This window comes from Pantoea brenneri (assembly GCF_038594305.1).
In the GTDB taxonomy this organism is placed as follows: Bacteria; Pseudomonadota; Gammaproteobacteria; order Enterobacterales; family Enterobacteriaceae; genus Pantoea; species Pantoea brenneri.
The window spans coordinates 1,613,164-1,728,506 of record NZ_JBCGBG010000001.1 but is presented as its reverse complement, the minus strand read 5'-3'; the positions used below and the strand labels follow the sequence as shown (position 1 = coordinate 1,728,506).

General features: G+C 55.2%; 104 protein-coding genes and 6 tRNA genes (2 of these 110 only partly in view). 65 read left to right on the top strand and 45 right to left on the bottom strand.

Annotated elements, in window-relative coordinates; translation table 11 throughout:
• From lolA to AABB92_RS08070, 4 genes are all read left to right on the top strand, one after another.
• Positions 1–472, top strand: partial view of an outer membrane lipoprotein periplasmic chaperone LolA gene (gene lolA / locus AABB92_RS08085; protein WP_031376650.1) — the 3' portion only. 140 nt of this gene lie to the left of the window's left edge; only the last 472 of its 612 coding nucleotides appear in the window; the start codon falls outside the window, past its left edge; its stop codon occupies positions 470–472.
• A gap of 7 nt (positions 473–479) precedes the next feature.
• Positions 480–1,823 (top strand): replication-associated recombination protein A, encoded by a 1,344-nt coding sequence (locus AABB92_RS08080; protein ID WP_031376649.1) that lies wholly within the window; start codon positions 480–482, stop codon positions 1,821–1,823.
• Between the two features lie 93 nt (positions 1,824–1,916).
• On the top strand, positions 1,917–3,209 hold the full coding sequence (gene serS / locus AABB92_RS08075; protein WP_031376648.1) for a serine--tRNA ligase: 1,293 nt from the start codon (positions 1,917–1,919) through the stop codon (positions 3,207–3,209).
• A 318-nt stretch (positions 3,210–3,527) separates the two neighbouring features.
• Positions 3,528–4,679 carry an MFS transporter gene (locus tag AABB92_RS08070; RefSeq protein ID WP_031376647.1) on the top strand — a complete coding sequence of 384 codons (1,152 nt, stop codon included), beginning with the start codon at positions 3,528–3,530 and terminating at the stop codon, positions 4,677–4,679.
• Between the two features lie 55 nt (positions 4,680–4,734).
• Here the strand turns inward: AABB92_RS08070 and pflA are convergent, their stop codons facing one another.
• From pflA to ycaO, 4 genes are all read right to left on the bottom strand, one after another.
• Complete coding sequence (gene pflA, locus AABB92_RS08065; protein WP_031376646.1) at positions 4,735–5,475, bottom strand: pyruvate formate lyase 1-activating protein; 741 nt, start codon at positions 5,473–5,475, stop codon at positions 4,735–4,737.
• A gap of 166 nt (positions 5,476–5,641) precedes the next feature.
• Positions 5,642–7,924, bottom strand: coding sequence for a formate C-acetyltransferase (pflB, locus tag AABB92_RS08060; RefSeq protein ID WP_031376645.1), 2,283 nt, complete (start codon positions 7,922–7,924; stop codon positions 5,642–5,644).
• Positions 7,925–7,995: 71 nt separating this feature from the next.
• Positions 7,996–8,856: a formate transporter FocA gene (gene focA / locus AABB92_RS08055; RefSeq protein WP_031376644.1), complete on the bottom strand. Its 861-nt coding sequence runs from the start codon at positions 8,854–8,856 to the stop codon at positions 7,996–7,998.
• Positions 8,857–9,225: 369 nt separating this feature from the next.
• Positions 9,226–10,989 carry a 30S ribosomal protein S12 methylthiotransferase accessory factor YcaO gene (gene ycaO / locus AABB92_RS08050; RefSeq protein WP_031376643.1) on the bottom strand — a complete coding sequence of 588 codons (1,764 nt, stop codon included), beginning with the start codon at positions 10,987–10,989 and terminating at the stop codon, positions 9,226–9,228.
• Between the two features lie 313 nt (positions 10,990–11,302).
• On the opposite strand from ycaO, the gene serC reads away from it, so the two are divergent.
• The 12 genes from serC (at position 11,303) to AABB92_RS07990 (ending at position 25,312) form a co-directional block, all read left to right on the top strand.
• Positions 11,303–12,388: a 3-phosphoserine/phosphohydroxythreonine transaminase gene (gene serC, locus AABB92_RS08045; protein ID WP_031376642.1), complete on the top strand. Its 1,086-nt coding sequence runs from the start codon at positions 11,303–11,305 to the stop codon at positions 12,386–12,388.
• A gap of 82 nt (positions 12,389–12,470) precedes the next feature.
• Complete coding sequence (aroA, locus tag AABB92_RS08040; protein WP_031376641.1) at positions 12,471–13,757, top strand: 3-phosphoshikimate 1-carboxyvinyltransferase; 1,287 nt, start codon at positions 12,471–12,473, stop codon at positions 13,755–13,757.
• Between the two features lie 196 nt (positions 13,758–13,953).
• Positions 13,954–14,640 carry a (d)CMP kinase gene (cmk, locus tag AABB92_RS08035; protein ID WP_031376640.1) on the top strand — a complete coding sequence of 229 codons (687 nt, stop codon included), beginning with the start codon at positions 13,954–13,956 and terminating at the stop codon, positions 14,638–14,640.
• Positions 14,641–14,749: 109 nt separating this feature from the next.
• A complete protein-coding gene (gene rpsA / locus AABB92_RS08030) occupies positions 14,750–16,423 on the top strand; it encodes a 30S ribosomal protein S1 (protein WP_031376639.1) in 1,674 nt (557 codons plus the stop codon).
• An 82-nt stretch (positions 16,424–16,505) separates the two neighbouring features.
• Positions 16,506–16,790: an integration host factor subunit beta gene (ihfB, locus tag AABB92_RS08025; protein ID WP_003849360.1), complete on the top strand. Its 285-nt coding sequence runs from the start codon at positions 16,506–16,508 to the stop codon at positions 16,788–16,790.
• Between the two features lie 215 nt (positions 16,791–17,005).
• Positions 17,006–19,261, top strand: coding sequence for a DNA internalization-related competence protein ComEC/Rec2 (locus tag AABB92_RS08020; RefSeq protein ID WP_031376638.1), 2,256 nt, complete (start codon positions 17,006–17,008; stop codon positions 19,259–19,261).
• Positions 19,262–19,295: 34 nt separating this feature from the next.
• The gene (msbA, locus tag AABB92_RS08015) at positions 19,296–21,044 is read left to right on the top strand and encodes a lipid A ABC transporter ATP-binding protein/permease MsbA (RefSeq protein ID WP_046288418.1); all 1,749 of its coding nucleotides are present in this window, start codon (positions 19,296–19,298) and stop codon (positions 21,042–21,044) included.
• The gene (gene lpxK, locus AABB92_RS08010; protein ID WP_031376637.1) at positions 21,041–22,036 is read left to right on the top strand and encodes a tetraacyldisaccharide 4'-kinase; all 996 of its coding nucleotides are present in this window, start codon (positions 21,041–21,043) and stop codon (positions 22,034–22,036) included. Before msbA ends, lpxK begins: the two co-directional genes overlap by 4 nt.
• 24 nt (positions 22,037–22,060) lie before the next feature.
• Positions 22,061–23,293, top strand: coding sequence for a winged helix-turn-helix domain-containing protein (locus AABB92_RS08005; protein ID WP_031376636.1), 1,233 nt, complete (start codon positions 22,061–22,063; stop codon positions 23,291–23,293).
• Positions 23,294–23,379: 86 nt separating this feature from the next.
• Complete coding sequence (locus AABB92_RS08000) at positions 23,380–23,562, top strand: Trm112 family protein (protein WP_031376635.1); 183 nt, start codon at positions 23,380–23,382, stop codon at positions 23,560–23,562.
• On the top strand, positions 23,559–24,308 hold the full coding sequence (gene kdsB / locus AABB92_RS07995; protein ID WP_031376634.1) for a 3-deoxy-manno-octulosonate cytidylyltransferase: 750 nt from the start codon (positions 23,559–23,561) through the stop codon (positions 24,306–24,308). Before AABB92_RS08000 ends, kdsB begins: the two co-directional genes overlap by 4 nt.
• A 110-nt stretch (positions 24,309–24,418) precedes the next feature.
• Positions 24,419–25,312, top strand: a complete 894-nt coding sequence (locus tag AABB92_RS07990) for a YcbJ family phosphotransferase (protein WP_031376633.1) — start codon at positions 24,419–24,421, stop codon at positions 25,310–25,312.
• Here the strand turns inward: AABB92_RS07990 and elyC are convergent.
• Entirely contained in the window at positions 25,292–26,077 is a 786-nt protein-coding gene (elyC, locus tag AABB92_RS07985) for an envelope biogenesis factor ElyC (protein WP_031376632.1), read from the bottom strand. The genes AABB92_RS07990 and elyC overlap by 21 nt on opposite strands.
• Before the next feature lie 125 nt (positions 26,078–26,202).
• Here elyC and cmoM point away from each other — a divergent pair, with 125 nt between their 5' ends.
• The 7 genes from cmoM to AABB92_RS07950 all read left to right on the top strand — a co-directional run bounded on the left by cmoM (position 26,203) and on the right by AABB92_RS07950 (position 36,865).
• Positions 26,203–26,988: a tRNA uridine 5-oxyacetic acid(34) methyltransferase CmoM gene (gene cmoM / locus AABB92_RS07980; protein ID WP_031376631.1), complete on the top strand. Its 786-nt coding sequence runs from the start codon at positions 26,203–26,205 to the stop codon at positions 26,986–26,988.
• Entirely contained in the window at positions 26,985–28,307 is a 1,323-nt protein-coding gene (gene mukF / locus AABB92_RS07975) for a chromosome partition protein MukF (RefSeq protein WP_046288417.1), read from the top strand. Before cmoM ends, mukF begins: the two co-directional genes overlap by 4 nt.
• Positions 28,288–29,013 carry a chromosome partition protein MukE gene (gene mukE / locus AABB92_RS07970; RefSeq protein WP_031376629.1) on the top strand — a complete coding sequence of 242 codons (726 nt, stop codon included), beginning with the start codon at positions 28,288–28,290 and terminating at the stop codon, positions 29,011–29,013. The genes mukF and mukE overlap by 20 nt, the downstream gene beginning before the upstream one ends.
• Positions 29,010–33,497 (top strand): chromosome partition protein MukB, encoded by a 4,488-nt coding sequence (gene mukB, locus AABB92_RS07965; protein ID WP_031376628.1) that lies wholly within the window; start codon positions 29,010–29,012, stop codon positions 33,495–33,497. Before mukE ends, mukB begins: the two co-directional genes overlap by 4 nt.
• 150 nt (positions 33,498–33,647) lie before the next feature.
• Positions 33,648–35,462, top strand: coding sequence for a L,D-transpeptidase (ldtD, locus tag AABB92_RS07960; RefSeq protein WP_031376627.1), 1,815 nt, complete (start codon positions 33,648–33,650; stop codon positions 35,460–35,462).
• Positions 35,463–35,647: 185 nt separating this feature from the next.
• Complete coding sequence (gene mepK / locus AABB92_RS07955; RefSeq protein WP_031376626.1) at positions 35,648–36,196, top strand: peptidoglycan L,D-endopeptidase MepK; 549 nt, start codon at positions 35,648–35,650, stop codon at positions 36,194–36,196.
• A 39-nt stretch (positions 36,197–36,235) separates the two neighbouring features.
• Positions 36,236–36,865: an MBL fold metallo-hydrolase gene (locus tag AABB92_RS07950; RefSeq protein WP_031376625.1), complete on the top strand. Its 630-nt coding sequence runs from the start codon at positions 36,236–36,238 to the stop codon at positions 36,863–36,865.
• A gap of 34 nt (positions 36,866–36,899) precedes the next feature.
• Here AABB92_RS07950 and AABB92_RS07945 read toward each other — a convergent pair whose 3' ends face one another.
• The 4 genes from AABB92_RS07945 to pncB all read right to left on the bottom strand — a co-directional run bounded on the left by AABB92_RS07945 (position 36,900) and on the right by pncB (position 42,559).
• Positions 36,900–38,090 carry an amino acid aminotransferase gene (locus AABB92_RS07945; protein ID WP_031376624.1) on the bottom strand — a complete coding sequence of 397 codons (1,191 nt, stop codon included), beginning with the start codon at positions 38,088–38,090 and terminating at the stop codon, positions 36,900–36,902.
• Positions 38,091–38,327: 237 nt separating this feature from the next.
• A complete protein-coding gene (ompF, locus tag AABB92_RS07940) occupies positions 38,328–39,494 on the bottom strand; it encodes a porin OmpF (RefSeq protein WP_031376623.1) in 1,167 nt (388 codons plus the stop codon).
• Positions 39,495–39,795: 301 nt separating this feature from the next.
• Complete coding sequence (asnS, locus tag AABB92_RS07935; protein WP_031376622.1) at positions 39,796–41,196, bottom strand: asparagine--tRNA ligase; 1,401 nt, start codon at positions 41,194–41,196, stop codon at positions 39,796–39,798.
• A 157-nt stretch (positions 41,197–41,353) separates the two neighbouring features.
• Positions 41,354–42,559: a nicotinate phosphoribosyltransferase gene (gene pncB / locus AABB92_RS07930; protein ID WP_031376621.1), complete on the bottom strand. Its 1,206-nt coding sequence runs from the start codon at positions 42,557–42,559 to the stop codon at positions 41,354–41,356.
• Between the two features lie 244 nt (positions 42,560–42,803).
• Here pncB and pepN point away from each other — a divergent pair, with 244 nt between their 5' ends.
• Entirely contained in the window at positions 42,804–45,419 is a 2,616-nt protein-coding gene (gene pepN / locus AABB92_RS07925) for an aminopeptidase N (protein WP_046288416.1), read from the top strand.
• A gap of 41 nt (positions 45,420–45,460) precedes the next feature.
• Here pepN and ssuB read toward each other — a convergent pair whose 3' ends face one another.
• The 5 genes from ssuB to ssuE are packed head-to-tail and all read right to left on the bottom strand — an operon-like array spanning position 45,461 to position 49,721.
• Complete coding sequence (gene ssuB, locus AABB92_RS07920) at positions 45,461–46,249, bottom strand: aliphatic sulfonates ABC transporter ATP-binding protein (protein ID WP_031376620.1); 789 nt, start codon at positions 46,247–46,249, stop codon at positions 45,461–45,463.
• Complete coding sequence (ssuC, locus tag AABB92_RS07915; RefSeq protein ID WP_031376619.1) at positions 46,246–47,037, bottom strand: aliphatic sulfonate ABC transporter permease SsuC; 792 nt, start codon at positions 47,035–47,037, stop codon at positions 46,246–46,248. Before ssuC ends, ssuB begins: the two co-directional genes overlap by 4 nt.
• Positions 47,038–47,047: 10 nt before the next feature.
• Positions 47,048–48,193 carry an FMNH2-dependent alkanesulfonate monooxygenase gene (gene ssuD, locus AABB92_RS07910; protein WP_046288415.1) on the bottom strand — a complete coding sequence of 382 codons (1,146 nt, stop codon included), beginning with the start codon at positions 48,191–48,193 and terminating at the stop codon, positions 47,048–47,050.
• Between the two features lie 10 nt (positions 48,194–48,203).
• Positions 48,204–49,157 carry a sulfonate ABC transporter substrate-binding protein gene (locus tag AABB92_RS07905; protein ID WP_031376127.1) on the bottom strand — a complete coding sequence of 318 codons (954 nt, stop codon included), beginning with the start codon at positions 49,155–49,157 and terminating at the stop codon, positions 48,204–48,206.
• A gap of 12 nt (positions 49,158–49,169) precedes the next feature.
• Positions 49,170–49,721 (bottom strand): NADPH-dependent FMN reductase, encoded by a 552-nt coding sequence (ssuE, locus tag AABB92_RS07900; RefSeq protein WP_031376126.1) that lies wholly within the window; start codon positions 49,719–49,721, stop codon positions 49,170–49,172.
• Between the two features lie 749 nt (positions 49,722–50,470).
• On the opposite strand from ssuE, the gene AABB92_RS07895 reads away from it, so the two are divergent.
• From AABB92_RS07895 to AABB92_RS07880, 4 genes are all read left to right on the top strand, one after another.
• On the top strand, positions 50,471–51,451 hold the full coding sequence (locus AABB92_RS07895) for a glycosyltransferase family 2 protein (RefSeq protein ID WP_046288414.1): 981 nt from the start codon (positions 50,471–50,473) through the stop codon (positions 51,449–51,451).
• Positions 51,452–51,534: 83 nt separating this feature from the next.
• A complete protein-coding gene (locus AABB92_RS07890) occupies positions 51,535–52,836 on the top strand; it encodes a flippase (protein WP_046288413.1) in 1,302 nt (433 codons plus the stop codon).
• A gap of 134 nt (positions 52,837–52,970) precedes the next feature.
• Positions 52,971–53,981 carry a quinone-dependent dihydroorotate dehydrogenase gene (gene pyrD, locus AABB92_RS07885; protein ID WP_031376125.1) on the top strand — a complete coding sequence of 337 codons (1,011 nt, stop codon included), beginning with the start codon at positions 52,971–52,973 and terminating at the stop codon, positions 53,979–53,981.
• A gap of 153 nt (positions 53,982–54,134) precedes the next feature.
• The gene (locus AABB92_RS07880; RefSeq protein ID WP_031376124.1) at positions 54,135–54,677 is read left to right on the top strand and encodes a cell division protein ZapC; all 543 of its coding nucleotides are present in this window, start codon (positions 54,135–54,137) and stop codon (positions 54,675–54,677) included.
• On the opposite strand, the gene AABB92_RS07875 is transcribed toward AABB92_RS07880, so the two are convergent.
• Positions 54,678–55,787, bottom strand: a complete 1,110-nt coding sequence (locus AABB92_RS07875; protein WP_031376123.1) for a YcbX family protein — start codon at positions 55,785–55,787, stop codon at positions 54,678–54,680.
• A 111-nt stretch (positions 55,788–55,898) separates the two neighbouring features.
• On the opposite strand from AABB92_RS07875, the gene rlmKL reads away from it, so the two are divergent.
• From rlmKL to rmf, 6 genes are all read left to right on the top strand, one after another.
• On the top strand, positions 55,899–58,013 hold the full coding sequence (gene rlmKL / locus AABB92_RS07870) for a bifunctional 23S rRNA (guanine(2069)-N(7))-methyltransferase RlmK/23S rRNA (guanine(2445)-N(2))-methyltransferase RlmL (RefSeq protein WP_031376122.1): 2,115 nt from the start codon (positions 55,899–55,901) through the stop codon (positions 58,011–58,013).
• Between the two features lie 6 nt (positions 58,014–58,019).
• Positions 58,020–59,939, top strand: a complete 1,920-nt coding sequence (locus AABB92_RS07865; protein WP_046288412.1) for an ABC transporter ATP-binding protein — start codon at positions 58,020–58,022, stop codon at positions 59,937–59,939.
• A 15-nt stretch (positions 59,940–59,954) separates the two neighbouring features.
• Positions 59,955–61,223 (top strand): membrane integrity-associated transporter subunit PqiA, encoded by a 1,269-nt coding sequence (gene pqiA / locus AABB92_RS07860; RefSeq protein ID WP_031376121.1) that lies wholly within the window; start codon positions 59,955–59,957, stop codon positions 61,221–61,223.
• The gene (gene pqiB / locus AABB92_RS07855; RefSeq protein WP_031376120.1) at positions 61,210–62,853 is read left to right on the top strand and encodes an intermembrane transport protein PqiB; all 1,644 of its coding nucleotides are present in this window, start codon (positions 61,210–61,212) and stop codon (positions 62,851–62,853) included. The genes pqiA and pqiB overlap by 14 nt, the downstream gene beginning before the upstream one ends.
• On the top strand, positions 62,850–63,419 hold the full coding sequence (gene pqiC, locus AABB92_RS07850) for a membrane integrity-associated transporter subunit PqiC (RefSeq protein ID WP_046288411.1): 570 nt from the start codon (positions 62,850–62,852) through the stop codon (positions 63,417–63,419). Before pqiB ends, pqiC begins: the two co-directional genes overlap by 4 nt.
• A gap of 281 nt (positions 63,420–63,700) precedes the next feature.
• Entirely contained in the window at positions 63,701–63,868 is a 168-nt protein-coding gene (rmf, locus tag AABB92_RS07845; RefSeq protein WP_072050988.1) for a ribosome modulation factor, read from the top strand.
• A gap of 69 nt (positions 63,869–63,937) precedes the next feature.
• Here the strand turns inward: rmf and fabA are convergent, their stop codons facing one another.
• Together fabA and AABB92_RS07835 are read right to left on the bottom strand one after the other, a co-directional pair.
• Entirely contained in the window at positions 63,938–64,456 is a 519-nt protein-coding gene (gene fabA, locus AABB92_RS07840; protein ID WP_008925876.1) for a bifunctional 3-hydroxydecanoyl-ACP dehydratase/trans-2-decenoyl-ACP isomerase, read from the bottom strand.
• A 68-nt stretch (positions 64,457–64,524) separates the two neighbouring features.
• Entirely contained in the window at positions 64,525–66,393 is a 1,869-nt protein-coding gene (locus AABB92_RS07835) for an AAA family ATPase (RefSeq protein WP_046288410.1), read from the bottom strand.
• A gap of 53 nt (positions 66,394–66,446) precedes the next feature.
• Here AABB92_RS07835 and matP point away from each other — a divergent pair, with 53 nt between their 5' ends.
• Complete coding sequence (matP, locus tag AABB92_RS07830; RefSeq protein WP_139807893.1) at positions 66,447–66,914, top strand: macrodomain Ter protein MatP; 468 nt, start codon at positions 66,447–66,449, stop codon at positions 66,912–66,914.
• A gap of 84 nt (positions 66,915–66,998) precedes the next feature.
• Here matP and ompA read toward each other — a convergent pair whose 3' ends face one another.
• Both ompA and sulA read right to left on the bottom strand, forming a co-directional pair.
• Positions 66,999–68,066, bottom strand: a complete 1,068-nt coding sequence (gene ompA, locus AABB92_RS07825) for a porin OmpA (protein ID WP_031376116.1) — start codon at positions 68,064–68,066, stop codon at positions 66,999–67,001.
• Between the two features lie 350 nt (positions 68,067–68,416).
• Positions 68,417–68,908 (bottom strand): SOS-induced cell division inhibitor SulA, encoded by a 492-nt coding sequence (gene sulA, locus AABB92_RS07820; RefSeq protein ID WP_031376115.1) that lies wholly within the window; start codon positions 68,906–68,908, stop codon positions 68,417–68,419.
• A gap of 211 nt (positions 68,909–69,119) precedes the next feature.
• On the opposite strand from sulA, the gene AABB92_RS07815 reads away from it, so the two are divergent.
• Positions 69,120–69,749, top strand: coding sequence for a TfoX/Sxy family DNA transformation protein (locus AABB92_RS07815; protein WP_031376114.1), 630 nt, complete (start codon positions 69,120–69,122; stop codon positions 69,747–69,749).
• Here AABB92_RS07815 and yccS read toward each other — a convergent pair.
• Together yccS and AABB92_RS07805 are read right to left on the bottom strand one after the other, a co-directional pair.
• A complete protein-coding gene (yccS, locus tag AABB92_RS07810; RefSeq protein ID WP_031376113.1) occupies positions 69,746–71,905 on the bottom strand; it encodes a YccS family putative transporter in 2,160 nt (719 codons plus the stop codon). The two genes, AABB92_RS07815 and yccS, sit on opposite strands and share 4 nt — an antisense overlap.
• A complete protein-coding gene (locus tag AABB92_RS07805) occupies positions 71,889–72,329 on the bottom strand; it encodes a YccF domain-containing protein (protein WP_031376112.1) in 441 nt (146 codons plus the stop codon). The genes yccS and AABB92_RS07805 overlap by 17 nt, the downstream gene beginning before the upstream one ends.
• Before the next feature lie 123 nt (positions 72,330–72,452).
• Between AABB92_RS07805 and helD the strand changes: the two genes are divergently transcribed.
• The gene (gene helD, locus AABB92_RS07800) at positions 72,453–74,507 is read left to right on the top strand and encodes a DNA helicase IV (protein WP_031376111.1); all 2,055 of its coding nucleotides are present in this window, start codon (positions 72,453–72,455) and stop codon (positions 74,505–74,507) included.
• A gap of 1 nt (position 74,508) precedes the next feature.
• Here the strand turns inward: helD and mgsA are convergent, their stop codons facing one another.
• Positions 74,509–74,967 (bottom strand): methylglyoxal synthase, encoded by a 459-nt coding sequence (gene mgsA / locus AABB92_RS07795; protein ID WP_031376110.1) that lies wholly within the window; start codon positions 74,965–74,967, stop codon positions 74,509–74,511.
• Positions 74,968–75,036: 69 nt separating this feature from the next.
• Positions 75,037–75,678: a YccT family protein gene (locus tag AABB92_RS07790; protein ID WP_031376109.1), complete on the bottom strand. Its 642-nt coding sequence runs from the start codon at positions 75,676–75,678 to the stop codon at positions 75,037–75,039.
• A gap of 176 nt (positions 75,679–75,854) precedes the next feature.
• Here AABB92_RS07790 and AABB92_RS07785 point away from each other — a divergent pair, with 176 nt between their 5' ends.
• A complete protein-coding gene (locus AABB92_RS07785) occupies positions 75,855–76,268 on the top strand; it encodes a CoA-binding protein (protein ID WP_031376108.1) in 414 nt (137 codons plus the stop codon).
• 36 nt (positions 76,269–76,304) lie between these two features.
• Here the strand turns inward: AABB92_RS07785 and hspQ are convergent, their stop codons facing one another.
• Positions 76,305–76,622 (bottom strand): heat shock protein HspQ, encoded by a 318-nt coding sequence (hspQ, locus tag AABB92_RS07780; RefSeq protein WP_031376107.1) that lies wholly within the window; start codon positions 76,620–76,622, stop codon positions 76,305–76,307.
• A gap of 59 nt (positions 76,623–76,681) precedes the next feature.
• Positions 76,682–77,872: a 23S rRNA (cytosine(1962)-C(5))-methyltransferase RlmI gene (gene rlmI, locus AABB92_RS07775; RefSeq protein ID WP_046288409.1), complete on the bottom strand. Its 1,191-nt coding sequence runs from the start codon at positions 77,870–77,872 to the stop codon at positions 76,682–76,684.
• A gap of 85 nt (positions 77,873–77,957) precedes the next feature.
• Here rlmI and yccX point away from each other — a divergent pair, with 85 nt between their 5' ends.
• Positions 77,958–78,236, top strand: a complete 279-nt coding sequence (gene yccX / locus AABB92_RS07770) for an acylphosphatase (RefSeq protein ID WP_031376106.1) — start codon at positions 77,958–77,960, stop codon at positions 78,234–78,236.
• 13 nt (positions 78,237–78,249) lie between these two features.
• Here the strand turns inward: yccX and AABB92_RS07765 are convergent, their stop codons facing one another.
• Both AABB92_RS07765 and yccA read right to left on the bottom strand, forming a co-directional pair.
• A complete protein-coding gene (locus tag AABB92_RS07765; RefSeq protein ID WP_031376105.1) occupies positions 78,250–78,576 on the bottom strand; it encodes a TusE/DsrC/DsvC family sulfur relay protein in 327 nt (108 codons plus the stop codon).
• Between the two features lie 107 nt (positions 78,577–78,683).
• On the bottom strand, positions 78,684–79,337 hold the full coding sequence (yccA, locus tag AABB92_RS07760; protein WP_031376104.1) for an FtsH protease modulator YccA: 654 nt from the start codon (positions 79,335–79,337) through the stop codon (positions 78,684–78,686).
• A gap of 220 nt (positions 79,338–79,557) precedes the next feature.
• On the opposite strand from yccA, the gene AABB92_RS07755 reads away from it, so the two are divergent.
• From AABB92_RS07755 to agp, 3 genes are all read left to right on the top strand, one after another.
• Positions 79,558–79,645: transfer RNA gene (locus tag AABB92_RS07755), tRNA-Ser, on the top strand.
• A gap of 72 nt (positions 79,646–79,717) precedes the next feature.
• Positions 79,718–79,805, top strand: a tRNA-Ser gene (locus AABB92_RS07750).
• Positions 79,806–80,077: 272 nt separating this feature from the next.
• Positions 80,078–81,805, top strand: coding sequence for a bifunctional glucose-1-phosphatase/inositol phosphatase (agp, locus tag AABB92_RS07745; protein ID WP_031376103.1), 1,728 nt, complete (start codon positions 80,078–80,080; stop codon positions 81,803–81,805).
• Positions 81,806–81,870: 65 nt separating this feature from the next.
• Here the strand turns inward: agp and AABB92_RS07740 are convergent, their stop codons facing one another.
• Genes AABB92_RS07740 through wrbA form a run of 3 tightly spaced genes read right to left on the bottom strand, consistent with a single transcriptional unit; the run spans position 81,871 to position 84,148 of the window.
• The gene (locus tag AABB92_RS07740) at positions 81,871–83,244 is read right to left on the bottom strand and encodes an NAD-dependent succinate-semialdehyde dehydrogenase (RefSeq protein ID WP_031376102.1); all 1,374 of its coding nucleotides are present in this window, start codon (positions 83,242–83,244) and stop codon (positions 81,871–81,873) included.
• A gap of 53 nt (positions 83,245–83,297) precedes the next feature.
• Positions 83,298–83,528 (bottom strand): YccJ family protein, encoded by a 231-nt coding sequence (locus AABB92_RS07735; RefSeq protein ID WP_031376101.1) that lies wholly within the window; start codon positions 83,526–83,528, stop codon positions 83,298–83,300.
• A gap of 20 nt (positions 83,529–83,548) precedes the next feature.
• A complete protein-coding gene (gene wrbA, locus AABB92_RS07730; protein ID WP_031376100.1) occupies positions 83,549–84,148 on the bottom strand; it encodes an NAD(P)H:quinone oxidoreductase in 600 nt (199 codons plus the stop codon).
• Between the two features lie 302 nt (positions 84,149–84,450).
• Here wrbA and AABB92_RS07725 point away from each other — a divergent pair, with 302 nt between their 5' ends.
• Complete coding sequence (locus AABB92_RS07725) at positions 84,451–84,627, top strand: con-10 family general stress protein (protein ID WP_031376099.1); 177 nt, start codon at positions 84,451–84,453, stop codon at positions 84,625–84,627.
• Positions 84,628–84,721: 94 nt separating this feature from the next.
• Positions 84,722–85,645, top strand: a complete 924-nt coding sequence (locus AABB92_RS07720) for a DMT family transporter (protein ID WP_046288407.1) — start codon at positions 84,722–84,724, stop codon at positions 85,643–85,645.
• Here AABB92_RS07720 and rutG read toward each other — a convergent pair whose 3' ends face one another.
• The 6 genes from rutG to rutA are packed head-to-tail and all read right to left on the bottom strand — an operon-like array spanning position 85,646 to position 90,608.
• On the bottom strand, positions 85,646–86,974 hold the full coding sequence (rutG, locus tag AABB92_RS07715; protein ID WP_046288406.1) for a pyrimidine utilization transport protein G: 1,329 nt from the start codon (positions 86,972–86,974) through the stop codon (positions 85,646–85,648).
• Positions 86,975–87,029: 55 nt separating this feature from the next.
• Positions 87,030–87,545 (bottom strand): NADH-dependent FMN reductase RutF, encoded by a 516-nt coding sequence (rutF, locus tag AABB92_RS07710; RefSeq protein WP_031376098.1) that lies wholly within the window; start codon positions 87,543–87,545, stop codon positions 87,030–87,032.
• Between the two features lie 20 nt (positions 87,546–87,565).
• The gene (rutD, locus tag AABB92_RS07705) at positions 87,566–88,375 is read right to left on the bottom strand and encodes a pyrimidine utilization protein D (RefSeq protein ID WP_031376097.1); all 810 of its coding nucleotides are present in this window, start codon (positions 88,373–88,375) and stop codon (positions 87,566–87,568) included.
• Entirely contained in the window at positions 88,375–88,770 is a 396-nt protein-coding gene (rutC, locus tag AABB92_RS07700) for a pyrimidine utilization protein C (RefSeq protein WP_031376096.1), read from the bottom strand. Before rutC ends, rutD begins: the two co-directional genes overlap by 1 nt.
• A 24-nt stretch (positions 88,771–88,794) precedes the next feature.
• Positions 88,795–89,517, bottom strand: coding sequence for a pyrimidine utilization protein B (rutB, locus tag AABB92_RS07695; RefSeq protein WP_031376095.1), 723 nt, complete (start codon positions 89,515–89,517; stop codon positions 88,795–88,797).
• Entirely contained in the window at positions 89,517–90,608 is a 1,092-nt protein-coding gene (gene rutA / locus AABB92_RS07690; protein ID WP_031376094.1) for a pyrimidine utilization protein A, read from the bottom strand. Before rutA ends, rutB begins: the two co-directional genes overlap by 1 nt.
• Positions 90,609–90,915: 307 nt before the next feature.
• Here rutA and rutR point away from each other — a divergent pair, with 307 nt between their 5' ends.
• Together rutR and AABB92_RS07680 are read left to right on the top strand one after the other, a co-directional pair.
• Positions 90,916–91,551 carry an HTH-type transcriptional regulator RutR gene (gene rutR / locus AABB92_RS07685; protein WP_031376093.1) on the top strand — a complete coding sequence of 212 codons (636 nt, stop codon included), beginning with the start codon at positions 90,916–90,918 and terminating at the stop codon, positions 91,549–91,551.
• A 37-nt stretch (positions 91,552–91,588) separates the two neighbouring features.
• On the top strand, positions 91,589–92,563 hold the full coding sequence (locus tag AABB92_RS07680) for a metal-dependent hydrolase (RefSeq protein WP_031376092.1): 975 nt from the start codon (positions 91,589–91,591) through the stop codon (positions 92,561–92,563).
• A 44-nt stretch (positions 92,564–92,607) separates the two neighbouring features.
• On the opposite strand, the gene cycA is transcribed toward AABB92_RS07680, so the two are convergent.
• Positions 92,608–94,005: a D-serine/D-alanine/glycine transporter gene (cycA, locus tag AABB92_RS07675; protein WP_031376091.1), complete on the bottom strand. Its 1,398-nt coding sequence runs from the start codon at positions 94,003–94,005 to the stop codon at positions 92,608–92,610.
• 286 nt (positions 94,006–94,291) lie between these two features.
• Here cycA and AABB92_RS07670 point away from each other — a divergent pair, with 286 nt between their 5' ends.
• Positions 94,292–94,987: an extensin-like domain-containing protein gene (locus AABB92_RS07670; RefSeq protein WP_031376090.1), complete on the top strand. Its 696-nt coding sequence runs from the start codon at positions 94,292–94,294 to the stop codon at positions 94,985–94,987.
• Between the two features lies 1 nt (position 94,988).
• On the opposite strand, the gene AABB92_RS07665 is transcribed toward AABB92_RS07670, so the two are convergent.
• A complete protein-coding gene (locus AABB92_RS07665) occupies positions 94,989–95,663 on the bottom strand; it encodes a DUF4396 domain-containing protein (protein WP_046288405.1) in 675 nt (224 codons plus the stop codon).
• A 546-nt stretch (positions 95,664–96,209) separates the two neighbouring features.
• Between AABB92_RS07665 and AABB92_RS07660 the strand changes: the two genes are divergently transcribed.
• Both AABB92_RS07660 and AABB92_RS07655 read left to right on the top strand, forming a co-directional pair.
• Entirely contained in the window at positions 96,210–96,932 is a 723-nt protein-coding gene (locus tag AABB92_RS07660) for an autoinducer binding domain-containing protein (protein WP_031376089.1), read from the top strand.
• Between the two features lie 122 nt (positions 96,933–97,054).
• Positions 97,055–97,666, top strand: coding sequence for an acyl-homoserine-lactone synthase (locus tag AABB92_RS07655; protein WP_031376088.1), 612 nt, complete (start codon positions 97,055–97,057; stop codon positions 97,664–97,666).
• 32 nt (positions 97,667–97,698) lie between these two features.
• Here AABB92_RS07655 and AABB92_RS07650 read toward each other — a convergent pair whose 3' ends face one another.
• A complete protein-coding gene (locus AABB92_RS07650; protein WP_031376087.1) occupies positions 97,699–97,923 on the bottom strand; it encodes a DUF2594 family protein in 225 nt (74 codons plus the stop codon).
• 431 nt (positions 97,924–98,354) lie between these two features.
• Here AABB92_RS07650 and uvrY point away from each other — a divergent pair, with 431 nt between their 5' ends.
• The 6 genes from uvrY (at position 98,355) to AABB92_RS07620 (ending at position 101,893) form a co-directional block, all read left to right on the top strand.
• On the top strand, positions 98,355–99,014 hold the full coding sequence (gene uvrY, locus AABB92_RS07645) for a UvrY/SirA/GacA family response regulator transcription factor (protein ID WP_031376086.1): 660 nt from the start codon (positions 98,355–98,357) through the stop codon (positions 99,012–99,014).
• Positions 99,007–100,839: an excinuclease ABC subunit UvrC gene (uvrC, locus tag AABB92_RS07640; RefSeq protein ID WP_031376085.1), complete on the top strand. Its 1,833-nt coding sequence runs from the start codon at positions 99,007–99,009 to the stop codon at positions 100,837–100,839. The genes uvrY and uvrC overlap by 8 nt, the downstream gene beginning before the upstream one ends.
• A gap of 68 nt (positions 100,840–100,907) precedes the next feature.
• Positions 100,908–101,456 carry a CDP-diacylglycerol--glycerol-3-phosphate 3-phosphatidyltransferase gene (gene pgsA / locus AABB92_RS07635; RefSeq protein ID WP_031376084.1) on the top strand — a complete coding sequence of 183 codons (549 nt, stop codon included), beginning with the start codon at positions 100,908–100,910 and terminating at the stop codon, positions 101,454–101,456.
• A 150-nt stretch (positions 101,457–101,606) separates the two neighbouring features.
• Positions 101,607–101,682: transfer RNA gene (locus tag AABB92_RS07630), tRNA-Gly, on the top strand.
• A gap of 40 nt (positions 101,683–101,722) precedes the next feature.
• Positions 101,723–101,796, top strand: a tRNA-Cys gene (locus AABB92_RS07625).
• 10 nt (positions 101,797–101,806) lie between these two features.
• Positions 101,807–101,893: transfer RNA gene (locus tag AABB92_RS07620), tRNA-Leu, on the top strand.
• A 152-nt stretch (positions 101,894–102,045) separates the two neighbouring features.
• On the opposite strand, the gene AABB92_RS07615 is transcribed toward AABB92_RS07620, so the two are convergent.
• On the bottom strand, positions 102,046–102,303 hold the full coding sequence (locus AABB92_RS07615) for a hypothetical protein (RefSeq protein WP_031376083.1): 258 nt from the start codon (positions 102,301–102,303) through the stop codon (positions 102,046–102,048).
• A gap of 372 nt (positions 102,304–102,675) precedes the next feature.
• Between AABB92_RS07615 and AABB92_RS07610 the strand changes: the two genes are divergently transcribed.
• Both AABB92_RS07610 and AABB92_RS07605 read left to right on the top strand, forming a co-directional pair.
• Positions 102,676–102,748: transfer RNA gene (locus tag AABB92_RS07610), tRNA-Arg, on the top strand.
• 530 nt (positions 102,749–103,278) lie between these two features.
• The gene (locus AABB92_RS07605; protein ID WP_031376082.1) at positions 103,279–104,148 is read left to right on the top strand and encodes a substrate-binding domain-containing protein; all 870 of its coding nucleotides are present in this window, start codon (positions 103,279–103,281) and stop codon (positions 104,146–104,148) included.
• Between the two features lie 61 nt (positions 104,149–104,209).
• Here the strand turns inward: AABB92_RS07605 and AABB92_RS07600 are convergent, their stop codons facing one another.
• Positions 104,210–104,380 (bottom strand): hypothetical protein, encoded by a 171-nt coding sequence (locus AABB92_RS07600; RefSeq protein ID WP_162836819.1) that lies wholly within the window; start codon positions 104,378–104,380, stop codon positions 104,210–104,212.
• Between the two features lie 191 nt (positions 104,381–104,571).
• Here AABB92_RS07600 and AABB92_RS07595 point away from each other — a divergent pair, with 191 nt between their 5' ends.
• Positions 104,572–104,769, top strand: a complete 198-nt coding sequence (locus AABB92_RS07595; RefSeq protein WP_031377897.1) for a DUF6404 family protein — start codon at positions 104,572–104,574, stop codon at positions 104,767–104,769.
• A 51-nt stretch (positions 104,770–104,820) separates the two neighbouring features.
• Here the strand turns inward: AABB92_RS07595 and AABB92_RS07590 are convergent, their stop codons facing one another.
• From AABB92_RS07590 to AABB92_RS07575, 4 genes are all read right to left on the bottom strand, one after another.
• On the bottom strand, positions 104,821–106,326 hold the full coding sequence (locus AABB92_RS07590; protein ID WP_031377898.1) for a SulP family inorganic anion transporter: 1,506 nt from the start codon (positions 106,324–106,326) through the stop codon (positions 104,821–104,823).
• Positions 106,327–106,463: 137 nt separating this feature from the next.
• Positions 106,464–106,730 carry a biofilm/acid-resistance regulator YmgB/AriR gene (locus AABB92_RS07585; protein ID WP_031377899.1) on the bottom strand — a complete coding sequence of 89 codons (267 nt, stop codon included), beginning with the start codon at positions 106,728–106,730 and terminating at the stop codon, positions 106,464–106,466.
• 387 nt (positions 106,731–107,117) lie between these two features.
• Positions 107,118–107,525 carry a DUF2000 domain-containing protein gene (locus AABB92_RS07580; RefSeq protein WP_031377900.1) on the bottom strand — a complete coding sequence of 136 codons (408 nt, stop codon included), beginning with the start codon at positions 107,523–107,525 and terminating at the stop codon, positions 107,118–107,120.
• A 40-nt stretch (positions 107,526–107,565) separates the two neighbouring features.
• Positions 107,566–108,411 carry an AraC family transcriptional regulator gene (locus AABB92_RS07575; RefSeq protein ID WP_046288404.1) on the bottom strand — a complete coding sequence of 282 codons (846 nt, stop codon included), beginning with the start codon at positions 108,409–108,411 and terminating at the stop codon, positions 107,566–107,568.
• 145 nt (positions 108,412–108,556) lie between these two features.
• On the opposite strand from AABB92_RS07575, the gene AABB92_RS07570 reads away from it, so the two are divergent.
• The 7 genes from AABB92_RS07570 to AABB92_RS07540 form a co-directional block, all read left to right on the top strand.
• Positions 108,557–108,988, top strand: coding sequence for a MarR family winged helix-turn-helix transcriptional regulator (locus AABB92_RS07570; RefSeq protein WP_031377682.1), 432 nt, complete (start codon positions 108,557–108,559; stop codon positions 108,986–108,988).
• 2 nt (positions 108,989–108,990) lie between these two features.
• Positions 108,991–110,676, top strand: a complete 1,686-nt coding sequence (locus AABB92_RS07565; protein ID WP_031377681.1) for an MFS transporter — start codon at positions 108,991–108,993, stop codon at positions 110,674–110,676.
• Positions 110,673–111,767, top strand: a complete 1,095-nt coding sequence (locus AABB92_RS07560) for an HlyD family secretion protein (RefSeq protein ID WP_031377680.1) — start codon at positions 110,673–110,675, stop codon at positions 111,765–111,767. The genes AABB92_RS07565 and AABB92_RS07560 overlap by 4 nt, the downstream gene beginning before the upstream one ends.
• Positions 111,764–113,158 carry an efflux transporter outer membrane subunit gene (locus tag AABB92_RS07555; protein ID WP_031377679.1) on the top strand — a complete coding sequence of 465 codons (1,395 nt, stop codon included), beginning with the start codon at positions 111,764–111,766 and terminating at the stop codon, positions 113,156–113,158. Before AABB92_RS07560 ends, AABB92_RS07555 begins: the two co-directional genes overlap by 4 nt.
• A gap of 271 nt (positions 113,159–113,429) precedes the next feature.
• Positions 113,430–113,816: a hypothetical protein gene (locus AABB92_RS07550; RefSeq protein WP_031377678.1), complete on the top strand. Its 387-nt coding sequence runs from the start codon at positions 113,430–113,432 to the stop codon at positions 113,814–113,816.
• Positions 113,817–114,046: 230 nt separating this feature from the next.
• The gene (locus AABB92_RS07545) at positions 114,047–114,778 is read left to right on the top strand and encodes a beta-ketoacyl synthase chain length factor (RefSeq protein ID WP_031377677.1); all 732 of its coding nucleotides are present in this window, start codon (positions 114,047–114,049) and stop codon (positions 114,776–114,778) included.
• A protein-coding gene (locus tag AABB92_RS07540) for a lysophospholipid acyltransferase family protein (protein WP_031377676.1) crosses the window boundary here: on the top strand, positions 114,771–115,343 show its 5' portion. The gene runs 228 nt beyond the window's last position; 573 of the gene's 801 nt are visible here — the first part of the coding sequence; it begins with the start codon at positions 114,771–114,773; its stop codon lies off the right edge, out of view. The genes AABB92_RS07545 and AABB92_RS07540 overlap by 8 nt, the downstream gene beginning before the upstream one ends.

Here is a 115,343-nt window from a genome sequence, read left to right as displayed (position 1 = left end):
CAGTAGCGGTGCCAACGTGCAGGATGGTGAAGGCGAGCTGTGGGTAAAACGTCCCAGCCTGTTTAACTGGCACATGACCGCTCCGGATGAAAGCATCATCATTTCCGATGGCAAATCGCTGTGGTTCTACAATCCTTTTGTTGAACAGGCGACCGTCAGCCTGTTGCAGAATGCGACCAGCAACACCCCATTTATGTTGATTGCCCGCAATCAGTCTAATGACTGGAAGCAGTACAACATTAAACAGCAAGGGGACAACTTCGAACTGACGCCAAAAAACAGTGACGGCAACCTGAAACAGTTCACCATTCAGGTGACGCCAGGCGGAACCATTAACCGCTTCAGCGCCATTGAACAGGATGGTCAGCGCAGCGATTATCAGCTGAAAAGCCAGCAGAATGGCGCGATCAGCCCGGATAAATTTACGTTCACTCCGCCAAAAGGCGTAACGGTGGACGATCAACGTCAGTGAGGTCACAGTGAGTAACCTGTCCCTGGATTTTTCCACTGAAAATTTCAAACCTCTGGCCGCGCGTATGCGGCCAGAAACGTTGAAACAGTACATTGGTCAGCAGCATCTGCTGGGTGTCGGAAAGCCATTGCCGCGCGCCATTGAAGCAGGCCATCTGCACTCAATGATTCTGTGGGGGCCACCCGGGACCGGCAAGACCACGCTGGCTGAAATTATCGCGCACTATGGCAACGCCGATGTGGAGCGTATTTCTGCGGTAACCTCCGGCGTTAAAGAGATTCGTGAAGCCATTGAGCGCGCCCGTCAGAGCAAACAGGTCGGGCGACGTACCATTCTGTTCGTCGATGAAGTTCATCGCTTCAACAAAAGCCAGCAGGATGCGTTTTTACCGCACATCGAAGATGGCACCATCACCTTTATCGGTGCCACGACTGAGAACCCCTCGTTTGAGCTGAACTCGGCGTTGCTGTCGCGAGCCAGAGTCTATCTGCTGAAATCGCTGACCCACGACGATATCGAACAGGTGCTGGATCAGGCGATGCAGGATAAAGTGCGTGGCTACGGCGACAGCGACATTGTGCTGCCAGAGAATACCCGCCGGATGATCGCTGAACTGGTCAATGGCGATGCCCGACGGGCGCTGAATACGCTGGAGATGATGGCCGACATGGCCGAAACCAACGCGTCGGGCCAGCGTGAACTGACACCGCAACTGCTGAATGAAGTCTCAGGCGAACGATCGGCACGTTTCGATAACAAAGGCGACCGCTTTTACGATCTGATCTCGGCGCTGCATAAATCGGTACGCGGCTCTGCGCCGGATGCTGCGCTTTACTGGTACGCACGCATTATCACCGCGGGCGGCGACCCGTTGTACGTGGCACGGCGTCTGCTGGCGATTGCTTCTGAAGATGTCGGCAATGCCGATCCGCGCGGCATGCAGGTGGCGATTGCGGCCTGGGACTGTTTTACCCGCGTTGGCCCGGCGGAAGGGGAGCGTGCCATTGCCCAGGCAATCGTCTATCTGGCCTGCGCACCGAAAAGCAACGCAGTCTATACCGCCTTTAAAGCGGCAATGCGCGATGCACGTGACCACCCTGATTATGACGTGCCGGAACATCTGCGTAATGCCCCGACCAGGCTGATGAAAGAGATGGGCTTAGGCAAAGAGTACCGTTATGCCCATGACGAGGCGAACGCCTACGCGGCTGGCGAAGTCTACTTTCCGCCTGAAATGGCGCAGGCGCGTTATTATGTCCCTACTCAGCGCGGGCTCGAAGGTAAGATTGGCGAAAAGCTAAGCTGGCTGGCTGAGCAGGATCAAAATAGCCCGACAAAACGCTACCGCTGAAACAGACGTTACGGTAATGTGGTCAAGGTTTTCAACGCATTCCGCTGGAATGCGTCCCTTCTTTCAATCAACTTTTAAATACACAGGATAAGCATGCTCGATCCCAATCTGCTGCGTAACGAGCCAGACGCAGTCGCAGAAAAACTGGCACGCCGGGGATTTAAACTGGATGTGGAAACGCTGCGTACGCTTGAAGAGCGTCGTAAAGTCTTGCAGGTCGAAACAGAAAACCTGCAGGCGGAGCGCAATGCCCGATCCAAATCCATCGGCCAGGCCAAAGCCCGTGGGGAAGACATCGAGCCACTGCGTCAGGAAGTGAATGCGCTGGGCGAACGCCTGGATGCCGCTAAAGCAGAACTGGATGAACTGCAGAATCAAATTCGTGACTTTGCGCTGGCGCTGCCAAATATTCCGGCAGATGAAGTGCCACTGGGTAAAGATGACAGCGAAAACCAGGAAGTCAGCCGCTGGGGCGAACCGCGACAGTTCGACTTCGAGGTAAAAGATCACGTTGAGCTGGGTGAAGCGGCGAAAGGGCTTGATTTTGCGGCCGCCGTGAAGCTGACCGGTTCACGCTTTGTGGTGATGCAGGGCCAGATCGCGCGTCTGCATCGCGCCCTGAGTCAGTTCATGATCGACCTGCACACTGAGCAGCACGGTTATCTCGAAACCTACGTGCCTTACCTGGTCAACCATGAAACGCTGTACGGTACCGGTCAGTTGCCGAAGTTCGGTGAAGATCTGTTCCATACCCGTCCGCTGGAAGAGGAATCAGACAGCAGCCACTATGCGCTGATCCCAACGGCGGAAGTCCCGTTGACCAACCTGGCGCGTGACGAGATTCTTGAAGAGGAGAGCCTGCCGGTTAAGCTGACTGCGCATACTCCGTGCTTCCGTTCTGAAGCCGGTTCTTATGGCCGTGACACTCGCGGCCTGATCCGTATGCATCAGTTCGATAAAGTCGAGATGGTGCAGATCGTAACGCCGGAACAGTCAATGGATGCGCTGGAAGAGCTGGTCGGCCACGCCGAGAAAGTTCTGCAGCTGCTGGACCTGCCTTATCGTAAGGTTTTACTCTGTACCGGCGATATGGGCTTTGGATCGACTAAAACCTACGATCTGGAAGTCTGGTTACCGGCTCAAAATACCTATCGTGAGATCTCCTCATGCTCCAACATGGGCGATTTCCAGGCGCGCCGTATGCAAGCGCGCTGCCGCAGCAAGCAGGATAAGAAACCGCGTCTGGTTCATACCCTGAATGGCTCAGGTCTGGCAGTGGGTCGTACGCTGGTGGCGGTGCTGGAAAACTATCAGCAGCAGGATGGCCGCATCGTGGTGCCTGAGGTTTTACGTCCTTACATGAACGGCGTTGAGATTATCGGCTAAGCCCGCACTGAATAGCAGACCCGGCTTCGGCCGGGTTTTTTTATGTCTGTTATCTCTGCGCAGGGTTAGTTCGTCTTAGGAACTTATCACAAATTAACGTTATCGATATCAGAGCAGCTGAACGGCTTAAAAATCCTGTTTTTCATAGAGATAGCATTTGTGGTTCTGCCGCTTAGTCTGTTTGTAACCCACTGATGATTAGTAAATTAAATTGTGATACAGCAAAATGTGCTGCAACAAATTTGTCCCCATTGACTTTAAAAAAGCCAATGGCAAACTGCGCGCAATTTCCTTCATTCGCTTTGGTTCCTGCCCCCTATGTCAACCTGGTCACGTCCCGTGATATTGCTGCTTTGCGGCTTGCTGTTAATGACCGTCTCAATCGCCGTACTTAATACGCTGGTTCCGCTGTGGCTGACCCATGACTTACTGACCACATGGCAAGTGGGTATCGTCAGTTCATCCTATTACACCGGCAATCTTGCTGGCACAGTGCTGGCTGGCTGGTTAATCAGACAGTACGGATTCAACCGCAGCTACTATCTCGCCACCGGCCTGTTTGCCGTGGCGACGATCTGCCTGGCGATGATGGAAGGCTTCTGGGCGTGGAGTTCGCTGCGATTTATCGCTGGCGTCGGCTGTGCGCTGATGTGGGTGGTAGTGGAGAGCGCGTTGCTGTGCAGCGGCACGGTGCGCAATCGCGGCCAGCTACTGGCTGCCTATATGATTGTCTACTATCTCGGCACCGTGGCCGGACAACTGCTGGTCAGTAAGCTGTCGACAGAATTGTTAAGTGTGATCCCGTGGGTAACCAGCCTGGTGTTTTGTGCGGTATTGCCGCTGGTCTTCACCCGTGTTTCTGCCAGCAGTGAACCGGCTGAAGCGGCCCCAGGACGCATCTGGCCAATGCTGCGTCGTCGCAGTTCGCGCTTGGGCATCAACGGCTGCATCATCTCAGGCATCGTTCTGGGTTCGCTTTACGGCCTGATGCCGCTCTACCTGTCGCATCAGGGTATGAGCGATGCCAACGTCGGTTACTGGATGGCATTGCTGGTGAGCGCAGGTATCGTCGGTCAGTGGCCGATTGGCCGGCTGGCTGACCGCTTTGGCCGCATGCTGGTATTACGGGTCCAGGTGTTTGTAGTGATTCTGGGCGCGATGGCCATGTTGACTAACGCCGCGATGGCGCCGGCACTGTTCGTGCTGGGGCTGGCGGGTTTTACACTCTATCCGGTGGCGATGTCATGGGCCTGTGAAACGGTAGCGCACCATGAACTGGTGGCGATGAATCAGGCGCTGTTGATGAGCTACACCGTTGGCAGTCTGGTGGGGCCGGGAATGACCTCAATGCTGATGCAAAATTACTCTGACCGGCTGCTGTTTGTGATGATTGCAGCAGTGGCACTGATCTATCTGGTGATGCTGCTGCGTAAAGCGAATCATCATGCCACGCCGGTGGCGCATGCCTGAGGGCAGGGTATGAAAAAGGGAGCCACGGGCTCCCTTTTTATTGTTATCTGGCTAATCAGTACATCACTTCGTGGCCATAGCTGGCGAGAATATTTTTAACTCGCTCCATCGTCTCTTTGGTTGGCGGTTTGACTCCATCCAGCTTGTATTCTTCACCCATCGCAATCCATTTATGCTTGCCCAGTTCGTGGTAGGGCAAAAGCTCAATCTTTTCAACGTTTTCCATATCGCGGGTGAATTCACCCAGCCGGTGCACGCTATCGTCGTCGTCAGAATAGCCAGGCACGACCACAAATCGAATCCAGGTCCGTTTACCTTTTTTCTGTAGATAGCGGGCAAATTCCAGCGTGCGGTGATTCGATACGCCAACCAGAATCTGGTGAATTTCATCATTCATCTGTTTGAGATCGAGCATTACTAAATCGGTCACCTCAAGCAACTCATCGATAACCGGATCGTAGCGGCGGACAAAGCCGTTGGTATCAAGACAGGTATGAATGCCTTCAGCTTTACAGGCGCGGAACCAGTCGCGCACGAATTCAGCCTGAAGAATTGCCTCACCGCCCGACGCCGTGACGCCGCCGCCTGAGGCGTTCATAAAATGACGATAAGAGAGTACATCCGCCATCAACGCCTCGACGCTGATCTCTTTCCCGCCGTGGGTGTCCCAGGTGTCACGGTTGTGACAGTAGAGACAGCGCATCAGGCAGCCCTGGAAGAAGGTAATGAAACGGATACCGGGACCATCGACGGTTCCGCAGGATTCGAATGAGTGGATACGACCGTTGACTGACATTGCGATGTTTTCTCCAGTGAGTCTGCCGGGACAGACGGCGCAATCTCTGTTGCGCTCAGGGCAGGAAATCGATTCTGATCGTGACCGTAGATGAGATCACCATCAGAACAGACTTTTGAATAAAAGGCTCCCTGCGGAGCCTTTTATATTCAGTACAGCGCGGTGTTTACAGTGACTGCGTAAACGTACGGGTAATCACGTCCTGCTGCTGTTCTTTAGTCAGGGAGTTGAAGCGTACAGCGTAACCGGAAACACGGATGGTCAGCTGTGGATACTTCTCTGGATGCTCCATGGCGTCCAGCAGCATTTCACGGTTCATCACGTTGACGTTAAGATGCTGACCGCCTTCGATGCTGGCTTCATGATGGAAGTAACCATCCATCAGACCGGCAAGGTTGGCTTTACGCACGTTATCATCTTTACCCAGCGCGTTTGGTACAATCGAGAAGGTATAAGAGATACCATCTTTGGCGTAGGCAAACGGCAGTTTAGCGACGGAGGTTAGTGACGCTACCGCACCTTTCTGATCGCGGCCGTGCATTGGGTTCGCACCTGGACCGAATGGCGCGCCAGCACGACGTCCATCTGGGGTGTTACCGGTTTTCTTACCGTAAACCACGTTAGAAGTAATGGTCAGGACAGACTGTGTCGGTACGGCATGGCGGTAAGTGTTGAGCTGCTGAATTTTCTTCATAAAGCGCTCAACCAGATCGCAGGCCAGGTCATCGACGCGCGGGTCGTTGTTACCAAACTGCGGATATTCGCCTTCAATATCAAAGTCGATTGCCAGGCCATCTTCATCACGTACTGGTTTCACTTTGGCATATTTAATGGCTGACAGTGAATCCGCTGCCACTGACAGACCGGCAATACCACAGGCCATAGTGCGATAAACATCACGGTCATGCAGCGCCATCAGTGCGGCTTCGTAGCTGTACTTATCATGCATGTAATGGATGATGTTCAGCGACGTCACATACTGTTTAGCCAGCCAGTCCATGAAGTGGTCCATACGCGCCATAACGGTGTCGAAATCCAGCACGTCATCGGTAATTTTGTCTTCTTTCGGTCCAACCTGCATTTTCATTTTTTCATCAACGCCGCCGTTGATTGCGTACAGCAGGGTTTTCGCCAGGTTGGCACGCGCACCGAAGAACTGCATTTGTTTGCCGACGATCATCGGGCTGACGCAGCAGGCGATGGCGTAGTCATCATTATCGAAGTCAGGACGCATCAGGTCATCATTTTCATACTGCAATGATGAGGTATCGATGGAGACTTTAGCTGCATATTTTTTGAAATTAATAGGCAGTTTTTCAGACCACAGAATGGTCATGTTCGGCTCTGGTGAAGGACCCATGGTGTAAAGGGTATTTAGGAAGCGGAAGGTGCTTTTCGATACCAGTGTACGGCCATCAACGCCCATACCGGCCAGTGATTCGGTTGCCCAGATTGGATCACCAGAGAACAGTTCGTCATATTCCGGCGTGCGCAGGAAACGGACCATACGCAGTTTCATTACCAGATGGTCAATCAGCTCCTGTGCCTGTTCTTCGGTTAGTTTACCGGCTTTCAGGTCACGTTCGATGTAGATATCCAGGAAGGTAGAGACACGACCAAACGACATCGCGGCGCCGTTCTGCGATTTAACTGCGGCCAGATAGCCGTAGTAAGTCCACTGTACCGCTTCCATAGCGTTGGTTGCCGGACCTGAGATGTCATGGCCATATTTGGCTGCCATCTCTTTAATCTGGCCCAAAGCACGATGCTGATCAGAAATCTCTTCACGCAGACGGATAGTGGCTTCAAGATTAACGCCATTTTCCAGGTCGCTCTGTAAAGAGGCGAACTGTGCGAATTTGTCCGCCATCAGATAGTCGATACCGTATAAAGCGACACGACGGTAGTCACCAATGATGCGGCCACGGCCGTAAGCATCAGGCAGACCGGTCAGGATACCTGATTTACGGCAGCGCAGAATATCCGGGGTATAAACGTCGAAGACACCCTGGTTATGCGTTTTACGGTATTCAGTGAAGATTTTTTTCAGCGATGGGTCGAGTTCGCGGCCATAAACTTTGCATGAGCCTTCGACCATTTTGATGCCGCCATAAGGAATGATGGCGCGTTTTAATGGGGCTTCGGTCTGCAGACCAACGATTTTTTCCAGCGGCTTAATGATGTAGCCCGCGTCATGCGAGGTAATGGTTGACGCCAGGTCAGTATCGAAATCTACCGGTGCGTGGGTGCGGTTCTCAATTTTAATGCCTTCAAGTACGCTTTCCCATAATTTGGTGGTCGCTTCGGTCGGACCCGCCAGGAAAGACTCATCACCTTCATACGGAGTGTAGTTTTTCTGGATGAAGTCGCGCACATTGACGCTATTCTGCCATTCACCTTCAGCAAATCCTTCCCAGGCTGAAGCCAGTTTTGCATTAAGTTCGGTCATAATATACCTGCCTTATATGAGGAGACTTTACGGTCGGGCGCAGTGAACATATTGCGCCGTCAAAAATGCGTTTAATGTGACTGGTCACCGTTACGGAGATAGATGATCCAGTAGGTCAACCCGACCAGTACACCGCCGCCGATAATATTGCCGAGGGTGACGGGAATCAGGTTGTCAAAAATAAAGTTGCTGACTGTGAGCGACTGGAACTGTGCAGCGGTAGCGCCGGTAGCCTGCCAGAACTCAGGGCTTGCGAAGTCGCGAATCACAATGGCAAAAGGGATGAGAAACATATTGGCAATGCTGTGCTCAAAGCCACTGGCGACAAACATCCCCACAGGAAAGATCATCACTACCAGCTTATCGGTGAGAGTCCGGCCTGAATAACTCATCCAGACGGCCAGGCAGACCAGCAAATTCGCCAGGATACCCAGACACATCGCTTCAATAAACGTGTGATGCATTTTGTGGTCAGCGGTTTGCAGGACGTTTAGTCCCCAGGCACCATTCGCCACCATGTACTCGCCGGCAAACCACATCAGTCCGACGAAGAAGAGCGCGCCTGCCAGGTTACCGAGATAGACGTTTATCCAGTTGCGGGCCAGTTGAGGCCAGCTGATGCGTCCGCTGGCTTTGGCCACCACAATCAAAACGGTAGAGGTAAAGAGGTCGGCACCACACACCACTACCAGCATTAAACCCAGAGAGAAACAGATGCCACCGATCAGTTTGGCGATGCCATATGGCATTGCGGCGGTACCGGTGGTTGCTGTGATATAAAAAACAAAGGCAATGGAGATAAATACGCCGGCGTTTATCGCCAGAAAGAAGGTGGTAAAAGGATGTTTAGTTGCTTTGTATATACCTGCATCTTCAGCAACTTTCGCCATCTCGGCCGGTAGTAACAGATTAAAAGGGTTGTCAGCTTTCACACTAACTTACTCCATAAGTTGTCTGAAAAAATACTAACAAAGGAGTATAGGTCAGTAATTGATTTGGATCATGTTTGCCGGAGCGACAGACGATATGAGCCAGCTTAAAGGGAATTATTTTAAATAACCGGTTGAATAATAAAAAATAAATAAATTTTAAAAATACAAATTTATTTTAATGTGAAAGGGCTGCGCTGCTTCAACGCGCGGCGCATGTTATTCATTGTGGATTGATATGTTAAATATTATGAAGTGTTCTGGCAGAAAATAATTTTAATGCAGCTAATGTTTCATGAAAAAATAACGCCCTGCTGTCAGACCAGCCTGATAGCAGGGCGTTGGCGTCATTTACCGTTCACTCGTGGGTAATTACGCGCTTTGCCAGTAACGACGTTTGGCCGCTTGCAGTTTTTCATAGGCCGCAAGCAGTGACTGATGAGCCGGGAATGCTTTCAGTTCCTCATCAACAGCCTGAAGCCCGTAGAACGGACTCTCACCACTGATGGCTGCTGAAGCGGCTTCCATCGCCTCTGGGCCATACATACGTACAAATGCATGATGATATTGCAGGGGATCACGCTCATCTTCCATTGCCAGTAACAGCAAGGTTTGCAGGCAACGATAGTAGTTAGCACGTTCAGGGGTAAAGATTGAGCTGTTGAACTCCATTGTCCATTCGGTCCAGATCAGCGCCTGCTCAAGATCGCCGCCCGCCATCGCCAGCATCGCTTTTAATTCGCCAATGCGCAGCGTGTACCAGCCGTTGTCTTTACCGGTTGCCAGGCCCAGCAGTTCGCGCACGCGGGTGAAGTCATCAAAGCCTTCATCATCAAGCTGACCAATCAGATCCAGATACTCTTCAGGATTCCAGTTGCTGTCAGGCAGGGCCAGTAAGGTTTCACGCATACCTGCGCCCATGCTGTTATTCGCCAGCAGCAGATCTTCCGCCGGATAGATGTCCGACATGCCAGGCACGATAATGCGGCAGGCGTACACGCCCAGATGCTCGTAATCAGCAATATAAACTTCCTGATCTTCAGCGGCGAAGATCGCCATCAGCGTGGCAAATTCCTGCTCAGTGGTGCCGGCAAACGACCAGTCGACAAACGGATAGTCCGCGGTCTCTTTGAACAGATCCCAGGAGATCAGACCGCTCGAGTCAATAAAGTGCGTTTCGAGATTGGCGTGTTCCGCCACTTCCTCATCATCAAAGGTCGGCGGCGTGAACACGTCCAGATCTTTGAGGCTGCGGCCCTGTAATAATTCGGTAACAGTACGCTCAAGCGCCACACCAAAATCAGGATGAGCACCGAACGAGGCGAAACAGGTGCCATTTGCCGGATTGAACAGCACGACGCAGATGACCGGATATTTGCCGCCCAGCGAGGCATCATAAGCAAAGATTGGGAACCCTTCTGCTTCCAGCCGCGCAATCGCTTCAACCACATCGGGATAACGCTGCATGACGGCATCCGGGATCGCCGGCAGGCTAATCGCTTCGGCAATGATGCGGTTTTTAATGTAGCGCTCAAATACTTCTGACAGCCCCTGAACCCGCGCTTCATTGGCAGTGTTACCGGCTGACATACCATTAGAAACGTAGAGGTTGCCGATAATGTTCATCGGAATATAGACGGTTTGCTGATCTGACTGACGGGTGAAAGGCAGCGCGCAGATGCCGCGTTCGACATTGCCGGACTGCAGATCAATCAACTCTGCTGCCGTCAGCGCATTATCCGGGTCATAAAAAGCCCGTAGGCGCGGATCAAGAATGCCCTCTGGCAGTGATTCATCAGCTGGCAGTGCAAACCATTTTTCATTGGGATAGTGAACGAAGTCGCCGTTAGCGATACTTTTCCCTAACCAGAAATCGGCGAAGAAATAGTTGGTTGAGAGGCGTTCAAAATATTCACCCAGCGCGGAGGCCAGTGCCGCTTTTTTGCTGGCGCCTTTGCCGTTAGTGAAGCAGAGCGGGCAATCGCGGTCACGAATATGCACAGACCAGACATGGGGAACAGGATTCAGCCACGATGCTTCTTCAATATTAAAGCCAAGGTCCTGAAGTTTATTCTGGAAACGGGTAATGGAGTCTTCCAGCGCGGCATCTTTGCCCGGGATAAATGTTTGCGTCATAGTGCCGCTCTCTCAGTTGTCATAGGGTGCGTAAAGCGCGCAATGATACGGATTTTGCTGACGATCCGCTATCAAGGCGGGATAATTTTACCGGCTTAGTTTTCACCTTCTCGCCAGTCAGGCCAAACGGTAAACCGCCAGGCTGGACGAAGCCTCACAAAATTTCGTGCTGGTTTGCATTGGTAACATAACCTCCGGCGCGACAGATTCAGAAAATGTGACCGCTACCCGATTTATGATTGCAGCCGCCAGGATGCAGTGATAAAACCGGTAAGTTATTCATAACCGTTCGATATGACAGTGGTGAGGGGAAATGACGCAAGTTTATAATTTTAGCTCCGGCCCAGCGATGCTGCCGGTTGAAGTGCTCCGTCGTGCAGAACAAGAGCTGACAAACTGGCGTGGCCTGGGAACCTCCGTAATGGAGATCAGTCACCGCAGCAAAGAGTTTATTCAGGTTGCTGAAGAGGCGGAGCAGGACTTCCGTGATCTGCTAAAAATACCGGCTAATTACAAAGTATTATTCTGTCACGGTGGGGCACGTGCGCAGTTTGCTGCCGTGCCTGGCAACCTGCTCGGCACCGCTTCCAGTGCAGACTATGCCGACGGCGGATACTGGGCGCACAGCGCCATCAAAGAAGCGCAAAAATATTGCTCCCCGCGCACCCTGGATGTCAAAACCACACGCGACGGTAAACGCGCGATTCTGCCGATGCGGGAATGGGACGTCAGTGATGCATCCGCCTATCTGCATTTCTGCCCGAATGAAACTATCGACGGTATTGCGATCGACGAGCAGCCTGACTTTGGCAGCAAAACGGTGGTCGCAGATTTCTCATCTACCATTCTGTCCCGCCCGATTGATGTCAGCCGCTATGGCGTGATCTATGCCGGTGCGCAGAAAAACGTCGGGCCTGCAGGCTTAACGCTGGTGATTGTGCGCGAAGATCTGTTAGGTCAGGCGCAGGCGTCAGTGCCGTCAATCCTCGATTATAAAGTGTTGGCCGACAACGATTCGATGTTTAACACCCCGCCAACGTTCGCCTGGTACCTTTCGGGGCTGGTATTCAAATGGCTGAAAGAGAAGGGCGGTGTGGCAGAAATCGACCGGATCAATCAGGCCAAAGCTGACCTGCTGTACGGCGTGATTGATCACAGCGGCTTCTACCGCAACGATGTGGCGACTGACAACCGTTCACGCATGAATATCCCTTTCCAGCTGGCCGACGCGTCGCTGGATGCATTGTTCCTTGAAGAGTCTTTCAAGGCGGGACTGCATGCGCTGAAAGGACATCGGGTAGTCGGGGGCATGCGTGCTTCTATCTATAATGCCATGCCGCTGGAAGGCGTTAAGGCGCTGACCGACTTTATGGTTGATTTTGAACGCCGTCACGGCTGATTAATGACATATCAGCATTGATGCTGATGCCAGACCTCGTCAGATGGCGAGGTCTTCGTATTTTTTGAGGATTTCGTTTCACATGCAGGACTCCCTGACTCTCCAACCCATCGCCCGCGTTAATGGCACGGTAAATCTGCCCGGTTCTAAGAGCGTATCAAACCGTGCATTACTGCTGGCTGCCCTCGCTAAAGGTACTACCCGTCTGACTAACTTACTCGACAGCGATGATGTTAAGCACATGCTCAATGCGCTTAGCGCACTGGGTGTAAGCTATACGCTCTCCAGCGATCGCCGGGTATGTGAAGTTACGGGGAATGCCGGCCCTCTGCAATCATCACAGCCTTTGTCGCTTTTCCTGGGCAATGCCGGCACCGCGATGCGTCCACTGGCCGCAGCGCTCTGCCTGGGACAGCAGGATATCGAACTGACCGGCGAGCCGCGGATGAAAGAACGTCCAATCGGCCATCTGGTTGATGCATTACGTCAGGGCGGCGCCAGCATCGAGTATCTGGAGAATCAGGATTATCCGCCGCTGCGCTTACGCGGCGGATTTACCGGCGGAGACGTCAGCGTGGATGGCAGCGTCTCCAGCCAGTTCCTGACGGCATTATTGATGACTGCGCCGCTGGCTGAGCAGGATACCCGCATCACCATCAAAGGTGAGTTGGTTTCCAAACCCTACATCGACATTACGCTACACCTGATGCGTTGCTTTGGTGTTGAGGTTGAAAACCAGAACTATCAGCACTTTCTGATTAAAGGACAGCAGCAGTATCAGTCGCCAGGCGATTATCTGGTTGAAGGCGATGCCTCTTCCGCATCCTATTTCCTCGCTGCGGCTGCGATTAAAGGTGGCACGGTGCGGGTCACCGGTATTGGCCGCCAGAGCGTGCAGGGCGATATCCGTTTTGCGGACGTACTGGAAAAGATGGGCGCGAAGATTGAGTGGGGCAATGACTATATTGCCTGCACTGCCGGCACGTTACGCGCCATTGATATGGACATGAACCATATCCCGGATGCGGCGATGACCATTGCCACCACGGCACTGTTTGCCGAAGGCACGACCCAGTTGCGTAACATTTATAACTGGCGGGTGAAAGAGACCGATCGGCTGAGTGCTATGGCTACCGAGCTGCGTAAAGTGGGTGCGGAAGTGGAAGAGGGCCACGATTATATTCGTATTACGCCGCCGGCTACCCTTATTCATGCGGATATTGGCACCTATAACGATCACCGCATGGCGATGTGTTTTTCATTAGTCGCGCTCTCCGATACGCCGGTCACCATTCTCGATCCGGGCTGTACGGCAAAAACCTTCCCTGACTATTTCGACCAGCTGGCTAAGATCAGCCAGCCAGCCTGATAGCCTCTCTCCGGTGCGAAATCGCACCGGAAATCCTCATATTATCTGGCCGTATCGCGGCAGAAATCCTCTGATTTACCTGGAATTATTAACACCGTCAGTGCGAAAGGGTAACCAAGGTGGGTTGGGCAGCGTATAATGCTAGTCATTACCGATGGCCGACAGGCCGAAGAGCGCGCAGCAACAGGAGGGAATAATGACAGTAACTGCCCCGGTCATAACTATCGATGGGCCAAGTGGTGCGGGAAAAGGGACCCTGTGCAAAGCGATGGCGGAAGCGTTGCAGTGGCATCTGCTGGATTCCGGTGCGATTTACCGCGTACTGGCATTAGCGGCGTTGCATCATCAGGTCGATATCGAATCTGAAGAAGCGCTGGTGCCGATTGCGGCACATCTGGATGTGCGCTTTGTGTCACAAAATGGCGAAATGCAGGTCATCCTCGAAGGTGAAGATGTTACCGGTGAAATTCGGACTCAGGAGGTCAGCAACACCGCCTCCCGCGTGGCGGCTTTCCCGCGTGTCCGTGAAGCATTACTGCGCCGTCAGCGCGGTTTTCGCGAAGCGCCAGGCTTAATTGCCGACGGTCGTGATATGGGCACGGTGGTTTTCCCGGATGCGCCGGTCAAAATTTTTCTTGATGCCAGCGCGGAAGAGCGCGCCCAGCGCCGTATGCTACAGTTGCAGGATAATGGCTTTAATGTTAACTTTGATCGCCTTTTAGCCGAGATAAAAGAACGTGATGACCGCGATCGCAATCGCGCAATTGCGCCTTTAGTACCCGCTGACGATGCCCTGATGCTGGATTCTACAAAAATGTCCATCGATCAAGTCATTGAAAAAGCGCTACACTATGCCCGTGAAAAGCTGGGCATTACGGCTTAACTGAATTTTATCACCCTGTACCACGGACCCGGTGCTGGGCATGTGAAACAACCCCATCCGACATGAAGTCAGATGGACGTTAAATTGAAGAATCCTGAAGATTATCAATATGACTGAATCTTTTGCTCAACTATTTGAAGAATCCTTAAAAACAATCGAAACCCGCCCGGGTTCTATCGTTCGTGGCATCGTCGTTTCTATCGACAAAGATGTCGTTCTGGTTGATGCGGGCCTGAAATCTGAATCTGCAATTCCTGCAGAGCAGTTCAAGAACGCAGCCGGCGAACTGGAAATCCAGGTTGGCGACGAAGTTGATGTTGCTCTGGATGCAGTGGAAGACGGCTTCGGTGAAACCCTGCTGTCCCGTGAGAAAGCTAAGCGCCATGAAGCCTGGATCACGCTGGAGAAAGCTTACGAAGACGCTGAAACTGTTACCGGTGTTATCAACGGCAAAGTTAAAGGTGGCTTCACAGTTGAGCTGAACGGTATCCGTGCGTTCCTGCCAGGTTCACTGGTCGATGTTCGTCCGGTGCGCGATACGCTGCACCTGGAAGGCAAAGAGCTTGAATTCAAAGTGATCAAGCTGGATCAGAAACGCAACAACGTCGTGGTTTCACGTCGTGCGGTTATCGAATCCGAAAACAGCGCAGAGCGCGATCAGCTGCTGGAAAACCTGCAGGAAGGCATGGAAGTCAAAGGTATCGTTAAGAACCTCACTGACTACGGTGCATTCGTGGATCTGGGTGGCGTTGACGGCCTGCTGCACATCACTGACATGGCCTGGAAACGCGTTAAGCATCCAAGCGAAATCGTCAATGTGGGCGACGAAATCACTGTTAAAGTGCTGAAGTTCGACCGCGAGCGTACCCGCGTATCCCTCGGCCTGAAACAGCTGGGCGAAGATCCATGGGTGGCTATCGCTAAGCGCTATCCGGAAGGCACTCGCCTGACCGGTCGTGTAACCAACCTGACTGATTACGGCTGCTTCGTGGAAATCGAAGAAGGCGTTGAAGGTCTGGTACACGTGTCTGAAATGGACTGGACCAACAAAAACATCCATCCGTCTAAAGTTGTTAACGTAGGCGACGTGGTTGAAGTTATGGTTCTGGACATTGACGAAGAGCGTCGTCGTATCTCCCTGGGTCTGAAGCAGTGTAAATCTAACCCATGGCAGCAGTTCGCTGAGACGCACAACAAAGGCGATCGTGTTGAAGGTAAAATCAAGTCAATCACTGACTTCGGTATCTTCATCGGCCTGGACGGCGGCATCGACGGTCTGGTTCACCTGTCTGACATCTCCTGGAACGCGACTGGCGAAGAAGCCGTTCGTGAGTACAAAAAAGGCGACGAAATCGCTGCCGTTGTACTGCAGGTCGATGCAGAGCGTGAGCGTATCTCTCTGGGCGTTAAGCAACTGGCAGAAGATCCGTTCAACAACTACATCACGCTGAACAAGAAAGGCGCTATCGTTAACGGCAAAGTAACTGCTGTTGATGCTAAAGGTGCTACAGTTGAATTAGCAGACGGCGTTGAGGGTTACCTGCGCGCTTCTGAAGCTTCACTGGACCGCATTGAAGATGCCACTCTGGTTCTGAGCGTTGGCGACGACGTTGAAGCTAAATTCACCGGCGTTGATCGTAAAAACCGTGTTGTTAGCCTGTCTGTCCGTGCGAAAGACCAGGCTGATGAGAAAGAAGCCATCAATACTGTTAACACCAAACAGGAAGAAGGTAACTTCTCTAACGCCATGGCTGAAGCGTTCAAAGCGGCTAAAGGCGAGTAATCGACCTGAAGCACCGGGTGGGCAACCACCCGGTTTCGGTAAAAGCTGTCATACATTCCCAGAGGGATAAACCGGAGGTTACATGACCAAGTCAGAACTGATCGAAAGACTGGCGGGACAGCATACTCATATACCGGCGAAAGTCGTTGAGGATGCAGTAAAAGAGATGCTTGAGCACATGGCCACTACGCTGGCACAGGGCGAACGCATCGAAATCCGGGGATTCGGCAGCTTTTCTTTGCACTATCGCGCTCCGCGTACTGGTCGTAACCCTAAAACGGGTGACAAAGTGGATCTGGAAGGTAAATACGTTCCCCACTTCAAGCCAGGCAAAGAACTGCGCGATCGCGCAAATATCTACGGCTAAGCCGATACCGAACCAGACAAACGACATCTCCGGATGTCGTTTTTTTTTGCCTGCTATTTTTCAGTGCTGACACCTGGAGCTGACATCCGGATTAGTGCAACCCACTCTGCAAGCCCTGCGGATTAATGCGATGCCGCTCGCTACTGCCTGATTACCTGCTTTCACCTCTTCGCCAACCGTTCAGAATAAACACATTCATCAGGATGGATGTGATTATGCTGACATGGATAGTTTTAGCCCGGCTGGCAGTTGTTGCTACGTTGCCTTTACTGTTTATCGCCCGACTTCCCTCTGGCGGTATCATTCTCGGCTTGCTATTAACCGGGATCGTTTTACTGCACAGTCGCCCGCAGAGCCTGCGCATAACCGGGATCGCCCTGATATTTCTGGCATGGGCAACTAATGATGCACGATTAATGGTCAGAGATATTGAACACCATGCCGAGCGGCCAGCGACTTACAGCATCCGTATTAGCGAACTGAGAAAGGAGAGAAAGCAAATCAGGGTTCGTCTGCTGAAAGAGGGCGAAAAGATGCTGTTTCCGCCGCGTTTTGCCTGGCTTTACTTTGATGCCGATCCTGAGCAGTACTGTCCCGGCCAGCGCTGGACCATGAAGCTGCGTTTACGCGCGGTTCATGCCCGACTGAATGAGGGGGGTTTTGATGCGCAGCGTTTTGCGCTGGCGAATAATACACCGCTTCAGGGACGCATTATTCATCAGGTAGCTGACAATCGGGCGTGTAACTGGCGCTGGCGATTTATCCTATGGCACCGCAGGCAGACCACCGCCTTACCGTCGCAGGCTACGTTAGAGGCCCTGGCTTTCGGCATCCGGGATGACCTGAGCCGTGAAACACGACAGCTGTTACGGGATACCGGTACCGCCCACCTGATGGCGATATCAGGCATGCACATTGCGCTGGCGGCCGGTTGCGGCTGGCTACTGGCGCGCGGGATGCAGTACAGGTTGCCGGCACGCTACATCAGCTATGGCTTTCCGCTGATGATAAGCTGGCTGTTCGCTGCGCTCTATAGCTGGCTGTCAGGCGCGCATCCTCCTGCCGAGCGTGCTTTGCTGGCGCTTACGCTCTGGGCGCTCACCCGTTTTGCCAGTGTGCAGCTGAATAGCTGGCAGGTCTGGACATATTGCGTGGCGCTGCTGTTGATTCTCGATCCGCTAACCGTGCTGTCGGAAAGCTTCTGGCTCTCAACGCTGGCCGTCGCCATGCTGTTAATCTGGTATCACTGGTTCCCGCTTCCGTGGCGATTTCATCATCAACGGCGCTGGTTGCCCGTGCAGTTGCTGCATCTTCAGCTGGGAATGCTGATCCTGATGGCACCGCTGCAGGTGGCGATCTTTAACGGACTGAGCCTGACTGCGCTGGTGGCCAATGTGGTGGCCATTCCCGTAGTGTCGTTTATCACCGTGCCACTGATTCTTATCGCAATGCTGCTGCCTGTACCGGCGTTATCGCTGCTATTCTGGCAGGCTGCCGACCTGTCGTTACGGGCGTTACTACAGAGTCTGGCAGCATTGCCACCCGGCTGGTGGCCACTGCACAGCACTGCATTTTTCGCGGTGCTGGTATGGGGTGGGTTGATCGTATGGCGGACCCAGCTGTTCTTTTCTCTGCCTGTGAGCAGCAGCGCAATCGCGCTAGCGATGGTATTGAGTCGCCAGCCGCCGCAGGGGCAGGGATGGCGCATCGATATGCTGGATGTTGGCCACGGTTTAAGTATGGTGATCAGCCAGGGCGATGAGGCGGTACTGTATGATACCGGTCCGCGCTGGCAGACCGACAATGCTGGCAGCCGGGTGATTATTCCGTGGCTGGAGCGAAAACAGCTGCGGTTGCAACAGGTGATTCTCAGCCATAAACATCTCGACCATACTGGCGGCCTGGAATCGATAACAGCACGCTGGCCGGCGGTGAAAGTGCGCAGCGCGCTGGCAAACAACGCCCACTTACCCTGCGTACGCGGTACGCAATGGCGCTGGCAGCAACTCCACTTTGAAGTACTCTGGCCACTGTCGATACCAACGGTGGGCGACAACAACGATTCCTGTGTGATCATCGTTGATGACGGCCAGGTCAGAGTCATGTTAACCGGCGATATTGAGGCGCTGGCGGAACGTCAACTGGTTGCGCTGGAGAAACAACGTCTCAGGGTCGATATTCTGCAGGTGCCGCACCATGGCAGCCGCACCTCCTCAACCCGGCTGCTGTTGCGCAGTACGGCGGGAAAGACCGCTATAGCCTCGCTGGCACGCTACAATGCATGGCGGATGCCCGCCAAAAGCGTACTGGAGAATTATCAGCGGGCCAGCTTTAACTGGTTCGATACCGGGCAATCGGGTCAGATAAGCATCACTATTCAACAGGGTAAAATTGCGGTTTCTGGTCTGCGCGATCAATTAATGCCCCGTTGGTATCATCAGTGGTTTGGCGTCAAACGCGAATCCAGGTAGAATGGCCGGCTATTTCCAACAGCGTGAATAAATAATGCATCTAGATAAAGATCTCTCTACGTGGCAGACATTCCGCCGACTCTGGCCGATGATCGCGCCTAACAAGGCGGGATTAATTGTGGCCTCCATTGCCCTGATTATTAACGCTGCGGGCGACGCCTTAATGCTCTCCCTGTTGAAACCATTACTGGATGATGGATTTGGTAAAGCCGATAAATCGGTGATGCTGTGGATGCCGTTGGTGGTTATTGGCCTGATGCTGATCCGCGGCGTGACCAGTTATATCTCCAGTTACTGCATCTCCTGGGTTTCTGGCAACGTGGTCATGAATATCCGCCGTCGGCTATTCAGCCATATGATGGGCATGCCGGTATCATTCTTTGACCAGCAGTCAACCGGTACCCTGCTGTCACGCATCACCTACGATTCCGAACAGGTAGCCTCTTCCTCTTCTGGTGCGCTGGTGACGGTAGTGCGTGAAGGTGCGTCGATTATTGGCCTGTTCATCATGATGTTCTACTACAGCTGGCAGCTGTCGTTGATTCTGATTGTTCTGGCACCGATCGTTTCTTTTGCTATCCGCACCGTCTCTAAGCGTTTCCGTAATATCAGTAAAACCATGCAAAATACCATGGGGCAGGTGACTACCAGCGCTGAGCAGATGCTGAAGGGCCATAAAGAAGTGCTGATTTTCGGCGGTCAGGAGATTGAATCTGAGCGCTTTGCCCGGGTCAGTAATCGCATGCGTCAGCAGGGAATGAAGCTGGTTTCAGCCTCATCAATTTCCGATCCGGTGATTCAGTTGATCGCATCTCTGGCACTGGCTTTCGTGCTTTACGCCGCCAGCTTCCCCAGCGTAATGGATACCCTGACGGCCGGTACTATCACCGTGGTGTTCTCATCGATGATCGCGCTGATGCGTCCATTGAAATCACTGACTAACGTCAATGCTCAATTCCAGCGCGGTATGGCCGCCTGTCAGACGCTGTTCTCTATTCTGGACAGCAAGCAGGAAGTGGATAACGGCAGCCGTGAAATCACCCGTGCGAAAGGCGATATTGAGTTCCGCAACGTCACCTTTACCTATCCGGGTCGTGATGTGCCGGCACTGCGTAATATCAATCTCTCTCTGCCGGCAGGCAAAACGGTTGCTCTGGTGGGTCGCTCCGGTTCCGGTAAGTCGACCATGGCCAGCTTGCTGACTCGCTTTTACGACATTCAGCAGGGAGAAATCCTGCTGGACGGTTACGATCTGCGCGAGTACACCTTACGTTCGCTGCGTAATCAGGTGGCGCTGGTGTCGCAGAATGTTCATCTGTTCAATGACACCATTGCCAATAACATCGCCTATGCCCGCAGCGAGCAGTACAGCCGCGCGGAGATCGAAAAGGCCGCAACCATGGCGCATGCCATGGACTTCATCAATAAGATGGATCAAGGGCTGGATACGGTGATCGGCGAAAACGGTGTGCTGCTGTCAGGCGGCCAGCGTCAGCGTATTGCGATTGCGCGTGCCCTGTTACGTGATTGTCCTATTTTGATCCTGGATGAAGCAACATCGGCACTGGATACGGAATCCGAGCGGGCCATTCAGTCAGCGCTGGACGAACTGCAGAAGAACCGTACTTCACTGGTGATTGCCCACCGACTCTCTACCATCGAAAAAGCGGATGAAATCGTGGTGATCGAAGATGGTCAGATTGTTGAGCGCGGAACGCATCAGGTGCTGTTAGCAGAGCGCGGAGCCTATGCACAGCTGCACAAGATGCAATTCGGCCAATGATTGAGCGTATCTGGAGTGGTCGTTCACCCTTATGGCTGCTGTTATGGCCACTGAGCCTGCTGTATGGGGCGATCACCACTCTGATTCGATTCAGTTATCAGCGCAGCTGGCGTAAAAGCTGGCGCGCACCGCTGCCGGTGGTGGTGGTGGGCAATCTGACGGCTGGCGGCAATGGCAAAACGCCGGTAGTCATCTGGCTGGTCGAAGCATTGCAACAGCGCGGTCTGCGTGCGGGCGTGGTGTCGCGTGGCTACGGCGGTAAAGCCGAGCAGTATCCGCTGCTGGTCACCGGGCAGACCTCCACCGAACAGGCTGGAGATGAGCCGGTACTGATCGCCCAGCGCACCGGCGCGCCGGTGGCCGTAGCGCCAAAGCGGCGTCTGGCGATTGAAGCGCTGCTGAAACAGGGGCCGTTAGATGTGATCATCACCGATGATGGCCTGCAGCACTATGCGCTCCAGCGCGACCGCGAAATTGTGGTGGTGGATGGGGTACGTCGTTTTGGCAATGGCTGGTGGTTACCGGCCGGGCCGATGCGGGAACGTGCCAGTCGGCTGAGTCAGGTGGATGCGATTGTGGTTAACGGTGGCGAAGCGCAGCACGGTGAGATAGCCATGCAACTTCAGCCAGGGCTGGCGACGCATTTGCTGAGCGGCGAAACCCGGCCGGTTGATCAGCTTGATCCGGTTATCGCCATGGCCGGTATCGGGCATCCGCCGCGCTTCTTTACCACACTGAAACAGCTGGGTATCACCCCGGTGGCAGAAGTCGCCTTTGCCGACCATCATGCATACAGTCAGGATGAGCTGGCGCGTCTGACATCAGACGGACAGCCGTTGCTGATGACCGAAAAAGATGCGGTGAAATGCCGCCAATTTGCCCAGCCCAACTGGTGGTATCTGCCGGTTGATGCCCGTCTGCAGGGCACGGCAGTCACCCCATTGCTGGACGATATCGAACAGCTGTGCCGCAGCGGTCAGGCGCGCAACTAGTCACCAGACCGGATAAGGAAGAGAATGAACCCTCTGCATTCACTTTCATTACAGCAAACACGTCACCTTCATCTCGCCGCGCAGGGCCTGCTGCGTCCACCGCGCCAGCGCGCCCGCTATCAGGATCTGATTGACTGCATCTCCCGTATGTCGCTGCTGCAAATCGATACCATTAATGTTGTGGCCCGTAGCCCCTATCTGGTGCTGTTCAGTCGCCTCGGTGACTATCCTCCGGTGTGGCTGGAACAGGCGCTGGCGCAGGGCGAGGTGTTTGAATACTGGGCACACGAGGCCTGTTTTATTCCGCGAGCCGACTACAGATTGCTGCGTCATCGTATGCTGTCGCCGGAACGGCTGGGCTGGAAGTACAATGCGCAATGGGTCGCTGACCACCAGCAGGAAATCGCTGAATTACTGCAGCAAATCCGCGAAAACGGCCCGGTACGCGCAGCGGACTTTGCGCATGCCGCGAATCATAAGCCGGGATGGTGGGCGTGGAAACCGCACAAGCGGCATCTGGAAAATCTGTTCAGTGCCGGTGAGCTGATGGTCGCTGAACGCCGCAATTTTCAACGGGTATACGATCTGCGCAGCCGGGTGATGTCCGACTGGCAGGATGCTCTGCACAGCATCAGCGAAGCTGAGGCTACCCGTCTGATGTTACTTAACAGCGCCCGCAGTCTCGGCATTTTTCGCGGCAGCTGGCTGGCAGACTATTACCGCCTGAAACGGGTGCCGCTCAGCACCTTTCTGGCAGAAGCGCAGGAAGCGGGCGATCTGATTGCGGTGACGGCCGACGGGCTGGGCGACATGTGGCTGCATCGCGATTTGCTGCCGATGCTTGAGAACCCGCTGCAGGCGACACACAGTGCGCTTTTATCACCGTTTGACCCGGTGGTCTGGGACCGCAAGCGTGCGCTGGAACTGTTCAGCTTTGATTACCGCATCGAGTGTTATACGCCGGCGGCTAAGCGCAAATTTGGTTATTTTGTCCTGCCGATGCTGCATCGTGGTGAGATAAAAGGCCGGCTGGATGCCCGTATGTTGCGTCAGTCAAAGCAGCTGGAGATTAAAAATATCTGGCTTGAGCCGCAGACGCGGGTCACGTTGCGATTTGTGCAGGATATCCGGCGGGCGATTGAGCGCTTTGCGGCATGGCAGGGGGCGGAAACCGTCTCGCTGCTGCAGGCACCGGCCTCGCTGCGACAGCACTGGCCGGCCCAGTGGTCGCTGAATCGCGAAGCGGGTAGCCCGTGATGTGCTGATACGTTTTACGCCCTCCCGCCCGGGCTGGGCTATGGTATGCTTTACCCCTTACGCATTCGGTCCCTGATGGAGGACATATGGATCATCGTTTACTCGAAATCGTTGCCTGCCCGGTGTGCAATGGCAAACTCTACTATAACAATGCGCAGCAGGAGCTGATCTGCAAACCGGACGGCCTGGCGTTTCCGGTGCGTGACGGCATTCCGGTGTTACTGGAAAATGAAGCCCGTACGCTCTCTGTTGAAGAGATTCATCCATGAGTTTTACCGCCATCATTCCTGCGCGTTATGCGTCAACCCGCTTACCGGGTAAGCCGCTGGTCGATATCCACGGCAAGCCAATGGTGGTACATGTGATGGAGCGCGCCCGTGAGTCGGGCGCCAGTCGGGTGATCGTCGCGACCGATCATCCGGCGGTGGCGCAGGCGGTTGAAGCTGCAGGCGGTGAAGTCTGCATGACGCGTGCCGATCATCAGTCCGGCACCGAGCGTCTGGCGGAAGTGATCGAAAAATATCAGTTCGCTGATGATGAGATCATCGTCAATGTGCAGGGTGACGAGCCGATGATTCCGGCGGAGATCGTGCGGCAGGTAGCGACCAATCTGGCCGGTTCTGCGGCAGGAATGGCGACGCTGGCGGTGCCAGTCACCGATGCAGAGGAAGCTTTTAATCCGAATGCGGTGAAAGTGGTGATGGACGTTAACGGCTACGCGCTCTATTTTTCACGGGCGACAATCCCGTGGGATCGTGAACGTTATGCCCGCTCACGCGAGCAGATTGGTGACACTCTGCTGCGTCATATTGGCATCTATGCCTACCGTGCCGGCTTTATTCGCCGCTACGTTGCCTGGGCGCCATGCCCGCTGGAACAGATCGAGCTGCTCGAGCAGTTGCGGGTGTTGTGGTACGGCGAAAAGATTCATGTTGCCGTGGCGCAAACCATCCCCAGCGTCGGAGTGGATACGCCAGAAGATCTGCAGCGCGTTCGCGCCGCCATGCAGGCCTGATCAAACGGGGAGACGCTCCCCGTTACTGCGCAATTTTATTGATCCGCCACTAAACTTCTTATCTGTAGTCCCTTCAGGATAGTGTGAAATTCATCTGAGGAGGATGCCGCATGGAACAGCTTAAATCCGAACTGGCGCTGGTACTCGGTGAGAACATCAGTCGTCTCGAAGTAATCAGCGAACATCCACCCACCCGACTTTATGCGCTGTACGATAGTGAAGGTCAGCCGATGCCGGTGATGGCGAAGTATTTCCGTCATCAGGGCCGTGCTGCGCTGGAAGCAAAAAAACTGGCGCTGCTGGGCCATGCCGGATTGATTGCGGTGCCAGCCGTATTTGGTCTGGTGATGAGCCAGCAACCGCCGGTGCATGAAATGCTGCTGCTGGCGCGGCTCAATGGCGTGCCGGCCGAAGCGCCAGCGCGTGATGCTCAACGCTGGCAACAGTTTTGCGAACAGGTAGTGGAAGGGCTACTTGCCTGGCACCGGCTCGACAGCCACGGTCTGGTGGGCACGGTAGACAGTACCCAGGAAAACCACTGGCCCGCCTGGTATGCGCAACGGGTAGAGGTGCTCTGGTCGACCTTAAGTTATCTGCGACCGCCTGCCTTTACGCTGGACGATCGTCAGATTTTGTTCCGCAGCCGGGCGCGGTTAGCGCATCTGTTTCGCGACTTTAACGATCCCTGCGTGCTGGTTCACGGTAACGTCAGGCTGCAAAGTATGCTGAAAAATCCCCGCAGCGATCAGCTGCTGGCGATGACGCAGCCGGGTACGATTCTCTGGGCACCGCGTGAATACGATCTGATTCAGCTGGATGAGTCACCCGCTGAGACCGCACTGCTGCACGCCTATCTGCAACGCGCGCCAGTTGCTGAAGGCTTTGTCTGGCGGCGCTGGCTCTATCAGTTGTGGGATTGTATCGATCGGCTGGTGCAGACCGGCGAATTTGACCGGCCACGTTTCGACCACGCGCGCGCACAGCTACTCCCCTGGCTCGGATGACCGCGTTTCCTCTCCCTTCAGCCGCTGCAGTACCGTACCCAGCGTTTCATAAACTGCTCGCTCGCTGTGACTCAGCCAGATTGATGATGGAATGGCGCGCTCCCAGCCATTGAGCGGCGAGGTTATCGCTAACTGGTTGGCCGGCGCGGCAATCGGGTTCAGTCCCACTGCATGGAAAAAGCGCATCGCCCGCGGCAGATGATTGGCTGAGCTGATCAGCAGGAACGGGCGTTGACCCACTTCGCTCTTTACCGCCTGAGCTTCATCAGCAGTATCCCGCGGCTGATCGAGAATCTGAATATGATCCGCTGGTACGCCCAGACTTTCAGCCACCTGCGCGGCCACCGAGGCACTGCTGCGCGGGTTAGTGCCGCCTGCGGCACCGGTAAAAATCAACGTGGCATGTGGATAGCGACGCCACTGACGTACTCCTTCCGCCACGCGCGGCAGGCTGTTATTGAGCAGGTTCGAACTGGGCGCCCAGTCAGGATTAAAGGTATAGCCGCCACCGAGTACCACGATGTAATCGACCGGCTGTGTGCCGTTCCAGGTCGGATAGCGGCTATCAAGTGGCAACAGCAGGCGGTCAGCCAGCGGCTGCAGGCTCAGCAGTAGCAAAAACAGCCAGCTGGCGGAGATTAAAATTTTGCCGCTTTTCTGCCAGTCGGTGAACCAAAGCAATAAAATACCGAGCGCCATCAGCAAAAGCAGAAACGGCAGGGGTAACAACAGCCCGCCGATCACTTTTTTCAGGGTAAAAAACATCTAAAAAGACTCCTGTTGTCCGAAAAAACAGCAGCCGGAAGGGAAGATGGGGATGAAAGGTTCATTCTTCTGGTGCCTGTGACAAAATAGCACAAGTCTCACCGCAGCATACCGGAGCGCATGCCATGCAGGATCGTAACTTTGACGATCTCGCGGATAAATTTTCGCAAAATATATACGGCACCACCAAAGGGCGAGTGCGCCAGGCGATCCTGTGGGATGAGCTGGAAACCATTCTGCCCGGACTGTCACCGCATCCGCTGTCGGTTCTCGATGCGGGCGGCGGGGTTGGCCAGGTCTCCAGCGGGCTGGCCGCGCGCGGTCACCAGGTTTTGCTGTGTGATCTCTCCGGTGAGATGTTGCGCCGGGCCGAGGAAAATGCCGCAGCGCAGGGTGTGAGCCACAACATGCAATTCAAACAAATTAGCGCACAGCAGGTGGGCGAACATTTGGATAAGCCGGTGGATCTGGTATTGTTTCACGCTGTGCTTGAATGGGTCGCGGAACCGGAAAAAGTGCTGAAGGCGTTGTTTGATCTGTTGCGTCCGGGCGGCGTGATGTCGCTGATGTTTTATAACCTGCACGGCCTGACGCTTCGCACCTTAACGCTCGGCAACTTCGGTTATCTGCGGACCAATCTGACCAAACGTAAAAAGCGTACGCTGTCGCCTGACTATCCGCGCGATCCCGATCAGGTCTACCGCTGGCTGGAAGCGTGCGGTTTCGTCATTGAGCAACGCGCCGGGATCCGGGTGTTCAGTGATTATATGAAGCCGCCGAAAGGCGAGCCTAAAAGCGACGAAGAAATTATTGAGATGGAGCGGCGTTACTGCCGTCAGGAACCCTTTTTGAGCTTAGGGCGCTATATCCATGTAACTGCGCGCAAACCCGGGCAGAAGGACGAATTATGAGTGAATTTTCCCAGACGGTACCTGAACTGGTATCCTGGGCGCGCAAGAATGACTTCTCTCTTGCGCTGCCAGTAGAACGTCTGGCCTTTTTGCTGGCTATCGCCACCCTCAACGGTGAGCGGATGGATGGCGAAATGAGTGAAGGCGATCTGATTGATGCTTTCCGTCACGTCAGTAAGGCTTTCGAACAAACCCATGAAACCGTGTTGGTTCGCGCCAACAACGCCATCAACGACATGGTGCGACAGCGCCTGCTTAACCGCTTTACCAGCGAACTGACCGAAGGCAATGCCATCTATCGTCTGACCCCGCTGGCGATCGGCATTACCGATTACTACATCCGTCAGCGTGAGTTTTCGACCTTACGCCTGTCGATGCAGCTCTCCATCGTAGCCAATGAGCTTAAGCGGGCAGCCGATGCTGCGCAGGAAAACGGGGATGAGTTTCACTGGCATCGCAATGTCTTCGCGCCGCTGAAATACTCGGTGGCTGAGATATTTGACAGCATCGACATGACCCAGCGTCTGATGGATGAACAGCAGCAGGCGGTGAAAAACGATATCGCTGAACTGCTGAATAAAGACTGGCGCGCGGCGATCTCCAGCTGTGAAATGCTGCTGTCGGAAACCTCCGGTACGCTGCGTGAACTGCAGGATACGCTGGAAGCGGCAGGCGACAAGCTGCAGGAGAACCTGCTGCGGATTCAGGATGCGACGCTGAACAGCCCGGATCTGGGCTTCGTCGATAAGCTGGTGTTTGACCTGCAAAGCAAACTTGACCGCATTACCAGTTGGGGCCAGCAGGCGATCGATCTGTGGATCGGCTACGACCGCCACGTACACAAATTTATTCGTACCGCCATCGACATGGACAAAAACCGCGTCTTTGCCCAGCGTCTGCGGGTTTCGGTGCAGAACTACTTCGATGCGCCGTGGGCGCTGACCTATGCCAACGCCGATCGCCTGTATGACATGCGCGATGAAGAGCTGACGCTGCGTAATGACGAAGTGATGGGCGAACTGCCGGCCGAGATGGAGTACGAAGAGTTCAACGAAATTCGCGAACAGCTGGCAGCGATGATTGAAGAGGCGCTGCAGATCTACAAAACGCAACAAAAACCGCTCAACCTCGCGTCAGTGATGCGTGACTACCTGGCTCAGTACCCCCGCGCCCGTCATTTTGACCTGGCGCGGATTGTGGTCGACCAGGCGGTACGCCTTGGCGTAGCGGAAGCTGATTTAGCCGGTTTGCCTGTGGAATGGCAAGCCATCAATGATTACGGAGCCAAGGTGCAGGCACATGTCATCGACAAATATTGAACAAGTGATGCCGGTTAAGCTGGCACAGGCACTGGCAAATCCGATCTTTCCCGCGCTCGACAGCCAGTTGCGCGCCGGACGACATATCGGTATTGAAGAGCTGGACAATCACGCTTTTCTGATGGATTACCAGGCATTTCTCGAAGAGTTTTACAGCCGCTACAACGTTGAATTGATTCGTGCGCCGGAAGGTTTTTTCTATCTTCGTCCGCGTTCAACCACGCTGATCCCGCGCTCGGTGCTGTCTGAGTTAGACATGATGGTCGGAAAAATTCTCTGCTATCTCTACCTCAGCCCGGAACGGCTGGCGAATGAAGGCATCTTCACCCAGCAGGAGCTGTATGACGAACTGCTGTCGCTGGCCGATGAGAGCAAGTTGCTGAAGCTGGTTAACCAGCGTTCAACCGGCTCGGATCTCGATCGCACCAAACTGCAGGAAAAAGTCCGCGCGTCGCTGAGCCGTCTGCGCCGCCTCGGTATGGTGTGGTTTTTCGGTAACGACAGCAGCAAATTCCGTATCACCGAATCGGTGTTCCGCTTTGGCGCTGATGTGCGTAGCGGTGATGATGCCCGCGAAGCGCAACTGCGGCTGATCCGTGATGGCGAGGCGATGCTGCTGGAGAACGCCACGGCTGCGGTTGACGCCGATGAAGGCGAGGAACAGGAAAGCGATGCGAGTGAGAACGCAGAGGAACAACAGGCATGATTGAGCGCGGAAAATTTCGGTCGCTTACGCTGATCAACTGGAACGGCTTCTTTGCCCGCACGTTTGATCTCGATGAATTAGTCACCACCCTGTCAGGCGGTAACGGTGCGGGGAAATCCACCACCATGGCCGCGTTTGTTACCGCGCTGATCCCCGATTTGACGCTGTTGCACTTCCGGAACACCACCGAAGCGGGAGCGACCTCCGGTTCACGCGATAAGGGCCTGCACGGTAAACTGCGCGCCGGCGTCTGCTACTCGATGCTCGACGTGTTGAACTCCCGCCATCAGCGGGTGGTGGTGGGCGTCCGTCTGCAGCAAATCGCGGGTCGGGATAAAAAGGTCGACATCAAGCCGTTCAGTATTCATGGCCTGCCGACCGACACCAACCCGACGGATATGCTGACGGAGATCCTTAACAGCCGTCAGGCGCGCGTACTGCCGCTTAACGAAGTTAAAGAACGCGTTGAGGCGCAGGAAGGCGTTCAGTTCCGCGCCTACAGCTCGATTACCGATTATCACGCCATGCTGTTTGATCTGGGTGTGGTGCCGCGTCGTCTGCGTTCTGCCAGCGATCGCAGTAAGTTTTACCGCCTGATTGAAGCCTCGCTTTACGGCGGTATCTCCAGCGCGATTACCCGCTCACTGCGTGATTACCTGCTGCCGGAAAACAGCGGCGTGCGTAAAGCCTTCCAGGACATGGAAGCGGCGCTGCGCGAGAACCGCATGACGCTGGAAGCGATTCGCGTTACTCAGTCGGACCGCGACCTGTTTAAGCATCTGATTTCGGAAGCAACCAGCTACGTCTCAGCCGACTATATGCGTCACGCCAACGAGCGCCGGGTGCACCTCGACAGTGCATTACAGCTGCGTAATGAGCTGTTCAGCAGCCGCAGCCAGCTCGCCTCTGAACAGTATCGTCACGTCGAAATGGCGCGCGAACTGGCCGAGCACAGCGGGGCGGAAAACGACCTCGAAGTGGATTATCAGGCGGCCAGCGATCACCTGAATCTGGTGCAGACCGCGATGCGCCAGCAGGAAAAGATTGAGCGCTACGACGCCGATATCGAAGACCTGACGCTGCGGCTGGAAGAGCAGAGCGAAGTGGTGGCGGAAGCCCGCGAGATTCAGGAAGAGAATGAAGCGCGGGCCGAAGCGGCCGAACTGGAAGTGGATGAGCTGAAAAGCCAGCTGGCCGACTTCCAGCAGGCGCTTGACGTTCAGCAAACCCGCGCCATTCAGTATCAGCAGGCGCTGCAGGCACTGGAACGCGCCCGCTCACTCTGTCAGTTGCCTGATTTAACCATCGACAACGCCGCAGAATGGCAGGCCAGCTTCCAGGCCAAAGAGGAGGAGGCGACCGAGCGGTTACTGAACCTCGAGCAAAAGCTGAGCGTGGCCGAGGCGGCGCACAGCCAGTTTGAACAGGCGCTGGCGCTGGTGACCAGCATTGCCGGTGATGTTACCCGTCAGGATGCGTGGCAGACCGGCCGGGCATTGCTGCGCGACGCCAGCAATCAGCGGCATCACGCTGAGCAGCTCTCTTCGCTGCGTCTGCGGCTCAACGAGCTGGAACAGCGTCTGCGCGAGCAGCATGAGGCTGAGCGCTTGCTGGCGGAGTTCTGTAAGCGCCAGGGACAGCACTATGAAGCCGATGCGCTGGAAGGTTTGCAGCGCGAACTTGAAGCACAGATTGAGCAGCTGAACAGCAGCGTCGCGGACGCGGGTGAGCAGCGCATGATGATGCGCCAGGAGCTGGAACAGCTGCGCGAACGGATCGCCACGCTAACGGCCCGGGCACCGCACTGGCTGGCGGCGCAGGAAATCCTGACGCAGCTTAGTGAGCAGACCGGGCAGGCGCTGACCAGCAGTCAGGACGTGACCGAATATATGCAGCAGCTGCTGGAGCGGGAACGTGAAACCACCGTTGAACGTGACGAAGTGGCGGCGCGTAAACGCGATATCGAGCAGCAGATTGAACGTCTCAGCCAGCCTGGCGGTGCCGAAGATGCGCGCCTGAACCAACTGGCCGAACGCTTCGGCGGCGTCTTGCTGTCCGAAATTTATGATGATGTCACGCTGGATGACGCGCCTTACTTCTCGGCGTTGTACGGTCCGTCGCGTCACGCGATTGTGGTACCCGATCTGTCGCTGGTGCGCGAGCAGCTCGACGGACTGGAAGAGTGCCCGGAAGATCTCTACCTGATCGAGGGCGATCCGCAATCTTTCGATGACAGCGTATTCAGCGTCGATGAGCTGCAGAATGCGGTGGTGGTAAAAGTCGCGGAGCGTCAGTGGCGCTATTCGCGTTTCCCGAAAATACCGCTGTTTGGTCGTGCCGCACGTGAGAATCAGCTTGAACTGCTGCACAGCGAACGCGATCGTCTGGCTGAGCGCTATGCCACGTTGTCATTCGACGTACAGAAAACCCAGCGTCTGCATCAGTCCTTCAGCCGGTTTATCGGTAGTCATCTCGCGGTGGCGTTTGATGCCGATCCGGAAGCCCAGATTCGTCAGTTGGGCGCGCGCCGCGGCGAGCTGGAGCGGGCGCTTAATCAGCACGAGAGCAATAATCAGCAGCAGCGTCAGCAATATGAACTGGCGAAAGAGGGCGTAGCGCAGCTCAACCGGCTGCTGCCGCGCGTCAATCTGCTGCTGGATGAGACGCTGGCCGATCGCTGCGAAGAGATCCGCGAGCAGGTTGAGGAAGCGCAGGATGCAGCACGCTTCCTGCATCAGCATGGCGCGAAACTGGCGAAACTCGAACCGATTATCGCCGTACTGCAGAGCGATCCGGAACAGCATGAACAGCTGCAGGCCGATTATCAGCAGGCGCAGCAACAGCAGCGCAACGCCCGCCAGCAGGCTTTTGCCCTGACGGAAGTGGTGCAGCGTCGTGCGCACTTTGGCTATGACGATTCGTCGAGCATGCTTAACGGCAACAACGATCTCAGCGACAAACTGCGTCAGCGGCTGGAGCAGGCGGAGGCGGAGCGGAGTCGCAGCCGTGAACGTCTGCGCGAGCATCAGGCGCAGCTGACACAATACGCCCAGGTGCTGGCCTCGCTGAAAAGTGCCTACGACGCCAAACGCGACATGCTGAAAGAGTTGCATCAGGAGATGCAGGATATCGGCGTTCACGCTGATGCCAACGCCGAAGCACGGGCGCGGGTGCGTCGTGATGAACTCTATACGGCGCTGAGCCATAACCGTGCGCGGCGTAATCAGCTGGAGAAACAGCTGACCTTCTGTGAAGCGGAAATGGAAAACCTGCAGAAGCGACTGCGCCAGCTGGAACGTAACTATCATCAGGTTCGCGAACAGGTGGTCAGCGCCAAGGCGGGCTGGTGTACAGTGCTGCGGCTGGTGAAAGAGAATGGTGTCGAACGTCGCCTGCATCGTCGTGAACTGGCTTACCTGAGCGGCGACGAGCTGCGTTCTATGTCGGATAAGGCATTGGGTGCGCTGCGTCTGGCGGTAGCCGACAACGAACATCTGCGTGACGTGCTGCGTCTGTCGGAAGATCCGAAACGTCCGGAACGGAAGATTCAGTTCTTTATTGCGGTTTACCAGCATCTGCGCGAGCGTATCCGTCAGGATATTATTCGCACCGACGATCCGGTCGAAGCGATTGAGCAGATGGAAATTGAGCTGAATCGCCTGACGGAAGAGCTGACCGCGCGTGAGCAGACGCTGGCTATCAGTTCGCGCAGTGCCGCTAACATTATCCGCAAAACCATTCAGCGTGAGCAGAACCGTATCCGCCAGCTGAACCAGGGCCTGCAAACCGTGAGCTTTGGTCAGGTGCGCAGCGTGCGACTCAACGTCAACGTGCGGGAGACGCATGCGATGCTGCTGGATACGCTGTCGGAAGAGCATGAGCAGCACCAGGATCTGTTTAACAGCAATCGTCTGACCTTCTCAGAGGCGCTGGCGAAGCTTTATCAGCGCCTCAATCCGCACATCGATATGGGACAGCGCACGCCGCAGACCATTGGTGAGGAGCTGCTGGACTACCGCAATTATCTTGAGATGGAAGTCGAAGTTAACCGTGGATCAGACGGCTGGCTGCGTGCAGAAAGTGGCGCACTGTCAACCGGTGAAGCGATCGGTACCGGGATGTCGATTCTGGTGATGGTGGTACAGAGCTGGGAAGAGGAGTCGCGCCGCCTGCGCGGTAAAGACATTTCCCCCTGCCGGTTACTGTTCCTTGATGAAGCGGCGCGTCTCGATGCGCGCTCCATCGCCACGCTGTTTGAGCTGTGTGAACGACTGGAAATGCAGCTGGTGATCGCCGCGCCGGAAAATATCAGTCCGGAGAAAGGCACCACTTACAAGCTGGTGCGTAAGGTGTTTAACAACACTGAGCATGTGCATGTGGTTGGCCTGCGCGGTTTCGCTGCCGATCCTTCACCGACCCGACGTCAGGATGAGAGCGATTCTCTGCCCGATTTAGCCGGTGAAAAATCGCAGGCTGAAACGTAGTCAAAAACAGAACCATTGGTTAATCTGGTAACGGCATTTGTCGCGTGAGGCAAATGCCGTTTTTGTTTGTATACTCAACATTATGAGTAAGCAGCCCGGTCGCAGTAGTTTCAGGGAACGCTGCGCAGTTGAACAGATAAGGGGGCAGGGATGTTGCTGGCAAATACGTTTAAACATCATCGTGTTGTTTCATTGTTAGCGCTGGCGCTAACCGTGGTTCCATTTACACTGCCACAGGCCGCTGTGATTGCCACTATGCCGGGGATCACGCAGGGGGCGACGTCAGTCACCGACAGTCAGCAACGTATCCGGCAGGCCTTCTCCAGCGCCGATCAGCCATTCTATCTGCCTTCACTGGCCACGCTGTATGCGTCACGTCATATGCAACCGATCTGGCAGGACCGCCAGGCGGTGCAAAAATTTCAGCAGCAGCTGGCGGAAGCCGCGCTTTCTGGCGTGCAGCCACAGTTTACCCGCTGGGTTGAACGTCTGACCGATCCGGCGATTTCCGGCTTTGCCCGTGACGTCACGCTGTCTGATGCGATGCTCGGCTATCTGCAGTTTGTCTCCAGCGTGCCTACCCAGGGTGAAACCTGGCTCTACAGCAACGTGCCGTATAAGCTGGCCCAGCCGTCGGTGTCAGTGGTGAATCAGTGGCAGAACGCCGTCAATGCTGGTTCAGACAGCGCATTTATTACCTCACTGGAACCGCAGCACCCGCAATATCGCCCGATGCACGCTGCGCTCAAAACATTGCTCAGCGACAAACGCCCATGGCCGCAGCTGAAGGGGAGCGAAACCCTGCGTCCGGGACAGGTGAGTGATGATGTGCCAGCGTTACGTGAAATCCTGCAGCGTAGCGGGATGCTGACCGCTCAGACCACTGCGCCGGCACCGGATGAGGACGCGGTTCCGGTTTCAACAGTACCGGTCAGCCACAGCGATCAGCCGGTGGTGGTCAGTCCGTCGGCTACGCCGGTCACCGATCTGCCTGTTTCATCGCCGCAGTCGCCGGGTAACGTGCAGAGCCTGACGCTGGATGCGAATAGTAGCGCGAATGTTTACGACAATACGCTGGTGGCAGCGGTGAAGCGTTTTCAGCAGTGGCAGGGGCTGGACGGTGACGGCGCTATCGGCGCCAGAACGCGTCAGTGGCTTAACGTGTCACCGCAGATGCGCGCCTCACTGCTGGCGCTGAATATCCAGCGACTGCGCCTGCTGCCGGATGATATGCACAACGGCATCATGGTGAACATCGCCAACTACTCACTGATTTATTACAACAACGGCAACAAGATTTTGTCATCACGGGTGATTGTCGGGCGTCCCGACCGTAAAACGCCGCTGATGCGCAGCGCACTCAACAACGTGGTGCTGAATCCACCGTGGAACGTGCCGACCACGCTGGTGCGCAAAGATATTATTCCGAAGGTCAAACAGGATCCTGGCTACCTCTACAAACATGGCTATACCCTGCTGTCAGGCTGGAGTGAGGATGCCGAGGTGATTGACCCCAGCATGATTGACTGGAGCATGGTGTCCGCTTCCTCGTTCCCGTATCGCCTGCGTCAGGCCCCAGGTCAGATGAACGCGCTGGGACGCTACAAATTCAACATGCCGAGTTCGGATGCTATCTATCTGCATGACACGCCGAATCATAACCTGTTCCAGCGCGATATCCGTGCGCTTAGCTCAGGCTGTGTGCGGGTGAACAAGGCCTCTGAACTGGCCGGACTGTTGCTACAGGATGCAGGCTGGAATGATTCCCGTATCTCCAGCACGCTGAAAGAGGGCGATACCCGCTATGTGCCGATTCGCCATCGTATTCCGGTCAACCTCTATTATCTTACCGCCTGGGTCGCTGACGACGGCAAACCACAGTTCCGAACAGATATTTACAATTATGATGACACGGCACGTTCAGGCAGCCAGGCGTTAAAGCGGGCTGAGCAATTGCTGCTCTAGTGATTGATTTTCAATCGTTAGCCGTCTGCCGCCGTAAGCAAAATTCTTCATCAAAAGGCGATCCCGCCCGGGATCGCCGCACAAAGCCACCCGGGATGGGTTGACGCCTCTGTGAGAGAAAGTTATGGTTCGGCCTGTGCGCTTTTTGCACATTTCTATGGCTTCACTCTCAGGTAATACGGTTAATGTCTACTATTGATTCTTTTCGTCGCAAGCTACTGCTTTGCGGAAGTGCTGCCGCCGGACTGGCATTATTGCCAGCTTCTGCAAGGGCTTCACTTTCAACTTCTCGCCCGCGGGTATTAACACTTAACAACCTTCACACGGGTGAAACCCTTAAAACTGAATTTTTTAATGGTAAGAGTTACGACAGGGATGAGTTATCACGTTTAAATCATTTTTTCCGTGACTATCGCGCCAATAAAGTGAAAAGCATCGACCCCCATCTGTTCGACCAGATTTTCCGTCTGCAGGCGCTGCTGGAAACCCGTAAGCCAGTACAATTGGTTTCCGGTTATCGCTCACTGGCTACTAATAATATGTTGCGTGAAAGCGGGCCTGGCGTGGCAAAACACAGCTACCACACCAAAGGTCAGGCGATGGATTTTCACATTGAAGGCGTGACCTTAGCCAATGTACGCAAAGCGGTGTTATCTCTGCGCGCGGGTGGTGTAGGATATTATCCTCGCAGCAACTTTGTGCACATTGATACCGGGCCGATCAGGCACTGGTAACGACGCCGGCAACGCTGCGTGAGCCGGTCATGGAGCGTTATGAATTACCATATTATTCCTGTTACAGCCTTTGCTCAGAACTGCTCGGTTATCTGGTGCGATACCACCGGGGAGTCGGCGCTGGTCGATCCGGGCGGTGATGCCGAACGTATCAAACAAACGCTGGAACAACACAAACTGAAACCCGCGCAGATTCTGCTCACCCATGGACATCTCGATCATGTCGGGGCAGCGGTCGAACTCGCGGCGTTTTATCAGGTGCCCATCGTCGGACCGCAGAAACGCGATGCTTTCTGGCTGGAAGCGCTTCCGACGCAGAGCCGAATGTTCGGGCTGGAAGAGTGTGCGCCTTTCACGCCGGATCGCTGGCTGGAAGAGGGTGACAGCGTGCAGGTAGGGTTAGTCTCGCTGGAAGTATTGCACTGTCCGGGCCATTCGCCGGGTCATGTGGTGTTCTTTGATCGTCAGGGACGCTTACTGATCTCAGGTGATGTGATTTTCAACGGCGGTGTTGGTCGCACTGATTTCCCGCAGGGCGATCATCAGCAGCTAATTGATGCCATCCGGACAAAATTACTGCCGCTGGGCGATGATGTGACTTTCGTGCCGGGACACGGTCCGATTTCAACGCTGGGGCGTGAACGGATCAGCAATCCTTTTCTGCAATAAAAAATGGGCCGGCTGGCCCATTTTTTCATCACGATTACAGCACCGCGACAATCGCCTCACACAGCGCCGACATATTGTCTGGCGTCATGCCCGCAACGTTTACCCGTCCTGAATTAACCGCATAGACCGCAAACTCTTCGCGCAGACGAATTACCTGATCTTTAGTCAGGCCGCTAAATGAGAACATCCCGTTCTGCCGGATGATGAAGCTGAAGTCACGTTGCGCACCTTTCTCTGCCAGGGTATTGACGAACAGCTGGCGCATACGCTGAATACGCTGGCGCATGTCTGACAGCTCCTGCTCCCAGATGGTACGCAGTGCATCATTACCGAGGATGGTGGCAACCACGGCCGCACCGTGAGCTGGCGGATTGGAATAGTTGGCGCGGATAGTGTACTTCACCTGACTGAAGGCGGTATCAGCCACGTTGGCATCAGCGGCCACCAGCGTAATGGCCCCGACGCGCTCGTTATACAAACCAAAGTTCTTAGAATAAGAGCTGGCGACAATCAGTTCCTGATGCGACGCGGCAAAAATACGCAGTCCTTCAGCATCTTCCTCAAGGCCACGGGCGAAGCCCTGATAGGCAAAGTCAAACAACGGTAACCAGCCGCCAGCCTGCGACAGCTGCGCCAGTTGCTGCCACTGTTCGGCCGTTGGATCGATACCGGTTGGATTATGGCAGCAGCCGTGGAACAGCACCACGTCGCCCGCCTGTACCTGTTTCAGCGACGCCAGCAGGCCTTCAAAATCGAGCGTGTGATTTTCCGCATCGTAATACTGGTATTCACACACCTCAAGACCGGCAGCATTGAACACATTTTTGTGGTTCGGCCAGCTGGGATTGCTGACCCATACCCGTTTCACGCTGGTCTGAGTGGCAAGGAAATCCGCCGCAACGCGCAGCGCACCAGTACCGCCCGGGGTTTGTGCTGTCCGCGCACGACCGGCGGTAATCAGCGTGCTCTGGTTGCCAAACAACAGCGCCTGGGTACAGCGTGCAAAATCAGCCAGACCATCAATGCTGAGATAGTTTTTGGTGGTTTCGTTTTCCAGCAGGTACTGTTCGGCTTTCTTAACGCTGGTCAGCACCGGGGTCTTGCCGGTTTCGTCTTTATAGACGCCGATACCCAGGTTAATTTTGTTAGGGCGGTCGTCAGCGCGAAACAGATCGGCCAGCCCAAGAATGGGATCGGCGGGTGCAGCAGAGATCGATTCAAACATGAGTCAGGTCCAGTAGCGGGAACGTTAGCAAAATGAGTTCTCAGGTTAGCGTCAGGCCAGGCAAAAGCCAACCGTTTGCGAGACTTATTGATACATTTTGCGCGCCTGCTTCCGCTCTGACCGCAGTCAGTGGAGCATCAATGAGGAAAGGAGCGGAAGAAAGAGGTTATCACCGGATAACAGACATAAAAAAACGGGGCCGATGGCCCCGTCTTTAAACATCTTCTGACAGCGAGATTAGAACTGGTAAACCAGGCCAACCGCTACAGTATCATCAGTGTTCAGACCCAGACGGTTGTCGTCATCCAGCTGGTTGATCTGATAGTCCACATAGGTAGACATGTTTTTGTTGAAGTAGTAGGTTGCGCCGATATCAATGTATTTGATCAGGTCAGCATCGCCCACGCCTTCGATATCTTTGCCTTTAGACTGAACGTAGGCGATAGATGGACGCAGACCGAAGTCGAACTGATACTGTGCAACCAGTTCAATGTTCTGTGCTTTGTTGGCAAAGCCCGCTACAGAGAATTTGTCTCCGTTTGCCAGCGTACCGGTAGCGGTAACTGGGGTTGAGTTACGCGTTTCACCGTACATTGCAGCCAGGTAAACATTGTTTGCATCATACTTGATAGCGGTTGCCCAGTTCTCAGCACGTTTGCCCGCGCCCTGACCTGTGGTAGTGGTGACGCCATCGCCGCCAGCAGCAGGAGTAATAGTGGTACGTGCGCCAGCAGCCTGGTCGTTAGTACGATCGCTGCTGCTATAGGCACCCACGATACCCAGACCAATTGGTGAGGTATAAGAGGTTGATAAGCCCCAGCCGTCGCCGTTAGCACGACGCAGGTCGCTACGCTCGTTTTTGCCCTGGTACTGAGCGGCAAAGTCCCAGCCATCTACCAGGCCAAAGAAGTTGGTGTTGCGGTAGGTCAACAGGCCGGTGCTACGACCGTTCATGAAGTTATCTGAGTAGCCTGAGTCGCCACCGAATTCTGGCAGCATATCGGTCCAGCCGATTGCATCGTAAACCACACCGTAGTTACGGCCGTAGTCGATTGAGCCAGCATCACCGAATTTCAGACCAGCAAAGCCCAGACGGGTTTTGTTGCCATTCTGTGCGTCAGAACCTTCAGAGTTGTTGGCCTGAACGTTGTATTCCCACTGGCCGTAACCGGTCAGCTGGTCGTTAATCTGAGTTTCACCCTTGAAGCCGAAGCGAACGTAAGATTTGTCGCCATTGTTGCCATCGTTATCGGCAGCATCGTTATCAGAGAAGTAGTGCAGGCCAACGGCTTTACCGTACAGGTCCAGTTTGTTGCCGTCTTTATTATAAATTTCGGCTGCGTTTGCTGCGCCTGCGGCTAACAGAGCAGGGATAACCACTGCAAGAATATTGCGCTTCATCATTATTCATTACCCTCGTTGGAGTTATTTGTACACCTGCCACTGCCGTCAAGAAACCTTTACGGGAACCTTGAAAGAAGTTTGGTGTCTTCCTGTGTCTGCACGCATCTTTCCATCCCCCCAGCCTTAATTCTACCTCGAAAATGCTACGAAACTCGTAATCTGGTTTCAAAAGGAAAATATGTATTACAAAATGTAAAAAACACGGAACTTTGTGAGAGAACTCAAAATTTACAAAAATAAAAAAAGGCCGGCAGTGCCGACCTCTTTATATATATGAATTTCTTATAATTAATGCAGGAAGTTAGAAGCTCGCATTACGTGGAGTACGTGGGAAGGGGATAACGTCCCTTACATTTTGTACGCCGGTGACATAGGCGATTAAACGTTCGAAACCTAATCCAAAGCCAGAATGTGGCACGGTACCGTAGCGACGCAGGTCACGATACCACCAGTAATCTTCTTTATTCAGACCCATTTCCTGCAGGCGTGCATCAAGAACATCCAGACGCTCTTCACGCTGCGAACCACCGATAATTTCACCGATGCCCGGTGCCAGTACGTCCATCGCCGCCACGGTTTTACCGTCGTCGTTCAGACGCATATAAAACGCTTTAATGTCTTTCGGGTAGTTTTTCACCACCACCGGCGCTTTAAAATGCTTCTCGGCCAGATAACGTTCATGCTCAGAGGAGAGATCGATACCCCATGACACCGGATTCTCAAAGCTCTGACCGCAGTTGATCAGAATCTCAACCGCGTCGGTGTAGTCGACCTGGGCGAAGTCGGTAGTGATGAAACGCTGCAGGCGCTCAACCGCTTCTTTATCAACGCGCTCAGCAAAGAACGCCATATCATCAGCACGCTCTTCCAGCACCGCGTTGAACACATACTTCAGCATCGCCTCCGCCAGCGCAGCTGCATCATCCAGCGACGCGAAGGCGATTTCCGGCTCCAGCATCCAGAACTCCGCCAGATGGCGGCTGGTGTTAGAGTTTTCTGCGCGGAAGGTCGGGCCAAAGGTATAAATCTTTGACAGGGCGCTGGCATAGGTTTCGCCGTTCAGCTGACCAGAAACGGTCAGGAACGCTTCCTTGCCAAAGAAATCTTCGCTGAAATCGACTTTGCCCTGATCGTTGCGCGGCAGGTTTTCAAGATCCAGCGTTGAGACGCGGAACATCTCACCGGCACCTTCAGTATCCGAGGCGGTAATCAGCGGGGTGGAGACCCAGAAATAACCATTTTCATGGAAAAAGCGATGCAGCGCCTGCGCCAGAGTATGACGAACGCGGGCGACGGCACCGATCAGATTGGTACGTGGACGCAGGTGAGCCACTTCACGCAGATACTCAATGCTATGACGTTTCGCCGCCATCGGGTAGCTGTCAGGATCTTCCACCCAGCCAACAACCTCAAGACGGGTTGCCTGAATCTCAAAAGCCTGGCCCTGGCCGGGCGAGGCCACCACGGTGCCGGTGACAATCACGGAACAGCCGGTGGTCAGACGCAATACTTCATCCTGATAATTATTCAGAGAATTATTGACGACTGCCTGAACGGGATTAAAGCAGGAGCCGTCATATACGGCGATGAAGGAAAGACCGGCTTTTGAATCTCTTCGGGTACGCACCCAACCACGTACGGTGACTTCACTGTCAACCGCGACGCGACCGTGCAGTACGTCCGCTACAGGCACAACGCTCATAAATATCTCTCTATATAGAAGAAGTGAGTAAAAAGGTCCCCGAACCGGGGGTTTTGCTATGTTACTTGTGAGTCTTCAGGAAACAAGCAAAATCCGGCGGAATGGACGATTTATTACAGCAGAAGCGGGGCGCATCAACGCCCCGATAAGAAGTGGCTTAACTTGCTTTTTTCACCAGCGGCAGATCAAAGGCTTTACGCAAAGCCCGGACAAAGGCTTTATCCTGGCAAATGGTTTTGCCCGGACTGTCGGACAGTTTCGCCACCGGTTTGCCGTTGCACTGCACCAGCTTAATCACAATATTTAGTGGCGTGACGCCCGGGATATCACACGTCAGGCGGGTACCAATGCCGAAAATGACCCGGGTACGCTGACCGAAATGGCGATAGAGCGCCAGCGCTTTGTCGAGGTTGAGATTGTCGGAAAAGACCAGCGTTTTGCTTTGCGGGTCGATACCCAGCTTCTGATAGTGGGCGAGGGCTTTCTCGCCCCATTCGACCGGATCGCCGGAGTCGTGGCGCAGCCCCTGATAGCGTCGGGCAAACACCGGACCAAAATCACGCAGGAAGGCATCCATAGCGATACAGTCGGTCAGGGCGATGCCGAGCTGATCATCATATTCATCCAGCCACGCCTGCAGCGCGGCGCGCTGGCTGTTGGCCAGTACCGGGCTGATCTGCTGGAACGCCTGGAACCACTCGTGCGCCTGCGTACCGACCGGCGTCAGCGTCAGGCGCCGCGCCAGATCGTAGTTGCTGGTGCCGATCAGCCACGGGAAATCCTGTTTCAGCGTCGCCACTATCGCCTGCTGTACATCCTGCGAGTAGCGACGGCGGGTGCCGAAATCCATCAGGTGGAAGCGTGACATATCCAGATCGGCCACCTGGTGAGTAAAGTCGGCAAGTTTCTGCTGCAGATGATCGACCGCCTGCTGAGTGGTGACCTCAGGGGTGCGGTGACGATGCACCACTTCACTGATCAGCGCCAGCAGCGGCACCTCCCACAAAATCACTTCGCGCCACGGTCCCTGAATACGCAGTTCAAGTTTGCCATGGTGATTACGTACCTCAACCTGATCGGGGTTGTAGCGAAAATCGCGCAGCCAGTTGAGGTAATCCTGCTGAAAGAAGGGCAGGCGGGATAACCAGTGATATTCGTCATCGGTCAGCGCCAGCGTTTGCATTGCGCGAATCTCGTCACGAATCTCATCAGCGTAGAGGCCCAGCAGTTCGTCGCCGCGGCAGCGAAACTCCGCCGCCACCGTGACATCATGATAGCGGTGGAAGACGGCTTGCTGCATGTGGAGCTTATAAGCGTCCGTATCGAGCAGCGAGGTCAGTATCGGGGAAGCATGTCCTGTCATGGCGCGTTTCAGCATCCTGTTCGGTGGCGCAGAGCCCGGTGTTGTACACAGTCTTAAAGACGCGGAAGTATAATTCAGTCATTAACGCCAATCACAGCATATTTCACTGTAGTGGGTCGAGGCCAATCTGTGCCATTGTTAACAAATTGTAGCCATTTCACGCATTACGTGCATTGTGCGTGGCAAGCTTGTAGTAACAAGCTTAGACTTTGCCAGGTAAACTTATAACAACGCGAGACGGAATATGACGCAACAGCCCCAAATTAAATATCGCCACGATTACCGTGCGCCGGATTACACCATTACTGACATTGACTTAACCTTTGAACTGGATGCGTCGACCACCCGCGTAACGGCTATCAGTCAGGTTAAACGTCTCGGTGACAGCCAGGCTGATTTGCGTCTGGATGGCGAAGATTTAACGCTGATCGCGCTTGAGGTGGATGGACAACCCTGGACGGATTATCGCCAGCAGAACGGTGCGCTGGTGCTCAGCCAGCTGCCAGAAAGTTTCACGCTGAAAATCATCAACGATATTCATCCGGATCAGAACACGGCGCTGGAAGGGTTATACAAATCAGGCGAGGCGCTATGCACTCAATGTGAGGCTGAAGGCTTCCGTCATATTACCTGGTATCTGGATCGCCCGGATGTGCTGGCGCGTTTCACCACCACCATTTTTGCCGACGGCGAACGCTATCCTTACCTGCTGTCAAACGGTAACCGCGTCGACAGTGGACGTGATGAGCAGGGCCGTAGCTGGGTCAAATGGCAGGACCCGTTCCCGAAACCTTGCTACCTGTTTGCGCTGGTGGCGGGAGACTTCGACGTGCTGCGCGACAGTTTCACCACCCGTTCCGGCCGTGATGTGGCGCTGGAGATTTTTGTCGATCGTGGCAATCTCGACCGCGCCGACTGGGCGATGACCTCGCTGAAAAACAGCATGAAGTGGGATGAGGAGCGTTTCGGTCTCGAATACGACCTCGACATCTTTATGATCGTGGCGGTCGACTTCTTCAACATGGGCGCGATGGAAAACAAAGGCCTGAACGTTTTTAACGCCAAATATGTGCTGGCGAAAGCGGAAACCGCCACAGATAAAGATTATCTCGGTATTGAAGCGGTGATCGGCCACGAATATTTTCATAACTGGACCGGCAACCGTGTCACCTGTCGCGACTGGTTCCAGCTCAGCCTGAAAGAGGGGCTGACGGTATTCCGCGATCAGGAGTTCAGTTCTGACCTCGGTTCACGTGCCGTTAATCGCATCGACAACGTGCGTATCGTGCGTGGCGCGCAGTTTGCTGAAGATGCCAGTCCGATGGCTCACCCGATCCGCCCGGATCAGGTGATTGAAATGAATAACTTCTACACCCTTACCGTGTATGAAAAAGGATCGGAAGTGATCCGGATGCTGCACACCCTGTTGGGCGAGGCTAATTTCCAGAAGGGAATGCAGCTCTATTTTGATCGTCACGACGGCAGTGCGGCCACCTGCGATGACTTCGTGCAGGCAATGGAAGATGCCTCCAACGTGGATCTGTCACAGTTCCGCCGCTGGTACAGCCAGTCCGGTACGCCAGTGTTGACGGTACGCGATGATTACAACCCGGAGCTGGAGCAATACACGCTGCACGTCACGCAGCACACGCCAGCGACCGCCGATCAGAAAGAGAAGCTGCCGCTGCATATCCCGCTCGATATCGAGCTATATGATAACGAAGGGCAGGTGATTCCGCTGCAGCACAACGGCCACCCGGTGCATCACGTGCTGAACGTCACCGAGGAGTTCCAGTCCTTCATTTTCGATAATGTCTACTTCCAGCCGGTGCCGTCGCTGCTGCGTGAATTCTCTGCGCCGGTGAAGCTCGATTACAAATGGAGCGATGCGCAGCTCACCTTCCTGATGCGTCATGCGCGTAACGATTTTTCACGCTGGGATGCAGCACAGAGCCTGCTGGCAACCTATATCCGTCTCAACGTGGCGCGCTATCAGCAAGGGCAGCATCTGTCACTGCCGCTGCATGTGGCAGATGCGTTCCGCGCAGTACTGCTCGATACCGACTGCGATCCGGCGCTGACCGCGCTGATTCTGACGTTGCCGACTGAAAATGAGATCGCCGAACTGTTCGATGTCATCGATCCACAGGCGATTGCGCTGGTACGTGACGCACTGCAGCGCACCCTGGCGCGCGAGCTGGCTGACGAGTTCTTTGCGATCTATAACGCCAATCAGCAGAGTGAATACCGGGTTGAGCATGACGCGATTGGTCAGCGCAGCCTGAAAAATATCTGCCTGACCTATCTGGCCTTTGGCGATGCGCAACTGGCGGACAAGCTGGTGCAGGCGCAGTATCACCAGGCGACCAACATGACCGATTCGCTGGCGGCACTCTCCGCAGCGGTAGCGGCGCAGCTGCCGTGCCGCGATGTGCTGCTGGCGGCCTACGATGAGCGCTGGCATCAGGATGGTCTGGTGATGGACAAGTGGTTTGTGCTGCAGGCCACCAGTCCGGCGGCCAATGTGCTGCGTAATGTGCGTCAGTTACTTAACCACCGCTCCTTCAGCATGAGCAACCCTAACCGGGTACGCTCGCTGGTGGGTGCCTTTGCCTCCGCTAACCCGGCTGCGTTCCATGCCAAAGATGGCAGCGGCTATAAATTCCTGGTGGAGATGCTGATCGATCTGAACACCCGTAACCCGCAGGTTGCGGCGCGGATGGTCGAGCCATTGATTCGACTGAAACGCTATGACGACGATCGTCAGGCGATGATGCGCGAGGCGCTGGAACAGCTGAAAGGGCTGGAGAAGTTGTCGGGCGATCTCTACGAGAAGATCACCCGGGCGCTGAACGCCTGATAGCAGAACGGCGGAGTGCCAGTCGGGCTCCGCCGTTTTTTTTAACGCTGTCGCGCGACACGGACCGGTTGCGAGGGTGCGGTGCGTCGCATTACCCGATCCAGCACTTCCGCCTCTAATTCTGCCAGCCGCGGCGATCCGCGCCTTCTGGGACGCGGTAAATCAACCAGCAGATCCAGACCAATCTCGCCTTCTTCAATCAATAGCACCCGATCGGCCATCGCCACCGCTTCACTCACATCATGGGTGACCAGCAGTACCGTGAAATGATGCTGCTGCCACAGCGATTCAATCAGTTCCTGCATTTCGATGCGGGTCAGGGCATCCAGCGCACCCAGTGGCTCATCCAGCAGCAGCAAACCCGGCCGATGAATCAGCGCTCTGGCCAGCGCTACCCGCTGTTTCTGTCCGCCTGAGAGAGTAGCCGGCCACTCACTGGCCCGATCGGCAAGCCCGACCGCCGCCAGCGCCTCCTGTGCCGCACTGCGCCAGGCGTTGCCTTTTAGCCCGAGGCCGACATTATCAATCACCTTTTTCCACGGCAGCAGCCGCGCGTCCTGAAACATCAGGCGGGTATCGTCACGTGCCGACTGTAACGGCGCATTGCCCGCCAGTAGCTGGCCGCTGGAAGTCTGCTCCAGCCCGGCCAGCAGGCGCAGCAGGGTACTTTTGCCGCAGCCGCTGCGGCCAACCACCGCCACGAACTGACCTGACGGAATATGCAGGTCGATCTTCTTCAGAATGGTACGGTTGCCATACTGCTTGCTGACGTTGTTAACGCCAACCGGGGTGCCCGCATTGAGGCGCGCCGGGGAAAGGGTCTGACTCATGCGTTCTCCTCCTTCAGTTGATAAGCCGGATGCCAGCGCAGCCAGACGCGTTCCAGCAACAACGCGGCGACATCAGCCAGTTTACCGAGCAGGGCATACAGAATGATGGCGACCACCACCACATCGGTCTGCAAAAATTCACGCGCATTCATCGCCAGATAGCCGATGCCCGAATTTGCCGAAATGGTTTCTGCCACGATCAACGTCAGCCACATCAGGCCGAGCGCGAAACGAACGCCTACCATGATGTTCGGTAGCGCACCGGGCAGGATCACCTGAATAAACAGGCTCCAGCCGGTGAGGCCATAGCTGCGGGCCATCTCCACCAGTCCGCGATCGATGTTACGAATGCCGTGGTAGGTATTCAGGTAGATCGGAAACAGCGTGCCGAGCGCCACCAGGAAGATTTTGGCCGACTCATCAATACCGAACCACAGAATGACCAGCGGGATCAGCGCCAGATGGGGAACGTTACGTAACATCTGAACCGAGGTATCCAGCAGCCGCTCGCCGGTGCGGGAGGTGCCGGTGATCAGCCCCAGCAGCAGACCAATCGATCCGCCGATGCTGAAACCAATCAGTGCCCGCCAGCTACTGATCGCCAGGTGTTGCCACAGTTCACCGCTGGCGGCCAGCTGCCAGAACGTGGTCACTATTTTTTCAGGCGCCGGCAAAATGCGGGTCGATAACCAGCCGGTTTGCGAGGCGATCTGCCACGCCACCACCAGTAGAGCTGGCAGCACCCACGGCACCAGCGTATCGGCGAGACGTTTACCTGTTCTGGCCATGATGTTCTCCTCAGCCGCGGGCGACTTTTTTCTCAGGGGTAAAATCGTTGGCGACCGCTTCTCCGTGTGCCTGCACTACGCGCGGCTGTGGCACCAGCGGAACCTGCAGATCGAGATGCGGGAACAGCAACTCGCCAACCCGATAAGCTTCTTCCAGGTGTGGATAGCCGGACAAAATGAAGGTTTCAATACCCAGCGCTTCATACTCTTTAATCCGCGCGGCGACCGTGGGGCCATCGCCGACCAGCGCGGTCCCTGCGCCGCTGCGCACCAGGCCGACGCCAGCCCACAGGTTCGGACTGATTTCCAGCTTGTCGCGCCGTCCGCCGTGTAGCGCCGCCATCCGACGCTGCCCGACCGAATCTGCTCGCTGAAACGCCGCCTGCGCTTTGGCGATGGTGGCATCGTCCACGTTGGCGATCAGTTTGTCGGCCGCCTGCCAGGCTTCTTCAGTGGTTTCACGCACGATCACGTGCAGACGAATACCGAAACGTACCGTACGTCCCTGCGCGGCGGCTTTCGCACGGACCTGGTCGATTTTCTCTTTCACCAGAGCCGGTGGTTCACCCCAGGTAAGATAGACATCGACCTGTTCAGCTGCCAGATCCTGAGCCGGTTCAGACGAGCCACCAAACCACAACGGCGGACGCGGTTGCTGTACCGGTTTAAACATCAGGCGGGCACCGCGCACCTTAACGTGCTTGCCTTCATAATCGACCGTTTCGCCCTCCAGCACCCGACGCCATACGCGGGTAAATTCAGCTGACTCGGCGTAGCGCTCACGGTGATCGAGGAACACCCCGTCGCCCGCCAGCTCTTCCGGATCGCCGCCGGTCACCAGATTAAACAGCGCGCGACCGTTGGATAAGCGATCCAGCGTTGCCGCCTGACGCGCCGCCTGGGTCGGCGAAATCACGCCAGGCCGTAAAGCCACCAGAAAACGCAGGCGCTGTGTCACCGGGATCAATGACGCGGCAACCAGCCAGGCATCTTCACAGGATCGGCCGGTCGGGATCAGTACGCCGCCAAAGCCGAGACGGTCGGCTGCCTGCGCCACCTGTTGCAGATAGGCGTGATCCACCGGACGTGCGCCTTCTGCGGTGCCAAGATAGTGGCCGTCGCCATGGGTTGGCAGAAACCAGAATATGGATACCATTTTTTGCTCCTTATTGAGTCACGGTATGCGGTTGCCAGATGCGATCGCGAATCGACACTTTCACTGGCAGCAGATGATTGGCATAGAACAGGTCAGCGGTGTGCTGCTGGGCAACCGCCGTTTTGTCGCTAACCGGCGTAATGGTGGTGGGCGGACGATGGCTGAGATAGCTGGCGATCACCGGCTCGGGTAAGCCTATCGCCTGCGCTAACAGCGTAATACTCTGTGGCCGCTGGCTGACGGTCAGCGCATCGGCTGCACTAAAGGTGTCCAGCACCTGCTGAATGAATGCACCGTGCGCCTCGGCATAACTGCGGGTGGCTAAATAGAACGAGCCGGTCAGATTGAGTTTGCTGCCATCAACCAGCACCCGGGAATTGCCCTGTAACAGCACCGACGAGTAATAGGGATCCCAGATCGCCCAGGCATCAACATTTCCCTGCTGAAACGCGGCGCGTGCATCCGCGGGGGTAAGATAAACCGGGGTGATATCTTTAAAGCTCAGACCAGCCTGCTGCAGGGCTCGCAACAATAAATTGTGCGAGCTGGAGCCTTTCTGAAAGGCGACTTTCTTGCCTTTCAGATCCGCTACCTGTTGCAGCGTGCTGGTTTTCGGTACCAGAATCACTTCAGCCTGCGGCTTGGGCGGTTCGGAGCCGACATAGAGTAAATCTGCGCCCGCCGCCTGGGCGAACAGCGGCGGAAGATCGCCGGTGCTGCCGAGATCGATACTGTTCACATTCAGCGCTTCCAGCATCTGTGGACCGGCCGGAAATTCAATCCACTGAATTTTGGTGTGCGGAAAACGCTTCTCTAATAGCTGGTGCGATTTTGCCAGCACCATACTGACTGACCCTTTTTGATAACCGATACGAATTTGCGCTGGATCGGGCTCAGCAGCCTGCGCCTGCAGGCCAGCCAGTAATAATCCCGCCGTCAGCCACTTAGCGAACCTCTGTTTCATCGAACTGCTCCTTTATACCGCTTGTGCAATGGGATGATGATGACGGGTCAGCGCCAGCCAGAACGCAGCTACCGCGTCGTCAAGGCGCTGTGCCAGCGAGTCCTGTAACTCTGGCTGACGATCATAATGATGAATCTGGTTATCTTCGGCATACACGCCGTGCAGAATCTCCTGTGCTTTCAGCGCGTTAAGCACCGGCTTAAGGGCGTAGTCGAGGGCCAGCATGTGGCCGGCACTGCCGCCGCTGGCTAAAGGCAACACCACCTTGTGCTCCAGTGCGCGTTCCGGCAGCAGATCAAGCAGGGTTTTGAGTGCACCAGAAAAAGAGGCTTTATAGATTGGCGTCGCCACAATCAGACCATCCGCGGCGGCCAGATCTTCGCGTAACGCCAGCAGCGCCGGGGCGTCAAAACGCGCATTGATCAGATCGTCCGGCTGGAAGTTATGAATGTTCCACGGAATGACTTCGATACCCCGTGCTTCCAGTTTGTGCTGACACAGCGTCAATAACGACGTTGAGCGTGAAGGAAACCGTGGGCTGCCTGCCAGCGTAATAACTCGCATCATCACTCCTTATAACTAAAAGTTATTGATTATCTAATGTTGAGAACTTATGCCTTCATACTGTCAGAGCAGGGGAGTGGGCTTAAATGATTTATCTGGCAATCTAAAAGTGAAATCTGCAAATAGGCGGGTTAAGCAATAAGCCGTGATAAAGCGGCTTCCGATAATTCTTAAAATTCGGGCAGTTCGTCCGATCACTCATTAAAGGTGATGATGCGAGATCACAAAATAAGCGAGCCGTCGCCAGTAAATCATCCGCTGGCTGATTGCTTAAACATTCTTATTATGGTGAGCCGCGCAAAAAACGTAGCGGCAGGGGCAGAAATCAGGAAAAGCGATATAAAATCAACCCCTCCCAGGGCGTGGCAGGGAGTGGGGCTCAGATTAATTGCAGAAACGTCACTGAAACGAACAGAATGTAATGTTGAAGATATTAACGCTTTCAGGTATTCGCTTACATTTTCCGGATTCTGGTTACCGCTGCTTTTTGCCGGGAAATTAAATCAATCCTCAACCGTTTTATCGTCGTGCCGGACTATAGATGCAACTTATTTAACAGTGAGAGTCACCTGACCACTGCAGCCTTTTTTTCCCGACTGGTCTTTATCGGCTTAACCGGTTTAAGATAATCAGGCTCAAAGTAAGCAGCCATAATAACGACTATTCCTTTTCCGACGTTTCGCCTCTGGTCTGGACCTGCATCAGGCAGGTGAATCGTATTGTCATTTTCTAACAGCAGAGAATTGCCTATGTCTGACATCCTGTTATCGGTGATTATTCCGACTTACAACGTTGAAAAATATATTGTGGAGTGCGTTGATTCATTATTGCGCCAGGTAAAAGCGCCCAATGAAATAATCATCGTTAATGATGGATCAACCGATGGAACACTGGCCCTGATTGAACAGAATTATGCGCATCTTTCTCAGGTAAAAGTTATCACCATTGAAAACGGCGGGCTCGGCAATGCTCGTGACACCGGTATTGCGCTGGCTCAGGGCGAGTTCCTGTTCTTCTGTGATCCGGATGATGTGGTCGTCGATGGGCTGGTGGCGGAACTGGCCAGCGTCGTAGAGAAACATCCCCGCACCGACCTGTTCTGCTTTAATTCCTGCGTCTACGAAGATGGCCATATCGACGTCACCTCACCCAAAGTTAAGCATGACCAGTTTGGTGTGCAGCCGCCGCAGGAAGTCTTTATGCGCCTGCTGCGTAACGGCAGCTATACCTCGGCGGTCTGGAACTACGTGCTGAGAAAAAGCGTGATAGAGCAGCATAAATTACGCTTCGTTCGCCGGATACATGAAGATCATAATTTCACGCTGTCGGTGTTTATGAAATGTCAGCAGGCATGGGTCAGCCGTCAGGTTTATTATAAGCAGCGTATTCGCAGCGGCTCACTGACAAACAGTACCAAAGGCGATGAGTTTTTCTTTCAGCGCTACGACGCCTTTATGCATGCCTACAATACGCTGAATAGCTCCCAGGCTAAAACAGAGTGGCGCACGACGCTGGAGAAAGCCTATTTAACCCATTCGTTCCGCCTGATGATCTATTTATCACTGTATAATCAGACGCCGGTGCCGGAATATGTGCGTAATGCCATTCGTTTTATGGGGCGTGAGGTGAAAGCGCAGAACTTTAAAGAGTGGTTGCTGTTTAATCAACCGGATCTGTTTATTGCGTTGCAGAGTTATAAGGTCAAAAAAGAAATTAACCGCGCAGCCTGATTCTGAAAAGTGTTTAGCGATATTGTTTATGCCTTAGCGAAATGAGAAGGTGAGACATGCAATGTGTATAAGGTTGTTGCGACATGGCAAAAGTTCTTGATAAAAGTCTGATTATTAATATCTTCTCACTGCTGGCCTACCGCGGCGCTTCGTTTCTGTTTCCGCTGGCGACCTTGCCTTATCTGGCGCGTATTCTCGGCGTCGAGCAGATGGGGACCCTGGCGCTGGCGATTGCCTGCGTGCTCTATTGCAGCACCATCTCCGACTGGGGATTCAATGTCTTTACCACCAAAGATATTGCTCACCATCGTGATGATAAAGCGCGGGTCAGTCAGCTGTTCTGGTCGACCTTCAATGCCAAACTGATGCTGCTGGTGCTGACCAGCGGCACCTTGTTGACGGCCACCTGGTTTAACCCGGCCTGGCATCCGCTGTTCTTTATTATCCTTGCCAACTGCACCACGCTGATCGGCTCGCTGTTTTCGTTTGGCTGGCTGATGCAGGGCTTTGAGAAGCTCGGCAAAACGGCGGTGATTGCCACCTTTGGTAACTTCTGCGCTATCCCGCTGACCTTTTTGCTGGTCAAAACGCCTGAGGATACCTGGCTGGCTGCCCTGATCCCGGGTGCCGTTTCGATTATCAGTGCGGCCATCACCCTGAAGTTTGTACTGGAGATGAAGGTGATTGGCCGTTATCGCTTTGAGCCACGCGAAATCAAACAGCGCATCACTGACAGCATGGATGTGTTTATCGCTATCGCCGGGGCCAATCTGTTTAACAGCGTCAATGTGGTGATCCTCGCGTCGTTTACCTCGCACTATATGGTCGGTATCTACAATGGGGCAGACCGCCTGCGTAAAGCAGCGAACTCGGTGCCGGAACAGATCGGCAGCGCCTTCTTTCCACGCGTCAGCCACCTGTTTGGACGCGATAAGCGCGCAGCGATTGCCGCAACCCGCAAAAGTTTGCTGCTCTCTTTTTCTCTCAGCCTGTCGATTGTGATATTTACCTGGCTGTTTGCCGATCAGGTGGTATCGCTACTGCTGGGTAAAGCGTTTATGCCGTCGGCGGATGTGCTGCGGGTGTTCGTGCTCTGCTTCCTGTTCGGTAATATCTCTTATCCGGCCGGTTTGCAGATCCTGATCCCGCATGGCCTGGCGCGCCAGCGTATGCTGGTGATGATGGCGGCCGGGGTAATTAACGTGCCGCTTTGCTGCCTGCTGGCGTGGCAGTATGGGGCGATAGGTGCCGCCTGGTCGATGGTGCTGGCGGAAGCATTCGTCTGTATCGGCATTTTTGGCATCATGCTGCGTCGCGGTATTCTGCGTGAATACCTGTTTCCTGCACACGCCCGAATCAACCCCGTAAACGATTCCGTGGGGTAAGATCAACTCAGCTTCAGATACTTTTCCCCATCCTCGCCGTTCGATTTACTTTTGCGCCAGAGCACTTTACCATTCTGGCGCACATTTTCCCGTGCACCGACTTTCACGATTGCTTCCGTCCTTCAGGAGAGTGCATGTTTTATCCTATCGTCCGACCGGCGCTGTTCAAACTCGACCCCGAGCGCGCGCACGAACTCACCTTTCAGCAACTGCGTTTTATGAGCGGCACACCGCTGGAAGGGTTATTCCGCCAGAAGCTGCCGTCGCGTCCGGTAACCTGCATGGGATTAACCTTTAATAACGCCCTTGGCCTGGCGGCAGGTCTGGATAAAAATGCCGAATGTATCGATGCCTTTGGCGCGATGGGCTTCGGTTTCGTTGAGGTCGGTACTGTGACGCCACGTGCCCAGCCGGGCAATGACAAACCGCGGATGTTTCGGTTAGTCGAAGCGGGCGGCATTATTAATCGCATGGGGTTCAATAATCTCGGCGTTGATCACCTGGTCGAAAACGTGAAAAAAGCGCGTTTTAAAGGCGTACTGGGGATCAATATTGGTAAAAATAAAGATACGCCGGTCGAGCAGGGCAAAGAGGACTATCTGATCTGCATGGAAAAGGTCTATGCCCATGCCGGTTATATTGCGATCAATATCTCCTCGCCGAACACCCCGGGATTACGTTCACTGCAATATGGCGAAGCGCTGGACGATCTGCTGGTTTCAATCAAACAAAAACAAAAAGAGCTGGAACAACGTCACTTAAAATATGTTCCGGTGGCGGTAAAAATTGCGCCTGATCTCACCGAAGAGGAGTTAATTCAGGTCGCTGACAGTTTAGTCCGGCACCAGATTGATGGCGTCATTGCTACCAATACCACCCTCGATCGTTCACTGGTGAGTGGCCTTAAATATGCTGAAGAAGCCGGTGGGCTGAGTGGGCGTCCGGTCCAGTCGCGCAGCACCGAGGTGATTCGGCGCCTGTCTCTGGAGCTGAAGGGGCAACTGCCAATTATTGGTGTAGGCGGGATCGATTCTCTGACCGCAGCGCGCGAAAAGATCGCAGCGGGTGCCACGCTGGTGCAGATTTATTCCGGCTTTATTTATCAGGGGCCAGGATTAATTAAAGATATCGTCACGTATCTCTAAGACATTTCTCACAATCGTAAGCCGGGGGGTTTATTTATCCTTCCGGCTCGTTTATATTTTGGCCTGTTGCACGAATTTTCAGCTTTTCCTTATGTTTCATTTTTCGCTGAATTTTGCGTGATTTTTGGCGCAGCGGTAAATACAGGGCACACTATGAAAATCAAACCTGATGATAACTGGCGTTGGTATTTTGATGCCAGCCACGACCGAATGATGCTCGACCTGGCTGACGGTATGCTTTTTCGTTCCCGCTTTTCCCGCAAAATGCTCACCCCGGACGCGTTTAATGAAACCGGCTTTTGTGTCGATGATGCCGCGCTCTATTTCACCTTCGAAGAGACCTGTCGTCAGTGTAAGTTAAGCAGCCAGCACCGTGCTGAGCTGGTGTTAAATGCGCTGGTGGCGGCACGATTCCTGAAACCGCTGATGCCGAAAAGCTGGCACTTCTCCTCTTATGCGCCGGCCCTGCGGCCGAATGTCGGTGAGATGGTGCAGGTTACGCTGGCGGAAAATGGCGAGCAGGCACGACTGCTGGTGGTAGAGAAGGGGGATAACGCTGCGCTCTGTTTGCTGGCTCAGCCCGGACTGACGCTGGCGGGCAAAGCGATGGTGCTTGGCGATGCCATCAAAGTGATGAACGACCGCCTGCAACCTTACTGTCAGGATATTATGCCGCGCTACGCCCGCGCGGTGTAATCAGTTCAGTTCCACATCGCCTGCCGGAATACAGCTGCAACTCAACAGAGTGCCATCCTGACCAATGGCGCTTTGCTTCAGGGCCTTTACCTCACCCGTGACCAGCCTGAGCTTACAACTGCCACATAATCCTGCCCGACAGGAGTAAGGTATGCGGAATCCCTGCATCTCCAGCTGTTCCAGCAGCACCTGCTGATTATCACCGGTGAAGGTCTGACCCTGAAAGGTAATATTGACGGCCGACGGCGTCTGCTGCCGGGGTTGCAGCGTCTGAACCACCTCACCTGCTCCGTAAACACGCGGCGAACGTCGTTTAATAACGGTAACCGTATCGCCGGCGCGAACCACGCCCGAATTACGGGCAATTAAATTCAGACCGAAATCGATGTCGCCACTGCCGTCCTGCGCACTGCGAAAGCCCTGCAATGTCGACAGTGGCTGGCCGGCCGGATGTTTATTTCCGGTCTCCGGGCTGACGGTGGTGAACACGCAGCGGCTGCACGGTTTGGTGACCTCGAATAACACCTCGCCAATCTGAATCTCCGCCCAGCCATCTTCTTCCCAGGCTGCGGCACCGCTGATGACCAGGTTCGGCCGAAACTGTTCGACACGCACACTGGCCGGGCAGCGCTGTTGCAGATCGGCTAACGAGGCACTGTTGACCAGCAGGAACGGGAAGCCATCGGCAAAGCTGAGCGGCACCGAGGCGAAATTTTTAACCCGCCGGGTGGGTTGCGGGCCGACCCAGCGCAGCTGCACCTCGCGCGGAAAGAACTGACTGAGCCACTGATTGATCGCATCTGGCGCAATACGAGCGGTGAAATGGTTGCCCCAGACTTCGGTCGGATGATACTGCCCGTTGAAATCGCTGAAGCCAACGCTTGTGTGAGTGCCGTCCGGCGCCAGCAGCAGCAGGCCATCCGGCAGAATCGCCGGCGTGAAACGGACCATCTCCGGGTATTGTCGCGCGGTAATAAAGGTTCCATCAGGTTCAGTCACCATGAACAGGCGATCAAACGCCAGTCCGCTGTCTGAGACCTGCGCATGCGACAGTTGCAATCCCCGCATCGACTTCACAGGATGAATAAACAGGCGGGAAAGCGTAATCATGGTGATCTCCTTGAAACCAGGCGCGCAAGACAAAAGTAGCTAACTTTATGACATAGGTCTCCGATTCGCTATAATGCGCAACAATTTTCTCAAGAGTTAAAAAGTGACGATATGAATTCTCTGTTTGCCAGCACGGCGCGTGGGCTCGAAGAGCTGTTAAAAAGTGAGCTGGACGCGCTGGGCGCGCAGGATTTGCAGGTGGTGCAGGGCGGTGTTCACTACCAGGCCGACGAGCGCGTAATGTATCAAAGCCTGATGTGGAGCCGTTTAGCCTCACGCATCCTGCTGCCGCTGGGAGAGTTTGGCGTCTACAGCGATCTGGATCTTTATCTGGGTGTGCAAAGTGTTGACTGGCCAACGATGTTCGGCAGCGACAAAACCTTTGTGGTGCACTTCAGTGGAACCAATGATTCGATTCGCAACAGCCAGTTCGGCGCCCTGAAAGTTAAAGACGCCATTGTCGACAGCTTTACCCGCCAGAATCTGGAGCGCCCGAATGTGGATCGCGAACAGGCGGATATCCGGATTAACGTCTGGCTGAACGACGATCGCGCCAGTATTGCGCTGGATCTGAGCGGCAGTGCGCTGCATCAGCGCGGCTACCGCCAGCAGACCGGACAGGCACCGCTGAAAGAGAACCTGGCTGCGGCGATCGTGTTGCGTTCAGGCTGGCAGCCAACCACGCCGCTGATCGATCCGATGTGCGGATCGGGCACATTGCTGATCGAAGCAGCACTGATCGCCTGCGATCGCGCGCCGGGCCTGTTGCGTAAGCACTGGGGCTTCACCGCATGGAGTCAGTTTAACGCCGCGCTGTGGCAGGAAGTGAAAACCGAAGCGCAGACCCGCGCCCGTAACGGCACGGCGGCGACTCAGGCACGCTTCTTCGGCTATGACAACAATGGTCGGGTGCTGGAATGGGCGCAGGCCAATGCCCGTCGCGCTGGCGTCTTCGAACTCTTTACCTTCGCCCAGCAGGATCTGCTGAAGCTGACCAATCCGGTCGATCCGCTGATCCACGGCACGGTGCTGAGCAACCCGCCTTACGGTGAACGTCTGGAGAGCGAGCCGGCGCTGATTGCGCTGCACAGCCAGCTCGGACGCCTGATGAAGCTGCACTTTGGCGGCTGGAACCTGTCACTGTTCAGCGCCTCGCCGGAACTGCTGAGCTGTCTGCAACTGCGCGCCGATCGCCAGTTCAAAGCGAAAAACGGTCCGCTGGATTGCGTACAGAAAAATTATCAGTTGTCGGTCAACAGCGGTGAAAGCGCCGGCCAGATTGCGGAAGATTATGCCAACCGCCTGCGTAAAAATCTGAAGAAGCTGGAGAAGTGGGCGCGGCAGGAAGGCATTGAGTGTTACCGCATCTATGATGCCGATCTGCCTGACTACAACGTGGCGGTCGATCGCTACGCTGATTGGGTGATCATTCAGGAATATGCGCCGCCGAAAACCATCGATCCGAACAAAGCGCGCCAGCGCCTGTTCGATGTGATCAGTGCGACGCTCACCGTGCTCGAACTGCCCGCCGACCGCCTGATCCTGAAAACGCGTGAACGCCAGAAAGGCAAAGCGCAGTATCAGAAGCTGAGCGAGAAGGGCGACTATTTTGAGGTCAAAGAGTTTAATGCGCGTTTCTGGGTCAACCTGACTGATTATCTCGACACCGGTCTGTTTCTTGATCACCGAATTGCGCGCAAAATGCTGGGTCAGATGAGTCAGGGGAAAGATTTCCTCAACCTGTTTGCCTATACCGGCACCGCCAGCGTGCATGCCGGCCTTGGCGGGGCGCGTTCAACCACCACGGTGGATATGTCGCGTACCTATCTGGAGTGGGCGGAGCGCAATTTACGTCTGAACGGCCTGACCGGTCGTCAGCATCGCCTGATGCAGGCGGATTGCCTGAGCTGGCTGAACGAAAGCGATGAGAATTTTGATCTGATCTTTATCGATCCGCCGACCTTCTCAAACTCAAAACGTATGGAAGAGAGCTTCGACGTTCAGCGCGATCACATGATGCTGATGCGCAACCTGAAGCGTCTGCTGCGTCGCGGCGGCACCATCATGTTCTCCAACAACAAACGTGGTTTCAAAATGGATATGGATGGTCTAAAGGCGTTGGGCCTGCAGGCGCAGGACATTACCCAAAAAACGCAGTCGCAGGACTTCGCGCGTAACCGTCAAATTCACAACTGCTGGCTGATCACTCACGTCGGTAAGGAATAAGTTTACATGTCATTAATCAGTATCCACGGCGCTTATCTCTCCTTCAGCGATGCGCCGCTGTTAGACAATACCGAACTGCACATCGAAGAGAACGAACGCGTCTGTCTGGTGGGCCGTAACGGTGCCGGTAAATCGACTCTGATGAAGATCATCAACGGTGAACAGCCGCTGGATGATGGCCGCATCGTCTATGAAACCGATTTGGTTGTTGCGCGTCTGCAGCAGGACCCGCCGCGCAATATTACCGGTTCAGTGTATGACTTCGTCGCCGAAGGCGTGGAAGAGCAGGCCGAACATCTCAAGGCTTATCACGCCATTTCCCATGTGGTGATGGAAGATCCCAGCGATAAAAACCTCAATGAGATGGCACGCCTGCAAAGCATTCTTGACCACCAGAATTTGTGGCAGCTGGAAAGCCGTATCAATGATGTGCTGGAGCAGATTGGTCTGCAGCCTGATACCGAACTTTCATCGCTGTCGGGTGGCTGGCTGCGTAAAGCGGCGCTCGGCCGGGCGCTGGTCAGCAATCCGCGCGTACTGATGCTGGATGAGCCGACGAACCACCTCGATATCGAAACCATCGACTGGCTGGAAAATTTCCTGAAGAACTTCAGCGGCAGCATCGTGTTTATCTCGCATGACCGTTCGTTTATTCGCAATATGGCGACGCGAATTGTCGATCTCGACCGCGGTAAGCTGGTCTCCTGGCCGGGCAATTATGACCAGTATCTGGAAGGGAAAGAGGAAGCGCTGCGCGTTGAAGAGATGCAGAACGCGGAATTCGACCGCAAGCTGGCGCAGGAAGAAGTCTGGATCCGTCAGGGTATTAAAGCGCGTCGTACCCGTAATGAAGGCCGTGTGCGTGCACTGAAAGCGCTGCGTCGTGAACGTTCAGAACGTCGCGAAGTCATGGGCAAAGCCAATATGCAGGTGGGCGAAGCCTCGCGCTCAGGCAAAATCGTATTTGAGCTGGAAAACGTCGACTATGCGGTTGACGGCAAAGTGCTGGTGAAGAACTTCTCTTCCCAGGTCCAGCGTGGCGATAAAATTGCGCTGATCGGCCCGAACGGCTGCGGCAAAACCACCTTGCTACGCCTGATGCTGCAGCAGCTGCAAGCCGATCATGGCCGCGTGCACTCTGGCACCAAGCTGGAAGTGGCCTATTTCGACCAGCATCGCGCCGAACTCGATCCGGACCGCACCGTGATGGATAACCTTGCGGAAGGCAAGCAGGAAGTGCTGGTCAACGGCAAGCCACGTCACGTGCTGGGCTACCTGCAGGACTTCCTGTTCCACCCAAAACGCGCCATGACGCCGGTGCGTGCCTTGTCCGGTGGTGAACGTAACCGCCTGCTGCTGGCGCGTCTGTTCCTGCGTCCCAGCAACCTGATGATTCTCGATGAACCGACCAACGACCTCGACGTTGAAACGCTGGAGCTGCTGGAAGAGCTGATTGATGGCTATCAGGGCACCGTGCTGCTGGTGAGCCACGATCGTCAGTTTGTCGACAATACCGTCACCGAATGCTGGATCTTCGAAGGCAACGGTGAGATCGGCACCTTCGTCGGCGGCTATCACGATGCACAACAGCAGCGTGCGGCCTATAAGCAGCAAAAAGCGGGCGCACCGGCGAAAGCAACTGCTGCTGTGGCAAAACCTGCGTCAGAGAAAAGCGATGCTGCCAAACGCAGCGTTAACAAACTAAGCTATAACCTGGCGCGTGAGCTGGAACAGCTGCCGCAAAAGCTGGAACAGCTGGAAGCGCGAATTGGCGAACTGCAGGCGAAAATGAGTCATCCGGACTTCTTCAGCCAGGCGCATGACCAGACTCAACCGGTGCTGGACAGTCTGGCGCAGGCTGAGCAGGAACTGGAAACGGCTTTTGCGCGCTGGGAAGAGCTTGAGTCAATGAAAAACGGCGCGTAGAGCAAGGGATAACGGATGTGTTCAGCAGATAAAAGTGACGCGTGGATGCTCTGTCCACAATGCGATTTAATGAATAAGCTGCCGGACATCCCTGTTGGCAGCCGCGCCTCATGCCCGCGCTGCCAGACTTCCCTGACGGCGAACTGGCACGAGCCGCGCAGACGGCCAACCGGTTATGCGCTGGCGGCCTTGTTTATGCTGCTGCTGGCTAACCTGTTCCCGTTTATCACCATGAAAGTGGCCGGGCTCAGCAGCCAGATCAGCCTGGCGGAGATACCGCAGGTAATGGTGTCGGAGGACTACAGCAGTCTGGCGACGCTGTTCCTGCTGTTTGTTCAGGCGATCCCGGCGTTCTGCATGATCACCATTCTGCTGCTGGTAAATCCGGTGCCGCTGCCCAACAGCCTGAAACTGGGGCTGGCGCGCATTCTGTTTCAGTTACGCAACTGGGGCATGGCGGAAATCTTCATGGCGGGGGTACTGGTCAGTTTCGTCAAGCTGATGGCCTACGGCGATATCGGGTTGGAAACCAGCTTCTGGCCATGGTGTCTGTTCTGCCTGCTGCAACTGCGGGCCTTTCAGTGCATCGATCGGCGTCAGCTGTGGCAGAGCATTGCGCCACTACCGGCTCTGCCGCATCCACCCAAAGTCGGCGTCACCGGCCTGCAGCAGGATTTGCGATCTTGTCCCTGCTGCACCGCCATTCTGCCCGCCGACCAGCGGCATTGTACCCGCTGCGGAGTGGTGGCATCCGTCCGCCGTAAACACAGCCTGCAATGGACGCTGGCGCTGCTGCTGACCTCGGTCATTCTCTATATTCCCGCTAACCTGATGCCCATTATGGTGACAGAAACGCTGGGCAGCGCTTATCCCTCCAATATTATGGCGGGCGTTATCTTACTGTGGAGCGACGGTTCTTATCCGGTGGCGCTGGTGATTTTTATCGCCAGTATTATGGTGCCGACGTTGAAAATGCTGGCGATCGGCTGGCTCTGCTGGGATGCCGGCGGACGTGGAAGGCATGATAGCCACAAGATGCACCTGATTTATGAAGTGGTTGAATTTGTAGGCCGCTGGTCAATGATCGACGTATTTGTGATTGCAGTGCTCTCTGCGCTGGTGCGCATGGGGCAATTAATGAGTGTGTATCCCGCGTGGGGGGCAGTGTTATTTGCGCTGGTGGTCATTCTGACCATGATTGCTGCAATGACCTTTGACCCGCGATTAACCTGGGATCGTGTACACGCAAACAATGTAAAGGAGCCGCGCCTTGACGGAAATTAACCACGGCCACGCAAAGGTGGAGCAGATCAAGCGCTGGTCGCCGGTCTGGATTGTCCCCATCGTCACGCTGTTAATCGGCGGATGGATTCTGTTCTATCACTTCAGCCATCAGGGACCGGTAGTCACCCTGATTACCGAAAATGCCGAGGGCATCGAAGCGGGTAAAACCACCATTAAAAGCCGCAGCGTTGATGTTGGCGTGGTTGAGAGCGCGGTGCTAAGCGACGATCTCCACCACGTTGAAATTAAGGCCCGCCTTAATGCCGGTATGGGAAAACTGTTGCACAAAGACAGCGTTTTCTGGGTAGTTAAACCGCAGATTGGTCGCGAAGGCATTAGCGGATTAGGAACCCTGCTGTCGGGTGCCTACATTGAATTACAGCCAGGCACCAAAAGTGAAGCGCCAGAACAGTTTAACCTGCTGGATGCACCCCCTTTAGCGCCGCCGGATGCTAAAGGCATCCGCATTATCCTCGACAGTAAAAAAGCCGGCCAGCTTAACCCTGGCGATCCGGTGCTGTTCCGTGGCTATCGCGTTGGTACGGTAGAAACCAGCACCTTCGATACCGATAAACGCATGATGACCTATCAGCTGTTTATCGCGGCACCGTATGATCGGCTGGTCACCACCAATGTCCGCTTCTGGAAGGACAGCGGCATCGCCGTTGATATGTCTGCCTCAGGTATGCGGGTAGAAATGGGTTCACTGACCACGCTGTTCAGCGGTGGCGTCAGCTTTGACGTGCCGGATGGCTGGGATCTGGGCCAGGCCGCACAGAATCAGTCTGATTATCATCTGTTTGACGATCAACGCAGCATTCAGGATTCACTGTATACCAACCATATCGATTATCTGCTGTTCTTCACCGATTCGATTCGTGGTCTGCAGGCCGGTGCGCCGGTTGAATTCCGCGGCATTCGCCTCGGTACGGTATCTGAAGCACCGCTGATGAAAGCGGGTCTGGATCAGGCGCTGAACAATGATTACCGCGTGCCGGTGCTGATTCGCATCGAACCGGATCGCTTTATCAGCCGACTGGGCGAGAACTTCGATCTGCAGCAGCATCTGCAGGATGGTAAGAAACGCGGCCTGCGTGCCACGCTGAAAACCGGCAACCTGCTGTCAGGCGCGTTATACGTTGATCTCGACTTCTACGACAATGCACCAGCGTATAAAGGGCCGCAGAAAGTGTCGGGTTATGAAGTAATCCCAACCGTCAGCGGTGGCCTGAGCCAGATTCAGCAGAAGCTGATGGCGGCGCTGGATAAGATCAACGGACTGCCGCTTAACGGTATGATTAACCAGGCGACCGGCACGCTAAAAGAGAGCCAGAAAACGATGCGTGACCTGCAACGCACCATCGATAACATCAATAAAGTGACGGCCAGCCCGGCGATGAAAACGCTGCCGGAAGATATGCAACAGACCTTGCGTGAGCTGAACCGCAGCATGAAAGGACTGCAGCCAGGCTCGCCAGCGTACAGCAAGCTGGTCGGAGATATGCAGCGACTCGACCAGGTGCTGCGTGAACTGCAGCCGGTGCTGAAGACGCTGAATACCAAGAGCAACGCGCTGGTGTTTGAGGCGAAACCGGGACAGGATCCCCAGCCTAAGAGGGCGAAACAGTGAAGAAAGGAATGATACTCTCTGCCGCGCTGCTGCTGAGCGCGTGCAGCAGCACCATCGATAATACCTGGTATCAGCTGCCCTCCGGGGCGGCACCGATGAAGGTCAGCAGTAGCAGCACGACTGAAGCACAACCGATGCTGTGGGTGCAGCAGGTTACGGTGCCTGATTATCTGGCGGGTAACGGGCTGGTCTATCAGACCAGTGACGTAAAATATGTTATCGCCGCCAATAATCTTTGGGCCAGTCCGCTCGATCAGCAATTGCAGCAAACGCTGATTACCAACCTCAGCAAAGCCCTGCCGGGCAGACTGGTTGCCGGTACGCCGATGGGTGCGCAGCACGACACGCTGAACGTGACCATTACTGGCTTCCAGGGGCGCTACGACGGCAAAGCGGTGATCAGTGGAGAGTGGACGCTGGAACATCAGGGCCATCTGACAAAGCAGGCGTTCAATCTGGCGCTGCCGCAGAACGAAGATGGCTACGATGCGCTGGTCAGAACGCTGGCGGTGGGCTGGCAGCAAACTGCGCAGCAGATCGCCAACAGTACGGTTGCGTTAAATTAAGAAGAGTATGAATAAATAAGCTAAGCCCCTGATTTTTCGTTAAGCACTAGCGACGAAAAGCAGGGGCTTTTTTATTAGCTTAATCAGTGGGATAGTGTTGCCATCTGCATCACAAAATAGCGCATTTTTGTCAGACAGAGGTCACATTTATGACACTGGCGTGAAGATTGCGCATTGATCTTTGGGCGCGTAGCGGGTAGAACATTAGGGTGGTTGAACATTAATTCACCACCTTTTTCTTTCCACCAGATTCCACAGACCTTACATGAGGGACACGGAGTATGAAGAGACAGAAACGAGACCGCCTCGAACGCGCCCATTCACGTGGTTATCAGGCAGGCATTACTGGACGCTCAAAAGAGATGTGTCCGTATCAGATGATTGACGCTAAGTCTCACTGGTTGGGAGGGTGGCGACAAGCCATGGAGGACAGGTCGGTAGCTGCCTAGCCGGATGTCACTGAAAAGGGAATATAACCTCCGCTGCGCGCGGAGGTTTTCGTTTCTGCGGGGAAACGCTTAGAAAGCCGCCGTATCTTTGAACAGGCCCACTTTCAAATCGCTGGCGGTATAGATCAGGTTGCCATCGACCAGCACTTCGCCATCGGCAACGCCCATCACCAGTTTACGGTTGATAACGCGTTTGAAGTGAATACGGTAAGTGACTTTCTTCGCTTCAGGCAGAACCTGACCGGTAAATTTCACTTCACCTACGCCCAGCGCACGACCTTTACCTTCGCCACCCAGCCAGCCCAGATAGAAACCGACCAGCTGCCACATGGCATCCAGACCTAAGCAACCGGGCATTACCGGGTCGCCAATAAAGTGGCAACCGAAGAACCAAAGGTCAGGATTGATATCCAGCTCTGCTTCAACAAAGCCTTTATCATATTTGCCGCCGTCTTCGGTCATCTTGACCACGCGGTCCATCATCAACATGTTGCCTGACGGAAGCGGCGGACCATTTTCGCCAAACAGTTCACCACGACCTGACAGAATCAGATCTTCTTTGGTATAGGATTCGCGTTTATCTACCATGTTTACAATAAGCCTTTTTTTAGTGAATCACGAATATTAGCGAACAGTTGTACGCTGAGCAAATCGGATTAACGGTGGTTGAACCAGTTAAGCCAGCGTAGTCCCCATGGACGGTGCGGCACGTCCGACTGGTTCAGTTGGCTAATACGTTCCTGAATGGTGCGCAGCAGGCTGTCGCCTTCACCATCCTCAGTATCCCAGACTTTGCCGGTCAGTAGCGGCAGTGCTTCATCAGCACGTTCAATCGCCCAGATATGGAAGCGACCTTGCTCAACCGCGCTGACCACCGCCTGATTCAGACTCAGGTGGCGTACGTTGCAGGCAGGAATAATGACACCCTGCTGGCCGGTCAGTTCGCGCTGATGGCAAATATCGAAGAAGCCTTCGATTTTTTCGTTCAGCCCGCCGACCGGCTGCACATTACCAAACTGATCGACCGAGCCGGTAACCGCAATTTGTTGATTGACCGGCTGGTTTGCCAGCGCGCTAATCAGCGCACACAGCTCTGCCAGCGAGGCGCTGTCGCCGTCGACTTCAGAATAGGATTGTTCAAACACCAGCGACGCCGAGAAGGGCAACTGCTGTTCCAGTTCCAGCTCGGCAATCAGATAGGCCTGCATAATCATCATGCCTTTCGCATGAATATTGCCGCCCAGTTCTGCTTTGCGTTCAACATCGGTAAATTCACCGTCGCCGGGATGCACTACGCAGGTAATACGTGATGGATCGCCCCAGGCGCGTGGATGACCGGGATACTCCACCACTGACAGGCCGTTAATCTGGCCGACCACTTCGCCTTCGGTCTCAATCAGGATCTGTTTCAGCAGGATCTCATCGCGCATCCGCTCGTTGAGATAATTTTCACGCCACAGGCGCGCTTCCAGCGCATCACGCAGCGCTTCCGCATTAAGCTTTTCGCCCATCAGCGCTGACTCACGCATCTGGCGTTGTAACCAGCGCGGGCAGAGCGGCAACGTTTCCTGATCGCCGCTGAACCGTACGCCTTCTTTAATCAACTCCGGCCAGAAATCCACTTCCGGTAACGGCAGCCCGGCTTGCTGCGCCAGCTCAGCAGTCCAGCGGCACCAGGCGAGCATGTCATCTTCATCCAGAATCTGAATGTTCTCTTCAAATTCGGTGTAGATCGCCATTTCATGTGCTTCAGGATCGAGTTCCTGAAAATCAGCCAGCGCTTCTCGATCGCCGCACAGGACCAGATTTAACTGCAGTGGCAGCGGCGGGATAGCGATCGGCAGCGGGCGGCGTTCATCCTGAGAGGTCCAGTCGACATAACCCTGCTCGATGCATTTCTTCAGGCGTAACCAGAGGATCGGCTGGGTCATAAAACTGCGCAGCGAGAGCACCAGTGTGCCGCCGTTAGCGCGATGGATCAGGCCCGGCTCAAGCTGAATGCGATCTTTATGCTGACGCACGCAGCCAAACAGCTGTTCGGTCTCAATCCAGTCGGCGAAGTGAATACCGCCCTGACTGGTGAAAGGACGTTGCGGGTCAGAAGGGGGCTGCAGCGTGACGTTGTCGGCCATGATATGGTAATCACCACCATACAGCGTAGTGGTTTCCTCCATGACCCGTTGAGCCGCCTGGGCTATCTGCGCCAGGTAGTCGCGATTTTCCTGGCTGCGAACCAGCAGTAACGGGAATCCCTGCGTCTGGTGGTGTAAATGCGCCAGTGCATTCAGCAATCGGGGCTGTACCGTTGCCAGAGCATCGGTTTCTTCATCAGCAATTCGGGAGAAAACGGATTGGTATTGTGCGCTATCCGGCTGTAAGGTTTGCCACGTAAGTTGGGTGCTGGTCAAAATAATCGCATTTGTCTGATTTAAGAAAAGCGAGATTATACAGGATTCACCCTTGTTAAGCACTGCAGACTTCCTGTTGAAGATGTGACGTTGACAGCATGTTTTTCGTTGCTGCATCCGGGAAAAAAGCTGTTATTCTTAGCTCGTTACGTGATCACGATGAGATTCCGATGAAATACCAGCAACTCGAAAATCTTGAAAGTGGATGGAAATGGAAATACCTGGTGAAAAAACATCGGGAAGGTGAACTGATCACGCGTCACCTTGAATTAAGTGCGGCGCAGGCGGCAGTCGATAAGCTGCTGGCGATGGAAAATAATCCGGTTACGGTCAACGAATGGATTGCTGAGCATATTCATGCCGACCTGGATAATCGGCTTAAGCAGACCATTCGTGCGCGGCGCAAACGTCACTTCAATGCTGAGCATCAGCATACGCGGAAGAAGTCGATTGACCTTGAGTATCTGGTCTGGCAACGGCTGGCAGGACTGGCGCAACGGCGTAACAGTACCTTGTCTGAGACGGTAGTGCAGTTGATTGAAGATGCCGAACGCAAAGAGAAGTATGCCAATCAGATGTCGAGTCTCAGAGAAGATCTGCAGGCGATTCTCGGTAAGTCTGGCTCAGAAAAAGAGTAACTACACCCGTATAGTCTGGCAACTTTGCCGACAGACTGGCATAAAAAAACCCCGCCTTAGCGGGGTTTTTTATTACGTGTAAACTTAAGCCTGTGGCTGAGTTACAACGTCTTTGATGCCTTTAACGTCGATTTCTACACGACGGTCCGGCGCCAGGCAGTCGATCAGGGCATTGCGGCCTTTCACGCTGTCACAGGTGTTGCCGGTAACTGGGTTAGATTCACCCATGCCACGTGCAGAGATCTTGTTAGAAGGGATACCTTTAGATACCAGGTAATCTACTACTGACTGAGCACGTTTCTCAGACAGTTTCTGGTTGTACTGCTCTGAACCGATGCGATCGGTGAAGCCCAGTACGACAACGGAACCATCTTTAGGATCCATTGAGCTCAGCTGGCTGTACAGCTGATCCAGAGCCTGCTGACCTTCTGGCTTCAGGGTAGCTTTGTTGAAGGTGAACAGAACGTCAGACTTCAGAGTGAAACGCTTGGTTTCAACAACTGGTGCTGGCGCTGGAGCCGGAGCTGGTGCTGGAGCAGCTTCATCCTGACCGAAGCGGTATGAAACGCCTACGCTCAGCATGCCGTTGTCTGGACGGGTACCAACGGTCTGTGCATCACCAATGTTGTTAACCCACTGGTAATCCAGACGGGTAGCCCAGTTTTTGGTCAGCGCATACTCAACACCAACTGCTGCCAGTGGAGAAACACCGGTGTCGTGGTCGCTGATGCGGCCATTAACAGGATTAGTCTGCGTTGAGTCTGCACGCCATACCATGCCGCCCAGACGAGTATACACGTCCAGATCGTCATAAATTGGGTAGCTCAGTTTAGCAGCCAGCTGAATGCCTTGTGCTTTGAACGCGCCGTTAGTCACGTTGCCTTTATTAGGCATGCGACCCAGCCAGTCATAGCCCAGCTCGAAGCCCAGGTATGGATTTGCCTGGTAACCAACGAATGCACCTGCACCCAGCTGGCTTTCGTGAGTTGGACCGTCATTGTTTTGGTAACCGTTACCGTAGTAACCAGTGTCGTGGTACTGAGACCAGCCCAGTTTAGCACCGGTGTACCAGGTGTCATCTTTCGGAGCGGCCTGCGCTACGGTAGCGAAGCCAGCCAGTGCCACTGCAATTGCGATAGCTGTCTTTTTCATTTTGCGCCTCGTTATCATCCAAATAGGCAATGAGCAAAAAGGTTGCTCTTGGTTTAATCCTTCGCCGGGTCAAAACGCTCGCTTATGACTCTACCGCAAAAAAACGGAGGTTATTGAGCACCCTGGCGAGATAAAGTCTACAACGAGATTGGAAACTTACAAGTATGATGTGAGGCGCTTCTGTAAAAAAACAGAGATTTATACACAAATTCTAACAATTAGCCTGGTATTATCGTCGCGGATCAATAGCCAAAAAACCTGCTAAACCATTGTCAACGCTCGAACTAACAGAATCAGTGGTTTAGCGACGACAGATAAGAAATATAGCTTGAGAAAGTTCCGACTTTTACTTAATGAAACAAATCCGACTGAATTTTTAGCGCATTTTGTGGTCCGAGAGGCGCTTCGGGTGTTCCACTCGACCGCAAAATCAATCCCAGGGCATCGCCTTCGGCCGCTGCATTTTCCAGTTGACGTCGTTCATCTTCATCCAGTTCGTACGGAATCCATGCCAGAACGACACTGTAATTTCCGGTACGCAGCGCTTTTATCATCGCCTCAACTGCGTTCATACGCTCAGAATCGGCAATATGCATGCTCTTATCCAGCGGCAAGCCGGACTGCTGTAACCAGGCACGGTTCAGCTTATGCGCAGGGGTTAACCACAGTTGCCAGCGCGACTGCTGACTCAGCTGCTGCAACAGCGGCAACAGTAACATCTGCATCATTCCGGGCTGCTCACTATAGCGTAACTCAGTAATCCAGCCATGCTGAGAAGCGGATACGGAAGAGGACGCGTAATGATGAGCATAGCGTGCATTGTTCGGATGTTGTGTTCGCATAAGTTAATCACTCAGCAGTGGACTGTATGAATATACAGTACTGGCGTTACGCATAAAGATCAACCCAAATTTCTGATAACGCCTCGCAAAAACGTCACAAGGTTAGCGGAACCGCTATTAATTCATTGAACCGGATAAGGCTTTTTCCTATCTTCTAATTATCTGAAACCAAACATAATTTCAGATATTTCTATAACACGGAGGTGATGTGATGAAAAAGTTAAATCCGATCATTGAACGTTCCAGAGCGCAGCTGGCCCCGCTGGGCTCGATCGAGTCGCGAACCCAGTTTGGTGGCTATGCGCTGGCTGTCGAACGGGTAGTTTTTGCTTTGGTAAATAATGACGCACTCTATCTGCGCGCCAGCGAGCCACTGCGTGAATACATCGCACAGCGTCCACTCGAGCCATTAATCTTTCGTAAGCGTGGCGTACTGGTCAGCCTTAACTACTATCGGGTTGATGACGCTTTATGGCATGCGCCAGCGCATCTGCTGACGTTAACCGCTGCGTCACTGGAGACCGCAAGGGAAGAGCAGCAGCGTAAGCAGTTATCACTGCGCTTAAAAGATCTGCCTAATCTCAGTGTGCGTATGGAGATGATGTTACATGAGGCGGGTATTCTGAACGTGCAGCATCTGTATGAGATCGGCGCTAAGCAATGCTGGCTGAAGCTGAAAGCGGTAAACCAGCATGTCGGGCTACAGACGCTGCTGGCGCTGGAGGGGGCGATATCGGGCCATCACTATGCCGCCCTGCCACAGGCGGTCAGGGCGGAACTCAATGCCTGGTTTCAGCGCACCGTACTGATGACGCTGAATCCCAAAGGCGGCGTAAACTAATCGGCGTTAAGCGTGCGGCGCAGGCGAGCGACTTCAGGCATCAGCGCCACCAGCAAGCCGAGTTGCTGCAATACCAGTGGCGCACGTGTATCCGCATCGGCGGCCAGCTGGCTGATCCGCTGAGCCAGTTGATGACGCATCGTCTCAGCCTGTTGATCGCTGACGACATCCGTTTGCAGCACATCCTCAACATAACAGACCGTATCATCCAGCAGTTTGAGCAGTTCCGGTTCGCTAATTTTATCGCGATGCGCACCCAGTGCAGAGATATAGCTCAGGAAAGAGTGATTTGAGCACAGCAACTGAAAAGCGGAATCACGCATTGTCTGGCTGGTACGGCTTTCACTGCTCATGTTGGAGACCACCGACGCCAGTTCGGCATCGGCATTATGCGCATCCCGCCGGGCGATGCGATAAGCCAGGCGGTTATCTTTGCCCTGATGGTATTGCTCCATAATCGCATCCAGATAGCGGCAGTTGGCCTGTAAGGTGCGTTCTGCTACCGCCGGTAGCTGACGGAAGCGCCAGTCTGGCCAGATAAAGGCGACGGCCAGCCAGGCCAGACCGCAGCCCAAAAGCGTATCGACCACCCGCGGTAAAGCCACCTCAAATCCTTCGCCGAGCAGGTTAAAACAGAGCAGCACCAGCAGCGTGATAAACAGCGTGGCCTGCGCATACTGCACCTGTCGGAAGGCGAAAAACAGCACCCCGCTGATCACGATTAGAATCAGTTGCCCTTCGACCGAGGGCACCAGCCAGAGCACCGGCAGACCAATAGCGATCCCGGCCAGCGTCCCGCCAATACGCAGCGCCAGCCGCCGCTGTGTCGCATTATAGTTGGGCTGGCAGACAAACAGACTGGTCAGCAGTATCCAGTAGCCTCGCTCCAGGCCGGTGATCTGAATGAAGCCGTAACCGATACACAGCACCACCGACATCCGCACCGCGTGGCGGAACAGCGCCGAAGCGGGGGTAAGGTGGCGACTGAAGCGCAGCCTGATATCGCTCCAGCCGCTCAAACCTTCGCGTGACAGCAGATTGTCGCTGTGCTGCGGATCGTCGCCTGCCAGCGTCTGCTCCGATTCGATAGAGGCCAGCTGGGCGTCAATCGCCTGCAGGTTGCGCAGCAGCCAGTAAAGCGCACGGGTATGGGTGGCCTCTGGCTCACGCTGCTCAAGGCGTTCTATGGCTTTTTGCAGCCGTTCAAATGCCCGCTCAAACCGGCTGTCGTGCACCCAGCGTTCACGCATTAAAATAGAGTGCGCCAGCTGCCGACAGGCCTGGGCCTGCATATTGAGTAAACGCTGGAAGCGGAACAGGATCTCGTTATAGCGCCAGTCACCACGCAGCAGGTGATATTGCAGATGAGAAGAGCTGGCACGTTCATGGATATCCTGCGCCACAAAGTAGTAGTGCAGACTGCGCCGGGTACCACGTGAACCGCGATCGCCACGCAACCGGCTCTGCAGAGTGGTCTTGGTCAGATTGAGCTGGGCGACGAGCTGGCTGTTGACCATCGCGGCATCAATAAAGGTCGCATCATCCTGTTCGCCAGCATCCGGATCGAACAGATTGGCTTTGGCATCCAGATAACGCGCCAGCTGGGAAAAACTGCCCGCCAGTTGTTCCTGAACCGGCCGAACCGGAAACATCAGGTGACCGAGCAGGGTCAGCAGGTTGTACCAGAGCGCGCCCACCAGCAACAGAATCGGCTGCATATACCACTGGCTGAACAACCCGATGCCGAGCATGGTATAGACCGCAATCAGCAAGGCACCAAAGGCAATGGTGGCGTAGCGCTGACCGAGCGCCCCCAGCAGAATGAAGCCCCAGGTGGAGATCGCCAGTCCGGCAATAAACGCCAGCGGGTAGGGAAACAGCAGTTCAACCGACACCGAAGCGATACAGAAGCAGAGCAGGGTGATCAGCAGATTCTTTAGCCGCCCGGCTAGCCGATCGTCAAGATCCGCCAGCGCCGCGGCCACCACGCCCAGCGTCAGCGGGATGGTCCACTCAATCTGGTGCAGCCACCAGGGAATGGCGGCACACCCGCTCAGCGCAAACAGAATGCGCAGCAGGTAGCGCCAGGTACTGTTAAACAGATACTGCCGCCAGCCGGGCAGGCTTTTCGACATCATACTAATAGCGACGGGCATTGGCTTCGCGCGCGGCACGCGCCTCTTCCACCGATACGACGCGGCGTCCTACCGGCCACAGCGCAATCGCGGCAATTTTGAAGTTAGCGATACCGACCGGAATGCCGATGATGCTGATGCACTGCACAATGCCGACCGAAATGTGCGACAGGCAGAGCCACCAGCCAAAGAAGATCAGCCAGAAGATATTCAGGAAGGTTCCGCCGGTGTTCATGATGTGACTCCGGTTTTCCGGGCGCAGCACGTCGACATGCACCGCTTCATTGCCAAATGGCAACAGCGACAGTTTGGTAATTTCCCAGCAGGAGCGGGTCAGCGGCAGGGTAAAAATCAGCACAATGCTGATTAAGGTGGCAAACAGCCAGCTCAGGGTGGTGAAAAAGCCACCCAGAACGAAATTAAGAACGTTTAAGACGGTGCGCATGACATTTTTTTCCTTTTGCATTCCGCAAGATGTGACGCCAAGTTTAGCCTGTTTTAAGGCTGGAGCGCCAAGGGTCTGACAGGTAAACTCCCCCTAATCCTATTCTCTGTCGTTGGTGTCGGCGTGGAACTGAAAGCAACCTCCATGGGCAAACGGCTTGCCCAGCATCCTTATAATCGGGTCCGTCTGATGGCGGCTGGCGTGGAAGTCAGCGGCGATAAGCATGAGTACCTGATCCCTTTTAACCAGCTGCTGGATATCACCTGCAAGCGCGGGCTGGTGTGGGGTGAACTGGAATTTTTACTGGCTGACGAAAAAGTGGTCCGGCTGCACGGGACGGAATGGCAGGAAACGCAGCGTTTTCATCACTATCTGCTGCAATCCTGGCAGCAGTGGAGCCTGGAGATGAGCGAGGTGTGCAGTGAGGTTCTGCAAGCGCTGCGTAGCGCGATTGAAGCGTTTAGCACCCAGGATCGCTGGCTCAATCGCAGTGAGCTGCAGGATTTAAAAGCGCAGATCGTGAAACAGTTCGATGCCTTACCCTTGCCGCTGACCCGCCTCAATGAGTTTGCCACCTGTCGTGATGACCTGGAATTTTGCCAGCGCTGGCTGGAGCAGGGCGAGACGGCACTGCGTCAGCGTAACCGTGACTGGACCGCCTCCATGCTGACGCGTTACCACGATTTCTTTGCCAGCGTAGAAACGACGCCGCTGAATACCGCCCAGAGTGAAGCCGTGGTGAACGGTGAGGCTTCGTTGCTGGTGCTGGCGGGTGCCGGTAGCGGTAAGACCTCGGTGCTGGTGGCGCGGGCAGGCTGGCTGATGCAGCGCAGGCTGGCCAGCGCCGATCAAATCCTGCTGCTGGCCTTTGGCCGACAGGCTGCGGAGGAGATGAACGATCGGATCCAGTCCCGACTGGGTGCCAGCGAGATTCAGGCGCGTACCTTTCATTCGCTGGCGCTGCACATTATTCGCGAAGGCAGTAATAAGCAGCCGGCGATCAGTAAACTGGAGAGCGATACCGAGGCTCGCCGCGCCTTACTGATTCAGCACTGGCGTCAGCAGTGCAGTGAGAAGAAAGCGCAGGCCAACGGCTGGCGGCAATGGCTGCGTGATGAGCTGGAGTGGGAGTTGCCGGACGGCGCGTTCTGGCAGGATGACCGGCTGGCTAACCGGCTGGCAACGCGACTGGAGCGCTGGCTGAGCCTGATGCGGATGCACGGCGGCGCCCAGGCGGCGATGATTGCTGAAGTGCCGGACGAAACGCGCGACCTGTTCAGCAAACGCATCCGGCTAATGGCTCCGCTGCTGAAAGCCTGGAAGAGTGCGCTGAAAGAGGAGGGCGCAGTCGATTTTTCCGGCCTGATTCACCAGGCGATTGCAATACTGGAAAAGGGCCGTTTCATCAGCCCGTGGAAACATATTCTGGTCGATGAATTCCAGGATATTTCCCCGCAACGCGCAGCGCTGCTGACCGCATTACGCCAGCAGAATAAGCGTACCTCGCTGTTTGCGGTGGGAGATGACTGGCAGGCGATCTACCGTTTCAGCGGGGCAGAAATGTCGCTGACCACCGCCTTTCATCACTATTTTGGTGAAGGCGATCGCTGTGTGCTGGACACCACCTATCGCTTCAACGATCGCATTGGAGAGATCGCCAATCGCTTTGTGCAGCAAAACCCACAGCAGTTACGCAAACCGCTTAATAGCGTGACCAGGGGGAATAAGAAGTCGATTTCGCTGCTGGCGCAGGATCAGCTTGAAGGGCTGCTGAACAAGCTCAGCGGCTACGCAAAACCGGAGGAACGGATCCTGCTGCTGGCGCGTTACCACTACCTGCGGCCTGAACTGCTGGAGAAAGCGAAGACCCGCTGGCCAAAGCTCAAGCTGGATTTTATGACGATTCACGCCAGTAAAGGACAGCAGGCAGATTACGTGATTCTGCTCGGCTTACAGCAGGGGAAAGAAGGCTTTCCTGCGGCGGCGCGCGAATCGATCATCGAACAGGGATTGTTACCGCAGCCGGAAGCGTTCCCGGATGCAGAAGAGCGACGTCTGGCCTATGTGGCGCTGACGCGGGCGCGTCAGCAGGTCTGGCTGATGTTCGATAAAGCGCAGCCGTCAGTATTTGTCGAACAGTTCCGCGAACTCGGTGTACCGGTGCTGCGCAAAGCCTGAATTACTTCAGGCGTTCTGCCATGTAGCGCTGATAATCGGGGATCATAATATCGACCGCGCCGGCAAACAGCGGCGACTGAATAATGAAGTCGGCGGTTGAGCGGTTGGTGGCGACCGGAATGTTCCACACGGTCGCCAGGCGCAGCAGCGCTTTGACATCCGGATCGTGCGGCACCGCATTCAGCGGGTCCCAGAAAAACATAAGCGCATCAATTTTGCCTTCGGAGATCATTGCGCCAACCTGCTGATCGCCGCCCATCGGGCCACTCAGCATGGCGTTAACGGTTAAACCGGTATGCCGATTGATCAGCGTGCCGGTGGTGCCGGTGGCGTAAAGGGTATGCGGTTCGAGAGCGGCCTGGTTTTGTTTAACCCAGTCGAGTAACGCGGCTTTGCAATGGTCATGGGCGACCAGTGCGATATGTTTTTTTATGCCAAGGGTACGAACGGTTTGTTCCATAAAGGCTTCCTGATAAGTCTCATGCGGAAGAATCGGTGGCATGAGTTTACCCCTGGCCTTTCCTCTCTATCAACTCGTACGCAACATTTTGACCAGCGTCATAAACTGCTGGCGGGTTGCTTCATCGAAACGCTGAAACCAGCGGTGTAGCGAGGGCAATTCCGCCTGGGTGGTCCAGGCAAGATCGGCAGTTAACCGGGCGGAGGGGGCGGAACTCTTTACCTGCCGGGCAAACTGCGGCACGGAGGCTACCTGACCGGTGCGATTATAGTTGAGCATCGCCTTTTCCATATCCGCGGTGGCGCTGGCCGGCAGATGGTCACGCATACTGACAATCTCTTTGCCGTGCTCATCCACCAGCTGGAAATTGAGGCTGCGATCGAAATGGTAACGCTCGCGTTTCGTCTCCAGTGGCGGCAGCTTAATGGTGATGGTTTTGGCGGCGGCGGTAAACGTAACGATCATCGGTACCGACTGGTAGCGCTGAACCATATCCGGCCGATCGTTGCGCTGCTTTTCAACCCGAAACAGAAACTGATGCTGACCGCGATCCAGCTCTAAGCTGTCAGCGCCTTTGAGGAGCGAGCCTGAAATTTTTCGGCCATCCAGCACTAACAGGTCAATCTGCGGATCGAGCTTTAAGGTGATGGCAGAACAAGACGCCGAGACGAGGAGTGTTAACAACCCCGTGACAGCCAGCGACAGCTTCATTTCAACTCCAGTAGCAGTGGGCGCAAGGGAAGGTGTGTAGCAAATTCTTACATTATGGCAGTTAATTTACATTTGAACATATTTATTCGTGCGCCGGTTCAATTAATTTCGCTGCCGGCTTAGCCGTGAACCACCAGGCCAATCTACACTCAACGCAGGCCAGAAAGGAGATAACAATGAACGATCAGACAATTCGAGATGTGCTGACACGCAGCCGGCGAATCGCTTTAGTGGGCGCAAGTGATCGCCCGGAGCGCCCGAGTTACGGGGTGATGAAGTATTTACTCGATCAGGGTTACGAGGTGATCCCGGTCAGCCCGAAACTGGCGGGTAAAACGCTGCTGGGACAGCAGGCTTATGCCACCCTGGCTGAGGTGCCCGGGAAAATCGATATGGTGGATGTGTTTCGCAATTCTGAAGCCGCATGGGGCGTCGCGCAGGAAGCGATCGCGGCGGGCGCGGATACGCTATGGCTTCAGTTGGGGGTGATTAATGAACAGGCGGCGGTGCTGGCACAGGATGCGGGCATGACGGTGATTATGGATCGCTGCCCGAAGATTGAGATTCCGCATCTGGGAATCACGCGTTAACAGAGCAGACGTGGCGGCAAACCGTGCCGCCACAGATTAATGTCGCAGATGGGGGGCCTGCAATTGCTGGCGGACTGACGCAGCCAGTTCATCCATTGACGGCTGTTCCGGATGCTCAACGCTGGTTTCACCGGCAAGCTGAATCTCAGCAACGTAGGTATGCACCTGATCGCCTTCCTCATCTTCCATCACTACATGATACCAGGGCGCGCTGCGCAACTTCTCTTCTGCGCCAACGTCTTCAATTTTAGGCTCATCTAACGAGTATTCCGGATCGACATCGACGATAACGCCCAGCACACCGGACAAACGATGACGAACCTGCTGACCAATACCAAATTTACTGGCAATCATAGTGACCTCCGAAAAAAGTACTCCTGATCCAATATGGGGTCAGGAGCCACTTTTTCAAGTCACATTACCCGGCAGGCGAAACCTTTCAGGTAGAGACCTTCCGGATAGCTGGCAATGACTGGATGGTCAGCCGCCTGACGGAATTGCTCAATGAACTGCACCTCATGTCCGGCATCCAGCGCCGCGTCGGCAATGATCTTCTGGAACAGATCGGTCGCCATCAGGCCGGAGCAGGAGAAGGTCAGCAAAATGCCGCCTGGGTTGAGCAACTGGATCGCCAGCATATTAATATCTTTATAGCCACGACAGGCGCCCATCAACTGGCTTTTATTCTCAACGAATTTCGGCGGATCCATGATGATCAGATCAAACTTTTCGCCCGCGTCACGGTAACGACGCAGCAGTTTGAAAACATCATCCCGTTCGAAACGGGCGCGTGACACGTCCAGTTGGTTGAGTTCAACGTTCTGACGCGCTACATCCAGCGCATCCTGTGAGGTATCAACGCTGATCACTTCTTTACAGCCGCCCATCAGGGCAGAGACGGCAAATCCACCGGTATAGGAAAAGCAGTTCAGCACCCGGGCATCTTTGGCGTAGCGGCGCGTCGCCAGACGGCTGTCGCGCTGATCGAGGTAATAGCCGGTTTTATGGCCGCCCTGAATATCCACCAGCAGCTTCATACCATGTTCGGTAATCGGCAGCAGCGGCGGCGGGATCTCACCGGTGACGGTGCCCTGCGCCAGTTCCAGTCCCTCTTTTTTACGCACCGCAACATCAGAGCGGTCATAGATGGCGCAGCCCGGGAAGCAGTGCTGCAAGGCCGAGATAATCGCCGGACGCTGATATTCCGCCCCGGCAGATAACAGCTGCATCACTAAAAAGTTGCCGAAGCGGTCGATGGTGACGCCGGGTAAACCGTCTGATTCACCGGCAACCAGCCGGTAGCTATCCAGACCATCTCGGGCAGCCAGCCATTCGCGCCACTGTTGCGCCTGTTCAAAACGGCGGACAAAGAAGGCGATGTCGATGGATTCATCAGCTTGCCAGCTCCAGACGCGGGCACGGATCTGCGACTGAGGTGACCAGGCGGCACGGGCCAGCCATTTACCGTTACTGTCACAAACATCAATGGTTTCGCCCAGTTGCGCTTTGCCTTCCATACGGGCAACCGCACCCGAAAAGACCCAGGGGTGGCGACGGAGCAGGGACTTTTCACGTCCCTTCGCGAGAATCAATCTGACTGTCATAGTTTGCTATGCTTACCTGAAAAAATGAGGCGCCATTGTCCGGTGGATAACGGGAAATTGCAACGAACAGCAGCAGGAGTGAAAAATGTCAGTAGCCTGTGTCAAAGCGTGGGTTCACGGTCGCGTACAGGGCGTCGGTTTTCGTTACAGCACTCAGGCCGAGGCAAAAACGCTCGGCGTGCAGGGCTATGCGCGTAATCTGGACGATGGCAGCGTTGAAGTGCTGGCCTGCGGTGAGTCTGAACAGGTTGATGCGTTAATCAGCTGGCTAAAAGCGGGCGGGCCGCGCAGCGCCCGGGTTGACCAGGTGCTGGTGGAACCACATCAGCCCGCTCAGCCACCGCGCGGTTTTACCACCGGCTGACTAAAAGTCCGGGTTACAGGCATTTGGCCGGTTTGGGCAGACCAGCGATTTTGGTCGCCTGTTTGGCCGGCCCTTCAGGAAACAGCCGAAACAGATAGCGACTGTTGCCTTTCTCTTCGCCATATTTCTGTGCCATTGCTTTAACCAGCATCCGCACCGCCGGCGAGGTGTTGTATTCGAGGTAAAACGCCCGCACAAAATTCACCACTTCCCAGTGTGCTTCGGTCATCACAATACCTTCCTGGTCGGCGATTTGGCTGGCCAGTGCCTCACTCCAGTCGTCACGATGCTTCAGATAGCCTTCGGCATCGACGGCGATTTCGTTACCGTTGAAATTCACGTTCGGTCCTCTTGATTAATTACGGCGTATTTTACCAAATTCGCTCACCGGAAAAAGCAAAAACCCCGCCGAAGCGGGGTTGAGCAGATTTCGCGGGCAGTGACCGGTTAGTTACTGCGCGAGAAGCCGAGGATGCTCAGCAGGCTGATAAAGATGTTATACAGCGAGACATAGAGGCTGACCGTTGCACGGATATAGTTCGTTTCGCCGCCGTGAATGATATTGCTGGTTTCCCATAAAATCGCACCGGCTGAGAACAGAATAAACAGTGCGCTGATAGCCAGATGCAGCGCCGGCAGTTGTAGGAACAGGTTAGCGATAACCGCCACCAGCAGCACGACAAAGCCGGCCATCATCATTCCGCCGAGGAACGACATATCGCGGCGGGTGGTCAGCACATATGCCGAACAGCAGAAGAACACCAGCGCAGTACCGCCCAGCGCCAGCGCAATTACATCACCCATGCCGGCAGTCAGGAACGAGCTGAGGATAGGACCAAGGCAATAGCCAAGAAAGCCGGTAAAGGCGAAAGCGGCCAGAATACCCATCGGGCTATTGGCCAGACGGTACGTCAGAAACATCAGACCGTAGAAGCCGACCAGCATCAGGATCAGTCCCGGTGCAGGCAGGGCCAGCAGTGTACTGGCCGTAGCGGTTACCGCCGAGAAGGCGAGCGTCAGGCCGAGCAGAAAATAGGTATTACGCAGGACCTTATGGGTCGTCAGCAGTGACGACTGCGATGAAGTAACAATTCTTTCCATGTTGCGCTCCTTTTAGCAGAACACTAAATATGCGCTGAGAATACGCAGTGCAATAATGAGGGAAAAGGCGTTTTACCCTTCTTTACGCGTTATTCCGCTAATTCTTTGAGCAGAGTGGCGATTTTGACATCGAATAACAGCAATTTGACTGTTTTTCAGGCGAATGAATTGATCGATGCTTTACATCGCTAAACGGGATGTTTATAGTGCGCGTCATTGCGGAGGGGTGGCCGAGCGGCTTAAGGCAGCGGTCTTGAAAACCGCCGATGGGAAACCATCCGAGAGTTCGAATCTCTCCTCCTCCGCCACTTTATCTGCTCAGGCGATAAAGCGGCAAAATGTCTGATGATGATTTTGCTTATGCAGTAATGTTACAAAACGGAGGGGTGGCCGAGCGGCTTAAGGCAGCGGTCTTGAAAACCGCCGATGGGAAACCATCCGAGAGTTCGAATCTCTCCTCCTCCGCCACATTTTACAGAACAGGCCAGCACAATGTGCTGGCCTGTTCTGTTTCTGCGATCCGTCTTCCGCATTTCCGAAATTCTCCCGTTTAGCTTTCTGATGAGGGCGGCAGCGTTCATCTGCCCGGCGCATCTCTGCTATAGTCCACTCACTGTTTTTGTAAACATCTGGCGATTTTCCTGGATGAGCTGGGTTACACTGTTTAGCACTTCGCTCTGAGGCGAGCTAATCGGTTGATAGCCAGAGTGTTTCTCTACTGAATGAATGGAATAGGCACAATGATCAAGAAACTGAGTCTTTGCGCATTATCAGTGCTGGCAGCATTACCTGTCGGAACGGTAGCCTTCGCCGCTGATGGCGATATGCAACTGCAACAGGTGCTGATGTTAAGTCGACATAATTTGCGTGCGCCGCTGGCGGATAATGGCAGCGTGCTGGAGCAGTCGACTAAAAAAAGCTGGCCGCAATGGGATGTGCCCGGTGGACAACTGACCACCAAAGGCGGCGTGCTGGAAATCTACATGGGTAACTACACCCGTCAGTGGCTGGCGCAACAGGGTCTGGTGCAGAATGGCAGCTGCCCTGATAGCAATAACGTCTTCGTTTACGCCAATAGCCTGCAGCGTACCGTCGCCACCGCCCAGTTCTTTGTGAATGGTGCCTTCCCGGGTTGTGATGTTGCCGTCACCCATCAGGACGCGATGGGAACCATGGATCCTATCTTCAATCCGGTCATCACCGATGGCAGCGAAGCGTTCAACAAGCAAGCGCTGGCTGACATGGCTGCCGCTAATGGAAAGCTGGCGCTGAAGCCCGCTTTCCAGCGACTGGAAAAGATCGTTGACTACAAATCCTCTCCGGCCTGTAACAACAAAAAGCAGTGTGATCTGAGCAGCGGCCAGAACAGCTTCAGCGCGGAAAATGGCAAAGAACCAAACGTCAGTGGCCCGTTAAAAGTGGGTAACTCGCTGATAGATGCCTTTACGCTGCAATATTATGAAGGTTTCCCGCTGGATCAGGTTGCCTGGGGCCAGATCAAAACGCCTGAGCAGTGGAAAGAGCTGTCTGCGATTAAAAATGGTTATCAGGATACGCTGTTCACCAGCCCGACGATTGCCCGGGAAGTGGCGGCCCCGCTGGTGGATTACATCCGTAGCCAGTTAGTCGATCAGGACAAGGCCAATGCGCCAAAAGTGACCCTGATGGTTGGCCACGACTCCAACATCGCCTCCTTACTGAGTGCGTTGCAGGTGAAGCCGTATGAGCTGCCTGATACCTATGAAAAAACGCCGATTGGCGGTCAGGTGGTATTTGAGCGCTGGCACGATGCCAAAAATGATAAAGATCTGCTGAAGGTCGAGTACGTTTACCAGACCGCCGATCAGTTGCGTGATGCCGATGTACTGAGCCTGAAAAATCCGCCGAAGCGCGTTACTCTGCAACTGACCGGTTGTCAGACAGATGCGAATGGCTATTGCAGCTGGGATCAGTTCTCGCAGGCGTTAAATAGCGCGCTGCAGGGGACCCCAATGCAACCTGCGGCCGCAGCAAAACCGGCAGCGGCTCAGCCTGACAGCGATGCGGCACCGGCTGCTGCAGCGGCTAACAGCGCAACCGATAAGCCGGCTGACAACGCGAAGGCCGACAAAGCTGACGCCGATAAAGCCAAAGCAGAGAAGGCTGAAGCGGACAAAGCAGCCGCTGAAAAAGCGAAGGCAGAGAAAGCTGACGCCGATAAAGCCAAAGCAGAGAAGGCTGAAGCGGACAAAGCAGCCGCTGAAAAAGCCAAAGCAGATAAGGCAGCGGCTGACAAAGCGGCAGCCGAAAAAGCCAAAGCAGACAAAGCAGCAGCCGATAAAGCAGCGGCCGAGAATGCCAAAGCAGAGAAAGCAGACGCTGAGAAAGCCGCGGCTGAAAAAGCTAAAGCCGACAACGCGACAGCCAGCCAGGCCCCAACCGCCGCGCAAAGCAACGACGCGAAATCAGTGGCAACGGCAGCGCAGTAAGTTTTCCTGCCGCGGTAAAATAAAAAACCCCGTCGAAACGGGGTTTTTTTATGGCTGACGTCCGGTTAGCCGGCGACCACCACCAGCTTCTGATTGGCAAATTCTTTAATGCCGAGGTCTGACAGCTCACGGCCATAGCCGGAACGTTTAACCCCACCAAACGGCAGCTCTGCCGAGGTATCACTTTGCGAGTTGATGAACACCATGCCGGTTTCAATCGCTGACGCCAGCTTGCGACCACGGGCGATATCGCGGGTCCAGACCGAGCCGCCTAAACCGTAGTGTGAATCGTTGGCCAGCGCGATAGCAGCCTGATCGTCACCAACCACGTAGACCTGCGCAACCGGGCCGAAGAACTCCTGATAATAGGCCGGGTTATCCGGCGTAATACCGGTGAGCAGGGTAGGCTGATAGTAACAGCCCACGCCCGCGACCGCTTTGCCGCCGGTGACCAGCTGCGCGCCATGCGCCACGGCTTCGTCCACCTGTTTCACCAGACGGTCACGCGCATCACTGGACGAAAGCGGGCCCAGCGTGGTTTTCTCATCCAGCGGATCGCCCAGCGTGACGGAACTCAGCGCCGCGCTAAACTGACTGATAAAGCGATCGGCAATTTTTTCATGCAGGATAAAGCGCTTGGCAGCGGTACAAACCTGACCACAGTTGCTCAGGCGAGCCTGCACGCCCTGACGCACCGCTTCATCGAGATCGGCATCATCCAGCACGACAAAAACATCGTTGCCGCCCAGTTCGAGAGTCGACTTTTTCAGATGCTTACCGGCCTGCTCTGCGACTGCGCTGCCTGCCCGTTCCGAACCGGTCAGCGCCACGCCCTGAACCCGCTCGTCGGCAATCAAATCCGCAACCTGATCGGTCGAGATAAACAGGTTAGTCCAGGCACCTTCAGGCGCACCGGCTTCGCGGACCAGCTTTTCAAACACGTCGGCACAGTGCGGGACGATATTGGCATGTTTCGCCAGCACCGGATTACCCAGCGCCAGGTTAGGTGCCAGCACCCGCATCAACTGGTAATAAGGGAAGTTCCACGGCTCAACCGCCACCAGCACACCAATCGGATGATACTCAACCCAGGCTTCGCCCAGTTCACTAGGGTAGGGCTGCGGTTTCAGAATACGTTCGGCGTTTTCAGCATAGTAGCGCGCAATCTGCGAACAAATTTTTACTTCGCCGCGGCTTTGACCAATCAGCTTGCCCATCTCTTTACTGGCGATGGTGGCCAGCTCTTCCGCACGGCTATCAATCAGATCAGCCAGTTTGTGCAACACCTGCAGACGCGGCTGAATATCGCCTTTGCTCCAGTCTGAGTGGTAAAGGCGATCGGCGACCTCCAGAGCATGGCTGACGGCCGCCTCATCATGGGAGGGCCAGCTTTTCAGCACCTGGTTGTTCGCGGGATTAATGCTTTGATAGGAAGACATAGCGTGCTCCTTGGTCAGTTAAAAAGTCGAGGCGGGAAATTCCCGCCCCTGAATTACACGTTTTTTCGTTCTACTGTTTTGTCATCCCAGGTCAGGACATCTTTATCGGTTTTTTCAAAGGCGCGAATCAGCACGTCGTCACTGCCTTGCTGGCGCCAGATCTCTTCTGCAAGCCGCTCATCGTAATTTGCCACTTCGAAAATGGCCTCGGCGATTTCAGGCGAGGTATGACGCAGACTGGCCCATTCGCCAACGTGATGTGCTTTTGCTTGTTCAGTAGCCATAATGTTCTCCTTCGATGAAATCATTCCTTCAGTTTTACGGTCAGCCCGGCAACGTGCTCACCCTGATAGCGGGCGATGTTCAGTTCCTCTTCCGTGGGCTGACGTGAACCATCCCCGCCCGCCAGGGTAGAGGCACCATAAGGCGTACCGCCGCGAGTCCGGGAAATATCAAACAACTCCTGCGTGCCGTAGCCGATCGGGACAATCACCATGCCGTGATGCGCCAGGGTGGTCCAGACCGAGGTAATCGTCAGCTCCTGGCCGCCGCCGGTGCCGGTTGAGGTGAAAACGCTGCCGACCTTGCCATGCAGCGCCCCCGATGCCCACAGTCCACCGGTGCGATCCCAGAAGGTGCGCATCTGACCTGACATATTGCCGAAGCGGGTCGGGGTGCCGACGATAATGGCGTCATACTGCGTCAACACCTCAGGGGTTGCTTCTGCAGCCGCCTGATTGGTTTTACCGCCCACCTGCGCAAAGCGCTCGGCATCCATGGTTTCTGGCACCCGCAGGATATCCACTTCCGCACCAGGCACCCGACGAGCGCCTTCTGCAACCGCGTTCGCCATCGTTTCGATATGTCCATACATTGAGTAGTAGAGCACCAGAATCTTAGCCATTGATCTCTCCGGGTCGGTTTGACGTCCTGAAAAGTATAGAAGAGCTTTCGTTTCACGTGGGCGAAGCGCGGGTCAGGCGTTCGGCAGTCGGGTAATAAACCGCCAGGCAATCGGTTGTAAGGCGACAGAATGTGCGTTGTTTAATCAAACTGAGGGTGAATAGTCTGTTGCTAAATGTGACTGTCGCAGGAGCAAAAACAGAAATTGGCTATTCTTTAAGCATGGCTGAAAGCGGTGCTATTGCCGTCAGCCACAGGTTGCTTTCTTTCCTCATTTATCGCGTTACGCGACAGGAGTAGACCATGGCATCATATCGTGGAGGTTCAGGAAATTTCGCCGAAAACCGTGAACGTGCTGCAGAAGCGGGGCGGAAAGGCGGTAAAAACAGCGGCGGGAATTTCAAAAACGATCCGCAACGCGCTGCCCGTGCTGGCGAAAAAGGGGGGCGCAGCAGCAGTAAAAAAACCGATGATGAATAAACCTCAGTTCCGCCGGTAAACACCGGCGGTCAACGCCGTTGCTTTTCCTCTGTTCACTCCGCACAATAAGCCCGAATCCATCATCAGGTGAATTATGTCGGACGCACTCCGCGGTTTATCCCTGCGCCTTACGCGCCAGGAGCTGGTTTTACTGTTTATCACCATGGTCTGGGGCGGCACCTTTCTGGTGGTGCACCGTGCGATGCAACACTCCGGTCCCTTTTTCTTCGTCGGGCTGCGCTTTGCTACGGCGGCGCTGCTGCTGGCACTGTTTTTCCGCCGTTATCTGGCCGCTATCAGCTGGCTGGAAATTAAAGCCGGCACTCTGATTGGCCTGTCGATTGCCGGAGGTTACGGCTTACAAACCTGGGGAATGCAGACCATCTCCAGCAGCCAGTCAGCGTTTCTCACCGCGCTCTATGTGCCGGTGGTACCGCTGCTGCAATGGCTGTTTTTACGCCGTCCGCCGGGGCTGATGTCGTGGATCGGTATCGTGCTGGCATTTACCGGCCTGTTGCTGGTAGCCGGGCCGCAGGATGGCCGCATCAGCCTGAACGCCGGTGAACTGGCGACCCTGCTCAGTACCCTGGCGATCGCGGCCGAGATCATCTTAATCAGCCGCTATGCCGGTCAGGTTGATGTCCGCCGGGTTACTCTGATACAGCTGGCGGTGGCATCACTGTGCGCTTTTGCGTTGATGATCCCCAATGGTGAAACGGTTCCGGTGCTTTCGACGCCGCTACTGCTCAGCGCGCTGGGACTTGGCGCAGCCAGCGCCTTAATTCAGGTCACGATGAACTGGGCGCAGCGCAGCGTTTCACCGACCCGGGCGACGGTGATTTATGCCGGTGAACCGGTCTGGGCGGGTGTGGTCGGGCGGATAGCGGGTGAGCGTTTGCCAGCCCTGGCGTTGCTGGGCGGGGCGCTGATTGTCTGCGGCGTGATTGTCAGTGAGCTGCGGCTGAAACGGAAGAAAGCGGTGCAGCCAGCGACCACACCGCAGGAATCGCAGGAATAGTTAGCCCTCCTGTCGCGCCAGTGGCTTATCCGGTAGGGTCATGCCGCGTCGGCGCAGAATCGCATTAAGGATAATGGCGCCGAAGGTGGCGGTGCCGATACCGCCGAGGGTAAATGAACCTATCTTCAGTGCAAAGTCACCGGCACCCAGCACCAGCGTGGTGGCGACCATAATCAGGTTGCTGTTCTGGCTGAAATCAACGTGATTTTGAACCCAGATGCGAGCCCCTGCCACCGCAATCAGCCCAAACACCACAATCGATGCTCCGCCAATTACCGGCGCCGGAATCGTGTGGATTAGCGCGCCAAACTTCGGCGAGAAACCGGCCAGAATGGCAATGATCGCCGCGGCGACAAACGCCAGCGTTGAGTAGACTTTAGTCACCGCCATCACCCCGATATTTTCTGCATAGGTGGTCACGCCGCTGCCGCCGATCGAGCCGGAGAGCATTGTTGCCAGACCGTCGCCGACAAATGCCCGCCCCATATACGGGTCAAGGTTACGTCCGGTCATGCCCGCCACCGCTTTCAGGTGACCAAGATTCTCCGCCACCAGAATGATCGCTACCGGCACGATCATCACCATCGCCTGCAGATCAAAAGCTGGCGCGGTGGTGTGCGGCAGACCAAACCACGGTGCCTGCGCCAGCAGCGTAAAGTCGACCGGTTTGCCCAGTCCCAGCCCGTTGGTCAGCAGAGCATAGAGCGCCCACGCCACGATCAGCCCAATCAGGATCAGCAGGCGCTGTATCATGCCGTGCGTAAATACCGCCACCACGCCAATACAGAGCACCGTCATTACCGCCACCCAGCTGTCAAACGAGGATCCGGATACGCCATGCACCGCAATCGGGGCCAGATTCAGCCCGATGGCCATCACCACCGCGCCCGTCACCACTGGCGGCATCAGGTTTTCAATCCAGCGAGTACCGGCTTTCATCACCACCAGCCCAATCAGGGTATAAACCAGGCCACAGGCGATCACGCCACCCAGCGCAACGCTGAGATTAGGGTTCAGTCCCTGACCGCTGAAACCGGTCACGGCGATCACCACCCCGACAAACGCGGCGCTGGAGCCAAGGTAACTGGGCACCCGACCGCCGGTAATCAAAAAGAACAGCAGGGTGCCAATCCCCGACACCAGAATCGCCAGGTTAGGGTCCAGGCCCATCAGCAACGGCATCAGTACCGTTGCGCCAAACATCGCGACTGCATGTTGCAAACCAAGAATCAGCGTTTGCCCCATCGGCAGCGTTTCATCCGGGGCAATAATGCCATTTTCACTCAGTGCCGACTTCTTTTGCCATTGCGGGAACCAGGAACGTGCCATCGTATACTCCAGAAAGTGATGAATGCCGGGGCCAGGCCTGCGGAAGGCTGGCGGATTAACAGGCTTCCTGCCGCATAAGCGGATGATAACCGCGGTCAAACCATGCCAGACCGTGGGTATCGTCGTTACGCACCAGCGCCAGCACCTCACAGAACAGAATGTCGTGGGTGCCGACGCTGACAATCTGGCTGATACGACAGTCAAACGAGGCGACTGCGCCGCTCAGCACCGGCGAACCGGTAATCGCTGTTGACCATTCGGCAGCAATAAAGCGTTCGGCCATCGGCGTCTTGCCGCCGAACAGGTTGGACAAGGTTTCGTGGCCTGCCGCCAGGGTATTGACGCACAGCTGACGGTTTTCACAGAACACCGGCCAGACCGAGGCGGAACGATTGAGGCAGACCAGCAGGGTAGGTGGCGAATCGGTAACGCTGCAGACCGCAGAGGCAGTAAAGCCAGCACGACCGGCCGGACCTTCGGTGGTGATGATATTGACGGCGGCACCCAGCCGCGACATGGCGTTACGAAACTCAGTTTTCTCTACCACAGGCGCAAGATGATTCGGATTCATCGCGTTCTCCACAAAAAGGGTTACCCGGCGACGCGTGCCAGTGGCTGCACGTCATCGGTATCATCCAGCCACTGCACCAGCAGGGCATTAAAGTGATCGGCATCGGTTACGCTCATCGCGTGGCCACCCCATGCCATTACCTGCTCCGAGGCGTTCGGCAGCGCCGCCGCCAGCTGAGCGGAACAGCTCCAGGGCACCAGCAGATCGTCCTGACTGCAGATCACCAGCGCCGGCTGGGGAATAGCGGCGGCACGAGTGCTAAAATCAGCGCTCATCAGGGCGTGCAGACGCCGCATCAGGTTCTCCATTCCCTGGAAATGGGCAATGTGATGACTGTCTTCCTGTTCCAGCCGGGTCTGATGCTGCGCCATCCATTCAGCCGGATAGAGAAACAGCGGCTGGGCACGCACAAAGGCTTCAACGCCGACGTTAAGCAACAGATCCTGGCGCACCTGAAAGCAGCGGCGCGTGTGGGGATGCAGCGTCAGCCAGCCATTGATTACCACTATCCGTTCAACCCGCTCCGGATAATCCAGCGCCAGTTGCAAACCCACCAGCCCGCCGAGCGCATGACCGATCAGGCTAAAACGCAGGATTCCCTGCTGCGCCAGCGCGGCGGCCAGCTCTGCCGCCATCATTGCCATGCTGTAACCTTCCGGCAGGGTATCGGCGCTGCGGCCGGTACCGCGCTGATCGTAGAGCACCACCCGGTAACGGGCGGTCAGGGCAGCCAGCTGCGGCTGCCAGAAGCCCGCCACGCCACCCAGACCGGAAGAGAGCACCAGCGTCGGGGCATCCGGCGACTGCAGGCCAAGGATATCCAGCTGCATCAGACCTCCTGTTTGCCGATGTGCGCCACGCTGGCGATTTCAATCAGCGCATCGGGTTTGACCAGCCCGCACTGAATACAGAAGCGGGCCGGTTTATCACCGGGAAAATAATCGGCATAGACCTGATTCACCGCCGCGTAATTGGCCCAGTCGGTAATGAATATCGAGTTGAACGTCACGTCCGCCATACTGCCGCCGGCGGTTTCAATCACCTTCTTGATGGTTTCCAGTACATGGCGGGTTTGTGCCGCAGCGTCGCCAACGTGCACCACGTTATTATCAGCATCGAACGGTAACGTACCCGAAACGTACACCACGCCGTCGGCCAGCGTGCCGGGCACGAAAGGGGCGATGGGGGTGGTGGTTCCCGGCGGAATAATCACGCTTTTTGGCATAACAACTTCTCCTTTTTGAATCGCTCAGCGGGAATCGGCAGGTTTCAGGCTCTCGCAGAAGGTGGCAACATCCGACACCCAGCCAAAAAACGTTTCGATATTAAACAGGGCCGCCTGCTGCGCAAAAGCAGGTCCGGCCTGATAAGTCGCGTCTTCCAGCACCACGCCGAAATACTCAAGGAAGAAACCGTCACGCAGTGTCGATTCGACGCAGACGTTAGTCGCAATGCCGGTGAAGATCAGATGACGGATACCGCGGCTGCGTAACATGCTGTCGAGCGGCGTATTAAAGAAGCCGCTGTAGCGTGGTTTCGGCAACACAATGTCGCCCGGCTGCGGCACCAGCTGATCCACCAGCGCATAATCCCAGCTGCCTTTCGACAGCAGCGTGCCGTGCAGTTCCGGGCGTTTGCGCATGGTTTTCAGCGCATTCGATTTGTGAAAATTGGGTGAACCGGCATCGCCAGCTTCGACGTAATCCGCATCCCAGCCGTTCTGAAACCAGATAATCTGGATGCCTGCTGCCCGGGCAGCGGTCACCGCCTGTGCGATACTGGCGATCACCGGCTGGGTGGCAGAGACATCAAACCCGGCCAGATCCAGATAGCCGCCTTCGGTGGCGTAAGCATTTTGCATATCCACCACAATCAGCGCGCTCTGGCTGGGTGGAAAGGCGATCGGTTCGGGACGCGCCGGCAGCTCAATCTGCGGCACGTCTGGGGTATGGGCGCAATAAACCGTACTCATCAGGCCACCTCCTGTTGGGCTTCCAGCAGGGCACTGCGGCACTGCATCAGCGGTTGAATATGTTGACCAAAGTCTTCGATGCCCTGCAGGAAATCATCAAACGTCAGCAGCACGCCATGGGTGCCGTCCACCTGCGCCACCTCATCCAGCATCCGCGCCACGCTGGCATAAGAGCCGACCAGCGTCCCCATATTGATGTTGACCGCCGAGGTGGGATCGGCCATCTGGCGCACGTTGGTGTCGCTGCCTGATTTGGTGTCCTGCTGGCTTTGGGTGGTCAGCCAGGAGAGTGCCTCTTCATCGGCACCGGCTTTGTAGTGTTCCCATCGGGCGCGGGCTTCTTCATCGGTCGCAGCCGCGATAATCATAAACAGCACATAGGAGCCGACATCGCGTCCGGCTTTTTCCGCGGCCTGCTTCATCCGCATGGAGGTCGCGCTGAATGCGGTAGGGGTATTCACGCCTTTACCAAAGCAGAAGTTGTAATCGGCGTGCTGGGCGGAAAATGCCATACCGGCATCACTCTGACCGGCGCAGATTACCTTCATCGGCCGCTGCGGTTGCGGGCTGACCCGGCAGTCATTCATGGTGAAAAAATCGCCCTTGAAGTCAGACTTGCCGGTGCCCCACAGATCGCGCAGCACGGTAACGTATTCGGTCAGATAGGCATAACGGCTGCCGAAGTACTCATCGCCCGGCCATAATCCCATCTGCTCATATTCGGGCTTCTGCCAGCCGGTCACCAGGTTGACGCCGAATCGGCCATTGGAAATCGAATCGATGGTGGCGGCCATGCGCGCCACAATAGCCGGGGGCAGCGTCAGCGTGGCCGCCGTCGCGTAGATCTCAATGCGAGAGGTCACGGCTGCCAGGCCCGCCATCAGGGTGAAGGACTCGAGGTTGTGATCCCAGAATCCGGTCTTACCGCCGAAGCCGCGCAGTTTGATCATCGACAGCGCAAAGTCGAAATGGTAATGCTCCGCTTTCAGCACGATCGCTTTGTTCAGTTCAAAGGTCGGCTTGTATTGCGGTGCATGGGATGAAATCAGCCAGCCATTGTTACCAATCGGAATAAAGACGCCTATCTTCATGTGAAACCTCTATGCAGTCGGGGGAGGACATTTCACGCGCGGCACTGCTTCCTGCTTCATCCCTGAGGGGCTGCGCTCAGTCACAATTCTGCAAACTGTGTGCCACTTTTTTTAATGCAATAAATAACAACAGGTTAAACTTAACCCGAAAGAGTTAACCAGAGCAGATGGTCCATTTCGGACCGTTTGGTCAAAATTCGCTGCACATTTTCCATGCAGGCTGAGCGAAAAAGGTGCAGGCGGTGGATTGGGCAGGGCGGAAGCACTTTGCTATGATGCGCTGACACAAGAGGGATGAGGTAAACGTGTGAAAACCGATGAAAAAAAGCCAACGCGTCGTTCGCGTGCCGTCGCCGCGAAACGTGCTGCCATTCTGGAGGCGGCATTGACGTTCTTCTCACAGTTTGGCATTCATGGCACCAGCCTCGATAAGGTGGCAGAACGGGCTGACGTCTCTAAAACCAATCTGCTCTACTATTTCCCCTCTAAAGAAGCGCTGTATGTGGCGGTGCTGAAACAGATACTGGATGTCTGGCTGGCTCCGCTGCGGGCGCTGGCGCACGATCAGGATCCGCTGGTGGCGATTCGCCGCTACATCCGCCTTAAGCTGGAAGTATCACGCGATCACCCACAGGCCTCGCGGCTGTTTTGCCTGGAGATGTTGCAGGGCGCACCACTGCTTAAAGGTGAACTGGCGGGCGATCTGAAACAGCTGGTGGATGACAAAGCGGCGATTATTGAGCGCTGGATTGATGAAGGCCGGCTGGCAGGTGTCCAGCCGCAACATCTGATCTTCATGCTGTGGGCCACCACCCAGCACTATGCCGATTTTGCCAGTCAGGTCGAGGCGGTCACCGGTCAGACGCTTAACGATCCCGATTTTTTTGATCAGACGGTCAGCAACGTGCAGCGCATGATTATTGAAGGGATTCGGGTGCGCTGACTGACGCCGGATCGACCGTTCGCCACGGAGTAAAACCATGGATTCTGTTTCGCAGTTGGTGCTGGGTGCCGCGGTCAGCGTGGCGGTAATGGGACGACGCGTGCCGGTCTGGCAGGCTGCAGTGGTCGGTGCCGTCTGCGGCACCCTGCCCGATCTTGATGTGTTTATCGATCATGGCGATGCGATACGCAATATGACGCTGCATCGTACCGAAAGTCATGCGCTGCTCTATCTCACGCTGATATCGCCGCTGATCGCCTGGCTGGTGGCCGGACTGTTCCGCCACCGGGTGAGATGGCCGGCATGGTGGCCCGCCATCTGGCTGGCGCTGATTACCCATCCGCTGCTCGATTTAATGACGGTGTATGGCACCCAGCTTGGCCTGCCGCTGACCGATCATCCCTATGCGATTGGCAGTATTTACATCGTCGATCCGCTTTATACGCTGCCGCTGCTGATTGGCGTGGCGCTGGCGCTGTGGCGGCGCAGTGAGCGCGGGCTACGCTGGAACCGGATTGGCCTGACCCTGAGTACGCTCTACCTGCTGTGGAGCGTGGCGATTCAGGGCGTGGCGGCAGGGCAGATCAAGCAGGCGCTGGTCCGGCAGGGGATCCCAACCGATAAGGTGCTGGTGACCCCGACCGCCTTCAACAGCCTGGTGTGGCGCAGCGTGGTGATGACACCGGACCGCTACGGTGAGGTTTACTGGTCACTGCTGTCGCCACGGCGTCCGCTGCAGGTGGTATGGCGTCCCCGTCATCCTGAACTGTTTGATGCGCTGCGGGGAAACGGGTATGCCGAGCGGGTCGCGTGGTTCAGCCACGGTTTTTATGCGATGGCGGAACGCAACGGGCAGATTACCATTGCCGATCTGCGGATGGGGGAAGGCGATGATTTCACCTTTACCTTTAACCTCGGTAGCCCACAACAGCCCGATCCACAGCCACAGCGGCTGCCGTCGGAGCGGCCTACTTTGCAGGCGGTGTTCTCGACACTGTCTCAGCGGCTATAAAAAAAGCCCGGTCAGAGACCGGGCTTTTTATTGCCAGCAGGCGGTTAGCGTGGTTGACGGCGGCGGCGCACCAGCCAGCCCATCGTCAGCAGCGCAAACCACAGCGGTGTCACCATCAGGGCCTGGCGCGTATCTTCCTGCAGGGTCAACAACACCAGCACGAAAGCGAAGAACGCCATGCAAACCCAGCACATGAACTTGCCCATTGGCATTTTAAAGCCGGACTGGGCATGACGCTGCGGGTACTTTTTACGGTAGGCCAGGTAGCTGCACAGGATGATGGTCCAGACGAACATGAACAGAATGGCGGAAACGGTGGTCACCAGGGTGAATACCGTCATCACGTCCGGGATCAGATAAATCAACGCTACGCCAGTCAGCAGACACAGGCAGGAGAAAAGCAGGCCGGTGGTCGGGACCGCGCGCGCTGACAGGCGGCCAAAGGCACGGCTGGCCACGCCCTGCTGCGACAGGCCATACAGCATACGGCTGGTCGAGAAAATACCGCTGTTAGCGGAGGAGGCTGCCGAGGTCAGGACCACGAAGTTGACGATACTGGCCGCAGCGGGCAGGCCAATCAGCACAAACATTTCAACGAACGGGCTACGGTCGGCCATCACCCGGGTCCAGGGCGTCACCGCCATGATCACCATCAGCGCCAGCACGTAAAACATAATAACCCGCAGCGGAATGGCGTTAATCGCGCGCGGCAGCACTTTATGTGGATCGTGCGTTTCTGCCGCGGCGGTGCCGACCAGTTCAATGCCGACAAAGGCAAACACCGCAATCTGGAAGCCGGCAAAGAAGCCGCTCAGCCCTTTTGGAAACAGCCCACCGTGATCCCAGATATTACTCAGCGAGGCGGTGCCGCCGCCGGGTGAGGGATAATGCATCGATACCAGCACAATGCCGGTAATGATCAGCGCCACAATCGCCACGATTTTGATGATCGCGAACCAGAACTCCATCTCACCAAACAGTTTGACGGTCGCAATGTTGAGCGTCAGGAAAACCACCACGCACAGCAGGGCGCTCATCCAGATCGAGAAGCCGGGAAACCAGAGCTGGAAGTACGCGCTGATAGCAACCACATCAGCAATGCCGGTCACCACCCAACAGAACCAGTAGGTCCAGCCGGTAAAATAGCCCGCCCAGGGGCCGAGCAGGTCAGCCGCAAAATCGCTGAATGATTTGTACTCAAGATTGGACAGCAGCAGCTCGCCCATTGCCCGCATCACGAAGAACAGCATAAAGCCGATGATCATATAAACAAAAATGATCGAGGGTCCCGCCAGGCTAATGGTTTTACCGGAACCCATGAACAGGCCGGTACCGATAGCACCACCGATGGCGATAAGTTGAATATGGCGATTATGCAGGTTGCGCCGCAGTTTATCCGGGCCTTCCTGCGCGAGTGGCGCGTCTTTAGATTGATCAACCATGGAATTGTCTTTCCTTTCTTGATGTTGTGTCAGCTCTGCTGGCTGTTACTGAATGGCGTCGCCCGAAGGCAAGCCGGCATAAGATAGTGGAAGTCACCCTAAAGCCGGTAACGGTTTTTTATCAATTGTGACCATTGCCGCTCAATCAGGTGGCAGCAAAGCGTTACGCGGGTTAATCCTGCGGCAGGCTGGGTAATTTTTCATCACGTTGTGTCAGGTTCAGGGCGTGACGGGGATTGTACTTCTACACTTTTTGTTGGTTATTCATCATGCTGCGAGAGGGACTATGCGCACGCTTATTCTGTTTTTGCTGTTGATTGCGCTGGGATGGGTCAGTTTACCCTGGCTAAAACAGCATCTGCCGCCGCAATTTAATCCTTTTATTCCGCTGTCGGTGACCGACCCGCCGGGCTGGATGACGCAACTCAAAATGAAACGGCTGGCCGGCGATCCTGCCGCCTGTCTGGCGGTGATGCGGCGCGCGCAGCAGGCGGGCTGGGTCAGCTTCAGCGAAAGACCGCCGCTACGGGGCAACTGTCCCCTTGCCGATCCGTTGCGTATCCAGAAATTTGGCCCGGTCAGCCTGAGCAGCAGTTTCCTTGCCAGCTGCCCAATGGCGGTTGCCAGCACCATGTATGCCTTACGCAGCCGTGAACAAACCCTGCAACAGATGCAGAGCCCGCTGGTGCGGATTAGCCACGTCGGCAGTTATGCCTGTCGCAATATTTATCATCGGACCGAAGGGCGATTGAGCGAACATGCGACGGCTGATGCCTGGGATGTGACCGGCTTTCAACTGGCCAATGGTCAGCGGCTTACTGTCAGCCAGCACTGGCAGCAGCCTACGGACAAAGCCGCAATGCTGCATACGCTATGGCGTGGCGGTTGCCAGGTGTTTGGCAATGCGCTGGGACCCGACTATAACGCCGCTCATATCACCCATTTTCATCTGGGCATGCGCGGCGCGGGGTATTGTCGATAAATCATAAAACAGGATTAATACCGCGTTTGATTATGAAATGATTTGCTGGCCACGAAAAAACAAATCCAGTCATCATCGCGAGTTGCAGCATAAACCAGAAGAGCGTCCGCGACGGATTGATCTGCTGATGCAGCACAAATTTCAGGGCCAGCGCCATAAAGAAAAAAATGCCGGCCTGACAGATCAGCAGCGGAAAGGCGCTGCGTTTAAATGCCAGCGACAAGCGCTGCCAGAATGATTTTTTTTCATGTTGAGGCAGGGAGAAAAATTGAAAAAGCAGCAGTAACAGGAAAGAGAGTAACAGCGAAATTGCTGCCTGTTGCCAGATCAACAGCGGTATTTTCAGATAGTTCAGCAGCGTGATAATTGGTAAGGTTAGCGCCTCAGCTAAAATACAGGCGGCGGCTGAGATGGCGGTGGCGATAAATAGCGCTTGCCAGCCACGATAGCGGGACGATTTGGGCGAAATCAGTAACGCTGCTTTTAACTGATGTCGGGGAATCCGGCCGAGATACCACCAGGCCAGCCAGCCGATAAACGGCAGATAAAGCCCGGTGAGTGGCCAGATCAGGTTCATCAGTCTGCCCGGCTGACGGTAAAGGAAAATATCCTTGGTAATCATCAGCGCGGTGCAAACGCCGGACACCAGAAAGAGTAAAGCCCACTGATTTAGCATCGTATGCTCCCGTGGCGGGTTAATCCATGTCGTGTTGAAACGCGCGTCTGACGGCTGTTTTCGTCCCGGATCTTAAGCGGTTAGTCACGGTGACCGTAGATTAAGCGTAGTCTCAGGATTACAAGAGTGAAATGTATGCTTATTACCTGATGAAAAATATGTTGAACATCAACCTTTACCGCTTCGCTTATTCAGCACCTATTTAACCTGCTGTTTAACCATAAATTACTGGCGCTCAGGAAATAACTTTTTATCTGGACTGAGACTTTTGCAACGCTGCTGAAAAAATCGAATGAAACACAATGATTGAAATTCCATCGGAAAAATCTTATTCTCCACTGATGATTGAAAGTTACACCGGACGGCCTCATATTGACGTTGAAAGGCGGTTGTGGGGAGCCTGAGGTTCAGAGAATTAAATGCCATCTTTATTGTGGCGATGCCGGTTTGTACAATAAATTAATTTACTCCTGATAATTTATTTTTTATCTGAATAACCAAAATGAATAATAATGCGCAAATGCGTAAAAATAATGCCGAGGCAATATGAGTAGCGGGGATTATTTCGCCTGGCGGGGTGACGCAGAAGAAAAATTTCGGGCATTAACTTGTTCTTCTGAGCTGAAGACGTTATTGCACTGCTTTACTGAATCATTAGGCTTCGACTATTTTGCCTTCCTGATTCAGCATCCGGTGCCTTTCACCCGACCGCGCATTCATTTACACAGCAGTTATCCCACGCAGTGGGTTAAGCATTATGAAGCGAACAATTATTACGCGGTCGATCCGGTGCTGGAACAGTGCCAGCGGCCCGGCCGGGGAATGGTCTGGACGCGTGAACAGTTTACCGAGGCCGGTAACCTGTGGCAGGAGGCGGCAGAGCACGGCCTGCGTAGCGGTTTTTCTTGCTCGGCAATGGCACCAAATCGCGTCATTGGTATATTATCTATATCATCGCAACAGCCGCTTCCTATTCAGCAGCGCCGCATTGAGCTGGAAGTCAAACTACACTTTTTAGCGGAGCTAAGCTTAGATACGCTGGAACGCTTTAGCGATGATGCAATGATGGTACTAAAAAAAGAGTTTAGTCAGCGCGAGCTGGAAATTTTGAAATGGACTGCAGAGGGAAAAACTGCGGTGGAAATTTCACTTATTTTATCCATCTCTGAACATACCGTTAACTTTCACCAAAAAAATATGCAAAAGCGTTTCAATGTTTCCAATAAAACCCAGATTGCCTGTTATGCAGCAGCAGTCGGGCTGATTTAGACGAAAAGCAACTACCAGTTTTAGTAGTTCCCTCGTCCAGGTCAGTTGTCTACCCTGCGCCGGGGCTTTGCCAGGCTGGCGCAAAGAAATCATTGCAAACATGGGGATGTCAGAGGCGCATGATGAAAATAGTTCAAACGCAATTAAAGGATATGCCATCCTCTTTGCTTGCCGAACTTGGCAGCTACCGGTATAGCGTATTTGCGCGCGGCGAAGGCTGGTCTATTCCGCCACGTCTTAGCACGCCGGGACAGGAATACGATCGCTTCGATCGCTCAGACGTGACCTGGCTGATTGCCTGGAATGCGCGGGAAGGGATCAGCGGCTGCGCCCGGCTTATGCCGTGGTTCGAACCGGAACAGAGTGAAGGCATTGTGTTGCCCTTCAGCCATGAAAAGGTGTGGGAGATGTCGCGCTTCTCGGCCCGGCTGGAGGTGGATCCTGAGTTGCCACTGAACATTCTCTGGCACGCGGTGCAGCTGGCAGAGCTGAATGGCATGGAGTACATCATCAGTTCAGCCACACCGATGCTGGAGAAGATGTTTGAGCAGCATCGGGTGGTGTATGAGCCGCTGACGCCGGGCTTGATCCTGTCGGAAGATAATCTGTTCGCGATTCGCATTCCGGTGGTGCAGCCTGCGCTGGCGGAGAAGTATCGCGGCACCCGGCGTTTCAGTCCGGAAGAAGTACTGCCGTCGCTGGGTGTGTCAGTTAACTGGCAGTCACACAGCTAACTAATTTGCCCCCGCAACCGGGGGCAAAACGTTTACTGGCGGTAGGCCGCTTTGATCTGCTTAATGGTGTTGCTGAACACTTCCGCCTGCGGCTTATCGCCCAGCGTCTGCACGTAGCGTTCCATATTGATAATGACTTTTCCGGCATCCGCCTGACCCATGCCTTTCAGAATCAGCGTGATCATCATTTTCAGACCCGCTATTTCATCCGCTAATTTGCGCGCTTCCTGCGAAGTTGCAAAGTCTTCATCGCTCATGATTTTCTCCTTGGTGAATAACAACGTGTCGGCAATCTCGTCCGTACAGCAGTGCGTGAGTATACCACAGGGCGATTAAGTTGCTGATCGGGCCGGTTCGCTTCTGGCCGAAAAGGTTATCAATCCAGCAGGGCTAATCAATCGCGGAAAGTTATCATAGCGCTTAACGGTGTTCCTGACGGTGTTACACACCCACATAAATTCCGCATCGAATTCTGTTTAAGTAAATGAAAAATAACTTTTTTAATTTTATTTTTCAGGTGGGACAGGTGGCGGTTTCACCGCGACTCAGATAAGCATGATCATCGGTTTTCAATCAGGTATCGCCGCTACAGTTTTACTTTGTTGATGTGCTTTTGAGGTAAAAACGGGTATGATTACCGCCTGAAATCGTTAATTGCTTCCTCTTTTTAGCCTCTGGAGTCTTCCCGTTGATCAGTGTGCTTCTTGTTGATGACCATGAACTGGTCCGTGCTGGTATCCGCCGCATCCTGGAGGATGTCAAAGGTCTGGTGGTAGTCGGAGAAGTTAACTGTGGTGAGGACGCGGCCAAATGGTGTCGTGCCAATCAGGTCGATGTGATTTTGATGGATATGAACATGCCAGGCATTGGCGGGCTTGAGGCGACACGCAAGATCGTGCGCTACAATCCCGACATCAAAATCATCATGCTGACAATCCATACCGAGAATCCATTACCGGCCAAAGTGATGCAGGCCGGTGCCGCTGGCTACCTCAGTAAAGGGGCAGCGCCGCAGGAAGTGATTAACGCGATTCGTTCGGTTAACGCCGGACAACGCTACATCGCCTCGGACATTGCGCAGCAGATGGCGCTGAGCCAGATTGAGCCGCAGAAAGCCGAATCACCTTTCAGCTGTTTGTCGGAAAGGGAATTGCAGATTATGCTGATGATCACCAAAGGACAAAAGGTGACGGAAATTTCCGAGCAGTTGAATCTCAGTCCTAAAACCGTTAACAGCTACCGTTATCGTATGTTCAGTAAGCTGAACATCAGCGGTGACGTAGAGTTAACGCATCTGGCCATTCGACATGGCCTCTATAATGCGGAGCCGTTAATCAGTAGTGAGTGACGTTTTTAATTCCAAAGCCTTTCTGAGTACGGTGACCAGTAAGCCCGGCGTCTACCGCATGTATGACGCCTCAGGCACCGTCATCTATGTTGGCAAAGCCAAAGATCTGAAAAAGCGTTTGACCAGCTATTTTCGCACTCAGGTCGGCAGCCGCAAGACCGAAGCGCTGGTAAGCAATATCCAGCACATCGACGTCACCGTAACCCACACCGAAACCGAAGCGCTGCTGCTTGAGCATAACTACATCAAGCTGTATCAGCCGCGCTACAACGTATTGCTGCGCGATGATAAATCCTATCCCTACATCTTCCTGAGCGCTGACACCCATCCGCGACTGGCGATGCACCGTGGTGCTAAACACGCGAAAGGGGAATACTTTGGGCCGTTCCCCAACGGCTATGCGGTACGCGAAACCCTCGGATTGCTGCAAAAAGTCTTCCCGATCCGTCAGTGCGAAAACAGCGTTTACCGCAACCGATCACGTCCCTGTCTGCAATACCAGATTGGTCGTTGTCTGGGGCCGTGCGTGGCCGGACTGGTGAGTGAAGAGGAGTACGCCCAGCAAACCGATTATGTGCGCCTGTTCCTGGCGGGCAAAGATGATCAGGTCCTCAATCTGCTGGTGAAGCGGATGGAAGAGGCGAGCGTCGGACTTCGATTTGAAGAAGCGGCCCGCCTGCGCGATCAGATTCAGGCGGTGCGGCGGGTCACTGAGAAACAGTTTGTCTCCAATCAGGGCGATGACCTGGATGTGATGGGTGTGGCTTACGAGGCGGGTATGGCCTGTCTGCACGTACTGTTTATTCGTCAGGGCAAAGTGTTAGGCAGCCGCAGCTACTTCCCGAAAGTGCCGGCGGATACCGATCTGGCCGAAGTGGTGCAAACCTTTGTCGGACAGTTCTACCTGCAGGGCAGTGAAGCGCGCACCTTGCCGGGCGACATCCTGCTCGACTTTACCTTGCCAGAACGCGAATTGCTGGCCGACTCGCTGAGCGAGCTGGCTGGTCGACGGGTCTCGATTCAGAGCAAACCGCGCGGCGATCGCGCCCGTTATCTGAAGCTGGCGCGAACCAATGCCGCGACCGCATTAACCACCCGGTTATCGCAACACTCGACGATTCATCAGCGTCTGGCAGCTCTGGCTGAGTTTCTTCAGCTCGACAAGATCACGCGCATGGAGTGTTTCGATATCAGTCACACCATGGGTGAGCAGACGATCGCCTCCTGCGTGGTGTTCGATCAGAACGGTCCGCTGCGTGCCGACTACCGCCGCTACAACATCAGCGGTATTACGCCCGGCGATGACTATGCCGCGATGAATCAGGTGCTGCGCCGTCGCTATGGTAAAGCGATCGAAGAGGACAAGATCCCGGACGTGATCCTGATCGATGGCGGCAAAGGACAGCTTGCCCAGGCGAAACAGGTATTCGCCGAGCTGGATGTGCCGTGGGATAAATCCCGACCGATTTTACTGGGCGTAGCCAAAGGCAGCGATCGTAAAGCGGGACTGGAAACACTGTTCTTTGAAGCGGAAGGCGAGGGCGTTTCTCTGCCGCCGGATGCCCCGGCGCTGCATGTAATTCAGCATATTCGTGACGATGCTCACAATCATGCAATCTCGGGCCACCGTAAAAAACGCGCTAAAGTAAAGAACACCAGCGCACTGGAAAGCATCGAAGGAGTGGGGCCGAAACGGCGTCAGCAACTGCTTAAGTACATGGGGGGCCTGCAACCGCTGATGAATGCATCAGTGGAGGAGATCGCCAATGTACCGGGTATCTCACACGCCCTGGCAGAAAAAATATACTACTCGTTGAAACACTAGCATTGAAACGGGGGGGGCAATGTAGGAACATACGTTAAATTCTACCCATTCCAGACAGTTACCGGCATATGCAATTTAACATCCCGACGTGTCTCACCCTGTTCCGAGTCGTCCTCATCCCGTTCTTCGTGCTGGCTTTCTATCTGCCGTTTCACTGGGCACCGCTGGCTACTGCACTGATCTTCATTTTCGCTGCCGTCACCGACTGGTTTGACGGCTTTCTGGCGCGCCGCTGGAAACAGACCACCCGCTTCGGGGCATTTCTTGACCCGGTGGCCGATAAAGTGATGGTCGCGATGGCGCTGGTGCTGGTGGCAGAATATTTCCATGCCTGGTGGATTACGCTGCCCGCCGCCACCATGATTGCCCGCGAGATTATCATTTCTGCGTTGCGTGAGTGGATGGCTGAGATTGGTAAACGCAGCAGCGTGTCGGTTTCATGGATTGGCAAAGTGAAAACCACCGCCCAGATGCTGTCGCTGTTTGCCCTGCTGTGGCGTCCTGACAGCACGGTAGTCGGAATTGGCGTGGTGGCGTTATACATTGCTGCGGTGCTGACTTTCTGGTCAATGTTTCAGTATTTAAGCGCGGCGCGCGGCGATCTGCTCGAACCGTGATCGATGCGATTTAAAAAGCAGCAAACAGACACACAGTGAGGATAATTTTATTGACTCACTGCGTCAGGTCAGTAGAATGCATCGCATCGAACGGCAGCCAGCCTGCCAGAAGATAAATAAAATCAGCAAGTTCGATGCAGTTGCTGAAATGCGGGAATAGCTCAGTTGGTAGAGCACGACCTTGCCAAGGTCGGGGTCGCGAGTTCGAGTCTCGTTTCCCGCTCCAGATTCGCAGGTCAGGTTAACCTGGCGGCACATCAGTTTAAGGCGCGTTGGCAGAGTGGCTATGCAGCGGATTGCAAATCCGTGTACCTCGGTTCGACTCCGGGACGCGCCTCCAGTTACACCCTGCCCGGGTGGTGAAATCGGTAGACACAAGGGATTTAAAATCCCTCGGCTGTAAGGCTGTGCGGGTTCAAGTCCCGCCCCGGGCACCATATTGAAACCGAATAAAAACAAGCAGTAAGCAATGTCGTAAGCCACCTCAAAAGGTGGTTTTTTTGTTTCTGCAGGGTGGCGAAGACGACGGTTAGACAGACCGTGCCCTCGTGCTCGATTATCCTTCCCCCTTTCTCTGCAAATTCCGGCCTCAGGCGCGCGAGCTGAAAACCAGCTGGTCGTCAGCGTTACTGATCAGATACATTCGCTGCGCTTCACCGCTGGATGAGACAAAGGTCACCTGTTGGCCGATACTGACAGCATCAAATGCCTCGGTAGGTTGCAGCTGTTTCTGGATCTCAAGCACGATTCGTGATTTAAAGGGCTTTTCATTCACCGTATCGATATGGTAACTGGCGGTGAATGTCAGATCCGGATGATCAAGAATATAAAATTGTCCTGAGGGCATAGACATTACCTCTTCGCTTATTTCAGTCTGCTGAACGCCGGAAGCGTTTCCCCCGACAGTCTGGCTTTTAAGGCTAGCTGAAGAATGCGTGATTAAAAGCATTAGCAATCTATTTTTATGGTTTCCGCTATTTTATCAAATATTCACCGCTTGCGCTTGCAGCCTTATTAGCCGGCACTACCCTTACTTAATCCGCCGTTATTACTGCAGTACCCAGGCTGAAATATCCCGCCAGGTGACGGGCAGATCTTCGAAGGGGAAGGCGGTCGATTACGCCGGGCAGGCAGCCTGAATGCTGGTTAAGCAAGGCAACGGGCAGCGCGCTGTGGCAAAGGGTTACGCGAGGCAGGGTGAGGTGCAGGGCGGGGAAACACGGGCATAGTATAACGGTATTATTGCAATTCTTCGGGGATTGCCGATGCAGGTTCAACTCCTGCTGCCCGGTCGTGCTGCTATCTGCCTGATGATAAAAATAACCGTAGCCGGGGTTAGCCTGCTGGAAATAATCCGGCTGAATAGTTAATCAGTTTAGAGATGAGCCGATATTTGAAATTATTATATTAACCAGTCGGCTGGCCACGCTATTCCGCTTTATGTTGACAGAACAATTTCCTGCTGTATCGGCTTACCCGTTTACGGATATTCGTGTGTCTGTTACGCCGCGCAGGGCGATATGTTTAAAAAACGCTTAATGGCTGCTCGTTGTGGTGGAATATATAAGCCTTAATAGTCGACTTATGGTTTTAACCCCGCTGCAGAAATCATCATCAACGTGCAGATCAGCCGCACAGGTACTTATACCCATCCTGCTACTGAGTGCCTACCCACCACTGATACAATGGCAGACTTCTGTTACATCGCTTTTCACTCAATTTTGCGGCCTGAGTCGGTCTTTGTAACCTGTTGAAAGTTATTCATTTACCGTATGGTAAGGTTATCCATTCTCAGCCGCAAAAGAAGTCGGGACCCTTTATAATGACGCTTTCCACTGACCAGCAGCCTGATACCGCATTTCCGCCGATGATTGGCGTAATCTCCAGCCCGTTACTGAATTCCTGGCAGCAGAAAATCCTCCATCAACTGACGCACCAGCTCAACGCGCGTGGCGTGTTGATGCTCCTGTTGAATGCCGCCACTGAACAGGCGCTCGCAGCACAGCTGACTCAGGCGGCCCCGCTCGGGCTGCGTGGTTTACTGCTGTTGCCGGGTGCGTTCAGTGACTCACCGCCTGCAAGCATCCTGACCAAGGTCTCGCTGCCGGTGCTGCAGCTTGATGCAGAGCAGGTAATGCAGAAGGGTGCCAGGCAGGCGGGCGAAGCGATCGGGCGACTGCTGCTGGCAGAAGGTCATCAGCGGCTGGGTTATCTGCAGAGCCAGGCAGGGTCATCGCCACAGAAACAAGGCTACAGCGCCAGCCTGATGGCGGCAGATCAAGCGATCTGCGTCGATCTGGTGGCGGGCGGCAACGATCGTGAACAGGGCTGGCAGGCGATGACCGATTATCTGAAACAGACCCGCGCCGCCGAGCGCATCCAGGCGCTGTTCTGTGAATCTGATCTGCTGGCGTTTGGTGCAATGCAGGCAATCCGGGATTTTGGTCAGGGCGCGCACGTAGCGGTAGTCGGGTTCGGTGATCTTGATGAAGCACAATCCTCAACCTGGCATCTGACCAGCTGGTCAGTCAATATCGAGCGGGCAATTAACGACGCGCTGAACCGCCTGCTGGGACCCTGTGCAGCACAAGGTGAAACGGGCGGCGAAGGGGGGTTAAAGCGTCGTCACTCCCATTTAGGCAAACAGCGACCGGGAGAGATGTCTGAGTGCGGGTGCGCCCATCGGCACTAGTCCGCCCGGCGACGGATGCATCGTGATCCGGGCGGAAGATCCTGAACTCAGGGCTAGAGGTTCAGGATTGTGGCTGACCAACCGGGCCACTGCCGCCAGGCGCACCGACCGGCTGCTGACCACCTGGCGGTGACGGCGGCGGCGGCGCATCTCGGCCCGGCGACTGAGGCGCACAGGCGGAAAGGGTAGTGATAACGGCAAAAGCTGACAGCAATAAGGCGCAACGTTTCATCAAGGTATCCTGAAAGTTAAACGGTGCTTTTAGTATAGAAAAGTCCGGTGGAATCACCTGATACGGCGTCTTGTGCCAGCCAGAGCAGAAATTGCGGCCGATTATTTGAGACGCCTCTCATCTCCGGCGTGCCGGCAATGCGTTTTGTGCTGAACCCCGCTAAGGTAGCGCATCATTGAAGAGGAGTGGTTATGAATGGCATCGTGAAGTTCGTCCGCGGCTGGCTGGTGTTCTCTGTTCTGTGGGGCGTGTTCATGTGGTTTATGTCATGGCAGCAGCAGGGCAAAGAGATAGGGCTGGCGATTCTGACCAGTCTTTACGCCGGTCTGATCTATCAGGCATTAATGACGATGGTGGCCCGCTACAAAGCGCGCCGGCAACAGGCCTGAGCCTGACCGGCAGCGTTGCAGGCCGCCGGTCAGCCAGAATAAATCGCCGGGTTAGCCGAAATTACCGGTTAACCGGCGATGAAAATCAGTACTGCGGTGATCCAGCCCCTCAATCTTCACCTGCGCGCCATAGCGCTGATAGCGATGTTCAATGCCATCCAGCGCCGCCACACTTGATGCGTCCCAGATCTGCGCATGCGTTAAATCGATAATGACGTTTTTCGGATCGTGGGCGTAATCGAAATGTTCAAACAGATCGTTGCTGCTCGCAAAAAACAGCGGCCCGCGCACCGTATAACGTACCGATTCGCCATCCTCGCTCAGCTGACGCTCGGCGTGAATGACGTGGGCAATGCGGCGGGCAAACAGCATCATAGCGACAATCACGCCGGCCAGCACCCCCAGCGCCAGGTTACCCGTCCACACGGTCACCACCACGGTCAGCACCATAATCAGCGTTTCAGACCACGGCATGCGCTTCAGCGTAGCCGGTTGCAGGCTGTGCCAGTTGACGGTTTTCACCGCCACTACCATCATGATCCCTGCCAGAACCACCATCGGGATTTGCGCCATAATCTGGCTCAGACCGGTAACCAATAGCAGCAGCACCAGTCCGGCAGCCACGGTAGAAACCCGACTACGCGCCCGGCCGAGCTCGACGTTAACGATGGTCTGGCCGATCATCGCGCAACCGGCGATACCACCATAAAAACCGGCAAAAATGTTTGCCACGCCCAGTCCCCAGGATTCCCGACGTTTGCTGGACGGCGTATCCGTCAGGTCATCCACCAGTTTGGCGGTCAGCAGCGACTCCATTAGCCCGACAAAGGCGATACTGAGCGCGGTCGGCCAGATAATCTGCAGCGTCTGCAGATTCAGCGGCACCATCAGGCTGTTAAAGCCGGGCAGGCCAGGGCTCATCGGGCCTTCGTCGCCAACATTCGGCATGCGATAGCCCATCAGCAGGGCAACGCCGGTTACCACCACAATCGCCACCAGCGGTGAGGGAACGCTCTTAACCAGCCGCGGCAACAGCAGCACAATCGCCAGCGTCACGGCAAAGAAGAGCCACACCAGCGATGATTGTCCCCAGACGTGCGGAACCTGAGCAAAGAAAATCAGCACGCCCAGCGCATTCACAAATCCCAGCATCACCGAGCGTGGAATGTAGCGCATCATGCGTGCCAGCCCGGCCAGACCAAACAGGATCTGAATCACGCCGCCCATCACCACCGCGGGCAAAATGTAGTTAACGCCATGCAGATGCACCATCGGACCGATCACCAGCGCCACTGAACCGGCGGCAGCGGTCACCATTGCCGGACGGCCACCGAGAATCGACAGCGTCAGACAGAGCACCACCGAGGCAATCAGGCTGACTTTAGGATCAACGCCGGCAATAACCGAAAAAGAGATCACTTCGGGGATCAGCGCCAGCGCGGTAATCACCCCGGCCAGGCATTCGCGGGTCAGCAGCGCCGGAGAGCGTAATACGCGTCCGACACTAATATCACTCGCCACAACCGGCGTTGCAGCGACATCATTCGATTGAGTCATAAAGGATTGCAGGCTCTTTTTTGTTTTGCTCCCGCACGAAGGGCGAGAAAGTCGGGATAAAAGTGAGGGCAGATGTTACCGGGCGCAGGGCGAAGATACCAGAAAAAGGCGGGGTGACTCCCTCCATGGAGTCGGGATTATAACGAGAAATCATCCGGGGTTTTGTGGACGACCAGCTCAAGCAGCTGCCGATAGATTTCCAGCGACTCCCGGTTGCTTTCCAGTTCCAGACGATGAATCAGTTTAGAAATAATCGCCTTATTACTGACCGGCATGCCGGACTGCAGGATCTCCGCGACCACTAAGCCGAGCATCTCCATATCACTGGCCGGTTTATTGGCGGCAGCATTAAAGTAGTCGGCAATTTCCTGATCGGTTCTGGGAACCCTATTCTGATTTTGCATGTGTAAGCCCTTCAAAACAGCCCGATTCCCTTTCGGATGTCAGGACAAAAAGACATTAAAAAAACCTCCGCATGGACAGATGCGAAGGAACCCAACGTCATAAATAAACGGATAAAAAAATAACCTCTGAAGGTGGAAATCCACTGACACCTTCAGAGGCGACGCAAGTGCATCATTCGTTACAGAGTCGCAAAACAACTCGTGGGGATAAAGTTATACAATGAAGTCCAATCTGTACAATCGGATTCCTAAGCAAAATGTGCTATTTGAGCATTAACAGGGGCTTATAAGGAATATTCTGAGAACAAAATTGTACAGAAAATGTGTACAGCCTGGAAAGTTGACTTAAATGATGCGGAAAGCGTGCGACAACTTCCCGCGTTAACCTTAACTGAAAAGTGCGAGTCTGGCGGTCAGCTTGCGCAGGGCTTTTTTCTCACCGACCACCGCCATGCCCAGCAAACGCCACTCCTGACGTGGCTTCTGCCGCATCGCGTCACTCAGCGCCTGATAGTCGGTGGTGGACTGGCCCTCTTCCGGAAACAGCACCATATCGCAGCCAGCCTGTTCGGCGTTTTCCCGCAGCAGGCTGAGCTGATCGGTGGTAGCCGCCAGTACCGGGATACCGACCGGGATCAGGCCGGGGCAGGGATGGGCACTGGCATCTTCCAGCGCCTCGCCGACCAGCGCCGGATGACGCTGGCCGAGGGTTAACGCCATAACGGCAGCGGCATTGGTTGCTTTGCCCGGCGGCAAACTGGCATTCAAAATCATGACACAACGTAAGTCCTGCATTGCGCTTCTCCTGACTAAAAAGCGCATTGTGGCAGGCGGATCAGGCCGGGTCTGGAAGATTTGTGCAGGCACGCTGATAACGTGCCGGACTGAGCTGGCAGGCGCGCTTAAACCAGCGGCCGAGATGGCTCTGATCGGCAAAACCCAGCGCGGCGGCGACATCGGCCACCGGCTGGCCCTGAGCCAGTCGCCGCCGGGCCTGACTCAGCCGCCACTGCACCAGCCAGGCGTGAGGTGGCAATCCCCAGTGGGCCTGGAACAGCCGCGACAGACGAAAGCGATCCAGTTTCAGACTCAGCGCCATCTGCTGCAAACCCGGATTTTCAGCATGATGAGCAATCAGCCAGTCCCGCGCCTGCAGCGCCAGCCGGGCATCCGGGTATACCGGCCCGGACGCGCGCCACAACCGGTGTTGCGTCAGCTGGCCAAACAGTCGGTCGAGTGCCGCGTCTTTGATTAATGTCGGATGATCGTGCCACAACGCGTCGAAGGCGTGCCAGACCGCATAAGCCAGCGGCCGGTCGTCGCGCAGCGTATCCGCGAAGCCTAACTCACGCTGCTCTGGTCCCTCCGCCAGCAGCGGAGCGAGATGCAGCTCAATCTGCTGGGGTGAAAGATAGAGCATGCGGTAGGTGAAGCCCTGCTCATTGATCGCGTCGCCATCATGTAATTCTTCCGGTTCCAGCATAAACACCGTACCGGGTCGGCTTTGATGCTGTTTGCGTCGCGAATGAAACTGCTGTACACCTTGCTCAGTTACACCAATCAGGTAACTGTCGTGCCAGTGCGGATCGTAAGCGTGTCCGGTAAAATGGGCGCGCAGCGACTCAATACCGCTGGCAGCATCACGGCGCAAATCCACCCAGTTTTTCGCAGCTGTTATCATGGTGTTCGACTCCCGGTTGCGGCCTCTGGACATTCTGCCGCGATCCACTAATTTTTAACAGATCGGGCGCTTTCCAATCGCGTTTGGCTTTGCGTATAATAACGCCTTCATTTAATTAGAAGTCTAACAATTAGGTTGCTAACATTTGTTATCGCATACTCGTACATTTACCCATCTCCTGCATCTGACCGCACACGCCTGGCGCCTGGCCGTCGATCGCCATCTGAAAGATAGTGGTCTGAGCATGAGCAGCTGGATGGCGATTGGCCTGATTGCCAGTGAACCTGAAAGAATGACCCAGACCGAGCTGGCGCAGCTGCTGGGACTGGAAGATGCCAGCATGGTGCCGCTGGTCGATCGGCTGGTCAAACAATCGCTGCTGTCGCGGGTCCAGCCGCCGGAAGATCGGCGAAAACGCCATCTGGTGCTGACTGAAAAGGGCAACCAGGCGTTCGCTAAAGTAAAAACCCAGGCCGACGCGCTGCGTAGTGAAATGCTGGCGGACATCGATCCGCAGGACCTGGCCGTGACCGAGCGAGTGTTACAGCAACTACTGACGCGAATGGGAAGCATGTAAAGGTGGCGAAGCGCAATCCCTATGCCGCGCGCGAGTGGTTACCGCATGAAAAACCGATGCTGCCTGGGTCACCCTCGACCCCGCTGCATCCGCTGCCGAAGCGGGTGGCGTTTGGTCTGATCGGCCTGCTGATCTCGCTGACCGGGGCGCTAAGTAATGCGCTGGTCACCGCCAATCTGATCAATCTGCAGGGCACCTTCGGCGCCTATTCGAATGAGATTGCCTGGCTGCCGGCGGTCTACGTGATGGGTAATATCTCCATCAACCTGCTGCTGGTGAAATTTCGTCAGCAGTTTGGCCTGCGTGCCTTCACCGAAGCGTTTCTGGTGCTGTATGTGCTGGTGGCGTTCTTTCATCTGTTCGCCAACGACCTCAGTTCGGCGATCATCGTGCGTACCGCGCACGGCATGGTAGCGGCAGCGCTCAGCTCGCTGGGTATCTACTACCAGGTGCAGGCATGGCCGGCGAAGCATCGTCTGAAAGCGCTGGTGATTGGGCTGACGGTGTCGCAACTGGCGATTCCGCTGGCGCGTCTGTTCTCTTCGGAACTGCTGCAGCTTAACGAGTGGCGCGGTCTCTATCTGTTTGAGCTTGGCCTGGCGATGATTGCGCTGGGCGGGGTACTGCTGGTCAAGTTGCCGCCCGGCGACCGCATCAAGACCTTTGAAAAAATGGATTTCGTCACCTTTATGCTGCTGGCTCCGGGCATGGCGCTGCTGTGCGGCGTGCTGTCATTGGGGCGGATTGAGTGGTGGTTTACTACGCCGTGGCTCGGCATCTGCACCGCCATCGCATTAACGCTGATCGTGACCGCGATTGTGATTGAGCACAACCGGCGCAATCCGTTGATCAATACCCGCTGGCTCAGCAGCGGCATGATGGTCCGGCTGGGGATTGTGATGATCATGATCCGCATCGTACTGGCGGAACAGAACACCGGCGCGGTCGGTTTTTTACAGCAGATTGGCTTACAGAACGATCAGATGCGCGGGCTGGCGCTGGCGATTATTGCCGGCGTGATTGTCGGTATCGCCGCCAGTGCGCTCACCATCAAGCCTAACCACCTCAACTGGCCAATCGTCACCTCACTGGTGGTGATGATTATCGCGTCGCTGATGGATGCGCACTCCAGTCCGCTGACCCGCGCCAACAATATGTACTTCAGCCAGTTTCTGCTGGGCTTCAGCAGCGCCTTCTTTATGGCGCCAGCGATGCTGATGGGGATTGGCAGCGTGGTCACCCAGCCGAAAAATCTGGTGAGTTTTGTGGTGCTGTTTGGCATGAGCCAGAACCTTGGCGGACTGATTGGTTCGGCGATCCTCGGGACTTTTCAGACCTGGCGGGAAAAATATCACTCCAGCCTGCTCAGCGATCAACTCTCGCTGCTTGACCCCAACGTCAACGAACGTCTCAGCCAGTACAATGCGCTGTTCAATAGCCTGGTCGGCGATAACATTCTGCTCGGCGCGCAAAGCAGCAGCCAGCTGCAAACTGTCGCGACATTACAGGCCAACGTACTGGCCTATAACGACACCTATCTGTTAACGGCGGCGCTGGCATTGATCACCCTGATGTGGGTGATCTGGCGATTAACGCGTCGGCGTTATCTCGACTGGCGCCAGGCGCAATTTAACCTGCGTGAGCAGCATCAGCTGGCCGCATTACAGGAAAACACGGAGAAACAATGAGTCAGCAGGACGAACTTCAGGCAGCCGAACGCGACCGTGCGAACCGCCGCCGTATTCTTTCTATTGCCGCCGGCAGCGGCATTGTGGTGATTGGCGTATTAGTCATTCTCTACGCCTGGCAACTCTGGCCCTTTACCAGCTCAGTGCAAACTACTGAAAATGCCTATGTCCGCGGCCAGGTGACCTTTATCAGTCCGCAGGTCAGCGGCTATCTGACCTCGGTTGAAGTCATCGATCTGCAACCGGTAAAAAAGGGTCAGCTGCTGATGACCATCGACGATCGTATCTATCGTCAGCGGGTGCATCAGGCCCAGGCACAACTGGCTATGAAGCAGGCGGCGCTCAGCAATAACCTGCAACAGCGACGCAGTGCCCAGGCGACGATTGAAAGTAATAAAGCGGTGCTGGAAAACGCCAAAGCACAGGCGCTGAAAAGCGGCTTTGACCTGAAACGCGTAGAGAACCTGACCGCTGACGGCTCGCTGTCGGTGCGCGAACGGGATGCCGCCCGCGCGGCTAACGCGCAGGCACAGGCGCAGGTCCGTCAGGCTGCGGCTCAGATCGCGGTCGCAGAGCAAAATCTGCAAACGGTAATCGTCAACCGTGCGTCGCTGGAAGGAGACGTCGCCAGTGCGCAGGCGGCACTGGAACTGGCGGAGATCGATCTGGCCAACACCCGGATTATCGCGCCGGATGATGGTCAGCTCGGCCAGCTGTCTGTGCGAACCGGCGCTTATGTCACGGCCGGAACGCGGCTGACCTCGGTGGTACCTAACCACAAGTGGATCATCGCCAACCTGAAAGAGACGCAGCTGGCGCGGATCCGGCCCGGTCTGCCAGTGACCATCCGGGTCGATGCGCTGGATGGCAAACGCTTTACCGGTCAGGTTGAATTTATCTCGCCAGCTGCCGGGTCGGAATTCAGCGCCATTTCGCCTGACAACGCCACCGGTAACTTCGTCAAAATTGCTCAGCGTATTCCGGTTCGTATCCGCATCGACGAGCAGGATATGCAGCAACTGCGACCCGGCATGTCGGTGGAAGTGAGCATCGATACCGCCGCACAGCCGGCAGGTGAGGGCGCACCATGATCGTCCGCCGTTTACTGATTGGCGCACTGACACTGACGCTGGCCGGTTGCGCGACCCAGGTTGAAAAAGCACCGTCGTCACTGCCGATTCCGCCTGCCTGGCGCGATCGGGTCGGGCCGGCTGCTCCGCCAGAAGCGGGCTGGTGGCGCGCCTTTGGCGATGCGCATCTCAACCGGCTGGTGACGCAGGCGTTACGCAATAATCCCGATATTCTCACCGCGCGTTCACGGGTGGATCAGTATCGCGCTCAGCTGCGTGCGGCGCAGGGCGATAATTTTCCGACTCTGAGCGCCGGCGTGGCGGCAACCCGTGAACGTACGCTCTCCTCGGTCACCGGCCAGCCTTATGAAACCGACGTTTTTCAGGGCCTGCTGCAGGCGAATTACGATGTCGATTTGTGGGGCGCGCGCAGCAGTTCGATTGACGCTGCGCAAGCCTCGCTGGCGGCGCAACAGGCTGCAGCCTCGGCGGCGGAGCTGACCATTGCCAGCTCGGTGGCCTCGGGTTATCTCAACTTATGTGCTCTCGATGAGCAGTTGCGCGTTACCGAAGCGACGCTGATCACCCGCAATAATTCGCTGACCCTTGCGAAGCGCCAGTTTGAAACCGGCTACACCTCACGGCTGGAGTGGATGCAGGCGGCCTCGGAGTACCAGTCAGCCAAAGCACAGATACCGCAGCTTAAGCATCAGATTGCCCGGCAGGAGAATGCGCTGAGTATCCTGGTGGCGATGAATCCACGCGAAATTGCTCGCCGACAGCAGTTCGATCAAATATCGCCGCAGCAGTTACCGTCGTTGCTGCCGTCCCAGTTGCTCAATCGCCGACCGGATATCGTTCAGGCGCAGCGCCAGCTGCTGGCCGCCGATGCCAGTCTGGCTTCGGCCAAAGCGCAGCTGCTGCCCAATCTCAACCTGACTGCGACCGGCACGTTACAGAGTTCGGTGCTGCATCAGCTGGCTGATAATCCGTTCCGCCTGTGGAGCGTCGGCGGCAGTATTCTGGCGCCGTTGCTCAACCGTGAAGCGCTGACCGCAGAAGTGGATGTCTCAATGGCCACCCGTAACCAGGCGCTCTATGGCTATGAGAAAGTGGTGCGTAACGCCTTCTCAGAAGTGAACGATGCGATGGATGCGATCCGGCAGGGTGAGGCACAACTGGAAGAGCTGCAAAAGCAGGAGAACTATGTAGCTGAAGCCTTGCGCATCGCCAGTAACCGCTATCAGAACGGTTACGCCTCCTATCTTGATGAGCTGGATGCCCAGCGTACCCTGTTTACAACTCAGCTAAATCTGGTGACGGTGAAAAATAATCTGCTGCTGGCGCAGATTGATCTCTATCGTGCGCTGGGTGGCGGCTGGTCAGCAAACGCCACGTCATCTTCTGAATAACCCTTTCCCTTCATACGGTTCCGATCCAGCAGCAGTCAGAGATTCTGCTCGCCGGATCGGCGCTGTTGCGTCCCGCGCCGCTGTGTTCCGCCTGACACCCTTATCGGTTAAATAAGCCCCGCATACTTCCGCTTACCTGTCTTTACATTAGGTGGTATCATGCGCGGGTTTTAGACTGGCCAGATGGAAAAGCGCACGGATTGTTTATGCTGCGCCAGGCGAGTTGTGTTTTTAACCGCCTGATAACACAGGGGAATAAAAGGGAATCGTGATGAATAAAAAGTTAATTTTTACACTGGTGGTGACCGCAGCTTTATTAACCGGTTGTGCCCGTACTGCGCCGATTCACAATGTGAATCAGACACTCTCACAGCGTTATAGTGATAATCAGATGAAAACCGCGATCATCGAAGCGGGCATCAGCCGCAAGTGGGTGATGACGCCGGTTTCGCCGGGTGTTATCAACGGTCGACTGGCACAGCGTGGTTTCGCAGCCAACATTCGCATCTCCTACACCAGCCAGAGTTACCGCATCGATTATCTCAGCAGCGAAAACCTGAAAGCGGGAGAGGGCAAGATCCACAATAACTATAACCGCTGGATCACCAACCTCGATCAGGACATTCAGCTACGCCTGTCAGCGCTGGCGGCAAAATAAGCCGCGCGTTGTCGCACTTATCTGTCGGTACTGAACAATAAAATAAAGATCTTTCGCTGCCGGCCGACAAATCAGATGACCTGCTATTGCTGCATCGCCGGCTAAACCACTACCGTGATCGGCAATAGCCGGGTCGGCAGATATTTCAGGGATGAATCTTTGCTAACGCAAGGAAGGCGTTGACGACCTGATGGACGCAACGCCACCCGTTTTGCTAAAAGAAAATTGAAATGAGACTCGCTTACTCTCTGGTCGACTGGCAGGCGCTGGCTCCCGGGCTGGCCGGACACGATGACTGGCAACGCTGGGCGCTACAGGGCGCGGTAATCGACCCCAACCAGTCCATGGCAAAGCCGCAATTTTTACCGATGATGACCGCACGTCGTCTGAGCGGCGGCAGTCGTGCGGCAGTTGAGTGCGGTCTGGCACTGCTGGCACGTCAGACGGTGGATGCAGTGGTGTTCACCAGCCGTCACGGCGAGTTGGAGCGTAATCTGCGTATCCTGACCGCACTGGCCAGTCAGCAGCCACTGTCGCCCACTGATTTTGCGATGTCGGTACACAATTCTGCCGTTGGCAGCCTCACTATCGCAGCGAAAGCACCGCTGGTATCGACCTCCATCGCGGCCGGGATCGACTCTTTTCAGCAAGGGCTGATTGAAGTCAGTGCCTTACATCAGGCGGGCTATCAGCAGGTACTGCTGGTCGATTTCGAGGGTCTGCTGCCCGATTATTATCTGCCGTGGTTAGCCGAAACCCCCCTTAACGCGCCGTATGCGGTGGCGCTGCTGCTGGCCGCTGGCGATGAGTGGCGCTGCCACAGTCAGCCTCAGCCCGGCGAGATGATCCCCGCCGCGTTGCCGCAAAGTCTCTGCTTTTTGCAACAGTCTCTCGCTGGATCGACGCAGTTCAGCCTGCCAGGCGAGCGCCTGCAGTGGCACTGGGAGAAAAATCATGGCTGATTGCTCACAACCGGCGCAGCCGCGCTGCAGCAGCATCAACTATTACTGGCGGCTGGTGATGACGGCGGTCAGTTTTACCCTTTTCAGCCTCGGCGGCCTGCTGCTGTCGCTGATCGGCTTTAATCTGCTGCTGCTGGTGCAGCGCGACACCTTGCGTCGCCGCCAGCTGGCCCGACGCGCGATCGCCTGCAGCTTCCGCTGCTTTCTGCGCTTTTGCCGCGGGGTCGGCGTCTACGACTACCGGATTGAAGGGGCAGAACTGCTGCAGCAGGATCGCGGTTGCCTGATCGTCGCCAATCATCCGTCGCTGATCGACTATGTGATGATCGCCTCGGTGCTGCCGGAGATGGACTGTCTGGTGAAAGCCGATCTGCAAAACAACCTGTTCTTACGGGGTGTGATCCGCGCCGCCGATTATCTGATCAATAGCGAAGCCGAAACCTTACTGCCTGACAGCCAGCAACGGCTGGCGCGCGGCGACAACATCCTGATCTTCCCGGAAGGGACCCGCACCCGCTATGGCGAGGCGCTGAAGTTGCAGCGCGGTGCCGCCAATATCGCGGTC

Excerpts from the sequence above, each read along its gene's own strand:
- AABB92_RS07725 (WP_031376099.1), top strand. The coding sequence starts at position 84,451 with ATGGCATCATATCGTGGAGGTTCAGGAAATTTCGCCGAAAACCGTGAA.
- AABB92_RS07545 (WP_031377677.1), top strand. The coding sequence starts at position 114,047 with ATGAGACTCGCTTACTCTCTGGTCGACTGGCAGGCGCTGGCTCCCGGG.
- rutB (WP_031376095.1), bottom strand. The coding sequence starts at position 89,517 with ATGAGTACGGTTTATTGCGCCCATACCCCAGACGTGCCGCAGATTGAG.
- AABB92_RS07615 (WP_031376083.1), bottom strand. The coding sequence starts at position 102,303 with ATGCCCTCAGGACAATTTTATATTCTTGATCATCCGGATCTGACATTC.
- elyC (WP_031376632.1), bottom strand. The coding sequence starts at position 26,077 with ATGTTTTTTACCCTGAAAAAAGTGATCGGCGGGCTGTTGTTACCCCTG.
- agp (WP_031376103.1), top strand. The coding sequence starts at position 80,078 with ATGATCAAGAAACTGAGTCTTTGCGCATTATCAGTGCTGGCAGCATTA.
- pflB (WP_031376645.1), bottom strand. The coding sequence starts at position 7,924 with ATGACCGAACTTAATGCAAAACTGGCTTCAGCCTGGGAAGGATTTGCT.
- AABB92_RS07785 (WP_031376108.1), top strand. The coding sequence starts at position 75,855 with ATGAACGATCAGACAATTCGAGATGTGCTGACACGCAGCCGGCGAATC.
- AABB92_RS07680 (WP_031376092.1), top strand. The coding sequence starts at position 91,589 with ATGGATTCTGTTTCGCAGTTGGTGCTGGGTGCCGCGGTCAGCGTGGCG.
- AABB92_RS07555 (WP_031377679.1), top strand. The coding sequence starts at position 111,764 with ATGATCGTCCGCCGTTTACTGATTGGCGCACTGACACTGACGCTGGCC.
- AABB92_RS07865 (WP_046288412.1), top strand. The coding sequence starts at position 58,020 with ATGTCATTAATCAGTATCCACGGCGCTTATCTCTCCTTCAGCGATGCG.
- AABB92_RS07950 (WP_031376625.1), top strand. The coding sequence starts at position 36,236 with ATGAATTACCATATTATTCCTGTTACAGCCTTTGCTCAGAACTGCTCG.
- serC (WP_031376642.1), top strand. The coding sequence starts at position 11,303 with ATGACGCAAGTTTATAATTTTAGCTCCGGCCCAGCGATGCTGCCGGTT.
- yccA (WP_031376104.1), bottom strand. The coding sequence starts at position 79,337 with ATGGAAAGAATTGTTACTTCATCGCAGTCGTCACTGCTGACGACCCAT.
- mepK (WP_031376626.1), top strand. The coding sequence starts at position 35,648 with ATGTCTACTATTGATTCTTTTCGTCGCAAGCTACTGCTTTGCGGAAGT.
- AABB92_RS08005 (WP_031376636.1), top strand. The coding sequence starts at position 22,061 with ATGAACCCTCTGCATTCACTTTCATTACAGCAAACACGTCACCTTCAT.
- AABB92_RS07605 (WP_031376082.1), top strand. The coding sequence starts at position 103,279 with ATGACGCTTTCCACTGACCAGCAGCCTGATACCGCATTTCCGCCGATG.
- cycA (WP_031376091.1), bottom strand. The coding sequence starts at position 94,005 with ATGGTTGATCAATCTAAAGACGCGCCACTCGCGCAGGAAGGCCCGGAT.
- AABB92_RS08000 (WP_031376635.1), top strand. The coding sequence starts at position 23,380 with ATGGATCATCGTTTACTCGAAATCGTTGCCTGCCCGGTGTGCAATGGC.
- ssuC (WP_031376619.1), bottom strand. The coding sequence starts at position 47,037 with ATGGCCAGAACAGGTAAACGTCTCGCCGATACGCTGGTGCCGTGGGTG.
- AABB92_RS07650 (WP_031376087.1), bottom strand. The coding sequence starts at position 97,923 with ATGAGCGATGAAGACTTTGCAACTTCGCAGGAAGCGCGCAAATTAGCG.
- asnS (WP_031376622.1), bottom strand. The coding sequence starts at position 41,196 with ATGAGCGTTGTGCCTGTAGCGGACGTACTGCACGGTCGCGTCGCGGTT.
- pgsA (WP_031376084.1), top strand. The coding sequence starts at position 100,908 with ATGCAATTTAACATCCCGACGTGTCTCACCCTGTTCCGAGTCGTCCTC.
- rutA (WP_031376094.1), bottom strand. The coding sequence starts at position 90,608 with ATGAAGATAGGCGTCTTTATTCCGATTGGTAACAATGGCTGGCTGATT.
- ihfB (WP_003849360.1), top strand. The coding sequence starts at position 16,506 with ATGACCAAGTCAGAACTGATCGAAAGACTGGCGGGACAGCATACTCAT.
- AABB92_RS07670 (WP_031376090.1), top strand. The coding sequence starts at position 94,292 with ATGCGCACGCTTATTCTGTTTTTGCTGTTGATTGCGCTGGGATGGGTC.
- mukB (WP_031376628.1), top strand. The coding sequence starts at position 29,010 with ATGATTGAGCGCGGAAAATTTCGGTCGCTTACGCTGATCAACTGGAAC.
- AABB92_RS07550 (WP_031377678.1), top strand. The coding sequence starts at position 113,430 with ATGAATAAAAAGTTAATTTTTACACTGGTGGTGACCGCAGCTTTATTA.
- yccS (WP_031376113.1), bottom strand. The coding sequence starts at position 71,905 with ATGCCCGTCGCTATTAGTATGATGTCGAAAAGCCTGCCCGGCTGGCGG.
- AABB92_RS07585 (WP_031377899.1), bottom strand. The coding sequence starts at position 106,730 with ATGCAAAATCAGAATAGGGTTCCCAGAACCGATCAGGAAATTGCCGAC.
- rutF (WP_031376098.1), bottom strand. The coding sequence starts at position 87,545 with ATGAATCCGAATCATCTTGCGCCTGTGGTAGAGAAAACTGAGTTTCGT.
- cmk (WP_031376640.1), top strand. The coding sequence starts at position 13,954 with ATGACAGTAACTGCCCCGGTCATAACTATCGATGGGCCAAGTGGTGCG.
- pqiA (WP_031376121.1), top strand. The coding sequence starts at position 59,955 with ATGTGTTCAGCAGATAAAAGTGACGCGTGGATGCTCTGTCCACAATGC.
- AABB92_RS07575 (WP_046288404.1), bottom strand. The coding sequence starts at position 108,411 with ATGATAACAGCTGCGAAAAACTGGGTGGATTTGCGCCGTGATGCTGCC.
- ompA (WP_031376116.1), bottom strand. The coding sequence starts at position 68,066 with ATGAAAAAGACAGCTATCGCAATTGCAGTGGCACTGGCTGGCTTCGCT.
- ompF (WP_031376623.1), bottom strand. The coding sequence starts at position 39,494 with ATGATGAAGCGCAATATTCTTGCAGTGGTTATCCCTGCTCTGTTAGCC.
- wrbA (WP_031376100.1), bottom strand. The coding sequence starts at position 84,148 with ATGGCTAAGATTCTGGTGCTCTACTACTCAATGTATGGACATATCGAA.
- AABB92_RS07590 (WP_031377898.1), bottom strand. The coding sequence starts at position 106,326 with ATGACTCAATCGAATGATGTCGCTGCAACGCCGGTTGTGGCGAGTGAT.
- ycaO (WP_031376643.1), bottom strand. The coding sequence starts at position 10,989 with ATGACGCAAACATTTATCCCGGGCAAAGATGCCGCGCTGGAAGACTCC.
- rutD (WP_031376097.1), bottom strand. The coding sequence starts at position 88,375 with ATGCAGCTGGATATCCTTGGCCTGCAGTCGCCGGATGCCCCGACGCTG.
- ssuB (WP_031376620.1), bottom strand. The coding sequence starts at position 46,249 with ATGAGTCAGACCCTTTCCCCGGCGCGCCTCAATGCGGGCACCCCGGTT.
- pflA (WP_031376646.1), bottom strand. The coding sequence starts at position 5,475 with ATGTCAGTCAACGGTCGTATCCACTCATTCGAATCCTGCGGAACCGTC.
- AABB92_RS07665 (WP_046288405.1), bottom strand. The coding sequence starts at position 95,663 with ATGCTAAATCAGTGGGCTTTACTCTTTCTGGTGTCCGGCGTTTGCACC.
- pyrD (WP_031376125.1), top strand. The coding sequence starts at position 52,971 with ATGTTTTATCCTATCGTCCGACCGGCGCTGTTCAAACTCGACCCCGAG.
- sulA (WP_031376115.1), bottom strand. The coding sequence starts at position 68,908 with ATGCGAACACAACATCCGAACAATGCACGCTATGCTCATCATTACGCG.
- rutG (WP_046288406.1), bottom strand. The coding sequence starts at position 86,974 with ATGGCACGTTCCTGGTTCCCGCAATGGCAAAAGAAGTCGGCACTGAGT.
- rutC (WP_031376096.1), bottom strand. The coding sequence starts at position 88,770 with ATGCCAAAAAGCGTGATTATTCCGCCGGGAACCACCACCCCCATCGCC.
- pepN (WP_046288416.1), top strand. The coding sequence starts at position 42,804 with ATGACGCAACAGCCCCAAATTAAATATCGCCACGATTACCGTGCGCCG.
- rmf (WP_072050988.1), top strand. The coding sequence starts at position 63,701 with ATGAAGAGACAGAAACGAGACCGCCTCGAACGCGCCCATTCACGTGGT.
- AABB92_RS07890 (WP_046288413.1), top strand. The coding sequence starts at position 51,535 with ATGGCAAAAGTTCTTGATAAAAGTCTGATTATTAATATCTTCTCACTG.
- kdsB (WP_031376634.1), top strand. The coding sequence starts at position 23,559 with ATGAGTTTTACCGCCATCATTCCTGCGCGTTATGCGTCAACCCGCTTA.
- pncB (WP_031376621.1), bottom strand. The coding sequence starts at position 42,559 with ATGACAGGACATGCTTCCCCGATACTGACCTCGCTGCTCGATACGGAC.
- AABB92_RS08070 (WP_031376647.1), top strand. The coding sequence starts at position 3,528 with ATGTCAACCTGGTCACGTCCCGTGATATTGCTGCTTTGCGGCTTGCTG.
- msbA (WP_046288418.1), top strand. The coding sequence starts at position 19,296 with ATGCATCTAGATAAAGATCTCTCTACGTGGCAGACATTCCGCCGACTC.
- AABB92_RS07875 (WP_031376123.1), bottom strand. The coding sequence starts at position 55,787 with ATGATTACGCTTTCCCGCCTGTTTATTCATCCTGTGAAGTCGATGCGG.
- matP (WP_139807893.1), top strand. The coding sequence starts at position 66,447 with ATGAAATACCAGCAACTCGAAAATCTTGAAAGTGGATGGAAATGGAAA.
- rlmKL (WP_031376122.1), top strand. The coding sequence starts at position 55,899 with ATGAATTCTCTGTTTGCCAGCACGGCGCGTGGGCTCGAAGAGCTGTTA.
- AABB92_RS07580 (WP_031377900.1), bottom strand. The coding sequence starts at position 107,525 with ATGCAGGACTTACGTTGTGTCATGATTTTGAATGCCAGTTTGCCGCCG.
- AABB92_RS07990 (WP_031376633.1), top strand. The coding sequence starts at position 24,419 with ATGGAACAGCTTAAATCCGAACTGGCGCTGGTACTCGGTGAGAACATC.
- AABB92_RS07660 (WP_031376089.1), top strand. The coding sequence starts at position 96,210 with ATGAGTAGCGGGGATTATTTCGCCTGGCGGGGTGACGCAGAAGAAAAA.
- AABB92_RS07740 (WP_031376102.1), bottom strand. The coding sequence starts at position 83,244 with ATGTCTTCCTATCAAAGCATTAATCCCGCGAACAACCAGGTGCTGAAA.
- AABB92_RS07735 (WP_031376101.1), bottom strand. The coding sequence starts at position 83,528 with ATGGCTACTGAACAAGCAAAAGCACATCACGTTGGCGAATGGGCCAGT.
- AABB92_RS07945 (WP_031376624.1), bottom strand. The coding sequence starts at position 38,090 with ATGTTTGAATCGATCTCTGCTGCACCCGCCGATCCCATTCTTGGGCTG.
- ldtD (WP_031376627.1), top strand. The coding sequence starts at position 33,648 with ATGTTGCTGGCAAATACGTTTAAACATCATCGTGTTGTTTCATTGTTA.
- fabA (WP_008925876.1), bottom strand. The coding sequence starts at position 64,456 with ATGGTAGATAAACGCGAATCCTATACCAAAGAAGATCTGATTCTGTCA.
- aroA (WP_031376641.1), top strand. The coding sequence starts at position 12,471 with ATGCAGGACTCCCTGACTCTCCAACCCATCGCCCGCGTTAATGGCACG.
- AABB92_RS07905 (WP_031376127.1), bottom strand. The coding sequence starts at position 49,157 with ATGAAACAGAGGTTCGCTAAGTGGCTGACGGCGGGATTATTACTGGCT.
- ssuE (WP_031376126.1), bottom strand. The coding sequence starts at position 49,721 with ATGCGAGTTATTACGCTGGCAGGCAGCCCACGGTTTCCTTCACGCTCA.
- mgsA (WP_031376110.1), bottom strand. The coding sequence starts at position 74,967 with ATGGAACAAACCGTTCGTACCCTTGGCATAAAAAAACATATCGCACTG.
- cmoM (WP_031376631.1), top strand. The coding sequence starts at position 26,203 with ATGCAGGATCGTAACTTTGACGATCTCGCGGATAAATTTTCGCAAAAT.
- AABB92_RS07720 (WP_046288407.1), top strand. The coding sequence starts at position 84,722 with ATGTCGGACGCACTCCGCGGTTTATCCCTGCGCCTTACGCGCCAGGAG.
- ssuD (WP_046288415.1), bottom strand. The coding sequence starts at position 48,193 with ATGGTATCCATATTCTGGTTTCTGCCAACCCATGGCGACGGCCACTAT.
- AABB92_RS07805 (WP_031376112.1), bottom strand. The coding sequence starts at position 72,329 with ATGCGCACCGTCTTAAACGTTCTTAATTTCGTTCTGGGTGGCTTTTTC.
- mukF (WP_046288417.1), top strand. The coding sequence starts at position 26,985 with ATGAGTGAATTTTCCCAGACGGTACCTGAACTGGTATCCTGGGCGCGC.
- AABB92_RS07560 (WP_031377680.1), top strand. The coding sequence starts at position 110,673 with ATGAGTCAGCAGGACGAACTTCAGGCAGCCGAACGCGACCGTGCGAAC.
- serS (WP_031376648.1), top strand. The coding sequence starts at position 1,917 with ATGCTCGATCCCAATCTGCTGCGTAACGAGCCAGACGCAGTCGCAGAA.
- AABB92_RS07790 (WP_031376109.1), bottom strand. The coding sequence starts at position 75,678 with ATGAAGCTGTCGCTGGCTGTCACGGGGTTGTTAACACTCCTCGTCTCG.
- hspQ (WP_031376107.1), bottom strand. The coding sequence starts at position 76,622 with ATGATTGCCAGTAAATTTGGTATTGGTCAGCAGGTTCGTCATCGTTTG.
- AABB92_RS07595 (WP_031377897.1), top strand. The coding sequence starts at position 104,572 with ATGAATGGCATCGTGAAGTTCGTCCGCGGCTGGCTGGTGTTCTCTGTT.
- AABB92_RS07895 (WP_046288414.1), top strand. The coding sequence starts at position 50,471 with ATGTCTGACATCCTGTTATCGGTGATTATTCCGACTTACAACGTTGAA.
- AABB92_RS07835 (WP_046288410.1), bottom strand. The coding sequence starts at position 66,393 with ATGCAGCAACGAAAAACATGCTGTCAACGTCACATCTTCAACAGGAAG.
- AABB92_RS07815 (WP_031376114.1), top strand. The coding sequence starts at position 69,120 with ATGAAAAAGTTAAATCCGATCATTGAACGTTCCAGAGCGCAGCTGGCC.
- lpxK (WP_031376637.1), top strand. The coding sequence starts at position 21,041 with ATGATTGAGCGTATCTGGAGTGGTCGTTCACCCTTATGGCTGCTGTTA.
- AABB92_RS08020 (WP_031376638.1), top strand. The coding sequence starts at position 17,006 with ATGCTGACATGGATAGTTTTAGCCCGGCTGGCAGTTGTTGCTACGTTG.
- AABB92_RS07880 (WP_031376124.1), top strand. The coding sequence starts at position 54,135 with ATGAAAATCAAACCTGATGATAACTGGCGTTGGTATTTTGATGCCAGC.
- rpsA (WP_031376639.1), top strand. The coding sequence starts at position 14,750 with ATGACTGAATCTTTTGCTCAACTATTTGAAGAATCCTTAAAAACAATC.
- AABB92_RS07600 (WP_162836819.1), bottom strand. The coding sequence starts at position 104,380 with ATGAAACGTTGCGCCTTATTGCTGTCAGCTTTTGCCGTTATCACTACC.
- rlmI (WP_046288409.1), bottom strand. The coding sequence starts at position 77,872 with ATGACAGTCAGATTGATTCTCGCGAAGGGACGTGAAAAGTCCCTGCTC.
- AABB92_RS07655 (WP_031376088.1), top strand. The coding sequence starts at position 97,055 with ATGAAAATAGTTCAAACGCAATTAAAGGATATGCCATCCTCTTTGCTT.
- yccX (WP_031376106.1), top strand. The coding sequence starts at position 77,958 with ATGTCAGTAGCCTGTGTCAAAGCGTGGGTTCACGGTCGCGTACAGGGC.
- mukE (WP_031376629.1), top strand. The coding sequence starts at position 28,288 with ATGTCATCGACAAATATTGAACAAGTGATGCCGGTTAAGCTGGCACAG.